The 115343-nt window shown below is 59.4% G+C and carries 101 protein-coding genes and 6 pseudogenes (1 of these 107 running past the window's edge); 46 read left to right on the top strand and 61 right to left on the bottom strand.

Annotated elements, in window-relative coordinates:
• Positions 1-409: 409 nt before the first annotated feature.
• The 7 genes and pseudogenes from FXN65_RS13560 to FXN65_RS13525 all read right to left on the bottom strand — a co-directional run bounded on the left by FXN65_RS13560 (position 410) and on the right by FXN65_RS13525 (position 5928).
• Positions 410-1351: an aromatic alcohol reductase gene (locus tag FXN65_RS13560; protein WP_151133695.1), complete on the bottom strand. Its 942-nt coding sequence runs from the start codon at positions 1349-1351 to the stop codon at positions 410-412.
• A gap of 482 nt (positions 1352-1833) precedes the next feature.
• Entirely contained in the window at positions 1834-2025 is a 192-nt protein-coding gene (locus FXN65_RS28540; RefSeq protein ID WP_212632337.1) for a LysR substrate-binding domain-containing protein, read from the bottom strand.
• A gap of 41 nt (positions 2026-2066) precedes the next feature.
• Positions 2067-2414 carry an aldo/keto reductase gene (locus FXN65_RS13550; protein ID WP_244620759.1) on the bottom strand — a complete coding sequence of 116 codons (348 nt, stop codon included), beginning with the start codon at positions 2412-2414 and terminating at the stop codon, positions 2067-2069.
• A 658-nt stretch (positions 2415-3072) separates the two neighbouring features.
• On the bottom strand, positions 3073-3951 hold the full coding sequence (locus FXN65_RS13545; RefSeq protein ID WP_151133692.1) for an alpha/beta fold hydrolase: 879 nt from the start codon (positions 3949-3951) through the stop codon (positions 3073-3075).
• Between the two features lie 93 nt (positions 3952-4044).
• Entirely contained in the window at positions 4045-4395 is a 351-nt protein-coding gene (locus FXN65_RS28435; RefSeq protein ID WP_151133691.1) for an amidase family protein, read from the bottom strand.
• Positions 4392-5455: pseudogene (locus FXN65_RS28225) on the bottom strand (amidase family protein). The gene FXN65_RS28435 and the pseudogene FXN65_RS28225 overlap by 4 nt, the downstream one beginning before the upstream one ends.
• A gap of 158 nt (positions 5456-5613) precedes the next feature.
• Positions 5614-5928, bottom strand: coding sequence for a 2Fe-2S iron-sulfur cluster-binding protein (locus FXN65_RS13525; protein WP_178119324.1), 315 nt, complete (start codon positions 5926-5928; stop codon positions 5614-5616).
• Positions 5929-6421: 493 nt separating this feature from the next.
• On the opposite strand from FXN65_RS13525, the gene FXN65_RS13520 reads away from it, so the two are divergent.
• The 10 genes and pseudogenes from FXN65_RS13520 to FXN65_RS13475 all read left to right on the top strand — a co-directional run.
• On the top strand, positions 6422-7396 hold the full coding sequence (locus FXN65_RS13520) for a CobW family GTP-binding protein (protein WP_151133688.1): 975 nt from the start codon (positions 6422-6424) through the stop codon (positions 7394-7396).
• A 53-nt stretch (positions 7397-7449) separates the two neighbouring features.
• Positions 7450-7953 (top strand): DUF1097 domain-containing protein, encoded by a 504-nt coding sequence (locus FXN65_RS13515; RefSeq protein ID WP_151133687.1) that lies wholly within the window; start codon positions 7450-7452, stop codon positions 7951-7953.
• Positions 7954-7979: 26 nt separating this feature from the next.
• Positions 7980-8723 (top strand): nitrile hydratase subunit beta, encoded by a 744-nt coding sequence (gene nthB / locus FXN65_RS13510; protein WP_151133686.1) that lies wholly within the window; start codon positions 7980-7982, stop codon positions 8721-8723.
• Positions 8724-8809: 86 nt separating this feature from the next.
• Complete coding sequence (nthA, locus tag FXN65_RS13505; RefSeq protein ID WP_151133685.1) at positions 8810-9433, top strand: nitrile hydratase subunit alpha; 624 nt, start codon at positions 8810-8812, stop codon at positions 9431-9433.
• A 10-nt stretch (positions 9434-9443) separates the two neighbouring features.
• Complete coding sequence (locus FXN65_RS13500) at positions 9444-9812, top strand: nitrile hydratase accessory protein (RefSeq protein ID WP_151133684.1); 369 nt, start codon at positions 9444-9446, stop codon at positions 9810-9812.
• Positions 9809-9988 (top strand): CbtB domain-containing protein, encoded by a 180-nt coding sequence (locus tag FXN65_RS13495; RefSeq protein ID WP_151133683.1) that lies wholly within the window; start codon positions 9809-9811, stop codon positions 9986-9988. Before FXN65_RS13500 ends, FXN65_RS13495 begins: the two co-directional genes overlap by 4 nt.
• 21 nt (positions 9989-10009) lie before the next feature.
• The gene (locus FXN65_RS13490) at positions 10010-10753 is read left to right on the top strand and encodes a CbtA family protein (RefSeq protein ID WP_151133682.1); all 744 of its coding nucleotides are present in this window, start codon (positions 10010-10012) and stop codon (positions 10751-10753) included.
• 84 nt (positions 10754-10837) lie between these two features.
• On the top strand, positions 10838-11821 hold the full coding sequence (locus tag FXN65_RS13485) for a GlxA family transcriptional regulator (protein WP_151133681.1): 984 nt from the start codon (positions 10838-10840) through the stop codon (positions 11819-11821).
• A gap of 102 nt (positions 11822-11923) precedes the next feature.
• Positions 11924-12112 (top strand): IS66 family insertion sequence element accessory protein TnpB, encoded by a 189-nt coding sequence (gene tnpB, locus FXN65_RS13480; RefSeq protein ID WP_151133680.1) that lies wholly within the window; start codon positions 11924-11926, stop codon positions 12110-12112.
• Between the two features lie 61 nt (positions 12113-12173).
• Positions 12174-12917, top strand: a pseudogene (locus tag FXN65_RS13475) (IS66 family transposase); the annotation flags it as partial.
• Here the strand turns inward: FXN65_RS13475 and FXN65_RS13470 are convergent.
• Positions 12911-13363, bottom strand: a pseudogene (locus FXN65_RS13470) (IS66 family transposase); the annotation flags it as partial. The pseudogenes FXN65_RS13475 and FXN65_RS13470 sit on opposite strands and share 7 nt — an antisense overlap.
• 63 nt (positions 13364-13426) lie before the next feature.
• Complete coding sequence (gene tnpB / locus FXN65_RS13465) at positions 13427-13762, bottom strand: IS66 family insertion sequence element accessory protein TnpB (protein WP_003241496.1); 336 nt, start codon at positions 13760-13762, stop codon at positions 13427-13429.
• 145 nt (positions 13763-13907) lie between these two features.
• Between tnpB (FXN65_RS13465) and FXN65_RS27890 the strand changes: the two genes are divergently transcribed.
• Complete coding sequence (locus FXN65_RS27890; RefSeq protein ID WP_178119323.1) at positions 13908-14066, top strand: hypothetical protein; 159 nt, start codon at positions 13908-13910, stop codon at positions 14064-14066.
• Between the two features lie 8 nt (positions 14067-14074).
• Here FXN65_RS27890 and FXN65_RS13460 read toward each other — a convergent pair whose 3' ends face one another.
• A complete protein-coding gene (locus FXN65_RS13460; RefSeq protein ID WP_151133679.1) occupies positions 14075-14725 on the bottom strand; it encodes a hypothetical protein in 651 nt (216 codons plus the stop codon).
• A 97-nt stretch (positions 14726-14822) separates the two neighbouring features.
• Here FXN65_RS13460 and FXN65_RS13455 point away from each other — a divergent pair, with 97 nt between their 5' ends.
• Positions 14823-15179 carry a histone-like nucleoid-structuring protein, MvaT/MvaU family gene (locus FXN65_RS13455; RefSeq protein ID WP_151133678.1) on the top strand — a complete coding sequence of 119 codons (357 nt, stop codon included), beginning with the start codon at positions 14823-14825 and terminating at the stop codon, positions 15177-15179.
• Positions 15180-15269: 90 nt separating this feature from the next.
• Here FXN65_RS13455 and FXN65_RS13450 read toward each other — a convergent pair.
• The 7 genes and pseudogenes from FXN65_RS13450 to FXN65_RS13420 all read right to left on the bottom strand — a co-directional run.
• Positions 15270-15374, bottom strand: a pseudogene (locus FXN65_RS13450) (DUF4113 domain-containing protein); the annotation flags it as partial.
• Positions 15375-15645: 271 nt separating this feature from the next.
• Positions 15646-17241 carry an isocitrate lyase gene (locus FXN65_RS13445; protein ID WP_151133677.1) on the bottom strand — a complete coding sequence of 532 codons (1596 nt, stop codon included), beginning with the start codon at positions 17239-17241 and terminating at the stop codon, positions 15646-15648.
• A gap of 50 nt (positions 17242-17291) precedes the next feature.
• A complete protein-coding gene (locus FXN65_RS13440) occupies positions 17292-17918 on the bottom strand; it encodes a glutathione S-transferase family protein (RefSeq protein WP_212632336.1) in 627 nt (208 codons plus the stop codon).
• 163 nt (positions 17919-18081) lie between these two features.
• On the bottom strand, positions 18082-18471 hold the full coding sequence (locus tag FXN65_RS13435) for a tautomerase family protein (RefSeq protein ID WP_151133676.1): 390 nt from the start codon (positions 18469-18471) through the stop codon (positions 18082-18084).
• Between the two features lie 85 nt (positions 18472-18556).
• Positions 18557-19744, bottom strand: a complete 1188-nt coding sequence (hmpA, locus tag FXN65_RS13430; protein WP_151133675.1) for an NO-inducible flavohemoprotein — start codon at positions 19742-19744, stop codon at positions 18557-18559.
• A 338-nt stretch (positions 19745-20082) separates the two neighbouring features.
• Positions 20083-21600: a CoA-acylating methylmalonate-semialdehyde dehydrogenase gene (locus FXN65_RS13425; protein WP_151133674.1), complete on the bottom strand. Its 1518-nt coding sequence runs from the start codon at positions 21598-21600 to the stop codon at positions 20083-20085.
• Positions 21601-21663: 63 nt separating this feature from the next.
• Complete coding sequence (locus FXN65_RS13420) at positions 21664-22248, bottom strand: superoxide dismutase (RefSeq protein ID WP_151133673.1); 585 nt, start codon at positions 22246-22248, stop codon at positions 21664-21666.
• Positions 22249-22728: 480 nt separating this feature from the next.
• Between FXN65_RS13420 and FXN65_RS13415 the strand changes: the two genes are divergently transcribed.
• From FXN65_RS13415 to FXN65_RS13400, 4 genes are all read left to right on the top strand, one after another.
• The gene (locus tag FXN65_RS13415) at positions 22729-23037 is read left to right on the top strand and encodes a DUF485 domain-containing protein (RefSeq protein ID WP_151133672.1); all 309 of its coding nucleotides are present in this window, start codon (positions 22729-22731) and stop codon (positions 23035-23037) included.
• The gene (locus FXN65_RS13410; RefSeq protein ID WP_151133671.1) at positions 23037-24710 is read left to right on the top strand and encodes a cation acetate symporter; all 1674 of its coding nucleotides are present in this window, start codon (positions 23037-23039) and stop codon (positions 24708-24710) included. Before FXN65_RS13415 ends, FXN65_RS13410 begins: the two co-directional genes overlap by 1 nt.
• Positions 24711-24815: 105 nt before the next feature.
• Complete coding sequence (locus tag FXN65_RS13405; protein ID WP_151133670.1) at positions 24816-25370, top strand: cytochrome b; 555 nt, start codon at positions 24816-24818, stop codon at positions 25368-25370.
• A gap of 4 nt (positions 25371-25374) precedes the next feature.
• Positions 25375-26400, top strand: a complete 1026-nt coding sequence (locus FXN65_RS13400) for an NAD(P)H-dependent flavin oxidoreductase (protein ID WP_151133669.1) — start codon at positions 25375-25377, stop codon at positions 26398-26400.
• Between the two features lie 537 nt (positions 26401-26937).
• Here FXN65_RS13400 and FXN65_RS13395 read toward each other — a convergent pair.
• Positions 26938-27819, bottom strand: coding sequence for a LysR family transcriptional regulator (locus FXN65_RS13395; RefSeq protein WP_151133668.1), 882 nt, complete (start codon positions 27817-27819; stop codon positions 26938-26940).
• Between the two features lie 110 nt (positions 27820-27929).
• On the opposite strand from FXN65_RS13395, the gene FXN65_RS13390 reads away from it, so the two are divergent.
• Positions 27930-28589, top strand: coding sequence for an MOSC domain-containing protein (locus FXN65_RS13390; protein ID WP_151133667.1), 660 nt, complete (start codon positions 27930-27932; stop codon positions 28587-28589).
• A 29-nt stretch (positions 28590-28618) separates the two neighbouring features.
• Here the strand turns inward: FXN65_RS13390 and FXN65_RS13385 are convergent.
• Positions 28619-28823 (bottom strand): annotated as a pseudogene (locus FXN65_RS13385) (LysR family transcriptional regulator); the annotation flags it as partial.
• Between the two features lie 185 nt (positions 28824-29008).
• Positions 29009-30301 (bottom strand): group II intron reverse transcriptase/maturase, encoded by a 1293-nt coding sequence (ltrA, locus tag FXN65_RS13380; protein WP_244620735.1) that lies wholly within the window; start codon positions 30299-30301, stop codon positions 29009-29011.
• A gap of 61 nt (positions 30302-30362) precedes the next feature.
• Between ltrA and FXN65_RS13375 the strand changes: the two genes are divergently transcribed.
• Positions 30363-30611, top strand: coding sequence for a hypothetical protein (locus tag FXN65_RS13375; protein ID WP_151133666.1), 249 nt, complete (start codon positions 30363-30365; stop codon positions 30609-30611).
• A 100-nt stretch (positions 30612-30711) separates the two neighbouring features.
• Here the strand turns inward: FXN65_RS13375 and FXN65_RS13370 are convergent, their stop codons facing one another.
• Positions 30712-31659, bottom strand: coding sequence for an aromatic alcohol reductase (locus FXN65_RS13370; protein WP_151133665.1), 948 nt, complete (start codon positions 31657-31659; stop codon positions 30712-30714).
• 200 nt (positions 31660-31859) lie between these two features.
• The gene (locus FXN65_RS13365) at positions 31860-32774 is read right to left on the bottom strand and encodes a LysR family transcriptional regulator (RefSeq protein WP_151133664.1); all 915 of its coding nucleotides are present in this window, start codon (positions 32772-32774) and stop codon (positions 31860-31862) included.
• Between the two features lie 223 nt (positions 32775-32997).
• On the opposite strand from FXN65_RS13365, the gene FXN65_RS13360 reads away from it, so the two are divergent.
• From FXN65_RS13360 to FXN65_RS13350, 3 genes are read left to right on the top strand one after another with little or no spacing between them, the layout of a single operon-like run.
• Positions 32998-33213, top strand: a complete 216-nt coding sequence (locus tag FXN65_RS13360; protein WP_046614894.1) for a tautomerase family protein — start codon at positions 32998-33000, stop codon at positions 33211-33213.
• On the top strand, positions 33210-33866 hold the full coding sequence (locus tag FXN65_RS13355) for a DsbA family oxidoreductase (RefSeq protein ID WP_151133663.1): 657 nt from the start codon (positions 33210-33212) through the stop codon (positions 33864-33866). The genes FXN65_RS13360 and FXN65_RS13355 overlap by 4 nt, the downstream gene beginning before the upstream one ends.
• A gap of 28 nt (positions 33867-33894) precedes the next feature.
• Positions 33895-34605, top strand: coding sequence for an SDR family NAD(P)-dependent oxidoreductase (locus FXN65_RS13350; RefSeq protein ID WP_003291493.1), 711 nt, complete (start codon positions 33895-33897; stop codon positions 34603-34605).
• Between the two features lie 64 nt (positions 34606-34669).
• Here the strand turns inward: FXN65_RS13350 and FXN65_RS13345 are convergent, their stop codons facing one another.
• From FXN65_RS13345 to acuR, 3 genes are all read right to left on the bottom strand, one after another.
• Complete coding sequence (locus FXN65_RS13345) at positions 34670-35692, bottom strand: D-cysteine desulfhydrase family protein (protein ID WP_151133662.1); 1023 nt, start codon at positions 35690-35692, stop codon at positions 34670-34672.
• A 97-nt stretch (positions 35693-35789) separates the two neighbouring features.
• Positions 35790-36773 (bottom strand): acrylyl-CoA reductase (NADPH), encoded by a 984-nt coding sequence (gene acuI, locus FXN65_RS13340; RefSeq protein ID WP_151133661.1) that lies wholly within the window; start codon positions 36771-36773, stop codon positions 35790-35792.
• 45 nt (positions 36774-36818) lie between these two features.
• Complete coding sequence (gene acuR, locus FXN65_RS13335) at positions 36819-37439, bottom strand: acrylate utilization transcriptional regulator AcuR (protein WP_178119322.1); 621 nt, start codon at positions 37437-37439, stop codon at positions 36819-36821.
• 126 nt (positions 37440-37565) lie between these two features.
• Between acuR and FXN65_RS13330 the strand changes: the two genes are divergently transcribed.
• Entirely contained in the window at positions 37566-38489 is a 924-nt protein-coding gene (locus FXN65_RS13330; protein ID WP_151133660.1) for a LysR family transcriptional regulator, read from the top strand.
• A gap of 221 nt (positions 38490-38710) precedes the next feature.
• Here the strand turns inward: FXN65_RS13330 and FXN65_RS13325 are convergent, their stop codons facing one another.
• Positions 38711-39919, bottom strand: coding sequence for an MFS transporter (locus FXN65_RS13325; protein ID WP_178119321.1), 1209 nt, complete (start codon positions 39917-39919; stop codon positions 38711-38713).
• A gap of 11 nt (positions 39920-39930) precedes the next feature.
• Positions 39931-40557 carry an isochorismatase family cysteine hydrolase gene (locus FXN65_RS13320; protein ID WP_151133659.1) on the bottom strand — a complete coding sequence of 209 codons (627 nt, stop codon included), beginning with the start codon at positions 40555-40557 and terminating at the stop codon, positions 39931-39933.
• Positions 40558-40764: 207 nt separating this feature from the next.
• Here FXN65_RS13320 and FXN65_RS13315 point away from each other — a divergent pair, with 207 nt between their 5' ends.
• A complete protein-coding gene (locus FXN65_RS13315) occupies positions 40765-41262 on the top strand; it encodes a winged helix-turn-helix transcriptional regulator (protein ID WP_151133658.1) in 498 nt (165 codons plus the stop codon).
• Positions 41263-41634: 372 nt separating this feature from the next.
• Here FXN65_RS13315 and yfcF read toward each other — a convergent pair whose 3' ends face one another.
• Together yfcF and FXN65_RS13300 are read right to left on the bottom strand one after the other, a co-directional pair.
• Positions 41635-42267, bottom strand: coding sequence for a glutathione transferase (gene yfcF / locus FXN65_RS13305; protein ID WP_151133657.1), 633 nt, complete (start codon positions 42265-42267; stop codon positions 41635-41637).
• A gap of 13 nt (positions 42268-42280) precedes the next feature.
• The gene (locus tag FXN65_RS13300; RefSeq protein WP_151133656.1) at positions 42281-43336 is read right to left on the bottom strand and encodes an NAD(P)H-dependent flavin oxidoreductase; all 1056 of its coding nucleotides are present in this window, start codon (positions 43334-43336) and stop codon (positions 42281-42283) included.
• Between the two features lie 108 nt (positions 43337-43444).
• On the opposite strand from FXN65_RS13300, the gene FXN65_RS13295 reads away from it, so the two are divergent.
• Positions 43445-44332 carry a LysR family transcriptional regulator gene (locus FXN65_RS13295; protein WP_151133655.1) on the top strand — a complete coding sequence of 296 codons (888 nt, stop codon included), beginning with the start codon at positions 43445-43447 and terminating at the stop codon, positions 44330-44332.
• Between the two features lies 1 nt (position 44333).
• Here the strand turns inward: FXN65_RS13295 and FXN65_RS13290 are convergent, their stop codons facing one another.
• Complete coding sequence (locus FXN65_RS13290; protein WP_151133654.1) at positions 44334-44921, bottom strand: CGNR zinc finger domain-containing protein; 588 nt, start codon at positions 44919-44921, stop codon at positions 44334-44336.
• Between the two features lie 126 nt (positions 44922-45047).
• Here FXN65_RS13290 and FXN65_RS13285 point away from each other — a divergent pair, with 126 nt between their 5' ends.
• Both FXN65_RS13285 and FXN65_RS13280 read left to right on the top strand, forming a co-directional pair.
• Entirely contained in the window at positions 45048-45929 is an 882-nt protein-coding gene (locus FXN65_RS13285) for an alpha/beta fold hydrolase (protein WP_151133653.1), read from the top strand.
• A gap of 64 nt (positions 45930-45993) precedes the next feature.
• Positions 45994-46614: a LysE family translocator gene (locus FXN65_RS13280; protein ID WP_151133652.1), complete on the top strand. Its 621-nt coding sequence runs from the start codon at positions 45994-45996 to the stop codon at positions 46612-46614.
• Positions 46615-46684: 70 nt separating this feature from the next.
• Here the strand turns inward: FXN65_RS13280 and FXN65_RS13275 are convergent, their stop codons facing one another.
• Entirely contained in the window at positions 46685-47326 is a 642-nt protein-coding gene (locus tag FXN65_RS13275; protein ID WP_151133651.1) for an HD domain-containing protein, read from the bottom strand.
• A gap of 139 nt (positions 47327-47465) precedes the next feature.
• Here FXN65_RS13275 and FXN65_RS28220 point away from each other — a divergent pair, with 139 nt between their 5' ends.
• Positions 47466-47807 carry a type 1 glutamine amidotransferase family protein gene (locus FXN65_RS28220; protein ID WP_244620734.1) on the top strand — a complete coding sequence of 114 codons (342 nt, stop codon included), beginning with the start codon at positions 47466-47468 and terminating at the stop codon, positions 47805-47807.
• Positions 47808-47880: 73 nt separating this feature from the next.
• On the opposite strand, the gene FXN65_RS13265 is transcribed toward FXN65_RS28220, so the two are convergent.
• From FXN65_RS13265 to FXN65_RS13255, 3 genes are read right to left on the bottom strand one after another with little or no spacing between them, the layout of a single operon-like run.
• On the bottom strand, positions 47881-50091 hold the full coding sequence (locus FXN65_RS13265; protein WP_151138784.1) for a DEAD/DEAH box helicase: 2211 nt from the start codon (positions 50089-50091) through the stop codon (positions 47881-47883).
• On the bottom strand, positions 50066-51361 hold the full coding sequence (locus tag FXN65_RS13260) for an ATP-binding protein (protein ID WP_151133650.1): 1296 nt from the start codon (positions 51359-51361) through the stop codon (positions 50066-50068). Before FXN65_RS13260 ends, FXN65_RS13265 begins: the two co-directional genes overlap by 26 nt.
• Complete coding sequence (locus FXN65_RS13255) at positions 51358-53835, bottom strand: tellurite resistance TerB family protein (protein ID WP_151133649.1); 2478 nt, start codon at positions 53833-53835, stop codon at positions 51358-51360. Before FXN65_RS13255 ends, FXN65_RS13260 begins: the two co-directional genes overlap by 4 nt.
• A gap of 541 nt (positions 53836-54376) precedes the next feature.
• Here FXN65_RS13255 and FXN65_RS13250 point away from each other — a divergent pair.
• The 4 genes from FXN65_RS13250 to FXN65_RS13235 all read left to right on the top strand — a co-directional run bounded on the left by FXN65_RS13250 (position 54377) and on the right by FXN65_RS13235 (position 59098).
• Positions 54377-55516, top strand: coding sequence for a hypothetical protein (locus tag FXN65_RS13250; RefSeq protein ID WP_151133648.1), 1140 nt, complete (start codon positions 54377-54379; stop codon positions 55514-55516).
• A 252-nt stretch (positions 55517-55768) separates the two neighbouring features.
• A complete protein-coding gene (locus FXN65_RS13245) occupies positions 55769-57238 on the top strand; it encodes an SMEK domain-containing protein (protein WP_151133647.1) in 1470 nt (489 codons plus the stop codon).
• Positions 57228-58643: an argonaute/piwi family protein gene (locus FXN65_RS13240; RefSeq protein ID WP_151133646.1), complete on the top strand. Its 1416-nt coding sequence runs from the start codon at positions 57228-57230 to the stop codon at positions 58641-58643. The genes FXN65_RS13245 and FXN65_RS13240 overlap by 11 nt, the downstream gene beginning before the upstream one ends.
• A gap of 251 nt (positions 58644-58894) precedes the next feature.
• On the top strand, positions 58895-59098 hold the full coding sequence (locus FXN65_RS13235; protein WP_151133645.1) for a DUF7740 domain-containing protein: 204 nt from the start codon (positions 58895-58897) through the stop codon (positions 59096-59098).
• Here the strand turns inward: FXN65_RS13235 and FXN65_RS13230 are convergent.
• Positions 59070-60059, bottom strand: coding sequence for a site-specific integrase (locus tag FXN65_RS13230; protein ID WP_151133644.1), 990 nt, complete (start codon positions 60057-60059; stop codon positions 59070-59072). The two genes, FXN65_RS13235 and FXN65_RS13230, sit on opposite strands and share 29 nt — an antisense overlap.
• A gap of 180 nt (positions 60060-60239) precedes the next feature.
• Here FXN65_RS13230 and FXN65_RS13225 point away from each other — a divergent pair, with 180 nt between their 5' ends.
• Positions 60240-61229: a DNA-binding protein gene (locus FXN65_RS13225; RefSeq protein ID WP_151133643.1), complete on the top strand. Its 990-nt coding sequence runs from the start codon at positions 60240-60242 to the stop codon at positions 61227-61229.
• A 28-nt stretch (positions 61230-61257) separates the two neighbouring features.
• Complete coding sequence (locus FXN65_RS13220; protein WP_151133642.1) at positions 61258-62118, top strand: inositol monophosphatase family protein; 861 nt, start codon at positions 61258-61260, stop codon at positions 62116-62118.
• A gap of 944 nt (positions 62119-63062) precedes the next feature.
• Here the strand turns inward: FXN65_RS13220 and FXN65_RS13215 are convergent.
• Complete coding sequence (locus tag FXN65_RS13215; protein ID WP_151133641.1) at positions 63063-63539, bottom strand: hypothetical protein; 477 nt, start codon at positions 63537-63539, stop codon at positions 63063-63065.
• 1578 nt (positions 63540-65117) lie between these two features.
• Here FXN65_RS13215 and FXN65_RS13205 point away from each other — a divergent pair.
• The gene (locus FXN65_RS13205; protein ID WP_244620733.1) at positions 65118-66206 is read left to right on the top strand and encodes a hypothetical protein; all 1089 of its coding nucleotides are present in this window, start codon (positions 65118-65120) and stop codon (positions 66204-66206) included.
• Positions 66207-66526: 320 nt separating this feature from the next.
• Here FXN65_RS13205 and FXN65_RS13200 read toward each other — a convergent pair whose 3' ends face one another.
• Genes FXN65_RS13200 through FXN65_RS13190 form a run of 3 tightly spaced genes read right to left on the bottom strand, consistent with a single transcriptional unit; the run spans position 66527 to position 70210 of the window.
• Positions 66527-67561 carry a TniQ family protein gene (locus FXN65_RS13200; protein WP_151133639.1) on the bottom strand — a complete coding sequence of 345 codons (1035 nt, stop codon included), beginning with the start codon at positions 67559-67561 and terminating at the stop codon, positions 66527-66529.
• A 29-nt stretch (positions 67562-67590) separates the two neighbouring features.
• Complete coding sequence (locus FXN65_RS13195; protein ID WP_151133638.1) at positions 67591-68451, bottom strand: TniB family NTP-binding protein; 861 nt, start codon at positions 68449-68451, stop codon at positions 67591-67593.
• On the bottom strand, positions 68444-70210 hold the full coding sequence (locus tag FXN65_RS13190) for a Mu transposase C-terminal domain-containing protein (protein WP_151133637.1): 1767 nt from the start codon (positions 70208-70210) through the stop codon (positions 68444-68446). The genes FXN65_RS13195 and FXN65_RS13190 overlap by 8 nt, the downstream gene beginning before the upstream one ends.
• Positions 70211-70672: 462 nt before the next feature.
• Between FXN65_RS13190 and FXN65_RS13185 the strand changes: the two genes are divergently transcribed.
• The 7 genes and pseudogenes from FXN65_RS13185 (at position 70673) to FXN65_RS13160 (ending at position 78433) form a co-directional block, all read left to right on the top strand.
• Positions 70673-71026, top strand: coding sequence for a histone-like nucleoid-structuring protein, MvaT/MvaU family (locus FXN65_RS13185; RefSeq protein ID WP_151133636.1), 354 nt, complete (start codon positions 70673-70675; stop codon positions 71024-71026).
• A 343-nt stretch (positions 71027-71369) separates the two neighbouring features.
• Positions 71370-71937: pseudogene (locus FXN65_RS28535) on the top strand (3-hydroxyacyl-CoA dehydrogenase NAD-binding domain-containing protein); the annotation flags it as partial.
• Between the two features lie 99 nt (positions 71938-72036).
• Complete coding sequence (locus FXN65_RS28530; protein WP_394351301.1) at positions 72037-72126, top strand: hypothetical protein; 90 nt, start codon at positions 72037-72039, stop codon at positions 72124-72126.
• Positions 72127-72466: 340 nt separating this feature from the next.
• A complete protein-coding gene (locus tag FXN65_RS13175) occupies positions 72467-74269 on the top strand; it encodes an acyl-CoA dehydrogenase (RefSeq protein ID WP_151133635.1) in 1803 nt (600 codons plus the stop codon).
• A gap of 38 nt (positions 74270-74307) precedes the next feature.
• Complete coding sequence (locus FXN65_RS13170) at positions 74308-76419, top strand: 3-hydroxyacyl-CoA dehydrogenase NAD-binding domain-containing protein (protein WP_151133634.1); 2112 nt, start codon at positions 74308-74310, stop codon at positions 76417-76419.
• A 53-nt stretch (positions 76420-76472) separates the two neighbouring features.
• Positions 76473-77657 carry an acetyl-CoA C-acyltransferase gene (locus tag FXN65_RS13165; protein WP_151133633.1) on the top strand — a complete coding sequence of 395 codons (1185 nt, stop codon included), beginning with the start codon at positions 76473-76475 and terminating at the stop codon, positions 77655-77657.
• The gene (locus tag FXN65_RS13160) at positions 77657-78433 is read left to right on the top strand and encodes an SDR family NAD(P)-dependent oxidoreductase (protein WP_151133632.1); all 777 of its coding nucleotides are present in this window, start codon (positions 77657-77659) and stop codon (positions 78431-78433) included. The genes FXN65_RS13165 and FXN65_RS13160 overlap by 1 nt, the downstream gene beginning before the upstream one ends.
• A gap of 121 nt (positions 78434-78554) precedes the next feature.
• Here the strand turns inward: FXN65_RS13160 and FXN65_RS13150 are convergent, their stop codons facing one another.
• Positions 78555-78905, bottom strand: coding sequence for an iron-containing alcohol dehydrogenase (locus FXN65_RS13150; protein ID WP_151133631.1), 351 nt, complete (start codon positions 78903-78905; stop codon positions 78555-78557).
• Between the two features lie 156 nt (positions 78906-79061).
• On the opposite strand from FXN65_RS13150, the gene FXN65_RS13145 reads away from it, so the two are divergent.
• Entirely contained in the window at positions 79062-80639 is a 1578-nt protein-coding gene (locus FXN65_RS13145) for an AMP-binding protein (RefSeq protein WP_151133630.1), read from the top strand.
• 301 nt (positions 80640-80940) lie between these two features.
• Here the strand turns inward: FXN65_RS13145 and FXN65_RS13140 are convergent, their stop codons facing one another.
• From FXN65_RS13140 to FXN65_RS13085, 12 genes are all read right to left on the bottom strand, one after another.
• Positions 80941-82293 (bottom strand): DUF1329 domain-containing protein, encoded by a 1353-nt coding sequence (locus tag FXN65_RS13140; RefSeq protein ID WP_151133629.1) that lies wholly within the window; start codon positions 82291-82293, stop codon positions 80941-80943.
• Between the two features lie 372 nt (positions 82294-82665).
• Positions 82666-83853, bottom strand: coding sequence for a lipid-transfer protein (locus tag FXN65_RS13135; RefSeq protein ID WP_151133628.1), 1188 nt, complete (start codon positions 83851-83853; stop codon positions 82666-82668).
• A 170-nt stretch (positions 83854-84023) separates the two neighbouring features.
• Complete coding sequence (locus FXN65_RS13130; protein ID WP_151133627.1) at positions 84024-85178, bottom strand: acyl-CoA dehydrogenase family protein; 1155 nt, start codon at positions 85176-85178, stop codon at positions 84024-84026.
• A 301-nt stretch (positions 85179-85479) separates the two neighbouring features.
• Positions 85480-87153 carry an AMP-binding protein gene (locus FXN65_RS13125; RefSeq protein WP_151133626.1) on the bottom strand — a complete coding sequence of 558 codons (1674 nt, stop codon included), beginning with the start codon at positions 87151-87153 and terminating at the stop codon, positions 85480-85482.
• 119 nt (positions 87154-87272) lie between these two features.
• Positions 87273-88385 (bottom strand): CaiB/BaiF CoA transferase family protein, encoded by a 1113-nt coding sequence (locus FXN65_RS13120; protein WP_151133625.1) that lies wholly within the window; start codon positions 88383-88385, stop codon positions 87273-87275.
• 86 nt (positions 88386-88471) lie between these two features.
• Positions 88472-88927 carry a MaoC family dehydratase gene (locus tag FXN65_RS13115; RefSeq protein WP_151133624.1) on the bottom strand — a complete coding sequence of 152 codons (456 nt, stop codon included), beginning with the start codon at positions 88925-88927 and terminating at the stop codon, positions 88472-88474.
• Between the two features lie 30 nt (positions 88928-88957).
• Positions 88958-90097: an acyl-CoA dehydrogenase family protein gene (locus FXN65_RS13110; RefSeq protein WP_151133623.1), complete on the bottom strand. Its 1140-nt coding sequence runs from the start codon at positions 90095-90097 to the stop codon at positions 88958-88960.
• Between the two features lie 15 nt (positions 90098-90112).
• Positions 90113-91306, bottom strand: a complete 1194-nt coding sequence (locus tag FXN65_RS13105) for an acyl-CoA dehydrogenase family protein (protein ID WP_151133622.1) — start codon at positions 91304-91306, stop codon at positions 90113-90115.
• 9 nt (positions 91307-91315) lie between these two features.
• A complete protein-coding gene (locus tag FXN65_RS13100; RefSeq protein ID WP_151133621.1) occupies positions 91316-92503 on the bottom strand; it encodes a lipid-transfer protein in 1188 nt (395 codons plus the stop codon).
• Positions 92504-92881: 378 nt separating this feature from the next.
• Positions 92882-93700: an enoyl-CoA hydratase/isomerase family protein gene (locus tag FXN65_RS13095; protein WP_151133620.1), complete on the bottom strand. Its 819-nt coding sequence runs from the start codon at positions 93698-93700 to the stop codon at positions 92882-92884.
• Between the two features lie 94 nt (positions 93701-93794).
• Positions 93795-94940, bottom strand: coding sequence for an acyl-CoA dehydrogenase family protein (locus FXN65_RS13090; protein ID WP_151133619.1), 1146 nt, complete (start codon positions 94938-94940; stop codon positions 93795-93797).
• Positions 94941-95155: 215 nt separating this feature from the next.
• Entirely contained in the window at positions 95156-97867 is a 2712-nt protein-coding gene (locus FXN65_RS13085; RefSeq protein ID WP_151133618.1) for a LuxR C-terminal-related transcriptional regulator, read from the bottom strand.
• Between the two features lie 224 nt (positions 97868-98091).
• Here FXN65_RS13085 and FXN65_RS13080 point away from each other — a divergent pair, with 224 nt between their 5' ends.
• The 4 genes from FXN65_RS13080 (at position 98092) to FXN65_RS13065 (ending at position 102838) form a co-directional block, all read left to right on the top strand.
• Positions 98092-98865: an enoyl-CoA hydratase/isomerase family protein gene (locus FXN65_RS13080; protein ID WP_151133617.1), complete on the top strand. Its 774-nt coding sequence runs from the start codon at positions 98092-98094 to the stop codon at positions 98863-98865.
• Positions 98866-98923: 58 nt separating this feature from the next.
• Positions 98924-100168, top strand: a complete 1245-nt coding sequence (locus FXN65_RS13075) for a thiolase family protein (RefSeq protein ID WP_151133616.1) — start codon at positions 98924-98926, stop codon at positions 100166-100168.
• Positions 100169-100254: 86 nt separating this feature from the next.
• The gene (locus tag FXN65_RS13070) at positions 100255-101169 is read left to right on the top strand and encodes an SDR family NAD(P)-dependent oxidoreductase (protein WP_151133615.1); all 915 of its coding nucleotides are present in this window, start codon (positions 100255-100257) and stop codon (positions 101167-101169) included.
• A 94-nt stretch (positions 101170-101263) separates the two neighbouring features.
• Positions 101264-102838, top strand: a complete 1575-nt coding sequence (locus tag FXN65_RS13065) for an AMP-binding protein (RefSeq protein WP_244620731.1) — start codon at positions 101264-101266, stop codon at positions 102836-102838.
• A gap of 532 nt (positions 102839-103370) precedes the next feature.
• Here the strand turns inward: FXN65_RS13065 and FXN65_RS13060 are convergent.
• The 9 genes from FXN65_RS13060 to FXN65_RS13020 all read right to left on the bottom strand — a co-directional run.
• Positions 103371-104423, bottom strand: a complete 1053-nt coding sequence (locus FXN65_RS13060; RefSeq protein ID WP_151133613.1) for a DUF1254 domain-containing protein — start codon at positions 104421-104423, stop codon at positions 103371-103373.
• Positions 104424-104432: 9 nt separating this feature from the next.
• Positions 104433-105773, bottom strand: coding sequence for a DUF1214 domain-containing protein (locus FXN65_RS13055; protein ID WP_244620729.1), 1341 nt, complete (start codon positions 105771-105773; stop codon positions 104433-104435).
• 132 nt (positions 105774-105905) lie between these two features.
• Entirely contained in the window at positions 105906-106958 is a 1053-nt protein-coding gene (locus FXN65_RS13050) for an NAD(P)-dependent alcohol dehydrogenase (RefSeq protein ID WP_151133612.1), read from the bottom strand.
• 83 nt (positions 106959-107041) lie between these two features.
• Positions 107042-108499 carry an acyl-CoA reductase gene (locus tag FXN65_RS13045; RefSeq protein WP_151133611.1) on the bottom strand — a complete coding sequence of 486 codons (1458 nt, stop codon included), beginning with the start codon at positions 108497-108499 and terminating at the stop codon, positions 107042-107044.
• A gap of 3 nt (positions 108500-108502) precedes the next feature.
• Complete coding sequence (locus tag FXN65_RS13040) at positions 108503-109933, bottom strand: hypothetical protein (protein ID WP_151133610.1); 1431 nt, start codon at positions 109931-109933, stop codon at positions 108503-108505.
• Between the two features lie 207 nt (positions 109934-110140).
• Entirely contained in the window at positions 110141-110710 is a 570-nt protein-coding gene (locus FXN65_RS13035; protein WP_342212758.1) for a TetR/AcrR family transcriptional regulator, read from the bottom strand.
• Positions 110711-110871: 161 nt separating this feature from the next.
• The gene (locus tag FXN65_RS13030) at positions 110872-112845 is read right to left on the bottom strand and encodes an alkyl/aryl-sulfatase (RefSeq protein WP_151133608.1); all 1974 of its coding nucleotides are present in this window, start codon (positions 112843-112845) and stop codon (positions 110872-110874) included.
• A gap of 162 nt (positions 112846-113007) precedes the next feature.
• On the bottom strand, positions 113008-114135 hold the full coding sequence (locus tag FXN65_RS13025; RefSeq protein ID WP_212632348.1) for an acyl-CoA dehydrogenase family protein: 1128 nt from the start codon (positions 114133-114135) through the stop codon (positions 113008-113010).
• Positions 114136-114194: 59 nt separating this feature from the next.
• A protein-coding gene (locus FXN65_RS13020) for an efflux RND transporter permease subunit (protein ID WP_151133606.1) crosses the window boundary here: on the bottom strand, positions 114195-115343 show its end. 1326 nt of this gene lie beyond the right edge of the window; the window shows 1149 of its 2475 coding nt (coding positions 1327-2475); its start codon lies beyond the right edge, outside the window; it ends in the stop codon at positions 114195-114197.

The raw sequence follows: 115343 nt of genomic DNA, 5'->3' as shown, positions 1-115343 counted from the left end.
GCGACTGGTGTTGCCCGGGGTTCCGGTGGCTGGTTGGGTTCGATCGATTGAAGCAAATGGCAGCTTGAACAGCGCTTCCACCCCAGGCGCTTGCCGGGCGGCTTCACCAATGCAAGTGCTGCAAATTGTCAGCGGTACTCTAGGGCGCTGGACCTACAGTACCGCTTAAGGGCGAGCACTAATCGGCACTACTCGACCCTGTCTGGTGCCGCAGTGGAGTCCTTCCCTTGAAATCAATCACGCCCTCAGGGTAATCGATGTTCGATCACTAGAGCTTTGTCCTAGCGATCGATATCATCAAATCGGAAAGTTGGGGCGATTCGAGTTGATTTGCAGGTCTTGGGAAGCGGCGAGTTTAACTACTCGGCAATCTCCGAATCTGTCGGCCTCCCCCAATGGGCCGCCTATCTCAAAGCATATTCTTACGCATCCATGCTTCGACTGACGTCACCGCAATGCCTTTCTGACCATTGAAGGTCTGGCCCTTGTCCCACGCCACGCCGTCGCCGTGGTCATTGCCCTGTGCGAACACCAGACGGTAACGCTTGATGACATCATCAGGCGCCTTGCCCAGTTCCGCTTTCAGGAACGGTACTGTCCATTCAGTACGTTCAACAGTCAAACCCATCACCGAGTCAACAAGGTCCGCCAGTTGTCCGTAAGTCACGGTGTCGCCGGCGACATGAACCACGTTTTTGTCAGCCTCTTCAGGCGACAAAATTAGCATCGCGGTCAACTTGCCTATGTCTTGCGGTGTGGTCAGCGTCAGCTTGGTATCCCAACTGCCAAGTGCATTCACCGCGTTGTTTGCCAGATCGACAACGCCGAAGTAAGGCTCGAACAGGAAACTGGTGAACATGCCTGTTGACACAATGGTCCAGTCCATATGGCGTTGGTCACGCAACAGATCGCGAACGTCAAGCTGCTCATCGAAGAGCGGCTGAGCACTACCACGACCAATTACGTCGTAATCGCAACCAAACTGCCAAGGGAAGTACTTGCCAACTCCGGCTTCCAACACAGATTTCGCAAGCTTCACTTGGGTCCCAGGTCCGGCGGCAAAACCTACACAGCTAACGATCGTATCGTAATCTCTGAATGTCCACGCCAGATCCCCAATAGAGTCGTTAACGACATCTCCGGCGATCGGGTCGATGCCTAACGCATCCAACTCCATGGCAAGCTGAATTTTCTCGGGGGCCTTGGATTGGATGCTGGCCTTACGCAGCAGTACCGAGACCTCTGCCTTACCTGTTTGAATGCCCTGCCTGGACAGCTCACGCAGGATTTCGATTCCCAATTCCCCAGCGCCAAGGACGAGAATTTTTTGCTTCTTAGTGGAAATATTCATTTAACCAACCTGAATCTGAGTCTTGATTAGTAACAGACGCTCAAATGGATCGCTGACAACTGCGATACAAAAGAAAAAACCGGATAACGTGAGCGCCGTTTGGCTCGCTAAATACTGCCAAACGGTGCGAGGCCTGTCTGTACTAAAACTTGATTTCACAATTGTCAAAATTCGAATTCTGAGAAAAGTTACGCCACCTGAACTCACCGAAAACCCTTCTCCACGCGACAATTGTGTAATGCGTCTTCAGATATTTTTACGCCCTGCCACGACTGTTAGCGTTGTGTTTCACCAACCGCCTGGACTGACAAGCATGAGACGCAAAAACATCCTTATCATTATCAGTATTTTGGCCTGCCTCGGCTCGAGCATTATTCATTCCGCGCAAGGAGAGGAATCTGGTGCTTTCATTTCTGAAAAGGAAAAGAGAAAGCACTAACACTAAAACCGTCGATAATTAAGCCTCAGGCTTCGAAGGTCCGCTACCTGGATAACGGTGCGCTTACTCTCAAAGGGCTGGCAGAAAATAATTCGGCGATCCAGTCCACGAACGAGCGCACCGCAGGAGACAACTGGTTATTCTGTTGATAGATGACAGATACAGGGACAACAGGTGCACGATACTGCTCAAGAACCTGCACGAGCCGCCCGCTTTTCAAATGAGGTAGTACCATGTAACTACCCACTGAATCGCCAATAGATCGGGTTGTGGGTGTCATCTCATGATGATCTGTGCCGGAGTTCGACCATGCTTCTTGGCGATGGAAAGGATGGCGGAATCAATCAATGGTGGAAAAAGATTACGCCATACACCCAAGGGGTTCCAGGATTGAGTGGCGCCCCTAGTCTTGTGGAAATTTCGCAGTTCGACCTGCTGAAAAGAAGGATGAAGATCGACTTGGTTGACCGTTGGCATAATACCGGCTTCATCGAGAATTCGTTGGTGGGGCTGAATCGCGAAGTTGGGTACGCCAATAGAGCGTGCTTGGCCGCTTGCCGGAATTTTAATCATGGCCCGCCATGTGTCCACGACCATGTCTCGGCTCTGAGGAGGCCAGTGCATCAGATACAAATCGACCTGATCCAAACCTAGCCGATTAAGATTGTCATCAAATGCTCGAAGAGTTGGGGATTCGTCCAGACCTTTGTCGTGGCGAACACCTCATCCCTGGGAGTACCTGACTGCTGAATCCCTACGCCTACCTAAAAATGCCTCTGCCGTGGCAATCAGCCGATAACCATCGCTGGGTGGGAATGGAAGTTCGGTTAATTGTCATCTTGGTTAAAACCTTTTGCAATCTGAAGCCTAGCCTCGAAATTGTTCTCTGATTGTTGAGAGCAAGGTTTTCCTTAATGCTCGCAACCTTAAACTGCCTGCTGAGAGCTTTGGAGAGTATGTTCTAAAATTGCCGAAAGATCACCTCCATATAAAGCTTTTCTCAGTTACGCCAAACGCTATTGACACAAACGAATCTTTCATGGCTGCCCTGGACAAAAATCTAATATATTGATAATCCGTTATTCCATCGCAGATTAGCTACGTGATTACCAATGGCTTGGCGAGGGGCTTGACCGAACTCATCTTGCGCAACCTCCATCCGCTGCCGGTCTTCTCGACCCAATACACGTCCATGTCATTTCCTATATCAAGCAACAAAGTAGTTTGTGAGCCTTTGCGAGCATGCAGATCGGCCTGTCAATCTGCGCTGCTCCGTCCTCACCTAAACGAGTTCAAGAATTAGTTGAACCAACTGCAACGGCGCCTCCTGCGGCAGGTTGTGGCCAGCCCCTTCGATTCTGCGGTAGTGGTAGCTGCTGCAGAACTTGGGTGCATGACTTCTCGTTCCGCCTAAAAGCAAACCATCGTCACCACCATCCACAGCGATCGTCGGTACATTGATGGAAGGTAATTCGGCCAGGGCCGCTTCAGTCGCCTCGTAGGCGATATCTCCTTCCACAAGACCAAACCGATGCCGGTAAGAGTGGAGAACGACTTCAACGAAGTCAGGATTGCTCCACGACTGGGAGGATGTTTCGAAAGCCTGCGGCGTGAAGTTCCACGTTGGTGACCACTGCCGCCACAGCAGCTCGCAGACTGATTGCCTTTGCTGGATCAGCGCATTGCGTCCACGTTCGCTGTGGAAGTAGTACTGATACCAATATGGAACCTCAGCTTCTGGCGCAGCCGGTTTCATCGCCGCCGCAATATCCTGAATCGCGTACGAACCGATACTGACTAGACCACGAACGCGCTCAGGCCATAAAGCTGCAACGATGCAAGCCGCTCGCCCTCCCCAGTCGTAACCGACCAGAATTGCAGATTTGATTTCGAGCGCGTCCATCAGTGCGAGCAAATCGTGAGCGATCGCCGCCTGCTGGCCAGATCGGGGCGTCGTCGTGGACAGAAATCGCGTCGGGCCAAATCCCCTCAAGTACGGAGTAATGACCCTGGCACCATTGCTTGCCAAGCCTGGAATGATATCGGCATAGGCCTGGATATCGTAGGGGAATCCGTGGAGCAAAATAACGGGCCAGCCATCTGCTGGGCCGGCGTCATCAAAGGTGATATTCAAAACACCTGCATCAATATTTTTAAGCATCTGGTGACGTCCGGAAGTATCGAGGCTTTGGTTGTAGCAAATGAAATGGCACGATGCGAATCCCTGCCCCGCATCGTGTCATGACAGGTCACGTTACTGCGCGATCTGGTAAGCGTGCGCAGCTTTGAGCACAGTTGCATCATCGAAACTACGACCGGTGATCATCAGCCCTACCGGCAAGCCACTGATGTTTTTGCAGGGTACGGAGATCGAGGGATTCCCGGTGAGGTTGAACGCAGCCACATTGCACGCCATATTCAGCGCTTCGGAGATGTGCTTGGCGCGATCCACTTCAGGCATCGGTGGCACCGCGTGTGCCGTTTGAGGGGTAGTCGGCATCACGACCAGATCGTAGTCGGCAAAAACCTTGTTGTAAGTCTGAGTGAGGCGGCGAGCCAGATTTCGTGCCTTGCCATAGAACACGCCGTGGTACTGCTCTTTCATGTAGTGGGCGAGTACGACACCGACTTTCGCGGTGGGAGAGAAGTCCCCCCGTTTGTTTTGATCGCCTTGGACATCGCGGCCATCTGGCGCGTGTTGTACCAGGCCTTTGTGCCGAACGGATTGAGGCCATGAAAGAAGGCATCCAGTCCGCCTTCGACAGCGATGCTCGTCCAGAGCGGCACGACATGGTTGTGTTCCAGCACCGAAATACTTTGCACAGTGGCGCCCAGTTGTTCGAGGAGACGGACCGAAAGACGTACAGCCTCGTTGACTTCGGACATGGACCATGGGGTATTAAACCCCTCTTCAACTACTGCGATACACAACCCCTTTAACGACCCACCGAGGGCTGAGGTGTAGTCGATTTTCTCGAGGTGCTGTGGCTGGCGGGGATCACTCCAGGCATCATCTTTGCCGGCAATGGCAGTGCGCATCAGTGCGCAATCCGAAACGATCCTGGCCATAGGGCCGGTTGGGTCAAAACCTGCGATGCCGGTGTAGGGAACCAGACCATGGGTAGGCCTGAGGCCGACGATACCCGACCAGGCTGCTGGGATCCGGATCGAGCCCCCTGATCGCCGCCCATGGCGATGTCGACTACACCATTCGCGGCGGCGATCGCCGAACCGCAGGACGAACCACCGGCGATGTGGGCTTTGCTACGTGGATTCAAACCTGGGCCATAGGCACTGGTGTGGCCACCGCCGGAGAAGGAAAAGTCGTCCGTGTTGAACATGGCGGTAATGTGACCGCCGGCTTCAATGATCCGAGTTACGATGGGCGCGTCGACATCAGGCACGTAGTCGTAGAGCCGGCGCGAACCGCAGGTGGTCGGGATTCCAGCTACACAGATTGTGTCCTTGATACCGATGGTCTTGCCGCTGAGCAGACCATCACTCACAGCAGTGGCGCGAACGTCGCAGCGCCGGACAATGCCATTGTAGGGATCTTCTTCCGGAGTCGGTCGATTTCCGGAAATACGGATGGCCGGCGTCACCGGCTGCACATCGTCAGGAATCTGATCGAGGACGTCGTAAACATCGAGGTTGCCGGCGATCATGGTTTCGACGATATCGAGCTCCTTGTCTGTCATATCGATATGGGTTCGCCCGCTGATTGCCAGAATGTCTTTGCGAGAAGGACGACGAAGGGTCATGGCGATATCTCCTGTAGTAGCGAATGGACACGGGGATATCGGAGATCCCCGCGATGCAGATCTCAGATGTCCAGCTCGAGCGTGACACCAGGCATCGCCCGGGACACACAAGTGCAGATCAAAGAGTTTTCTTGTTTTTCGGCTTCGCTGAGGAATGTATCCCGGTGATCTGACTGGCCAGCCGTCATTGGCACCATGCATGAACCACACACACCGGAGCGACAGTCGTAGTACGCATCTACGCCCTGCTCCAACAGCGCATCTAGCAGGGTCTGATTTGCCCTGACCTCGAGACTACGTCCCGACAACGTCAGGTTGACCGTGAAGCCTGTGTTGTGAAGCCCCACAACACCTGAATTGAATTGCTCGTAGTGCACGTTTGCGGGTGCCCAACCGAGCTCATCCGCTTGATCGATGACAATCTGGATCCATCAGCGCCAGTCCACGAAGGGAGCCTTCGCGTAGGTGGCCTTCTACTTCTCTTATGTGCCGTTTTCGATACTTAGCGTCAGTTGGACGTGTACCAATGTGTATCTGGCCCTCCCCCCTGGTCTGTCCTGGCACGAGTTAGCCCCCCTCCTCCTCCCGCCCCAGGCAATTTGAATGAGACGGCTTCCAAGTCAGCCATTTTGGAGCGCGCGGCCCCAAAGTGGTGCTGTTATGTCAGGCCAGCAAGCCATTCAAATAAAAAGCCTGGACAGCACTGCTCGTCCTTTTGGGTTCGACTGGAGCATTATGGACATCAGTCCAAACCAAATGTGACAACAAAAAGGTGTCAGAGGACACGGTCCAAAAGCTGGACTAGATATCGCAACGGAGGATTCACGCTGCTCCGACAGCAATGACCTCCACTGCATAACGGTATCCATCATGCGAGCTGAAAAAATCCCCGTCACGGTCATTTCCGGCTTTCTCGGCGCGGGCAAGACCACTCTGGTCAATCACTTGCTGGGCCAGAACGAAGCGTTTCGAATCGGCGTAGTGGTCAACGAGTTTGGTGAGGTCGGAATCGATGGCCAACTCATCGTCTCCGAGCAGGAGGCGCTGATAGAAATCAATAATGGCTGCGTATGCTGCACCGTGCGTGCGGATCTTGTTGCCAGTGTGAAAGAGATGCTGGATCTTGCGGGCCATCGTCTGGATAGGTTGGTCGTTGAAACGTCAGGCCTGGCCGATCCGGCGCCAGTTCTACAGACCTTTCTTGCCGACCCGGACCTTCGTAGTCAGGTTGACCTCGAATCAGTGATCACGGTCATCGACGCCCTGCATCTGCAGCAGCAACTGAGCGACGAGATTGTCCGTGAACAGATCGCTTTCGCCGACACGCTGATCGTCAATAAGATCGATCTGGTCAGTGAGGAAGTGCTGAGAGCGATTCAAAACGAGGTTCGGATGGTTAACCGCACTGCTACTGTGGTGCGGAGTGTCAACTCCGAGGCCCCCATCGACGCGCTGCTCGGCACCAAGCGTTTCTCCCTTCCCAACCTCCTGATGATCGAGCCCGACATCCTCGAAGAAGAAGACCACGACCACGAGCATGACACTTCCATCTCATCGTGTTCAGTGGTCACCTCGGGCGCGCTGGACGCTGACCGGTTCCATCGCTGGGTCAACCAATTGGTGAATGATCAGGGCCAGCGCCTGATGCGCATGAAGGGTCTATTGAACTTCGCCAGCGAGGCCCGCCGCTTTCACTTCCACAGCGTCCACATGCTGCTGGAGGCCATGCCTGGCCCACGCTGGGAAGCTGACGAACCTCGTGACAACCGCTTCGTTTTCATCGGTCGTGATCTGGACCGCGAACAGTTGCGCCAGGGCTTTCTTGATTGTCTTCACGCTGCTTGAGCGTTCAAACCTGCCCGATACAACCCCATCCCCATAAGACAGGAAAAAAGACTATGAAAAAGCAAGAAGCCTACACCGTCAGCATCGGGTTACTCGCAGTTCTGGACACCTACCTCACCGCCACAGTGTGGCCAGTGCCAGTGTGGGTCACCTTCATCGCCTGGGCGTCGTTCTTCATCGTCGGCGGCGGCAATGCCGGGTTTATACGCAGCGTCGCGTCCAACCTGGTGGGACTGATCATCAGCTCGTTGGTTCTGCTAGGCATCGCCACCGTCAGTGAAGCGCCATTGGTCATCGCAATCCTGGTGGGCGCAGGAAGTGCGCTAATGGTGCAAGCATCGAAAATACCGTTGCTGAGCATCCTACCGGCAATCGTTTGGGGTTTCGCATCCACGGTCGGCACCACCGCCGTCGGAGGGAAGCCGATGACAACGCCGGGGCTGGAAAACCCGGCCTTAATCGCCGCTGCTGCGCTGATCACGGGCGCGGTGTTTGGCTATATCTCCGAGCGCCTTGGCGATGCGTTGACCAGCAAACCGCGTACGCGATTGGCCTGATCTTGCACCTCACACTGGAGCGCCACATGAAACTACAACATTACCTCGGTGGCTTGGAAAACCTTGGGCCTGTGGATTTTGAGAAGAGGGTTTTTGTCCAGGAATGGGAAAAGCGGATCTTCGGTATCCACACCACAATGATGGCTGAGAGTGCTCACCTGATCGACTCACTGCCTAGGTACCCGATGGACACTCTCCCTACGAGCTTCAAGAGTGACTGGACCTGGGCGTCACTTCGTACCGGTGCAGAGGGCATGCAGCCATTCGAATACTTCAAATTTCGCTACTACGAAAAATGGCTGGGAGGGATCTCGAGCTTTTTCATCAATCAGGGCTACATCAGTGAGGAAGAGTTCAAGAGCCGCGCCGACTTCTACCGCAAAGAACCTGATGCACCTCTCCCGGACAAACCGAGCGCGCCAATCCGTGAACAGATCGTCCGATATCTGGAGCAAGGTGACTCGGGAATGCGGCCTTGTGCCGGCAAACCGTTGTTCGCCGCGGGTGACTCGGTAACGGTCGCTGACCCGGCCGCCGTCGATCACACCCGCTTGCCAGGATACCTGCGTAGCAAGCCCGGCAAGATCGTTGAAGTGTATCCGGGGGCATTCGCGTACTTCGTCAATACCGGCTTGGATGGCATTGGCAAGCCCATGCCGGTGTATCGCGTGGCGTTCGACGCGGCGGATATCTGGGGTGTCGAGAAAAGCGAACCCAACACGATGATATATGCAGATTTGTTTGAGGCGTACGTGCAAGCGCCGGTTTGATCCCAAACCCTCGTGCCGATACCCGCTGACTGGACGAGATCGGTCATTCCAGCACTGAGCCCCCTACCTAACAACGGAGTTTTTCAATGAGCCAACTATTCGACTATGAGAAACAACGTGAAGCCGAGAGCGCCGCGAAAGTGCGTGCGCTGGAAGCACTTCTGATCGAGAAAGGCGTAATCGGCAGTGATTCGGTCGACACCGTCCTGGCCCACTTCGAAACGGTGGCCGGGCCATTCAATGGTGCCAAGATTGTCGCCCGTGCCTGGGTAGATCCTGAATACAAGGCACGTTTGCTGGCTGATACCCCTAAGGCGATCGCCGAACTGAACTTGGCCCAAGGAATGGATGGCGCAGAAGGTGAGCACATGTTGGCGGTGGCCAATGCTCCGGGCGTGCATAACCTCATCATCTGCACCCTGTGCTCCTGCTATCCGTGGCCCATCCTCGGCCTCCCACCGTACTGGTACAAAGACCCGGTCTTTCGTGCCCGCGGCGTGCGTGAGCCACGAGCAGTGTTGAAAGAGTTCGGCGTCCCTGTCGGTGCCGAGACCAAGGTTGAGGTGTGGGACAGCAGCGCACAGATCCGTTGGTTCGTCGTACCCGAACGCCCTGCCAACTCCGAGCATCTGAACGAAGAACAACTCGCAGCGCTGGTTACGCCAGAGTCGATGATGGGCGTCGCTTTAATCGAACTGCCCGCAATCTGAGGAGAGTGCCATGTTTACTCGATTCGAGGAATTTGCTGTCAACAGCATGCTCGGCCAGAAGGACTCACCACCCCGCTCCCATGGTCGTTTGCAATTCACTCAAGACTGGCAGCGCAGCCTCTACGGCCTGGCTCTAGCGCTGTCAAAAGCCGGCCATTTCGAGTGGGAAGCCTTTCGTCAAAACCTGATCGGGTCGATATCGACCTGGGAGCAGTTGCCCTGCGATAACCAACCACCATGGGACTACTACGAGCGCTATCTCGAGGCGCTGATCAAGGTGCTTCAGGAGCATTCGCTTCTGGATACCGATGAGCTCCAGGCGCGCTTGATCGAAACGAAATCTGAAAGCACCACCACTGATTTGAGGAACATCGCATGACCACCACTGCACTGACACGTGCTTCAAGCCAATCTCGCAGTCATCGACTGCTGGCCACTCTCGCCTCGATTCTTCTGGGGATGTCCCTAGTGTATTTCGCGGGCTTCTCTCACCTCGAACTGGTCCATAACGCTGCGCATGACACCCGACACAGTTCGGGCTTCCCCTGCCACTAAATCTTCGCGGAGCACTTGGGCATGTTCAAACGCATCCTCTCCACCGCTTGCTACACCGGCGCCATTGCCGCGCTCCTACTGACGCTGATGCAAAGCCTCTGGATCACACCGTTGATTTTGCAGGCCGAGGTCTTTGAGAGCGCTGACGTGCCCCATGAGCACGTTCAGGAACGGCCGGCGCATGAGCATGCTGTGGGTGCTCACGAACATGAACACGACGCCGAAGCATGGTCTCCTGCAGATGGATGGCAACGCACGTTGTCGACCTTTGGCGGGGATCTCGTAGTAGCCGTTGGATTCGCGCTGCTCCTTTGCGCGCTCTACAACCTGCGCTCTCCAACCAAATCCTGGCATGGGGTGCTGTGGGGCTTGGCAGGTTACGGCACGTTCTACCTTGCGCCATCAGCAGGCTTGCCGCCCGAGCTGCCGGGAACGATGGCAGCTGAACTCTCCTCCCGACAAGACTGGTGGGGCGTGACGGCCCTGGCAACGGCGATCGGGCTCGGGTTGCTGGTGTTTGGCAGGCATTGGCTCTGGCGTGTGGTTGCGGTCCTGCTGATCGCAGCACCGCACATCTACGGCGCGCCACAGCCAGCGCATCACCATACACTGGCACCCGGTGAGCTGCAGGCACAATTCCGGGTGGCCTCGATGCTGGTCAATGCGACCTTCTGGATCGCATTAGGTGGTCTTAGTGGGTGGTGGTACGTTCGCCAGCAAGCTGGAGAATCGATAACCTCTGGCTCACCTTTTGCTACACGATAAGAACTCCAGAGTAGCCGCATTGTGGCTGTACCCTCACGGCTCTCTGCGAGCAAGATGGCTACAGCGATCGATCAGGAACGGCGCATGAAGAAAATAATCGTGGGTCTCCTGGTTTTCCCGGGATTCCAATTGCTGGACATTGCAGGTCCGAAAGACGCGTTCGCCCAAGTGAAGGTGTTGAGTCAGGGAGCCTGTGAGTACGAGATGCTCACCATCGGTACAACACGCAGCCCCCTGCTGTCATCCAGTGGTCTGACGGTGATTCCGGATCGAACCATCTTCGACCCTTGCCCGAATCTGGACACCGTGATTGTTCCCGGCGGGCTGGGAATATTTGATGTCTACTCCGACTCGGTGCTGTGTGACTGGCTCAAAGAGCAGAGCAGATCGTGTCGGCGGCTTGCGGCCATCTGCAATGGCGTATTTGCATTGGGAGCTGCCGGGTTGATCGACCATAAGTCAGTGACCACGCACTGGATGGATGCGGCACATCTGAGCGAGTTATTTCCTTCGGCGCGTGTTGATCCCGACCACATTCACGTCAAGGACGGGATCATCTACACAACAGCCGGCGTGACTGCTGGCATTGATCTTTCACTGCTCATGATCGAGGAAGATTTCGGTAAGCGCATGGCCATTGACGTTGCCAAGTACCTTGTCGTTTATCTTCGACGTGCAGGTGGGCAATCACAATTCAGCCCAATGCTTGAGATGCAGGGCAACGTCGGCACACAGGTTCAGGCTGTCCAGGAATTCGTACTTGAGAACCTGCATCTTGATCACACATTGGTTTCACTAGCCGAACGGGTCCACATGAGCCCCAGAAATCTCACAAGGCTCTTCGCAAAAGAAACAGGCGTTCCTCCGATGTCCTTCCTCGCAGATGCACGCATCGATGCTGCACGGCGTCATCTGGAAGCCACTGAGCAGTCGATTAAAGAGATTGCGTACAAATGCGGTTTCGATGGAGCGGACAGTTTGCGGCGAGTTTTCGTAAAGCGGCTGTCCATCAGTCCGGTGGAATACAGGCAGCGATTCCGAACCGGCGGTTCAAGTATCGAAACGTAGTCTGGGAAAGCGGATCGTTTGACCGGCAGTTAAACGCAAAGTCACGTGTTATGCGAATCGAAAGGGATATCACAGTGCGCGCAAAAAGATGAGGCCAACCGCATGACAGTCCTGGTGCATGACGGCGTGGGTATCTGGCTGGCCGCGCGGCGCTTGAACCAGGGCAAGTTTCACTGGCCAGGCATCCGGCACGGCTCGGAAGTCGAACTCGACACCGAGCAACTTCAGGCTTTGGTACTGGGTCTACCCTGGCAGCGGGTCGGTGCAGCCGGCGCGATCACAGTGCTGTAGCACCTGCCATTAGCCCATCGGTTTATCTCCGCTGACCGCCTACTCTGGCACAATCAGCGGCATAACTGCCTCGCCCAACCTCGACCAACTGACCCCTGACCAACTGCGTGCACTGGCCGCGCAGTTGGTCACGCAGGTCGACCTGATGGGCAAGAAGATCCACCGCGACCAAACGGTTATCGAGAACCTCACCCACGAAATCGCCATCCTCAAGCGGCACAAGTTTGCCAAGCGCAGCGAGCAACTCAGCCCTGATCAGGGCCGCCTGCTGGATGACCTGCTCGACACCGACATCGTGGCCATCGAGGCGGAGCTGAAAGCGGTCAATCCGCCGGCTGCGCCGACCGAAACACGCCAGCAGCCCAAGCGTGCAACGCTGGCACCGCTGCTCCCGCGCACCGTGATCCATCACGAACCGGACAACACCCAGTGTGCCTGCGGCTGCCAACTGCTACGCGTGGGTGAAGACGTCAGCGAAAAGCTGGATTACACGCCGGGCGTGTTCACCGTCGAACAGCATGTGCGAGGGAAATGGGCCTGCCGCCAATGCGAAACGCTGATCCAGGCGCCAGTGCCGGCGCAGGTGATCGACAAGGGCATCCCCACCGCCGGCCTGTTGGCGCACGTGATGGTGGCCAAATTCGCCGACCACCTGCCGCTGTACCGGCAGGAAAAGATCTTCGGCCGTGCCGGCCTGGCCATCGCTCGTTCGACGCTGGCGCAGTGGGTTGGGCAAACCGGCGTGCAGCTCCAGCCGCTGGTCGATGCCCTGCGCGAAGCCGTGCTGGCCCAACGCGTGACCCACTTGCCACGGATATGCCGCTCGACGGTGAAGGTGCCCGGGGTGTAGTCGAGCTTCTCGCTGACGTCTTCGCCGATGCGCTTGAGCTGGCAGCCGCAGGCACACTGGGTGCTGTCCGGCTCGTGAAGTATCAGCGTGCGCGGCAGCTCGGCCGGCAGCGGCGCTCGCTTGGGCTGCTGCCGTAGCGAGCGCTTGGCGGGCTCTGGTCGGGCCGCCTCAAGCTCTGCCTCGATGGCGGCGATGTCGGCATCGATCATCTCGTCCAGCAGGTTGAGCTGGTCGGCATTGAGCTGCTCGCTGCGGCGGGCGAAGCGGTGGCGCCGCAGCACGGCGAGTTCGTGGTTCAACCGCTGGTTGAGCGTTTCCAGGTGATCGACGCGCTGACTCAACTGCGCGGCCAGTTGGCGCAGTTGCTCGGGTGTCAGGTGATCGAAAGCGGCAGGATTCATGGCGCCGAGTGTGCGGATTGTCGGCCCCCTCGGCGATAGGCCATTGGCCTAATTGCACCCCGGCTACAGGAGCCTGATCTCGGCATCGGGCCCAAGACGCTGCCAAGGTAGGCCGACCACCAGGGCCTGCAACTGCTCGGGGCTGAGTTCCAACTGCTGTCCCTGCCAATTGCCCGACCAGACGAAGCGCCCTCGATTGAGCCTGCGAGCGGCCAGCCAGATGCCGAAGCCATCGTGCACCAGCACCTTCATCCGGTTGGCGCGCTTGTTGGTGAACAGGTAGGCGCAGTGCGGCTGCGCCGCACCGAACACTTGAACCACCCGGGCCAACGCGGTTTCGGTGCCGGCGCGCATGTCCAGCGGCTCGGTGGCGAGCCAGATGCGCTCGATGCGGATCACTTCAGCAGCTCGCGCAGAAAGCGGGCGCAGCCTTCAGGGTCGTTGCCCGGCCACTGCACCGACAGTTTGCCGGCCCGATGGGGAATTGCGATCTGGATGGCCCTGTCGGCCGCACTCGGGGTACGCGAGCTCGAAACATGCAGGCGTGGCGTTCCTTGCGGTAGACGCCAAGGATGTGGATGCGGCGATTTACTACGGCAGCCTCGGATTCACCGCCTCTCCGGTGAACCCGCTGCGCTTGGTGCTTCCAACCGGTACCTTCATTCCAACCCTCAAGGCCAGGGAAGACGCCCCCAAGGGTTAAGCGCTAAGTCAGAATCCAAAGCCCAGTTGGCCGTGCTGACTGCCACCGAGTTTTGCGACCAAGGCCTGGGGATCTTGCAGGTTCGGCTGCAGGCCACTTCGCCAGATCTGCTTGGCCATCCTCAGCATGCGATCCCATTCACCGTGCAAATCTTTGTAGATGGCCACAGTGCCGAGGTTCATCAGGTAGTGAATCCCTGCATTGGGAGACATATCGATGCTGACGCGGTTGAGCGCATAGTCGAGCTCCAGCGCCCAGAACAGAGCAGTGCCCTCAGAATCGATCTCGAACTCGCTGGCCGTTCGCACGTCAGCTACTGTCAGGCCGTTCCGGATCACCGTGAGGGACTCGTCGTCGCCGGCGGCAAGGTCGATGCTGCGTAGGCCGCTGACGGTGCTGTCGTAGTCCTCATCACAGAACGGCACCTCGGCGCTGTACTCCAAGTCGGCAGGGGTGAACACCGGCAGAGTGGAGATGTCCAGAATCCGGTAGCGTTTTCCTTCCTCAAATACCTCCTTGAACATCCTCAGTGCGATAAAGGGCTTCTGGTAGGCGCCTGATTCATCGCAGCAAAGCACACGCTTGCCCAGGAAAAACTTGCGCACCTGGCCGGCATAGCCCTCTTGCCGGTCGACAAATTCTTTCATGATGTCCGGCACTGGGGCATTCCGCAGCAGAACTCATCAAGCCTTTCGCGTACATTATCAATGAACCTAACGGTCAGCCCGAGTGGGCAATCTTTCTAAGGATTACGCGATGAGCAAAATTGCAGAATTCAAACGCCTTGAGGCGCAACTTGCTGAGCAGCTTGCCGCATTGGAGAACCTCAAAAATAACGGCGAGCTTAAGCGCGAGATTGAGTTCGAGAACAAACTCAAGGCCCTCCTGAAAGAGTACGACTTCGGCCTCAAAGCGGTTATCAACATCCTGGATCCGTCGGTCCGCCGCGAGGCTGTTGCGCCTGCCAAGGACAAACGCCGCGAGCGCACCGTCAAGACTTACAAGAACCCCCACACCAATGAAATTGTCGAAACCAAAGGCGGCAATCACAAAGTCTTGAATGCCTGGAAAGCCGAGTTTGGCGCAGAAACTGTGAAATCCTGGCTCCAGTAATCTCCGGCCTGGGGGCGGATTCCGACCCCAGCCAACTCATCCCCTACTGCAATACACGCCTTCGTCGAAACACCGTCCCTCCGTGACGCCTCAAAAGACTGCCCACAACTGATCGAGCCGCGTTGTATAGCTCTGGCTCATCAATTCCCGGCACATACCCCAATCCGGCGCCACGGGAACGCCGCCTGGCCGAACAGGCGTCAGCTTGGGCCAAATCCCAGGCGGTTCTGATGCCCTGGGCGTGGAGGTGCTCCGTCATGCGCCGGTCGATGCCCCAGGCCGAGATTGCGCTACCGCCGTCATTGAAAAAATCATCGCGTCCGAAATTGCTGAGGTCTTGGTCTTCATCGCTGAACATGAAGTTCACCATGCGCTCTCGTCTAAGGCCGGAAACCCCGGTGCATGCACCGGGGTTCTCCGACACGCCATATCCGGCCGGTGCGTGGTCGGCCGCTGGCAGTTCCGATTAGTGGAACTGGTTCATGGTGTTGTCTTCACCGCTGGCCTTCAGAGCTGCCTCGCCCGAGAAGTACTCCTTGTGGTTGTCGCCGATGTCGGAACCAGCCATGTTCTGGTGTTTGACGCAGGCGATGCCCTGGCGGATTTCCTGACGCTGCACGCCCTTCACGTAGGCCAGCATGCCCTGGTTGGCGAAGTAGCCCTTGGCCAGATTGTCGGTGGACAGGGCTGCGGTGTGGTAGGTCGGCAGGGTGATCAGGTGGTGGAAGATGCCGGCGTGAGCCGAACCGTCGCGCTGGAAGGTACGGATCTTCTCGTCGGCGATCTGGGCCAGTTCGGTCTCGTCGTATTCCACGCTCATCAGGTTGGCGCGGTCGTAGGCGGAGACGTCCTTGCCTTCGGCAACGAACGCATCGAATACCTGCTGGCGGAAGTTCAGCGTCCAGTTGAAGGACGGGCTGTTGTTGTACACCAGCTTGGCGTTCGGGATGACCTGACGGATGCGGTCAACCATGCCTTTGATCTGGCCAACGTGGGGCTTCTCGGTTTCGATCCACAGCAGGTCGGCACCGTTCTGCAGCGAGGTGATGCAGTCCAGGACGCAGCGGTCTTCGCCGGTGCCCTTGCGGAACTGGAACAGGTTGGAAGCCAGGCGCTTGGGACGCAGCAGCTTGCCGTCGCGGTTGATCACCACGTCGCCGTTCTTCAGTTCGGCGGCGGAGATTTCTTCGCAGTCCAGGAAAGAGTTGTACTGGTCGCCCAGGTCGCCCGGTTGCTTGGTCACGGCGATCTGCTTGGTCAGGCCGGCGCCCAGGGAGTCGGTACGGGCGACGATCACGCCGTCATCCACGCCCAGCTCGAGGAAGGCGTAGCGCACGGCATTGATCTTGGCGAGGAAGTCTTCGTGCGGAACAGTAACCTTGCCGTCCTGGTGACCGCACTGCTTCTCGTCGGACACCTGGTTCTCGATCTGGATGCAGCAGGCACCGGCTTCGATCATCTTCTTGGCCAGCAGGTAGGTGGCTTCCGGGTTGCCGAAACCGGCGTCGATGTCGGCGATGATCGGTACCACGTGGGTTTCATAGCCGTCGATCTGAGCCTGGATTTCGTCCTCCTTGGCCTTGTCGCCGGCAGCACGGGCGGCGTCCAGCGCGGTGAACAGCAGGTCCAGTTCGCGGGCGTCAGCCTGGCGCAGGAAGGTGTAGAGCTCTTCGATCAGGTTGGCGACGGCAGTCTTCTCGTGCATCGACTGGTCGGGCACCGGGCCGAAGTCGGAACGCAGCGCGGCGACCATCCAGCCGGACAGGTAGAGGTAGCGCTTGTTGGTGGTCTTCAGGTGCTTCTTGATGGAGATCAGCTTCTGCTGACCGATGAAGCCGTGCCAGCAGCCCAGGGACTGGGTGTAGACGGAGGAGTCGGCGTCGTACTCGGCCATGTCCTTGCGCATGATGGCCGCGGTGTACTTGGCGATATCCAAACCGGTCTTGAAGCGGTTCTGGGCGCGCATGCGGGCAACCGACTCGGGGTTGATAGCGCTCCAGCTGTTGCCGTTTGCTTCTTTCAGAGCGGCAATGGCCTTGATGTCGTTTTGATAAGCGGACATGGTCAATCCTTCAAAGTATGTATGGAGTTGAGCACCGACTTTGCACCCGCTTAGGCGGTCGTTCGAAGGCCGGCTGCAGTGGTATTGAACGGTACAAAGCCAGGCAATGCCTCCACGCGTGCGAGCCAAGCCTGAACGTTCGGATAGTCCGATAACGAAACGTTTCCTTCAGGCGCGTTGACGATGTAGCTGTAGATCGCGACGTCAGCAAAGGTGGCCGAATCCCCCACAAGGAAACTACGCCCGTCCAACTCGCTGTTCATCAGTGTGAGCAAGGTGTGCGAGCGGGCGATAGCGTCCTGCGTGTCCAGCACAGCGCCAAAGACAGTGACTCGTCGCGCCGCAGCTGGCCCGAACGCGAGCTGGCCGGCGGCCACGGAGAACCAAACCTGCACTCGCGCCGCACCCTTGGGGTCACGTGGGATCCACCGACTTGCAACGTCGTACTTAGCAGCCAGATACACCAAGATGGCATTGGAGTCGGTGATGATCGTCCCCTCGTCGTCCAATACGGGGATCTGGCCGAACGGGTTCATCTTTAGAAATTCGGGCGACTTCTGCTGCTTGGTCTTGAGGTCGATATAAACAAGCTCATACCGCACACCAAGTAACGACAGTGCGAGGAGTGCGCGATGAGAGTGACCTGAAAGCGGATGGTGATAGAGCTTAATGGTCATTTCAGTACTCCAGGAATTTGAGGAAAGCTTGTGTTCGCAGCACTTGCAGTAAGCTCGACCTCGAACTGACTAAACGCGAGGACAGGCGCCCGAGCAGTAGTCTGCTCTGAGCCCAGCTCCGGCACTTGGCCGGCCGACTAACTGAGCGCTTTGTCTGCGGCGATTAGAGCTCCCCGGTCAGGAACTGCGCCTTCCCACGGCCGAAGGACCAGTCCGCGTCGCTGTTCTCCACCAGCGAAACGATTAGATCATCCGCTGATAGACCGCATTCGGTTTGCAGCTTGTCGACCAGTAAGCGGTAGAACTCCGTCTTCTGCTCCTGCGAGCGCGGCCGCGAAATAATCGTCAGTAAGACGACGCTTGCCGAACGCGCGTAACCCAGCCCCGTGTCCTCCAGCACAAGTTCGCCCGGACGATGCTGCGTGACACATTGATAACGATCGCTGGATGGAACTTCGAAGGCTTGCACCATGGCGTGGTGGGCTACATCCAAGAGGGTACGGAGCTCTTCGTCACTGCGTCCCTGGATAAGGTCAAACTTGAGAAGCGGCATACTGATTGTCCTGTGTGGGTAGTCTCGAGTCGGCCGATTGGCCCCCCGCCCCTGCCGTGGCAGAGATTGGGACCCAGGAGGCGGCCTAGCTCAATGCTTCAGAGGGGCCAAAGAACTCATAACGAGCTCTCGTCTCGGGCAAGCCCAGTTCGCGCAAAGTTCGCTTGATGAAGGCCATGAACGGCTTCGGCCCCAGGAAATAGGCATCGAAATCAAGGTCTGCAGGTAGCCATTGCTGCAATTGGGCAAATGTGGGCCGGCCGACTGCATCCGGCTCACGCGGTGCCTGTGCCTCAACCTCCTCGTAGACGACAAACCGTTGAAACTGCGGGTGGTGCGACTCCCAGGAATCGATCTGCTCGCCGAAGGCATGCACCTGTGCACTGCGTGCATAGTGGATGAAGATGATGCGGCGATTGCTGCCAGCTAATGCAGCCTCGGCCATGGCCAGTGTCGGCGTGATGCCTACGCCCCCACTAATCAGCACCAGGGGTCTGTTGCTGTCGTTGAGCGTGAACTCCCCAGCTGGCGGGAACAGCTCCAGAGTGCTTCCCTCGCTCACAAGGTCATGCAGGTAATTGGAGGCCACTCCACCGGGCTCGCGCTTGACACTGATGCGATAGCCACGTCCATTGGCGGCGGCTGACAGCGAGTAGTTACGACGAATTTCCTGGCCACCCACGATCAGGCGCAGACTGATGTATTGGCCCGCCTTGAAGTCCACCACCGAACCACCATCAACGGGCTCCAGGTAGAAAGAGCTGATTTCGACGCTCTCAGGCACCTTGCGGACCACGCGAAACTCACGACCGCCTCGCCACCCTCCAGGCGCGGCAGCCAGGGAAGCATAGGCCTCGCGCTCGGCCTCAATCAGAATATCGGCGAGCTGCTGGTATGCCGCCCCCCAGGCCGCAATCACTTCATCGGTCGCTAAGTCCGAGCCCAGCACTTCGCGGATAGCGCGCAGCAAACAGGTGCCGACGATGGGGTAGTGTTCAGGTTGAATCTGCAGTGACACGTGCTTGTTTACGATCTGCGCGGCCAGTGGGCCGAGAGCCTCGAGCCTGTCGATATGGCGCGCATACTGAAGTACGCCGTTTGCAAGCGCTCGCTGCTGCGCGCCGCTGCTTTGGTGAGCCTGGTTGAACAGCGGGCGAACTTCCGGGTATTCGCTAAGCATTAACTTGTAGAAGTGTGTGGTAAGCGCCTCACCACCGGTTTCCAACAACGGAACTGTCGCCTTGATGATGTCGCGTTGAGTGTCTGTCAGCATAAAAGGTACCTAGGAAAGTTTCAGATGAACGAGGACCCCAAGCGGTCCAATGCATGTGATTCCGGCGACAGCCCGCACGAGGCCTTGCCCTCGATTTACGGAGAACGGGGTTGCGTGCGGACCGTCGACCGCACGCAACCCAAACCGGTCATGACGCGGACCGGGACGCAAGAGCCACCAACCCTGTCGCCAGGGCCGGCGGGAGGGAGCGAGAACACGACGACCAGCTCTCCGGAGGTCGGCATGGTTGCCGCCCTACAGTGCTGCGAACGCTCTTCAAAATTTCTCGGAGGTCCCAGCTTCATGACACGGCGCCCGTCGACGAGCGCCGCGGTTGGTTACTGAGAGGTGGGCATGACAAATTCAGCGCCCTTGGCAATGCTGTTCGGCCAGCGCTGCATAATCGACTTCTGCTTGGTGTAGAAGCGCACGCCCTCTTCACCGTAGGCATGGGTGTCGCCGAAGAGCGAGCGCTTCCAACCGCCAAACCCGTGCCAGGCCATGGGCACAGGAATCGGCACGTTAATACCGACCATGCCAACCTGAATGCGGCGTGCGAACTCACGCGCGATGTGACCATCTCGGGTGTAGCACGCGGTGCCGTTACCGAACTCATGCGCGTTGATCAGCTCTACCGCCTCGGCGAAATCCTTCACCCGCACGCAAGCTAGCACCGGGCCGAAGATCTCCTCCTTGTAAATTTTCATCTCAGGTGTGACGTGGTCGAACACGGTACCGCCAAGCCAGAAGCCATGGTCGCAGTTCGAGCCGGCCTGCTTGCCGTCAAAGCCACGGCCATCGACCAGCAGCCGCGCACCTTCCGCGACGCCTTGTTCGATGTAGCCGGTGATGCGCTGACGCGCCGCCTCCGACACGATGGGGCCCATCTCGGCAGCCAGGTTCATACCGTCGAGAACCTTGAGCGTCTCAGTGCGCTCCACCAGCTTGGGCATCAGCTTGTCGGCGACATCGCCCACCAGGACGGCCACGGAGATGGCCATGCAACGCTCGCCGGCCGAGCCGAAGGCTGCGCCCATGAGGGCATCGACCACCTGATCGATATCGGCGTCGGGCATGACCACCATGTGGTTCTTAGCGCCGCCCAGCGCCTGTATGCGCTTACCGTGGCGAGCACCGGTTTCGTAGATGTGGTTGGCGATGGGCGTCGAGCCAACAAAACTCACTGCCATCACATCCGGGTGATCCAGCAGCGCGTCGACGGCCACCTTGTCGCCCTGCACGACATTGAACACGCCGTCGGGCAGACCGGCCTGCTTGAGCAACTCGGCCATGAACAGCGAGGGCGAGGGATCGATCGGGCTGGGCTTGAGCACGAAGGTGTTGCCGCAGGCGATGGCCACCGGGAACATCCACATGGGCACCATCACCGGGAAGTTGAATGGGGTGACTCCCGCCACCACACCCAGCGGCTGGCGCATGGTCCAGTTGTCGATGTTGGTAGAGACCTGCTCGGTGTAATCGCCCTTGAGCAGCTGCGGGATGCCGCAGGCGAACTCGACGATCTCGATACCACGGGTGACTTCGCCCTGGGCATCGGTGAAGACCTTGCCGTGTTCAGCCGTGATCATTCGAGCCAGCTCGTCGCGATGCTGGTTCAGCAGCTCCAGGAACTTGAACATGACGCGTGCCCGACGCAGCGGCGGCAAGTTCGACCAGGCCGGAAAGGCGGCTGCTGCGGACTTCACTGCTTCATCGACCTCTTGGGCAGAGGCCAGGGCCACCTCGCCGGTCACTACACCGGTAGACGGGTTGGTGACATTCTGCGCGCGGCCGGAAGTGCCAGGCGTCACGCGGCCGTGGATGAAATGATCGATGCTAACTGGCTGACTGGTCATGACGGGTGTCTCCAATCGAAGTAGAAAGGTAGGTGGAACGTTCCTCAGCGAAACAGCGCTGGGTCAGGCGAAATTGGCTTCGGCGAAGGCCCAGTTGGCCAACTTGTCGAGGAAGACATCGACAAAGACGGGGCGCCCATTGCGGTAGTCGATGTAATAGGCGTGTTCCCAGACATCGAGGCACAGGAGCGGCTTGTCGCCACTGGTCAGCGGATTGCCCGCTGCGCCGGTGTTGAGCACATCGACCGAGCCATCGCCCTTCTTGACCAACCAGGTCCAGCCCGAGCCGAAATTGCCGATAGCGGAGGCGCGAAATGCGGCCTTGAAAGCGCCTAAGCTTCCCCACTTGCCCTGGATGGCCTCGGCCAGCAAGCCAGTGGGTTCATTGCCACCCGCAGGCGTCATCGAGTTCCAGAAGAAGGTGTGATTCCAGACTTGAGCGGCGTTGTTGTAGATCGCACCAGCGGGAGCCGTCGTGACGATTTCCTCCAGCTGCGCACCTTCATAAGGCGTTCCCTTTATCAGGCCATTCAGATTCGTCACGTATGCCTGATGGTGCTTGGAGTAGTGGTAGTCGAAGGCTTCCACTGACAGGTAGGGAAGCAGCGCACTCTTCTCGTACGGCAGGGGGGGAAGTATGTGTTCCATTGGGATCTCTTCTTGTTCACGGAAGCGGCGGACCGATGGCTTTCAGCAACTGCCAAAGCCAGGCTCCATAAGCGGTTGCCATAGAGCCAACCGACTTCCAGTGACGATAGGGTCCCAATAAATTCACGTAAAATGATGATTAGTGATGCATTGGATCACTAATTGTGAACCATCATCGTAGCTTGTCCATTCAGCGAGCGGAGCGAAACCCATCGGCATCGTTGATGGGTTTCGCAAGCCGCCCACCCTGCATAGCCGTGCCGTAAATGGGACACAGCCCAGTGGCCCCACAGGCGAAATGCACGCAGATTTGCGTTGATCTTCATCCGCAATGGTTCACCAAAAAAGATCGCACGCATCACCAAACATCATTTGTTGAGATCAAATGATCGGCCTATCGTCCGTCGAACAAGAAGCCGAAGCCCACGAATCTCCCGAGGGACTGAGGGTCAACAATCACTGCTAGACGGAGACAAAGAAGTGGAACCGAATGCACTCGCCGGGATTCGCACGAACCCCCTGTTTGTCGCACTGGTAAGACGCCGCAGAAGATTTGTCGCATGCCTCACTGCGGCGACCCTGCTCCCGTATTTCGCCTTCATTTACGTCGCCGGCTTCATGCCAGAGGTGCTTGCAGCGCGGTTCTCCGCCGCCAGCATCGTGACGATCGGCTGGCCGATCAGTGTCGTGCTGATTGTCGGCGCCTGGCTGTTGACGGGCTTGTACATTCGCCGCGCAAATGGCGAATTCGACGAGCTCACCGCAAAGATCCTCGCGGGAGAGCAGTAATGAATCGCACAAGTCAGTTCCTGATTATCTCGGTCCTGCTGGGCTGGGCGACGGCCGCGTCTGCTGCGCCAGGGGCACTGGAGGCGGTCGAAAAGCAGCCGATCAATTTGACGGCGATCGCAATGTTCCTGGTGTTCGTGGTGGCAACTCTTGGCATCACCTACTGGGCCGCGTCCAAGACCAAGTCGATGGAGGACTTCTACACCGCCGGCGGCGGGATCACCGGATTCCAGAACGGCTTGGCCTTGGCTGGCGACTATATGTCGGCTGCAGCCCTGCTCGGCCTGACCAGCATGATCTTCTTCAACGGCTACGACGGCATGATCTATGCGATTAGCTTCTTCGTGGCGTGGCCACTCCTCCTGTTCCTGTTTGCCGAGCGCATTCGAAACTTGGGGCGCGTGACCATCGCGGACATAGCTGCTTATCGGCTCGACCAAAACCGGATTCGCACGCTGATGGCCTTCGGCTCACTGACCGTGGTGTGCTTTTACCTCGTCGTGCAGATGGTCGGCGCAGGTCAACTGATCCAATTGCTTTTCGGCCTCCCCTACAACTATGCGGTAATCGTGGTCGGTCTGCTCATGGCGATCTACGTCACCTTCGGTGGCATGGTCGCGACGACATGGGTGCAGATCATCAAGGCGGTGCTTTTGCTGTTTGGTGGCACCTTCCTCGCTACGCTGGCCCTGGCCCAATTCGGCTTCTCGCTCAACACACTGTTCGAGCAGGTGGTCGCCACCCATCAGAGTGGAAGCGCAGTGCTGCTGCCGAGCAAGTTGGTGTCCGACCCAGTGGCCATGATTTCGCTGTCGATCGGGCTCGTGTTCGGAACGGCCGGGCTGCCCCACATCCTCATGCGGTTCTTCACCGTCCCGGACGCCAAACAGGCGCGCAAGTCGGTGTTCGTCGCTACAGGTTTCATCGGTTTCTTTTTCCTGGTCGTTGCGGTGCTGGGCATGGCCGCCATCGTGATCGTGGGGAAGAACCCCGCCTTCTTTGAAGCTGGCCAGCTCGGCGGAAAACTCATCGGTGGCGGCAACATGCCAGTCATGCACCTGGCAAAGGCGCTGGGAGGCGATTTGATGCTCGGATTCCTTTCAGCCATAGCTTTTGCAACGATTCTGGCTGTGGTTGCGGGTCTCACGATGGCAGGTACTTCGGCGATCTCGCATGACCTCTACGTCATGGTGGTCAAGAAGCGTCATGCTGACGTGGCGAGTGAACGGAGGGTGTCGAGAATTGCCTCTGTGTGCATCGGCGTGGTGGCCGTGGCACTGGGCATTCTGTTCAAGGAGCAGAACATAGCCTTCCTGGTAGCACTCACCTTTGGCGTCGCAGCGTCGGTGAATTTCCCGATCTTGGCTCTCTCCATGTACTGGAAAGGGCTGACAACGCGCGGTGCATTGATCGGCGGCGCAGCGGGCCTAGTGAGTTCGGTCAGTCTTGTCATCCTCTCACCGGCCGTCTGGGTCAAGATACTGGGCAATACCGATGCGGTCTTCCCCTTTGACTACCCGGCAATCATCTCAATGAACCTTGCCTTCCTCTTCGCCTGGCTCGGCTCAATCACGGACCGTAGTTATCGGGCTAAACGCGAGCGGGACGACTTCGAAAATCAGTTCGTCCGTGCACAGACCGGGCTCGGCGCATCCGGCGCAGTCAGCCACTAACACTTATCGGGCAGCACCCGATCCACGACCTGGAATCATGCCTCGCGGCGTGGTCCAGGTTGCTGCCCGCCCCTACTCGCAGATAACGCAACTACGGAGGCAATCATGCAACTAAGAGACAACGGTCTGAGGTTCTCGCCCATCACTGTCATGCTGCACTGGATAGTCGCAGCACTGCTGTTTTCGATCATCGGTTTGGCCATTGCGATTTCTCAGGCTGCCGATGAATCGCGGCAAATGGAACTGACTCAGATGCAAAACCTGCTGGGCATCTTTCTATTCCTCGTTTCGATATATCGATTCTGGGCGAGGGTGACCTCCTACCATCCGCTGCCCGTCGGCACGCCCAACCCCATCGAGGTGATTATCAGTAGATCAGTCGCAGTAGCCTTGGCACTAGCGATGGTGCTGCTACCAATCGCGGCTTGGCTTGCCAAGTCGGCTGCTGGAGAGGCGATCGCTCTGCCAGGTGGACTTGCTTTACCAGCCCTCGTCGAACCCAACGCGCAGCTTCAACGGGTAATCGAAATTCTCTTCAACGTTGGTGCAACAGCCTTTCTCGCAGGTCTGGCGCTGCACATCTTTGGCGCGCTGAAAAACCACCTCGTCTTGAAGAACGATTCCTTGAAGCGAATGCTCGGTAAACAAGTGGAGCTGTGAAGTCATGAACAACCTCATTTCGGATTTCCCTGGGAACCAAGTCACCCGGCTATGCGGTGTCCGCTACCCGATTTTTCTCGCCGGCATGGCCGCGATTTCTGGTCCTAAGCTCGTCGCAGCGGTGGCGAATGCCGGAGGGATGGGTACGGTAGGTGGACTGCGGCTACCACCAAAGACCTTGCGCAAGTGGATCCAGGAAACCAGGGAACTCACTGACAAGCCGTTTGGAGTGAACCTTGTCCCGTCGTTCGGAGGTCCGGACGTTTTCGAAGCGCAGTTCCAGGTCATCCTCCAGGAAAAGCCGAAGATGCTGACCCTGTTTTACGCGGAGGATGAGCAGTATGCCGACATGATCGCGCGAGCCAAGGATGCGGGCATTGTCGTCATGGTGCAGGTCGGTTCGGTCAAGCTTGCCCGACTGGCGCTCGAGCGCGGAGCGGACATGCTTACAGCGCAGGGTAGTGAAGGTGGCGGCCATCTGAACAGGGGCACCATCGGGCTCATGTCCTTGTTGCCGTCGTTGCTCGATATTGCACAAGGACGACCGGTGTTAGCGGCCGGCGGCATCGTAACCCGCGACGATGTTCGGGCGGCAATGGAACTCGGAGCAGCCGGCGTTCTAGTCGGCACCGCCTTCGTGGCCAGCGAGGAGTCGAATGCCCATCCGCTGTACAAGCAGAAGATCGTCGAGGCCACTGTAGACGATACCGAGTACAGGACTGGGTATTCGTTTGGCTGGAAGTACGGCACGCCGCATAGGGTCATCCCCAACCGCGACAAGTGGAATCTCCTGCGCTTCATCGGGGGCGGCGCACGTGCGATAGACAAGCCGCGCCTGGCCCAGAAGCTTTCGCTTTACGCTGGACAGGGTGTTGGCAAGATCGGAAGCGTGGTACCTGCAGCAGAGCGCGTAGCGGAGCTTATTGAAGGGCTGCCATTGATAGCATCAGCGGTACCTGGAGTAAGGGACACAGGCGTTGGCCATACTACCGCCGGCTACCAATATTCGGCTTCAGGTGGAAAAGCCTAACCTTTGGGCCGCCGCCACGCCATCTGGCCCCATGTCGTTCATGCGCGCGCTGCTCGTCGGCGTGGCATGTCTGTGGGTCGCAGGGGCTTGGGGGGCGCAAGCGGCGGCCTTCCCGCTTGTGATCACGGCTCTCGCTTCGGGAGCGTCGTGCAGAACGAATGCGGTTCGCGCCTTGACGCAGTTGGCCTCCCACTCGATCAGTGCTGGAGGCGCAGCGTTGCTTTGCCTGGTGCACACAAATGAAGCCGTGTCCTGGCCAGGAGCCGCTGACCCAAAGCTGGCGGCAGGCTGCATGCTACTGCTAATGATCCAATTCACTCGGTTTCGCCACCCTCCTGCACTTGCCAGTGGGGGCGGTGTGTTGTGCGGCATCGATCCGGTGGCGGTTGTCAGTTGCATAGCCGTGACCGGCTCCATTCTGCTGCTCGAACCAGTTTTTGTGCGTATGAGGCGATTGAGCACTTAAAGGACAACAGCCACATCATCGCTGGCTGTGTACTCCAAGGGTGAGCAATCGCCAGGATCGTTGTCCCCAAGCTAAATTGCTGGAATGAATTGGCCGAGTGCCACGGAGATAAAAGCAGCCAGTGCGGGAGTGACTAACGTGTCGTTCCGACGGATAAAGACGGTCTTGACGTTAGCGATCTCGGGCGGAAGCTGGTGATAGCGAATACTGTGTCTTTCCCCATAGCTTTCCGCGATGGCCCGAGGCAATAAGGTCACGCCCATCCCCGCCGATACACACGAGAGGATGCCGTCAAGCGTCCCCATTTCGAGGATCTGACTGGGGACAAGTCCAGCCTGATAGAACCAGTGCTCAAGGGTGGAGCGGTAAAAACAGCCTGTACGGAACACCAGCACCGTCTGCTGGGGCATGGTGCTGGTTAGCCTTTCCAACGAGTCGAACTCGCGACTGCTCACCAGAACCAGTTCCTCCTGAAGCACCTCTTGCTGCGACAGCGCCGGGTTCTGGTGGAATCCACCGACAAAAGCGCCGTCGAGCCGATGACTCTCGACAGCCTTTATCAGTTCAACGGTTGTGCCTGTCAGCAAAGACAGTTGCACTTGAGGGTGTTTTTCCCGGTACTTCGTCAGAACCTGCGGCAACCGTATGGCAGCTGTCGTTTCCATCGAGCCAAGCCGAAGGAGTCCCATGGGCGTCGCCGTGTCAAGCAGTGCGCTGCGGCATTCATCCGTGAGCTGCAGAATGCGTCGCGCGTAATCCAGCACGGTTTGCCCGGCTGACGTAAGCACCACACCACTCTTATGTCGAATGCACAGTTGCTGGTTCAACTCGGATTCGAGTTCCTTCACCCGCATGGTGACATTGGATTGCACTGTGCACACCTTCTCGGCTGCGGCCGTGAAGCTTCCGTACTCAGCCACCGCACAGAAGATTTTCAGCTGACGCATCTCCATGACGACCTCTATTTATCATTATGAGTGATCACTTCAATCTCTAAGCATCACTTTACGGGATTCATAAGGATTGGCACAGTACCTTTCACACCTATGATGAGATCTTCCAAATGAGCTTGAACTCAACCATCGAGCACCTGTTCGCCGGAGGGATGGGCTACCTAGAGCCTAACGGGCAGCTCAGCGGTATTTTCAAGCGCCGGATATCAGGTCGTGTCCGCGTGGAGGTGAGTGGCATTGTGGGCGACGAGCACGGCGATACCAGAGTTCACGGTGGACCGGAGAAGGCTGTTCACCAATACCCTGCAGAGCACTATGCGCAGATCGCGCAGATGTTCGCGGGTATCGAACCAACCCTGATTCCCGGAAGTCTGGGCGAGAATATTTCGGCGTTCCATCTATCCGAATGCAACGTCCATATCGGTGACATCCTTCAGGTGGGCGGTGCAGTCCTGCAGGTCTCCCAGCCCCGCACCCCTTGCTGGAAGATCAACCACCGCACTGGTGTCGAGCGCATGTCGGTGTATGTGGCCCAGGCCAGGATCACGGGTTGGTACTACCGGGTTCTCAGCCCGGGTTACATCGAAGTCGGCGACAAGATAGCTCTGCTGGAACGAAAAACGGATCGGTTTTCCATCGATCAATTCTGGCAGGTACAAATTGCTCAACGTCCGTCAATCGACGATCTCAACGAACTTATGACGGTTTCGGGCCTTTCACCAGACTGGAAGCGGCGACTGGAAGCGAAAGTGAAATGGCTTCGGGAGTAGCGCACAACCAACTCCTCCGGATGCTGGCACAGCAGGTGTTCGCCCGCTTCCGTGGGAGAAACGCTTCGCGTGGTGCGCGGCAAGCAATCGGTCCCCCAGGCGCTCTTCAAGCTGACGCATCGCTCGACTGAGGGCGGGCTGCGACATGCCGAGTTTGGCTGTGGCGCGGGTGAAGCTGCGCTCTTGTGCCACGGTCGAGAAGATCGCGAGTTGGTCGAAGCTTTCCACAGTCATTTATGCGTCTCTGGTATGAGTTACTCGCGAACTATGCCACCAATACGCTCTTCGCTTCTCACCGCGATCAATTCAAAGTTTTTGCGGCCTTCCGGATCGGTCTGTGCACTAGTCGGGTAGCCCCCAGGCCATTGCTGGCCTAGGGCCCCCTAAGAACCGTACGTGCGACTTTCACCGCATACGGCTCAAGCCTTCCAGCAGCCTGAGTGAGACCGGGCTACCTGACGATGCGCGCTTCGGCGCTCAAGGTAAAACGTCCATGCAGGATCAAACGGGTTCGTCGCGCTGCGTATCTTGATATGCCGCACAATCGAAACACTGGCGGCGGCAAAAAGCCAAACCGGTTGGTTCATGCCGCGTATTTTTTCCTTGGAAGTAAAAACCCAGTGCCGTTGACCCACGGTACGAAAGTATCGCTGTTTCACCCAGTGGGCACTTTTCATGGGGTGCCGGCGGACAGCCCAGCGCCATAACACCTGCCAAATTCGATGGTCGATCCACGCGAAGCGTTTAGCCGCGACCACATGACGATGATACATGGCCCATCCCCGGATCACTGGGTTGAGGGTCAAGATCAGGTTAGCCTGCGTCGCCACCCGGTTTCCGTTCGCGATTTCCCGAACCTTATCCAACAGCGCTTTCACACTCTTGCGAGCCGGAGTGGTGAGCAGCTTGCCGGCATACTTGCGTACGTTCTGGCCGAGAAAATCGAAGCCTTGTGAGATATGCATTATCTGGTTTTTTTCATCTGAGAGTTCCATGCCACGCTGTTTCAGGAAGGCCTCGATGGCGGGGCGAACCTGGTGTTGCAGAACAGCTTGCGTGGCGCCGGTCACGATGAAGTCATCCGCATACCGCACGACGTGTATTTTGAATGGCTGACGCTGGAGCGCTGTTGCAGCCACGCTTGCGTAGACGACCTCTTCCAGTCCATCCAGCGTCCAGTTCGCGAGTACCGGAGAGATGATTCCCCCTTGCGGGGTTCCCGCCTCCGTTGCGAACAAGGCTCCCTGATCGACATACCCCGCTCGAAGCCATTTACGCAGGATTGCTTTATCCATGGGCACGTTGGCGAGAAGCCAGTCGTGGCTGATATTGTCAAAACAGCCTCGAATATCCCCTTCAAGCACCCACGGCGCTGAGCTGCGTTTCGCCAGAACGTCGAAGCAATAAGCGATGGCGTCGGCCGTTGACCGGTGCGGCCGGAATCCATATGAGTTGGGGTCTGCACGCGTTTCGGCGACAGGCTCTAGAGCCAGTTTCCATAGCGCCTGCATGGCACGATCCCGCATCGTCGGAATTCCGAGCGGACGCTGCTTGCCATTGCTTTTGGGTATGTAGATGCGTCGCAGTGGTTGGGGCCGATAGCCCCGCTGCTGTAACGCCTGTACTCCCTTCGATTTGGCCGTGGGGGTTGACCAGATCTTGCCGTCAACGCCCGGTGTCCTCTTGCCTCTATTCTCCGTCACTCGTTTCACGGCCAATATTCGAAAATTGCTTCTCTATGACAGAAGTTAGGAATAAAGGAAAGCTGACTTGATGAGCATACTAGGCGACAGGCAGATCACGATTCCATCTCCTTACGTCGATAGCGTTTTAGCGATGATTGAGCAGCATTTAGTCGAGCTGAGTGCCACCATTGAGGATGACAACGAAAGCAATCCGGCGCGACGTGAAATGGCCGCATTTCGACATATGGCACAGCAGCTGGGTTACGATTTTAAAATTGTTATTAAAGCGAACGGTTTCTTCTCCGTATCACGGATCGCTCTGCAGTCCAAACGCTAAATCTAGAAAAAACGGGTATACAATTCGGCGACTGCTACCGCTTTAAGCAAACAAGCTTTAATTGTTGTATTTGGCAAGCGATAGCAGTCATAAGTTGAGGCTATACCGCTGCGTTGGATCTAAGCCAGTCGGCTATAGTTGAAACTTTTACATTTTCTATATAGTTATAAGATACTTCTTTGTTCCACGCTACACCAGCGCCGTTGTCATTGCCTTGCGCGAACACCAGCCGATATCTTTTCAAGACATTGGTGGGATCCTTTTTGAGCTCGTCCTGCAAGAAAGGGATCGTCCAAACATTCCTTGCAACGGAACAATCCAGCGCCTCATCTACGAGATCTGCCAGCTGACGATAGGAAACGGTATCGCCCGCAGTGTAGATTACTTTACTGGTAATTTCAGGCTCGGAAAGTACTGCTTTCGCTGTCAACTTACCAATGTCTTGAGGCGTGGTGACAGTAACGGACGTATCCCAGTCGCCAAGTGCATTAACTGTCCTGTTTTCGAGATCTACGACGCCAAAGGATGGCTCAAAGAGAAAGCTTGTGAACATACCAGTAGAAATAATCGTCCAGTCGATCCTGCTTTGCGATCGCAATAGATCACGAACATCAAGTTGCTCGTCGAAGAGTGGCTGAGCGCTACCGCGGCCGATCACGTCGTAGTCAACACCAAACTGCCAAGGATAGTATTTTCTGATACCTGACTCGATAGCTGCCAAGGCCAGCTTCAGCTGAGTGCCTGGACCAGCAGCAAAGCCTACGCAACTAACCACTACCTCAAACTTGCCAAAGGTTTCGGCTATGGTTTCCAGGGTGTCACCCACCACATCCCCCGCAATCACGCTAACCCCAAGAGCATCCAGTTCCGTGAGCAGTTGACTCCGTTGGCTTGAAGAACTGCTGGATGATGTCCTCAGCATTACCGAAACCTCTGCCTTTCCGATGGCCACTCCTTGTGCAGATAACTCTCTCAGAACCTCTAGCCCCAATTCACCTGCGCCGAGCACGAGTATCTTGCGCTTGTTAAAAGTAGTCTCGTTAGTCATAAAGCCACCTCGTTAGAACTGAAAACCCTCAGTATGAGCAGTTGGCGACTCTTACAGTCGCTAGCCAGTTAACGATTTTGGACAAAAGCATTCATGATGTCTGTGCCGTAACTCGATTTCACAATTGCAAAAAATCGAATTATGACCACTACCACCATTTGGCTTTCAACGCTTGGCATGCAGGGAGGAGGTGTGATGAGTTAATTGCCTAGTCCTAATTTTGAGTTTTTGAATAGCTCAATGACCCAGTCTACGAACGACCTCAGCGTCGGTGAGTGGTAACTGCTGTGGTGATACATCACTGAGATCGGCACGGGCGGTGCGGTGTAACCCTCAAGCACTGAAACTAGTCTGCCGGAATCCAAATGGGGCCAAACCATGTAGCTGCCCACCCGTATCAGGCCAAGACCTTCTAGCCCGCATGTCACATAGCCGTCAGTATCATTTACCGCTAGCTTTTCAGGGACTCGAACAAAGACGGGTTCGTCGTTGACCAAATAATGCCATTCGATGGATCGCCCGGTCCTGCTAGACAGGTAACCCACTGACTGATGCTTCTGCAAGTCGTCCAAGGACCTGGGTACGCCATACGCTTGTAGGTATTGTGGAGAGGCGCACGTTACCCAGTCGAAACTGCCAATTTGCCGAGCTACCAGGCTTGCAGAGTCAAGCGGCACTCCGGTACGGACCACGCAGTCGATGCCTTCCTGTACCAAGTCTACGGTCCGATCACTCAGGCCGATGACCAATTCAACCTCAGGGAATCGCTGCTGATACTCGCGCACTGCAGGTAGAACGAAAAGACGACCTAAAGAATTCGAGATATCCACACGCAATCTGCCTCGCGGCGTGGCATTCCCGCCCGGAAAGGTGGATTCCGCCCGATCAATGTCAGCCAGCACTTGTCGGCAGTGACGGTAGTAATGCTCACCATCCGCTGTCAGGCTCAGCTGTCGTGTCGTCCGATTGAGTAAGCGGACCCCCAGGTAATCCTCAAGATTCTTGATCATCCGGGTGGCCGAGGATGGCATGATCCCCAAGGCCTCGGCTGCTCTATTGAAGCTGTTGGTCTCCACTACCCGGGCAAAAACCTGCATTGCTTGCAAACGATCCATCCCATCCCCTCTTCTCTGCGAAGCACGACCGGCAGCTATAGGCTGCCACAGCTGTGCACAGACAGGTAACAGCCAAAAAAGGCCTACCCAGGTGCCCCGTGATTCGATACACGAGGTCACAAATGAAGTACCTCAGGGCATATTTATCAATTTGCTCTGAATTCTTAAAGTTTCTCCATCAACTGCTCATCACCCAAATGCATACTTGATAGAGGAACTTCCTATGCCATTCATCAGCGTCCGCATCACTCGTGATGGTGTTACCCGAGAGCAAAAGGCTCAGGTAATAAAAGAAATTACTGAAACTATGGAGCGCGTGCTTCATAAAGATCCTAAGTTGACCCACATCGTGATCGAAGAAGTCGACACTGATAACTGGGGCTACTCCGGCATTACGACTACCGAGTACAGAAAGCAATTGTCGGAGTCAAAGCCATGAAGCACACGATAAAAATCGACTTCGTTTCTGATGTTGTCTGCCCCTGGTGCGCATTGGGCTCGACTGCCTTGGACCAAGCCATCGCCAACGTAGCCGACGAAATCGACGTCAAGTTGACGTTTAAACCGTTTGAGCTCAATCCCGATATGCCTGCCGAAGGTGAGGACGCCATCCAGCACATGATTCGCAAGTACGGAAGAACTGCGGAGCAGGTGGCGGCGCGTAATCAGATGATTGTTGAAAGAGGACGGGAGCTCGGCTTTGAGTTCAATCTCCAAAGGCGAACTCACTTTTTCAATACCCACGATGCACATCGCCTGCTGTTCTGGGCAGCGAACGAAGGGCTCCAAAGCGAGCTCCACCGAGCGCTGATTGAGGCTTACTTCGTGAACGGGCAAAACCCTAGCAGTCACCAGACGTTGGTGGCGTTGGCTCAGAAAGTCGGTTTGAACGCCCAGCAAGCGCAGGTAGTACTTGAAAGCGGGCAATTCACCGATGAAGTCCGAGCGCTCGAAAATTTTTACTTGGACCGCGGCATCAACTCTGTACCCGCAATGGTACTGAACAATCGGCAAGTCGTCGCAGGCTCACAGTCTGTTGAGTATTACGAGCAAGTGTTAAGGCAGGCGGCACAAGCCGCTTCGTCTAACTGAAACCTTAATCCATCGTAGAGGAAATATCATGAGCAATTCTCAAAAAGTCATCATCGTAACTGGCGCATCTCAAGGCATTGGTGCAGGTGTAGTGGAAGGGTTCCGAGCCCTCGGCCACAAAGTGGTAGCGACCTCGCGCTCCATTCAACCATCGACCGATCCAGATATCCTGACTGTTGCCGGTGATATTGCGGATCCGGCCACAGCGGAACGAGTTGTGCGCGAAGCCGTGGCCCGCTTCGGGCGCATCGATACGCTCGTCAACAACGCCGGGATTTTCGTCGCCAAACCATTCACCAGCTACACCAAAGAAGACTATGCGCAGGTCGTTGCGACCAATATGAGCGGCTTCTTCTACATCTCCCAGCTCGCCATCGCGGAAATGGAAAAGAATGGTAGCGGGCATGTGGTCAGCGTCACCACCAGCCTGGTTGACCACGCAATCGACGGCGTTCCGTCGGTAATGGCATCCCTCACCAAAGGTGGCATCAACGCTGCTACCAAATCGATCGCGATTGAGTATGCCAAGCGAGGCATTCGCGCTAACGCCGTATCGCCTGGCATCATCAAGACCCCAATGCATGGCGCCGAAACTCACGATGCCCTCGGCAAGCTGCACCCCGTCGGTCACATGGGCGAGATCAATGACATCGTTCAAGCGATTCTTTACTTGGACAGCGCTTCGTTTGTCACCGGCGAGATCCTGCACGTCGACGGCGGTCAGAGCGCAGGCCATTGATTGACAGAATGCTCATCACCGGCACATCCCGGTGATGAGCAGACTCCCTCTGAGGACCGGTTTTTTAGAAAGCGAATGCGCTGCGATAGGCATAAACGCCTGGTCCGCCGCCTGTGAATAGGAACAGTAGGTTGGCCCCCTCGACGAAATCTCCCGCAGCTATGTCATGAAGCATGCCGGCAAAGGCTTTTGCAGAGTAAACCGGATCAAGCAAGATACCTTCGGTCTTAGCTAGAGATGCAATTGCCTCAAGAGCTTCAGCTGTCGGAATCCCATAACCCTCCCCCCGGTGATTCCCATCTACATCGATCTGATTGGGCGCGATCTCTGAAGACCCAACCAATGCCAGCGCGTCGTTAGCGAGCTTCAAGGTTTGCTGCACCGCCTGTTCTTGCTCTCCCAACACTGAATAGGATCGAATGATCGTCGGGGAGCGTCCACGAGTGACGAAACCTGCAGCTAGACCCGCATGAGTACCCGAGCTGCCGTTAGGTAGAAGAACCTTCTCGAAGCGGATGTCGTTATCCCGTTCATACTGCATTATCTCATCACTGCATTTGGCGTAACCCAGCGCGCCAAGAGGAGACGATCCCCCCATAGGGATCAGGTAGGGTCTCTTGCCCTCTTCGATCAGCAGCTGGATTCGATTAGCTGCGAATTTGGCTGCCTTTTCCCCTTGCGGGAGTACATGGAGCTTGGCGCCATAGATCTGATCAAGCAGAACGTTGCCGTTGTTTTCGTACTCGGCATCATGCCGCGGCACTACCCTGCCGAGGACCAGTTCGCAGTCCAAGCCGAGTCGCGCAGATGCAGCGGCAGTAAGTCGTGCGTGGTTAGATTGGAGTCCGCCAGTCGTGACGATTGTGTCGCATCCTTGTGCGATCGCTTCACCTAACAGGAACTCAAGCTTGCGAAGCTTGTTGCCACCCCCGGCGAATGCCATGTGATCGTCACGCTTGATGTACAGATTGACTCGCTTGATACCCAGTCGCAGTTCAAGCTTTTGTAGCCGCTGAATCGGTGTTGCCGACTCGATGAGCGTCACTTTATCGAAAGCGTCCAATATGTCCTTTTGAGCATCTCTCATTGGCATGTGCTCCGGTTGGTGTTTCACATTCATAGCGATCCAGCCCCCACGCGAGGGCTGGCCTCTTCGAAAACATCGAAAGCGCTTGGGCTATGGGTTAAACGCTGGTATCTACAACGAGGCGTCCGCGAATCTTTCCAGCCAAAAGGTCATCTGCAACAGGGATGACCTCTGAAAGCGGTACTTCCCTTGTTAATTGCTCCAGAACCGACAGATCCAGCTCCGCGTTCAGTCGAGCCCATGCCTCGACTCGTTCGGCATAAGGACGTGTGACGCTGTTGATCCCCAAGAGGCTCACCCCCCTCAGAATGAAGGGCGCTACCGTTGCCGGGAAATCCATGCCTTGTGCCAGGCCACAAGCGGCAACCCAGCCGTCGGCGTTGGTCTGAGCACATACGTTCGCAAGGGTGTGACTTCCTACCGAGTCAATCGCCGCTATCCAGCGCTCTTTGCCCAACGGCTTACCGGGTGTGGATAATGTGTTTCGGTCAATCACTTCCGTCGCGCCCAGCTGGATCAAGTGATCTGCCTCATCTAGCCGGCCAGTCGAGGCAATGACCTCATACCCGCGGGCGGCCAGTAGAGCGACTGCAATGCTGCCGACGCCACCATTCGCCCCGGTTACCAAAACTGGTCCAGCATCGGGCCTGAGCCCGGCGCGCTCTAGAGCGATCAGACTAAGCATGGATGTATAACCGGCGGTGCCTATCGACATGGCGTTACGGGGTGTCATCCCCTGCGGAAGTGGAATCAGCCAATCTGCACTCACCCGGGCCTTCTGGGATAGTCCGCCCCAATGACTTTCCCCAACACCCCAGCCGTTGAGTAAAACAGCGTCGCCTTCGCGATAGCGGCTGTCTTCGCTGCGCTCCACTACCCCTACAAAATCGATCCCAGGAATCATGGGAAAGTGCCGGGCGATCGGACTGCGGCTTGTGATGCAAAGGGCATCTTTGTAGTTCAGGGTACTGTGAGACACCGCAACGGTGACGCTGCCGGATGGCAGTTGGTCATCGGATAGCTCTCTGTAATGGGCCTGCTTAGCGCCTTCCTGGTTCTCCACAACGACTGCATTGAACATAGCGACTCCTTTTAGACCGATTGTCTAGTAATCGACGATAAAAACTCACCGGGCAATGCCGGTGAGAAATCCCCTGACGAAGATCGACAGTGGGTGACCACTTTCGCAGAGACGTGCGCGCGTGATTGCGCCCTCCCAGCCAATCCAGAAAAAAGCTGCCAGTTGTTGACACTCCACAGACTGGGCTATCGATTGGTTGGCCTGCGCTTCCTGGAGGCATTGGCTGAGTAGTGCCTCCCAAACGCGAAAAATCTTCTCTATCTGATCGCGAAAATCATCGGGCAGCAAAGTCACTTCCTGGCCGAGATTGCCTACCAGGCAGCCGCGACGCCAGTTGTACTTTTCCATGCCGATGAGCGACTCCTGCAGCAGATCTTCGATGCGCTCCAACGGTTCTCGATGGGGGTTGAGCAGGATCCGGCGCAGGCGGCGCTCAAAGAAATTTCCGTATTCAGCGAGGACCTCACGCCCGAAGGCATCCTTGCTGTCGAAATAGTGATAGAAGGAGCCTTTCGGTACGGAGACCCGTTTGAGAACCTGTTCAATACCAGTAGTGTTGAATCCTTGCTCGGTCAGCAGCTCCACGCCACAGCGGATCAATGCACGCCGAGTATCGGGATCGCTACGCGAGATTTTTGGAGGGCGCCCGCGCCTGGGGGCTTTCATTGGAATGTCCATCCAAGGATAATTAGACCGAGCAGTCTAAATGTCAAGCAGCGTTCTCCGGTCGGCGCAACCGTCTACTGCAGTCCGACACCAAGCCTTCTACCAGCCCCTGTACGGATAAATCCTATGAAGCGGCATTTTGACGATCTGCAGTTGGGAAGTATTGAGCTGTTTTGCCTGTCCGCAGAAGCGGGCAGCTTTACTGCCGCAGCGCAGCTCGCTGGCGTTACTCCGGCCGCAGTGAGCAGGTCGATCCTTCGCCTGGAAAAAAGGCTTGGCTCTCGGCTGTTTGCAAGGACTACCCGAAGCATCCGATTGACCGATGTGGGAAAGGATTTTTTCGAGCAGTGCAGCCAGGCGCTCACGCAACTGGTGGAGGCCCAGCAGGCAGTTATGGGCGCTCAAGCAACACCTTCAGGCCGCCTTCGTATCAGCCTGCCTACGACCTATGGGCACCACCGAATCCTGCCGTTGCTGCCAAAATTTCGGGAGCTATATCCTGAGGTAACCGTTGATATCCACCTCGGTAATCGAAATATCGACTTCGTTGCAGAAGGGTACGACCTGGCGATTCGAGTACGAGCGCAGCCTGATTCCACGATGATTGCGAGGTTACTGGAGGATGCAAAATTGGTTGTCGTAGCGCCTCCGGCCTACCTGCAGAAGGTCGGGGCACCGCAGACATTGCAGGACCTAGACCAGCATGAATGCATTCAATTTGAGCTTCCGAGTAGCGGGCGGCGTATCTCTTGGTTGTTCCAAGAGGACGGTCGAGAGCGTGAGGTATTCACTGCTGGAAGCTATTCCTGTTCCGACGACGTGCTGGGCGGAGTGACACTTGCCAGGAACGGTGCCGGATTATTCCAAACCTACAAATTCATCGTGGAACAAGAGCTCGCTGATGGGCGACTCGTCGAAGTCTTGAAACCGTTTAGCGGGCGATCGAGGCCGTACACGTTGTTGTACCCTCAAGGTCGTCACATCCCGCAGAGGGTGCGCGCTTTTGTGGATTTCCTGGTTCAGTATCGCGAAAAGTGGGCTTCGCTCTAGCACGAAAGTTGGTCCCCCGTTCCGTGTTCGAGTAGGGGCGAACGAAACACGACGCAGGATCCCCACCCAGTTATGAGAGCTTGATGGGGAGCCAAGCGGATTGGATGTCTCGATTCTTGGGTGAGTGTTGCGCCCGCCTGGGAGTTGAATGCCAGCTTACGGCATGGCTGGAAGCCAAGCAAACCAGCAAAAGATGCGCTGTCGAGTCGTCTTTTAATCGCTCAGGGGCGAACCTCGCCCATCGTCGAGCTCGATTCACGGGGTGCAAGCGCATTGATAACTGTGGCCGCTAAAGACAGCAGAATGCCAACCGCGGCAAGGCCGATCCAGCCGGCCTCGTGCACGCCATAATTCCCCAATGCGGCGCCGATCGCTCCCCCCAGAAAATACGACCCCATGAATACGGTGTTTAGCCGACTTCTGGCCTCGGTCCTCAGGGTGAATACGCGTGCCTGGTTGGCAACCAGCCCGGCACGATTGCCCAGGTCCAGCAGCACCATGCCGAGGATCAGCCAGCCAAGATGTTGCCCGCCCGCTGCAATGCAGGCGAAGCCCAGGGCGAGGGTCATCGCGCCGGCTAGAACCATGATGTGTCTGCCCAGGCGATCGGTCAGCGTGCCGATATAAGGTGACGCGACGATGCCCAACAACGCGACCAGGCCAAACAGACCAATGGTAGCGGAGTCGAGTCCGTATGGAGGTTGTGCCAATAGCGCGGCAAGCGAGGCCCACAGCGCACTAAATGCAGCGAACATCAGCAGGCCACTCGCCGCGCAGTAACGCAGCACGCTTTCCTGTTTGACCAGGCTGCCTAACGAACCCAGGAGCCGCCCGTAGCTTATCGTCTGCAGACTCGCGGTGGCGGGCAGGCGCTTGGCAACGATGAACAGCAGTAGGACATCGCTGAGCGAGGCCAGCACGAAGACGACTCTCCACCCCGCATGTGCACCGGCGAAGCCCCCGAGCATGCGGGCCAGTAACAGGCCTGCCGAGAGGCCGCTGAGCAGGCTCCCTACGATTCGACCTCGCTCAGCCGGAGTAGCCAACCCCGACAGACAGGGAATGATGAGCTGCGCAGTGATCGCCGTCACCCCGACCAGAAGGCTGCTTACGCACAGCATCATGAAAGTCGGTGATACCGCGCAAAGAAGTAAGGCAACGGCATTTCCTGCGATGGCCAGCAGCGCGAGTTGGCGTGGTTGTCGGCAATCGGCGAGTGGCACGATGAACAGCAGGCCTAGCGCATAGCCAAGCTGCGTCAGCGTGGCGACCAGACCGGCCTGTGTCGGCGCCATGCCAAACGACGCTGCCATCTGCGGCAGAAGCGGCTGGTGGTAGTAGATGGTCGAGACCGCCAGCGCGCAGCACATGGCCATGAGTGTGGCAAGGCGGCTGGAAACCCCCATTGGCGATGCGCTAGAGGCAGACATGCGTAGCCTCTTCACTGCTGCTGCAAAGTCTGTACGAGCCCGTCGGTGTCGACGATGCTGTGCGCAAACGTCGGCCCGTTCAGTTCGTGCGCCGCGTGCATCATTTCCTTGCTGAAGGCGGCTGTCGCATCGCGTACCAGCGTGACGTGATAACCCAACTCCATGGCGAAGCGTGCGGTCGATTCGATGCAGGTGTTCGCCAGCAGGCCGACGACGATCAAGTGTGTGATGCCTCGTTGCTTCAGCTGGAAATCGAGGTCGGTATTGGCGAACCCGCTTTGTCCCCAGTGTTCCTGGATGATGATGTCGCCCTCCTGTGGCACGAAGTCGGGATGCCATTCGCCGCCCCAGGAGCCCTTGGCAAAGGTGTGACGTTCCTGGATCAGGCGTTGGGTGGGATTGGGGTGATCCCAGCGGGTGTAGTCGCCGGGCTGCCAGCGCCGATGAGGCACGTAGTACACCTGAATTGCTTGTGCCCGCACGGCGGCAACGGTTCTGCGCAGGTTGTCGAGCAGTTGAACCTCGTCCGCGACGCTTCTGAGCATGGGATAAAGCTTGCCGCCATCGGACAGGAAGTCATTGTAGGGGTCGACCAGCAGCAGAGCGGTCCGCTCCGAGGCATACACAGGATGGGTCATGATGGTGCTCCAGGTGAGAGAGGCGTTCTGGGACGTTTGCTATACCGACAGATGCCGCGCTGCGACAGCGCAAGCCGCATAGGCTTCATACTAACTATGAAAAACATAGTGTCAACAGGGATGAGGCTTTGAGCGTTAATCCATGCGACATGGTTAATCACGCTGGGTTACTATGAAAACAATAGTTTCTGCGGAGAAAGCAGCGTGATGTCGATGCTGGACGTGACAAGCGATACGGTGTGCCCGGTGGCACGCTCGATGGATTTGGTGGGCGACAAATGGACCATTTTGGTCCTGCGTGAGCTGTACATGGGCGCGACACGCTTCGAGGAAATGCAGATCCAGACCACCGCTACGCCCCAGATGCTGACTTCGCGGCTCAAAGCGCTGGAGGCGAATGGCCTGGTCGAACGCCGGCCCTACAGCGAGAAGCCGCTGCGCTACGAATACCATCTGACCAACAAGGGCTGGGACTTCTATCCTGTGATCTACGCGCTGCGCGCCTGGGGCGAGAAGTGGTGCAAGAACCCGGATGAGGGGTTGGCCGTGCATTTCGTGCACCGCGCCTGCGGCCATGATGTGGGTGTGGCCAGCGTTTGTCCTCACTGCGGCGACGCTGTGGAACGCAAGGACTTGGAAGCGCTGATCAGCGATCGTTTCCTTCACGAACGCGAGTCTCGTCGTGATGCCTTCAAGCGGAAGTAGCTGAGGCTAAGAGGCTTTCCTGTACTGACATGTTTGAATTGGAAGTGAATGCTATGAAGGGAAGCGATTAGCCGGGGGCTCGCTCAGTGCCTAAAGACTAAGCGTCCTGAGCCTGAATAGTACCGGCAGGCTCCCTCTCTTCTTTCAATAGGATGATCAAAGCTGCTGCCAGGCCGGCAAGCATGATGGAGACGTACCACAAGGTAACGTACTCACCCGTGTGATCGAATATCCACCCTCCGAAAAATGCGCCGGATGCACCGCCGATCGCGTGCCCGGCAGAGAGTAGACCTGGGCGGTGCATGGGGCGTCTCCGAATGTTGCCTCATGAATGCCTACGCGGGCACTCATGAAGGCTAGGCCCAGGCGGGCTCAGTCAATATCAGGCCGAGCTTGAGCAGTCCATCGGACTACCGATGGCCGTTTCCACTGATTTTTCGCATAGGCGGCCAGCTTCGGTGGTACATCGTCACCGTTCATGACCATCCGATTCAGAAGAAGAGCCAGGTCAACATCGACGATGCTCCACTCCCCAAAGAGATTGGCCTCTGGATTTTCTATCAGCGGATCGATCGCTTCGAATAGCCGATGCGCGGCCTGTTGGGCGTTTTCGGATAGCGGATTGTTGGTTGGTCGGTAGAAGATCACAGCAGTGGAGCGCTCTTCACGAATGGGCATGAAATCACTGCGTATCCATGCCTGAAGTTGCCGAGCACGTGCTTTAGCACGGGGCGCACGAGGATATAAAGGCCCGTCGGGGTAAACGTAATCCAGATACTCGGTAATGGCTGAGGATTCAGTCAACGCAAAACCGTCATCAATGATCATGGGCACACGGCGCGTGATCGATAGCTTGGCGTATTCAGCGCTGTGCTGCTCACCAGCGTCGATGTCGATGTTAATGATGTCAAAATCCAGACCTTTCTCCACCAAGGCGACAAATACCGACATGGAGTAGGGACTAGCGAACAAATGGTCTACGTACAACTGAACCTTGGATGACATACCCGCTCCTCGTTCAATGCTCACAGTTGATTTCAGCCGCTAGCAACTTGATCAAAGCTGCTGCTGGCATTTCCCTAGCAAGCGGAGCCCCCTGCCCCGCCCATTGCACCGCGAAATCAAAATTACCTTGTGCGTTTGCTGCGGCATTCAGAGCTTTATTGGCATCGTAGGTGACGGGATATGCCGGTATAGAGGCGTGCTCCGAAGGTAGATCCGTGAAGTTACGATTGACTATGCCCCGGGCAGGTCGCCCAGAAATCACACTGGTAACCTGGGTGTGATAGGCGCGATGGCTTTTCATTGCTTCCCGGTAGGCAGCGTTTGCGGATGTCTCAGGGCAGAGGATAAAGGCTGTGCCAAGCTGCGCACCGCAGGCGCCGAGCGTCATTGCAGCTTTGATCCCTGCCCCATCCATAATCCCGCCGGCCGCTACCACTGGTAATTTGCATCGCGATGTCAGCAACCGAACCAAAGCCATGACACCGATCGCATCATCGTTCGCCGGCTCGAAGACTCCTCTGTGGCCCCCGGCCTCGATACCTTGGGCTATGAGCACATGCACGCCAGCGCGCTCAGCCAACTGCGCCTCATCGAGGTTTGTGACTGAGCACATCGTCACGATTCCGGCTGCATTGAGTGCATTGATCATCGACTGGGGAGGAAGACCGAAATGGAAGCTGACTACATCAGGCCGCTCTTCCAGGAGCATCTGCAGCATCGGTACATCTTCTACGAAGGAGGTGTAGATCTCTCTCAGCGAGCTTGGCGGATCAGCGTCGTATTCAGCAAAAAGAGGTGCAAGACCGCGAAGCCAGCCTTGCTCCAAATCCTCATCGCGCTCAGCGGGGCGATGACAAAAAACGTTCACGTTGAACGGTTTGTCCGTCAGCCTAAAGGTCTCGCGGATCATTTCCCTGGCTTGCTCTACCGAACTGGCTCCAACGCCGATTGACCCCAGTCCGCCTGCGTTGGAAACCGCTGCGGCCAGTTTGGGCGTTGAGACCCCGACCATGGGGGCCTGGATGACGGGGATTTCGATCTCAAGAAGCGACTGCAGCGGGTTTGGCATTGCGTTTACCTCTGTTGTCTCGTCAGGCCCTAGCATGAGCTTGACTTAATATCTCTCATAGAGAATATTTCTGACAACACGTTCTCTTCAAGAGATTTGAGGTGCTTGATGGATCTGGCGGTATTGGAAATATTTCGTGCGGTAGCGGAAGCGCAAAGCGTGACGCGAGCGGCCGCGGCCCTGAATCGCGTGCAGTCGAACGTCACGACCAGGATCCGGCAGCTTGAGGACGAACTGGGTGTTGAGCTTTTCCTGCGTGATGGAAAACGCATGAAACTGTCCGAGCGTGGCCAAGAGTTCCTTCTATACGCTGAGCAGATCCTTGCACTCACAGAACAAGCGAAGCAGTCCATGCACCCAGATAGCCCATCAGGCCCCTTGCGCCTAGGGACAATGGAAAGTACTGCTGCCAGTCGCCTGCCACAGAAACTGGCTCGCTTTCACCGCGAGCATCCAGAGGTGGAGTTGACCGTTACAACCGGACCGACGGGGCGAATGCTTGATGCTGTGATGGAGCGGCGTGTGGATTGTGCGTTGGTCGCACAACCCTCTTCCCTCAAGGATGGGCGTTGGGAAGCAGAGCCGTTCCCGCCTGAAATTGAGAGCCTCCCAGTCTTCACCGAAGAACTCGTATTGGTGTTGCCTGAAGGTCATCCGGTAGTGAATGGGCCCGATGATGTGTCGTTGACGACACTAGGCGGCTTTGCCTTCAGCTGTTCTTACCGCCAAATCGCCGAGCAGTGGTTCAACAGCGGGAAGGGGCAGCCTTTTCGAGCTTTGAAGGTGCAGGAACTTGGGTCGTATCACGGAATACTGGCGTGTGTGACGGCCGGGTCCTGTTTTGGCATCGTGCCGCGTTCTGTACTAGAACTGATCGGCGGCACAACCAACCTGACGCTGCATCCGATTATGCAGATTGAGACCCAGCTGGTTTGGCGTGCCGGCTACAACACCCCGGCCTTCAAATCATTGCAAGGCCTACTGCTGGCAACCTGATTCATCCCGCTTGGCCTTGGCGGCGTTTTCGGAACTCGGCCACTTTATGACGGTTTCCGCACAAGGCCATACTGCACCAGCGCCGCTTATGAGATTTGGTTCGGTCATAGAACATGAGTGAACAGTCCGGGCTCTCGCATTTCCTGACAAGACTGAAATCACCTTCCGCCAGCAGTTTTGCTGCTGAGTACGCCAACCTGGCGAGCTGTCGGCTGGTTTCATCTTTGTGATGAAAACGATCCAGCTCTAGTTGGTGAATACCCCATCTCAACTGCGGTACGGCATCACGCAAGAAACTGTTGAGCACCGAAGGGTCGGCGTCGCGTTCTTCGCGCCGTGCATGAACAAGGACTTCAACCGCATCCCGCAGGGTGCGGAGGTTCGATAGGAGCACTCCGCCTTTCGCTGACGGTAAAGATGCAGGACCAAATCCAGCTTGAGCCAGCCATGTAGAGGCTTGCTCATCACTGTTCAAAAGGTCCGTCTTTCTTCCGTCAACCATCATCACAGTATTGAGAAGGTCGAGCGCCGGGTGATCTGCCAGCACGTAGGGCGCCGGAAGGTTCGCTGCAGGATTAGGGGGGGTCATATGGCCTCCTTTGGGTGTCCACAGTGATTGTAACCTATAAAAATGATTTGACTAGTTACAAAGGCTGTGCAAAATGAAGCTGCGTAACCGCTAAAACCAACCACACCAGTTACAGGAGCTAGAGCAATGACCCAGTCCAAGCACACCAATGTCGCTTTCAAATTCGCCGAAGCTGATGGCGTCCGTGTCTTCTATCGAGAGGCCGGTGCTCCTGACGCTCCTGTCCTCCTCCTTTTGCACGGCTTCCCGAGCTCGTCGCACCAGTTCCGTGATCTGATCCCCCTGCTGGCGTCCCGTTATCGGATCATTGCTCCGGATCTGCCTGGCTTCGGCTTTACCGAAGTCCCAGTCGAGCGGGAATACGTGTACACCTTCGATGCGATCGGTAAGACGATCGGCGATTTCGTCGAGAAGCTGGGCCTCAAGCGCTACGCGATGTACTTCTTTGACTACGGTGCGCCGACTGGTTTGCGCTTGGCTCTCGCACATCCGGAGCGTGTCAGTGCGATCATTTCCCAGAACGGCAATGCTTACCTGGAAGGTCTGGGTGAGGCTTGGGCGCCGATCCGTAAGTACTGGGAAGATGGCCTGCCGGAAAGCCGCCAAGTCATCAACGATGCAATTCTGCATCTGGAGGGGACCCGCTGGCAGTATGTGGAGGGGGTAAGTGATCCTAGCCAGATTGCCCCTGAGTCTTACTACCTCGATGCACTTCTGCTTGAGCGGCCGGGTAATAAAGAGATTCAGCTCGATTTGTTCTATGATTATCAGAACAACCTGAAACTCTATCCTGAGTTCCAGCAGTTCTTCAGAAACACCAAGGTGCCGACATTGGCTATCTGGGGCAAGGGTGATCCTTTCTTCATCCCACCAGGAGCCGAGGCCTTCAAGCGAGACAACCCGAATGCCGTCGTAGAGCTGTTGGATACCGGGCATTTCGCACTGGAGACGCACGTCCAGTACATTGCTGACCGGATCGTTGAAGTGCTGGGCGACTCGATAAACTGATTGATCCATCTAACGCCACGAACCTTGTTCGTGGCATTTTTATTTCTGAGTAAAGTTATCGTCCATGGATATCATCAATTTCCCTTTTTTTGCAACCGCTGTCATCGTGCTCCATGCCACCCCAGGGCCTGACACAGCCTATGTTGTCGGGCGCACCCTTGCCCACGGCAGGGTGGCTGGCCTCATTTCGGCGCTGGGTATCACTGCAGGTTGTCTGGTTCACACGATTGCTAGCACCTTAGGATTCAGTGCACTGATCGCGGCGGTTCCAGCCGCCTTTGATGCTGTACGCATTCTCGGAGCCTTGTACCTTGCTTATCAGGGCGCCAGGCTGATACTAAGCAAACCTTCGGTTTCAGCGGAGGGCGGTGGCTTGCAAGCTACGCTTTCATATCGCAGGTTGTTCACTCAGGCCTTCGTAACAAACGTCCTGAACCCGAAAGTGATCTTGTTCTACCTCGCGTTCTTCCCTCAGTTTGTCGATCCTGAAGGTGTTCATAAGCCCGCTGCCTATCTAGTGCTCGGAATTTACTTTGCAGTTACTGCAGGTCTCTGGGCGAGTGGCGTTGTTTGGTTTGCAGGAGCATTAGGTCGGAAATTGAAGACAAGCCAGACGAAAGCGCTGCTTCTCAATCGGGCTGTAGGGGCTTTGTTCGTCGGGCTGGGAGCAAAGCTACTCGCCTGATCGCACTTGCCATGAAGATTCGCCTTAGCCAATCCACAAAACAAAGGGGCCGCATTGCGGCCCCTTTCATTTAGCTTGGCCAGCAGGACTGGCGAATGATGCTGCAGAAGTTACCAGCTAGGAAGCCTGGCTCCTTGTCGGCTATGACATCTGCCTTTACGTTGCCGAATGTCGTTTGGGGCTTGTGGCGGATGCCGTTGTAGAACGCCTGGATGATGGCTTCCTTGAAGTTCTCACCACGTGGATGTGCAAGAACGACGGCATCCCGGTCGTCAGCGCTGAGTGCTTCATGGTGCAACCCGAGAACATCGGTCTCTACACCAGCGGTAACCAATGCAATGAGCGGGTGCATGTGCTCGGGAATCCCTGGAGTGGTGTGAAGCGCAATTGCAGTCCACACACGCTCGATATCGCGCTCGTTGATCCCGTGACCTTCCAGAAAATCACGCGCAGCGTTCGCTCCATCGACCTCAAAACGGCAGCAATCGCTGCTGTGCTGGTGGGTCAAACCCATGTCATGGAACATGCAGCCCGCGTAGAGAAGTTCGTCGTCGTACTTCAAGCCCAGTCGCTTACCGGCAAGCGATGCGAAATAGAAGACGCGGCTCGAATGATGGAAAAGAAGGGGCGAAGCAGTGTCCCGAACCAGCGCGGTGATTTCTCGGGCCATCGAACTGTCAGGCACGTGGATGCCAGCAATAGTGTTAGTCATGTTGAGATCCTGGGAGGGTGAGTGAGGACTCCAGTCTGAGTGTCCAAGCAAATGGCATCAATTGACTTGTTACGTCATATCCTGCCATTGTCAGTCGGTATCGGACCTGGTGCGCCCTGCCCCCTTATTAGGAGCCGTCATGTCCCGCCCCCAAGTAACTCTCGCTATCCTGGGCATGCCAGGGGTTCAGCTTCTGGACGCTTGTGGTCCTTTGGACGTCTTCGCTGAAGCCGACCGGCAAACCGGGTATGAAACCTATCGGTTACTTCTACTCGCTTGTGAACCCGGCCCGCTGGTGAGCTCTTCAGGTACCCGGTTGATTCCAGATGCCTGGATCGGAGAGGAGATCGATCCTATTGATACCCTACTGCAGCCGCAGGCAAGACCGCTCTCGACCTCGAAGGCACGAAACAGAACGCCGTCACGCTCCCCGAAGGGAATCTTGATTTCTCGCATGGGCATTACCGATATGAGCTTATGAGCTGAGGCAGACAGTTCTTCCGAGCGAGGTACTATCAGTCCTCCGCGGCCAAATCCGTTTTTAGTGCAGACTGTCAGTCGTGATTGCTCGACAGCTTCACAGCCAATGCCTTTGCGCCATCCAAATCCAGTTGCATCCTGGCGTACGACTGCATGAGTAACGCGGGCGGGAGTGCCCAATCCCATTTCTCCTGCACCATGTTCTGCACGTCGGCAAGAATAGTGGACTCATCAATACCGTCCCACCCGGCAATCTCGCGCAGACTGCTCTCAAGCGATGCCCGCCCCCCCTCGACCTCAATGACCAAACCGGCGTTTTCACTGGGCACTCCGGTATGCGTTAGCAAGATGGCCAGCGCATCGTTCGTCCAATCGCCTTGCCAGGTGAACAGGTAAGTCTTGCCTCCGCTTTCCGTCATGCTCGAATGCGCCAGCCCCAGCTCCGAAAAGGTGCCGCGCGCCTGAGCCAGAAGCTCTTGGGCGGTGGTATCGAGATAGGGGTAAGCATCAGTCTCGAGCAAGACCGTCTTCATCTCTTGCCTGACTCGGCCATGTACGCGCGCGCCAAGCCCGTCGAAGGATGGAGGAGCCCCTCCCGGATCCGGCCTCGCGGCAATGACCTTGGCCTCGGTATCCACATCCGTGACGCGCCAGCGTCGCCCGGCGAAAATGATGCGCTGATCGACTGTCAGCGGCCGGGAAACGGGCAACGCTCCCAATGCTTTGCCATCGCACACCAGGCGAAATTCCTCGTTGCTCACGAAGGCGCTGTAGAAGTCGTAGTGATTAATCATCCGCTCCCCCAGTACGCCGGGCAGCAACAGGCCTGACGCCGTCTGGGCAATCAAATCACGCTCGCCAAGAGAACGAAGCAGACTCAAGAAGCTGCCCTGCTCCAACCCGGCGAAGGGACCACTCCGAATCAGCGTGTTCCAGATATCTGCTGCTGTTGCACCTCCTCGCTGAGCAATCATCGAGAGGCATTGCTGTACCAGCGTCGACAAATGCAGGCCCTGAACGCGGGGTGGTTCGAACCATCCCTGCATCAGTAGCCGGATCATGGCGATGCTTTGCACCAAGCCCTGGCGCAACCGATCGGACAATGGCGAGCCATCGTCCAACTGACGCTCCTTGCAGTAACTACGGAGAATCGCCGCCTCGCCCGGGCGGCGACCGGATCGACCCAGGCGTTGGCGCAGGCTGGCAACCGATGGCGGTGGTCCGATCTGCGCCACCGTCTTGATGCTGCCGATGTCCACCCCAAGCTCCAAGGTCGTGGTGCAAACGGCAGTGGCGGGTTGGCCGCCGACTTTCAGTGCCTTTTCCGTTTCCTCTCGAATGTCCTTAGCTAAGCTCCCGTGATGCGGCCAGAACTCGTTCGGCACCCCACCCTGCTCACACCGTCGTCGCAGGTTGTCGGCAAACCACTCTACCTGGGCGCGACTGTTGGGAAAGATGAGGTTGTTGCTGCCTCGTAACACCTGGAAGAGGTGCTCTGCGATGGCATGGTCCGCGGAAAACACCTCTTCGCCTTCAGGTGGTACCGAGAAGTCCTGTCGGGATTCCGCATATCCCCGAATCTGAACCTTCAGCACCTGCCCACTCCCCTTGGACTCGATCACCGACACATGATGGGGGGCGTTTGGACGCAGGAAGGCTGCAGCCAGCGTCATGTCGCCCAGCGTGGCCGAAAGTCCAACCCTGGGCAGCGGGCGATCAATGATCGTTTCCACGCGATGCATCAGGGACTGCAACTGCTTGCCTCGCTCGCTGCCTATGAAGGCATGCAGTTCATCCACCACCAGGTACCGCAGGTTCGCAAACAACCCTGCGAGGCTGGTTCCCCGGTTCACAAACAGCGCTTCGAGTGACTCCGGTGTGATCAGCAGAATGCCTTCCGGAGATTTGAGAAAGCGATGCTTACGGCTTGCCGAGATATCCCCATGCCAGGCGATGACAGGCAGTTCGAGCTCATCGCAAAGCCTGGTCAAGCGGTCCCACTGATCGTTGATCAGTGCCTTCAGGGGGCTGATGTACAACACCGCCCCGATTGAGTCCTGATCCTGCAGGAGATTGGTAAGGATGGGCAGGAAGGCAGCCTCGGTTTTCCCAGCTGCCGTCGCGGCCGCGATGATGACATCTTGGTCTGCCCCCAGGAGCGCGGGGATAGCGCGTTCCTGGGCGTCCCGCAGTGAAGTCCAGCCCTCTGACCATATCCAGCGCTGGATTCTTGGTTCGAGTAACTCGAAGCCTGCGGACTCAGAGTTGGAAGGTGGCAAGCTCATCATCGGTATCCACCTGGGTATCGGACTCACCGCCTCGATCCTGTGCAATCTCTACCGCACCCAGCAGGGGTCGCCAATCAGCCCCTGGGTTCTGCTCCAGCACCGCGAGCAGGTTGATGAATGCGGTGATGGTCGTCCGCGGGGTGCGGAAGTAGGCCTCCCCCAAGCGTTGATTACAGTGGGCCATGAACAGCGGCAATGCCTCGTCGGGCAGCAGATAGCGCTCGCTCTCGCCTGCTGCATAGACATGGCGCAACTTCTGCAACAGCACGTAGAAGTCTTCAGGCGTCAGGCTGGCCAGACGAATCACCGGCCCCGAAAGATCCACCAGCCCCGACTTGGCGAAGTTGTTTTCCGCCAGGCGCGACTGCAGAGCCGGGTAGCTGTAGAGCCCGCGGCGGGTATCCATGAGGAACTCGGGCGTACCGCCTAGCACGAAGCCAAGCCCCTCCGCAGAGCCCTGCAAGGAGTCGTTGAGAATGCGCAGGATCTGCTCGTAGTTGGCGTTGCGTGCTTGCGTATTGGACAGTTTGTACAGGTTGACCAGTTCGTCGAGGCACACCATCAAGCCACCGAAACCTGCCAGCCGAACGAACCGCGCGAGCAGCTTGAGCTGATCGTAAACCGATGCATCGTCGACGATGGTTCGCACGCCCAGCGCAGCACGGGCATCAGTCTTGGTGGTGAACTCGCCACGCAACCAGCGAATCGCATCTGCCTTGAGCTGCTCGTTGCCCTCTTCGAAGCCTTTGCAGTAAGCAGCAATCACATCGGCGAAATCGTAACCGTTGACCATCTCCGTAAGTTGAGCGAGGTGCTCACGAATCACCGCCTCACTGTCTTGTCCAGTCGCCTTGGCCTCGGTCTTTGCCTGTGCGATGAACTTCTCGACGATTCCCTGCAGAGCGCCGCCATCGGGTTTGGTTCGGGTGGACAGGTTCTTGGCCAGCTCGGCATACAGCGAACGAGCCTGACCGCCAGTGGCATGTAGGCGGCGATCCGGGTTCAGGTCCGCATGCATGGTGACGAGCTTGCGCTCCATCGCAATCGATCGCACCAGATTGAGGAAGAACGTCTTGCCCGCCCCATACTCGCCAATCACTACCCGGAACGCGGAGCCACTATCCGCGAGGCGCTCCACGTCACGGATGAGTGCCTCGAATTCCCCAACGCGCCCCACCTGAATCAGGTGCTGACCTGCACGCGGCACTACGCCAGCGCGCAGGGACTGGATGACCGCATCGCGATCCTTGGCTCTGATGCTGCTCATAGCGGTAGTTTTTCCATGATCTCAGGGTTGATTTCGAAGGGGTCATCCCCCTCAGTGACCGGCATGTCGAACTGCTCGAAACCCATGTCGTTGATCTGCTCCAAGGCTCCGTCGAGCATGAGCTCCATGTCGCTAGCAACCGCCTCCAACTCATCTCGTGCCCACTCGGCACGGGAAACAAGCACACGCAGGAAGGCCGAGTGATCGGCATCCAAGCCGCAAATGGTGGAAGAGTCCTCGATGGCCTCCTCAACGACTGTCTCCTCAAGCTCGGCAGGCTGCTCGTCAATGAAGACCTGTGCCAGCAGCGCAGACACTTGTTCCGTTTCACGCTGCAGCTGAGCAATGCGCTCATGGTCCAATGCAAACCCACCAGCGGGCTTCGATGGAGTTGATCCAGGTACAGAAGGCGTTGCCGGCGACGAGCCGACCGGACTGCCACTGGCTGCCACATGAAGGTCGCTGTACAGCGATTGCGGGTCCAACTGCAGAGTCTTATAGACACGTTCAAGCAGCTTGACTTCCGCAGGGCTGACCTCGCCGTCGGCCTGGGCCAGGTGTGCAAGAAACGCAGCTACGGCTCTCCTCGCCGGCGCAGCCAGTGGTTCCAGCTTTTTCTTCAGGCTTTGCAGGGTGGGCGGCTGGTTCAGCTGCAGACGCAGATGGGCTTTCAGGCGCTTGCGATGCGCACCGCTCAGGTGATTCCAGGAGTCGACATGCTGAGATAGCAGCATGATTTCCTTCGGCGATGTGTCACCATCGGCTGCCGCCACTGCACAGGCAAGATCCAGAGTGACAGAGGCAGCAGCGTAAGCTGGCGATGAACGCAGATCACCGTCTTCTGCCAGGGTCGCAAAAAGCGCCACGCTGTCCTCAGCTTTGGGCGTTCTACTGCCGGCCAATACATCCGGCTCAATGCCGATGTGCAAGGACTCCAATGCCCGAGCGAGCGTCTGCACCTTGTCTCGCGATAAGGTACCCGCACTTTGCAGTCGCCCTGCCAACTCACCGAAGCTCATGACTACCATACCGCTGCCAATGCGTTGCTTCAGCTCATCGAGCGCTGCACGGGCATTCGCTGGCCACAGGGTGACCGGGAGTTGCAGGAGCCCTTCCAAAGCACCTGGTGCATCAGGGTTGCGGCCCAGATAACGACTGTAAGGCTCCAACTGCACGGTGCATTCGTCGACCAACTGCTGCAGCTTCTTCCGGGCTGCAGAAGTGGCAGTGACATCAGGAATGCCGGATAGGCCATCCAGTTCCTGGGGAGGCAGCCCCGCAGAGGCGGTGTTGTATTGGAGCCTCAGACGCGTCTTGTTCTGAGGAAGCACCATGCCTGCACCATGGCGCTCCTCATAGCGCATTCCGAACAACTGGGCGAACGACTCCTCACAGCGGGTCACAGGTGTCCGCTTTCCAATGTTGTGATCGGACAGTACCCAAGCCAATGCCCAGTTGGCCGGCAGAGGTTGCCTGTCGACAGCCAACTGCCCCAGACCGATGCGCAGCTCCATAGGCAATTCGTAGCCGTAAGGCAACGGCGCCGGCGGTGCGTCCAGGTAACGCCGAGCAGCCACCTTGCCCTGGCAGAGGAAGTCAATGAAACGGCTGGCGTACGTGTTGAACGAATGGTTCTCGTCGTAGATCGAGAGCAGCCTTTCGACCTCGGCAATGATGGTCGGGACATCAGAAGCCGCGTCGGGATCGTGCTTCGCATCGATGAATACCCTGCGCTCCAGGCCGTAGAAGAACAGGAACACGTAGCCGATGTTGGCATGTGGCGCCTTTCGGCCACTGGATAGCCATTGCAGATAGGCGCGCCGGGCTTCCGGGGAAATGCTGTCATAGCTCGGCCAGTAGGAAGTGAGACGCTCGGCGATATCAACGATACCCCGCGCGACCTTCAGCTTCGGATTGATCAGTGAGGGTTCCGAGGAACCATAGCGGCTGCTCCGGTCCTCGCCGACGTAGATCAAGCCACCTGGGATTTTCTCGCCGGCAATCTCGATGGGTTCGCCGGCAGAAAGCCAGCGCACCTTGGAACCCGTCAGATCCGCCGGCGCGCTGGGAATTCGATGAGAAGGTCGCTCCACCACCTCAAGCGTCACGGTGAATAGCTCGGAGCTATCCAACTTCGTAGCCGTCGGGGCTTTTTGTACACGGGAGGTTGATGCGGTTTCCTGCGGCACAACTTCCGCCAAAGAGAACCTTAACCCGCCCTGTGTAGCGGTATCGGCGGTGCTCGGTCGAATTTCTTTTTGAACTGGCTGCCGCTTGTTCGGAGACGGCAGCTCAATGGACGTTTTATGAGCGGCCTTTGCGGCCACCCAAACCCCCAACCCAACGATGGCTGCACCGCCCAAGAAAATCCACACTTCCTTGGGAACGGAAGCAAGCACGCCTATCAAGATAGCCCCAAGGACCAATATGCCGGATGTGCTGGACTTACGGTTGCTTCTGCGCTTCCTTGCCATGACCACTGCCCCTTCTTGTCGATGCAGGCCGATTGCCAGTATCGGAGATTGAAGCTGTTCAGCCAACACCTCTGAGCGCGTGCAATACCACCCCATTTAGCGTAGTAGTTACAGCTGCACCCTGATTATGAGTGAGTAGACGTCCGCTCCGGCCGGGTCGGGAACTAACCTCCTCGAAACGCGGCGGCTATGAGCCGTTCTTAGCCGGTCGCGACCGGCACAAACTGACCCACGGCGGCCGGTGGGAACCGGCAGAATCTGGCCAAAAGCGGTCATTTCGAGTGCCTTCGAAAGTAGGCTGATTCACTCCTGAGGTGGTGACTTTTCCGAGTCTTGCGTGAGATTTATCGGTTAAAATTGCGGACAAGCTTGCTGACGAGAACTCTGGTTCCAGAGGACATGAGAAGCGGGTCAATAGCCATTTCAAGTACTGCTAATGAGCGTTATGGATTCCCGATACGATAGATTGAGCCCGCGAATAGGACTGCTCCATCAGCATGCATCCGACCCAACAACGGCAGAACGGGGACTGTGAGGGACTATGGCACGCAAGTGGCTGAAGCAGGAACGGCGGACAAAGGATGAGCTTTTCGATGCCTTGGTGCGAAACGCTTTAGGTTTCGTCAATACCTCCATCGACCACCTACAGCAAAAACCCAAGAATGCCATTGTCGATCTGTACACGGCGATCGAGCTGCTCCTGAAAGCCCGACTGATGAAAGAGCATTGGACACTCATGCTCGCGAAGCCCGAAACCGGTGACCTACAAAATCTTGCCGTGGGAGATTTTCTGTCGGTCTACCTGGATGACGCGCTGAAGCGAATCCAATCGATTCTTGGCGAGAAAATCGACCAGGATGCTTCCGACAACTTCAAGGCCCTTGGCGAGCACCGCAATCAGATCGTCCATTTTGCCCACTCAGGCATGGATAATCCGAGTAAGACACAAGCCGGCGTGATTGTGGAAACGTGGGCATCCTGGCACTACCTCCATGCACTATTGACCGGCCCTTGGGAGGTGGTATTCCAGCCCTACTCAGTGGAACTCCAGGTGCTCAACCAACGCATGATGCGTCAGGGCGACTTCATCAAAGCCCGATTCGAGATCCTCAAACCTCAGATCGAAATCCAGGAAAAGAAAGGCAACAAGATCGTTCCCTGCGGTCATTGCCACATGTCTGCCGCAATTGTCGGCGAAACCCATTCATGGGGTACCGACTACACCTGCATGGTTTGCGGGGTTGATGACACTGCAGTGGAAGAGTGCAACGCAGAATTACCCTGCCCCGGCTGCAATGCTCCGTTTAAATTCTTTCAAAAGGGTCTGCATGCCTGTCCTGCCTGCGGCCATCAAATCACCACCGACATCCTGATAGACCTCTGCACCAAACAATTTCCCGAGGGCGACGACTGGTGCGAGGAAGGCCACGTCCACATCGCATCCTGCCACAAGTGTCAGCACCCTCAACCCTCGGTATTTTTCATCGAGGGCATGTGGAGTTGCGTATCGTGCTTCGACCGTGGCTGGGGAGCAGTCGCGTGTGAGAGATGCGATGAATTCGTCACAGGTGACATGGAAAGAATCAAATACTTTGCCTGCCACAAATGTGAGCCCGACGTGAGAAAGCGTCTCTTGGGTTTGGCCGAGCCCGCCGAGAGCCCCACTGCTGAAGGCAGCTAAGGAATCACCGGTCGTGCACAATCGAAGGAGAGCCTCGATTGAGGTGTCCAGCGCTTGTGCACCCGATGCGAGCGCATCCAGCTCACCTGACCAGCATTGTATTGCCTGCCAAGCGCAGCAGCCATTGCAGAATGGGGCTGGCAATCCACCCAGAACAGTCGTCCATTCCATGGTGGTACAATGCCACTCCCAGCGGCCTCAGCTCTCGTATCGGCACCACTATCGATTCGGTCAATAGGGAAGTGTCTAGCATTGAGACAGTTAGAGATTGAGAATGAACTAAGGGATGTCGTCAGCAGAATCATTAACCAGGTTGACCTATCAACTAAACAAGGCAGACTTGACATCAACCTGTCGCTGGAAGACGCGCTGATTCCGATCCTGAAAGCAGCCTACAACCTACCCAACCTGATTAACCTCAATAGGCGTCAGAAAAACTTCCCCGGCATCGATCTGGGTGATGACCATGACCGTGTCGCCTTCCAGGTTACCGCCACCACTTCTCTGGAAAAGGTCAAAAAGACCTTGACCCACTTCGTCGACAAGCAGTTCTACAACACGTTTGATGAACTGTACGTTTTGATGCTGACCAACAAGCAGGCTTCCTACAGCCAGTCCGCGATTGACGCCATCACAAATGGCGCATTCGATTTTTCAACTAAGAATCACATCATTGATCTTGGCGACATCCTAGCCAAGGTGTCCGGGCTTCGAATCCCCGCTCAGGAGCGGGTGTTGAATGACTTCAAGATCATCTTGGGGGACATCAAGGCATATCTGGACTTCAATGCTGAGGGAAACCTTCAATCTCACACACTGACTTCCAACCTCATTACGGTAACACCGCCTGAAACAGTATACGTCGCCGAACTGCTGCTGAATGAGGCCTCAATCCTTGAGCAAGCCCGCGAACACCTGAACTTTCGAAAAAATAGCTGCTCCAGGCAAAGCCTTGTGAAGATGGCCCTACTGCTTAATGGATCTGGCACGGATGACTGGGTGGTTTTCGAAAATCGAATCTTCACCTTCGAGGACATCAACAACTCCAGTATTCGACATATTGTTGATGTAGGCACCATTGAAGTACTTGAGTCCCGCGACCTCTCCGAATCTGAGATCGACGACAACATCAATATTTTCAAGCTACTTTTGAATAACCATGTGCGTGAGACCGTCAAGCCTCACAAAATTGTGTATGACCGCCGAGAGAAGTTCTTTTTCTTCAAACCTCACAACCCAGACGACGAAGGCCGCAAAGAAGACTGGGTAGGGAAAAAGAAATCAACCCGTCGAGTGTACGAAAAGGTGATGTCCAAGCGAGAACCCACGCGTCTCGCCCACCATGTTCATTTATCATTCGAACTGAGCTTTACCAGCATTGCGCAGCAGTGGTACGCACTCGTTGTGCCTAGTTGGCTTTATACTTATGATGGAAATCGCAAGTCTCGCTTCCATGAGGATTTGCTATCAAAGCAAAAAAGACTTGAGTTCAACCAAAGCGTACGAAACATAGTTCGATTCCTAGCCTACTACTTACGTTCAATCAATAACCCGATTACTAAAGTTTCGCCTAATAACTCTGCCTCGACTCCCGCCCTGGACAGCCCAGCGAATGAAGTAGAATTCTTCGGTGAGTTATTAGAGATCACTTGCGAAGAAAAACTAGTAGAAGGCGAACAGGTTGGCGCTGAATTTGATGAGGAGTTAGCCCTTGAAGATTAAAATCCTCAAAGAGCCAATGCTGGAGTTCGGAAACGGCGCGCACATATGCCCTAGGACTGGCATCGAAACCCTGGGAGTTTATGACAAGCGCGATGAGCTGAGGCGTAGTGAATTACGCATTGGCATCGTCGGGCGCGGTGAAGGTGTTGATCTCCTGGACGAATGGCTGGACAAATGCAAACGCGGAATCGTCGGAAAGGAAGAAACCAAGTTCCCCAATCTGTTCCGGGGGTTTGGTGGCGTGGATGAATACCATGGGTTCTACACCAAAATTCTGTCCTCTCCCCAGTACACACGAACCCTGCAGAAGTCAGAAATCAACAACATATCGAAAATCACGGCCCGTGAAGACCGGGTCGTGAAATGCGTTGAGCTCTACTATGAGCAGATTCGATTTCTGTCCGAGAACCGCTCCATCGACGTGATCGTCTGCGTCGTCCCAAATGACATCTTCGACTCTCTAACCAAGGCGACTGGGGACAAAGACACCGAGTCGCTGGAAGCCTACCTGGAACACAACTTCCGTCGGCTTCTCAAAGCGCGTTGCATGCACCTGGGCATTCCGCTGCAACTCGTTCGCGAGAAGACCATCCTGTCAGTCAAACCCTCGATCGATCAGCAAGATCTCGCTACCAAGGCTTGGAATTTCTGCACCGCCCTCTACTACAAGGGCAACCGCACTGTTCCGTGGCGGTTGGTCGAGGACAAGTTCAAGCCCAAGACCTGCTACATCGGGATAGGGTTCTACAAGAGCCGGGATGGCGAAACCGTCTCGACCAGCCTGGCTCAAGTGTTCGACGAGTTCGGACATGGGGTCATTCTGCGCGGTGCACCAGTGTCTCTGGACAAGCGGGACAAGCGCCCTTACATGGACGAATCTCAGGCGTATGAGCTGCTCGACAGCGCGTTGGCTGAGTATGAAAAAGCGTTGATGCAGAAGCCGGCTCGCGTCGTGATCCACAAGTCCAGCAGGTTCAGGCCTACCGAAGTATCAGGGTTTTCCAGGGTACTGGATGCCAAGGGGATCAGGACAAAAGACTTGGTGTCGATCACGTCCACCGATATCCGGCTGTTCAGCGACAAGAACTACCCGCCAACCCGGGGAACGCTGCTGAGCCTGTCGGAAACTCAAGGCGTGCTCTACACGAAGGGGATTGTCGACTTCTACAAGACCTACCCAGGCATGTACATCCCAAGCCCGTTGCGCGTGGAAGCGTTCGAAAGCGACTCATCCCTGGAAGACCTGTGCAAGGAGATCCTTGGGTTGACCAAGATGAACTGGAACAACACCCAGCTTGATGGACGCCTACCCATCACTTTGGAGTGCGCCAACAAGGTTGGGGACATCATGAAATACGTGGATACCTCGGAGAAGCCACAGGTCAGCTATAGCTTTTACATGTGAATCATTTAGGCCCATCAATTCTGGGACATCATGCACGCCCGACATGACGAGAATCAGCCCGCTTGAATGTCGGGCGACAGTACTCTCTACTGCAATCCTTGAATCAGCGAAGGTGGCTCATCGGCACTTGGAGCCTGGCAAGCGGAGCGCGCAGGCGTGAGGATCGAAGCCCGCTGGGCTAAGACAAACCCGCTCGGCCTTTGGAATTGAGTTGCGCTTAATGCACGCGGCATACTCCAGGTAACCATCGAATGAGCACGACCGTGAACCTGCAGGACGCCACCCTCGCCCTCTTCCTCGCTGCGCGCATCCACGGCAGCGACTCCGCGATCAAGGCCACGGCTAAACGCTGCGCCAAGTTGCTGCCACGCAGCAAACGCGACCTGATGTTCGCCATCGTCGACAGCGCCGAGCCGCTCCAACTGGTCAACTACCTGGCCGAGCACCTGGACTAGGTAGACCCGGAACCGCTTCGACATCCAGACTCGGCGAGAACGGCCGCAGTTGCCCAGGAAAGACGCCGGTGCTGTCCACGTAGCGCAGCGCCGACTTGGCGTCGCGCCAACCGACATAGCCCATTAGCGCCTTCTGGTCCCAGCCGCTGCGCGTGGCCCAGGTGGCGAAGCCGCGGCGCAGGGAATGGCTGCTGTACAGCTCGGCCGGCAGCCCAGCGCCTTGCAACACCGATCGCAGCAGCGGTATCACGCTGTGGGGGTGTAGTCCCTGCTCGCTGAGGTGCCCCCAGCGGTCGATGCCGCGGAACACCGGTCCACGTGCGATGCCGGCGACGCTGATCCAGTCGCTGTAGGCCTGCACCGGACAGAGCCGGGCCAACGCCGGCGCCTGATAGGTTTGGCCTTGGTTGTCGCGGTCGCCCTTGCTCCAGGGCAGGAACAGCTGCATGCCCTCCCCCGGCCGCAGCTGAATGTGTTCCACCTGCAGTCGGCACAGCTCGTCGCTGCGAAAGGCCCGCCAGAAGCCGATCAACAACAGGGCGCGGTCGCGCCAACAGCGCAATAGGCAAGTCAAGTCGCTCTCGGCCCGCGCTTGCTCCCCTACATGCTCCAGCCAGGCGACGCACTGCTCCAACTCGCGCAGCTGCAGCGGTTCGGCCTGCTTCTCCGGCTTCGGGTGCAGGGTGCGGATGCCCTTCAGCACCTGCCGTACCAGCGGCGTCTTGGTCGGGTCGGGAAAGCCCTGGCTGACATGCCACTGCGCCAGGGCGGCCAGGCGCAGCTTCAGCGTGCTGCTGGCCAGCGTGCCGGCGTGGTCGACCAGGTAGCGCACGATGGCGTCGCTGGTGGCCGGCAGAAAGCCGCCCCAACCTACCTCGAAGTGCTCGATCGCCTGCTGGTAGCTGCGTCGGGTGTTGACGCGGGTGCTCGCCTGCAGGTAGCGCTCGACCTTTTGATTCATCGCCCCCTCCCCGCCCTGGCGTACTGCATTTCGACCGCAACTCGATCGAAAAGCGGCTTCACCTTGGATAATTCGTGATTATCCAATCTTAATGCAGATGCCATCTGGCGAGGAAGCCATACAGAAAATAGAATGTAACTACATGGTATGTATAACAGTATGAAATCGTAGGAGATCGACATGGCGCGTGGTGGTATTAACAAGGCGGTGGTGCAAAAAGCGCGCACTGCCCTCCTTGCCCGTGGCGAACACCCGAGCATCGATGCGGTGCGGATTGAGCTGGGGAATACCGGTTCAAAGACCACCATTCACCGTTATCTGAAGGAACTGGAGGCTGCTGATCAGGGACGCAGCACCGCCCCCATACCGTTCAGTGGTCAGTTGGCCAATTTGGTGGCGCAGCTGGCGGAGCAGTTGCAGGAAGAAGCACAGGCGGCGGTAGCCGCAGAGCGCGAACAGCTGGCCAGCGAGCGTCGAGGCTACCAAGATCGCATCAGCCAAGCAGTGGAGCGTTGCCACCAGTCCGAAGCCCAATGCGCAGGTCTCACCGAGCAGTTGCAGGTTGCGCAGCAGGCACTTCAGCAGGACCGGCAGGTCCGCCAGCAGGCCGAGGTCGTGAACGCTCGCTTACTCCAGGCCAACCGCGATCTGGAAACACACCTGCAGGATCGTGGCGGGCAAATCCGGTCGCTTGAGGAGAAGCATCAACATGCGCGCGATGCTTTGGAGCACTACCGTCAAGCCGCCAAAGAGCAGCGTGAACAAGACCAGCGCCGTCACGAAACGCAGGTGCAGCAGCTGCAATTGGAACTGCGGCAGCTGCAACAAACGCTAATGATCAAGCAGGACGAACTAACCCAGCTGAACCGCGATAACGCACGCGTGCTGGCGGAGGCCCGTCAGCAACAGAAAGACCTGCACTCGCTGCAGCGGCAACTGGAGCAGCGCGAACAGACCCTGGCCAGCGAGATGCAGACCCGGACCCAGGTTGAGCAGGAGAACAGTGCATTGCGGGAGCGCTGCGATACGCTGCAAGGTGAAGTAGCTCGCCTGAGGGAAGCCAAGGACGCCCACGGTCAGCAGGTACAGAGCCTCCAAGAACGCCTGGTCGAAGCCCTCACGCAGCTGAAGATCCTAGGTCATTCTTCAGAGGATACCGCCCCCCAATGAGCTAACTCAGCTCTGTACAGAGGTGCTGATGACACGCCAACTCAACCTTCCCGCCCTACTCCGCCAGGCTATGAGTCAGGTACTTCTGGCGGGGCAACTGTTGGTCGAAGAATGGCTCCGTCCTGACGGTCCGCGCGGTCAGGGTGACGAGGCTGCTGTAGACGTGGAGATTGAGCAGCGCCTGCGCAAGGCACTGCTGGATTTGCTGGATTGCGACTACTGGGGCGAAGAAACCGGGCATACCCTCACTGGACACCGGTGGTGCTGGGTGGTCGACCCCAACGACGGGACCAGCGATTTCTTGAAAGGCCGGAAAGGCTCGGCAATCTCGGTTGGCCTACTGCGCGATGCACTCCCAGTGCTCGGTATCGTATATGCGCCAGTCACCGAGGACCGTGGCGGCGATTGCATCGCATGGACTGAAGGGATGGCGCACATCTTGCGGAACGGCGATCCCGTCTCGATCGATTTGAGTCAGCAACGCCTGGACACGCAGACGGCCGTCATGGTCAGTGCGGCCGCGGCGACCAAGCCGCAGTTGAATGCCGAACTCTGCGCACCTGCTCGATTTCACTGCATGCCAAGCATCGCATATCGTCTGGCACGGGTCGCTGCCGGCGATGCGGTATGCGCGGTGTCGCTGTACCCAGTATCAGCCCATGACGTGGTGGCCGGCCACGCGCTGTTGCGGGCCAGTGGGGGTGTGCTGTTGGACGAGCATGGGCAACCAATCAGTTACCGAACCGAAGACGCTATGGCCATGGTGTCGAAGCGCTGCTTTGGCGGGGCGGAGCAGGCCTGCCGGGACCTTAGCGTCCGCAATTGGGAGCGTGTATTAGATGCACCCGTTGAACATCTGGAAGAAGGGAGCAATCTACGCCTCCTATAAACAACAAACCCCCTGGTGCGCAGTTCGGGATGAATCCCGTCCGAGGCGTGGGGGTTATGGTCTTGGACTTAGGGTATTGGACGGTAGCTGCACCGTCAATTCGCGCGCATGTCACATGCGCATACGTCGCGGGAAACGAGGGCGGGCATGCTAACGGCAATGTGCTCATCCTCCTGTGTTGGAAATTATGGATTTTTGCATAATTACGCATAATTCATGCAAGTCGAAATAATCAGCCAATATCTTGTTGCTGCACGATATTTTATTTCGCGATCCTTGATTGTGGTGACATTAATTTCTGCGAAGGGAGCAGCACCAAGAAGGGGGTAGACACCACTCAGGCGAGGCGTGGGACCAGCATGGGCCCGTTTTTGCCTTCGCGTGGCGCGACGCAGGGTCTAAGCACGTGCCCGCTCTGCCCCTCCGCCAACCGATGTTTATTCGAACCTCAACCCTATGCGCTTAAACTCCAGGTCGCTCATGAAAAGCCGTCGTCACCCCCGAGACTTTTTGGCCAGCTCTATTGGTGCTCAATCACCTGCTGTTGCTCGGGTGGCTCCGGCCTCTGGGGTCTGATTCCACCTCCCCCTCCACCGCCGCTGCTACTACTCGAATCATCTGTGCGGCCTGACGCAGTAAACCGCGGCATGCGAAAGGTAACGGAAATACCTAGTGATGGAACGTTGTACTGCCCGGACTGCAAAATCCTCTGGTGCAGGTGAGCCGGCGGAACCGGATACATCCCCATTCCTGTTATTTCGTCTATGCACCATGCCTCGAGGGCTGCTCGCGATGCCCTTCGAATGGCGGGAGGTACAGAAATGCACTCAGCGTGGGACTGGCCATTGATCAATCTGCAGATGGCCAACTGATCAAGGTCACAGGTGATACTGCCTGTGGAGGGTGGCGGACAGACAAGGGTGTGCTTGGACATCGCTATTCCCTCAGCGGATGGTCAGGACGATAGAGCCAGGCGTTGACGCATCGACTGAGTACAGACGAACACCGCCTCGGCATGCCTCGCCAATTCTTGCCAGCAATTTCGCTGCGTCCTCTCCTTTGTATTGACGCTGTGGCACTAAAAAATCGAGCTCGGCCTGGCTGAAGCCGAGGAACTGCACCACGTCCGCGCCAGCGACAATCTCGGCGACAGTCTGGAAACGCATGGGTTGCGCGACACTGATCGATACAGGCCCGTGCGCTAGGGGCGGCGGTTCTGGACGGGGTGACAACGCACGGAAAGTAATTGCTCCCGCGAACAGCACAATGAGAAGGACGATTGGACCGCCCCACTCAGGAGAAACTTTGATTGATCCTGGTTCTACCCATGGGGTTAGTGCGTAGTAGAAGAGGCCAACGGCGATTCCTGGAACACCGAGAGATGCGAGAGCACGCAGCGTAGGACTGTCAATCGTGAGCATATAGAGTCCTCCCGAGGTCACCTTCGCCGGCGTTCCGCTCCATCGTCCAGCGCCGTATTTACGATAGCTATGCAGGTATACCCCGCAAGCGCTAGACCGCTGAGGCGTAGTCTTCAGTCCTCGAACGGTAGACAAAATGGCGATCGGATCGCATTGACCTACCGCCCATGTCGAGGTCTTCCCCAGCGGCAGAAACCATCACTGGTGAAACTGGCAAGCGTGTGACCATCAAGGACCAGGACTCGATCAAAGGTCGTGTAGATGGCCATCGAGTGAAAAGTCCGATCGAGGGCTATATCAGCAAGGTCAGCTCTGCGTCCTGGTTCGTCCCAGTTGTCGTAAATCAGCAACCATTTCTGCTCGTGCCGACTAAACCCTCCTTGCTGAACTTGGAGACCTTGGCAGCAGCGAAGTACGCCATAGCCTGGGCCCAATCCTCGTCGCCATCGCCACACCATCCGTCGCCGGGAAGGTTGTCACGTATCTGTTGCCGAAGTTGCTCAGCGGGGACTTTGTCCTCTCCCGGGACAGCCTTGCGTGGGTAGTAGCAGGCCACCTCATCATCAGCCGAAACCCTCAACCATCCACAGCAGCTACCAGGAGCTGATAAGGCATCCCCAGGCCAGGACTGAAGAGTATCGGGTGCAGCATACAAAGGGCAGCGCTCTCATTCCGATCATGCTGCTTTGGGCCACCTTGGGTGGCGAAACCGAGGCTAGCGAACACTTCGCTCGATTCGTACGAAGCGAAATGAAACATTGCAATCACCAGCTCTGGATGCCCGGGCCTGACACTGAGGCTGTCCTGTATCGCGGTGATCCCTCGCACGGCTTAGCGCTGTGTGACATACCCATCACAGCTGACGGCGCTGCAGCCAGAAATATTCTGGTGAGGGAATGTTCTGAGGAGGGGCACTACACTGGCCTGTCTACTGTACGCCTAGGCCATTGGCCGGTATTTGTGATGGCCTGCCGTTATAGTCGGCTTCCACTGCCGCCGCAGCTTTGGTTCCCACTGATGATGAGGGAAGAGCCTGCACCAAGCCCTGTTGCAGATACCTGGCAACCTACCGTAGGCCCTCTCCAGGCTCACTGGGTGTACTGGTTTTCGCGCCGGGCCAGCGCAGATCTGAGGTCAGACGGGGGCAAAACGATTCACTTCGTTTCATTGCCAAAATGGGAAAGCGGTACCTCGGAGTAACATCACCCCTTCGTGATCCAGTCCGATGCGCCGATGCAGCCCACCAAAAACTTTGGCTGCATCAACACCATAACCATTGTTTGACCAGAAGCCCCTCACGGCAAATGCAGCAATCACTTCAGACCCGCCGGACTGACCAGGCGATGCGGAGCGCAGACCGATATCACGGTGCCATACCGAAACATCAGTTTAGGGCCGCGAATTTTCGTACCATTCGCCCGCCGCGCGTAAACGTCAACCATCAGTCATGTTCACCCATTAGGAAACACAGTGGCAGCTCGTAATCGATACGTACGATTTCTCGGAAAACAGCGCTCCAGCGCAAACGTGAGGCAGCCTGCGAAGCCCACTGGCAGTTCCTCACGACTTGAGAAGGCGATGTCGTATGCAGGGATTGTCGCAAACGTATCCCAGGTGTTCATGTTGGTAGTCGTGGTTTATGGCTACATCTATACCGTCCGCCCAGTCTTCCAGAAGGAGCTTGTCTCCGAGGATCTCGCCCGCCTGCAGATCGAGCAACGGAAACTTCAACAGCAGATGGATAAGCAGACCGAAACCTTGGCGGCGGGGGAAGCAAGAAACAAAGAGTTGGCCGATCAGAGATCTGCCATCGAAGGTCAAGTCGCGACGCTTAACCAGAAGGTGGTAGTTGCTGAGAGGTCAGCGCGTGATGCGACGCGTCGAGCCGGGAAGGCAGTTGCCGAGGCCAAAACGGCTGAGTCCGCCCTCTCCATCCTTCAAACTCAGCACTATGGACTGAAGCTACAGAGCCTACTGGGCGATCTGGCATTGCCCAGCAGCGTCGTTCAGATCCTGAATAGGTCGGGTAGCACCTACACCCTGAATGTCTTCGAAGAAGCTGAAGCAAACTCCATTGCACAAAAGCTGAAGTCCTTAGAGCTGCAACCGGTCGACCTGGCAAAGACCACGCTATCCCAATTGCAGGCTGAGGCCACCAAGCAAGCCCGGGCACCCAGCGCCGCCCTGGATGCGTTACTGGCGCGAAACTACAAAGAAGGGTTGGCCAAATATGCTGAAGACCTGAGATGCCCTACACCGGCATATGCCGACTGGCAGTCAGCATTTCAGTCGGCCATGCAGGCCAGCGAAAGCAACATCCAAAATTGCGTCAGCGAATACTGGGCTGATCGGACGACCCAGGAAGGTTGGACGCCATCGGACGTCCGCAGCCTTCAGAAATCCGACTTTTGGAAGGAGCAGGAGCGCACCTACCGAGCATCTTGCAAAGTGGGCTATAGCTATATCGTGCTTACCGCCTTCAACCACGCTTGGGAGAAAGCTGACGAGCCCTGCAATGAGCGTCGAATGTTCGTCAATCACATCGTCATGGGCGCCCCCATTACGTCCAAGTTGAAACCTATGACGGTGGCTGCCCCGCCAACCACGCAAGACATCACTCAGCTGTTCCAAAATAGACATAGCAAGCAGGCCGAGGCCGGCCTTTAAGTCCAGTGATCCATCCAGTTCGCAGCGGCGCGGTCCGAGGTCTTCAATCCTCTCGCTGCGAGGTGCACCAGGTGGTCAGCATGCGAGGCAATGCCCAAAGCAGAGAGGTTGGGCGAGAATGCGGACGCCCAGCCGATCGGCTCAATAAATGTCCTTATAATTCATTGTCTTCCAGAACGAATGTCCTAATTTCCCCCTTATCTCGGCTTGCCCACGTCTACAGGCAACCCCGGAAAACGTCGCCTGGGTAGTCCACGATTGGGCCGCGGGTAGCTTGAACTGTAAGTTTTCCAGCCTCAGTCCAGCCGGGGCGGAATCCCCTAATAAGAACCCATTTTGTATCGATAATCTTTTAGTCCGCGCATGAAACACGACAATCGCGATTTCATTACATCAGACAAGTTCTCAAAGAACTGCACGGCCTCCCGATGCTCTTTCATGGTCAGAAACGTAAAGCCATGACAGCCAATTTCATAGGCACCCCCTCGTTCCAAGTAGATGGTGAGTGCCAGCGATCGGGCTACCGACTGGAAGAGCGCCGCCGAAACTATCCCGAAGACACAACCCACCAGAATCAGCGCCGTCATCCGAGAGAAAACATCAGAGTCTGAGCAGCCAACAGCTTTCGCCTGCTCACGTGTCATCCGCTCACCTATCCGCCCCACACTGTGCTGCATGCCTCGGGCAACACCATCGCCTTTCGGTGGGCGAAGCCTGGGAAAGAGAAAATACTCCAACAGAAATCTACTGACCTTCAGAACCTCTGCGCTACTGAGCGTAACGCCGTCGATTAACCGGACCGTTGCGTACACATGCGCAGCATGCAAAAAACGCTGAGCTTTGGCTGCCAAATAAACAACCTCCTTCGAAACGGGAGGATGCCTCCACGGCAGCCGACACCGGGTATCCGGGTCATGGGGCGACACACAGTCCTCAGCAAAAGCAATCCAGGCCTTGTCGACAAAAGGATTGTAGTGCTCGGCAACGGCCAATAGTCTTCGGTGTTTTATGCATATCGGTGCATGGAGATAGCACCAGCCTTTTCGCCAATAAGGCAACCAACCAGCGGCAATATCTTCATGAAAGCAGGCCGGGCAATAGACTACGCGCTCAGCCCAGGGCAAGACCCATTCGGAGCGCGCTTGAAAACACCGTTGGAAGAGGGCCACATCCAAACCCAACGAAGCGATATCAGGCGTAAAGAATGGCGCAACCAGATCAAAGTCAGGATCCGAGTCGATATATGCATCGCTCAAAATCTTAAATTTTTGTCCCTTTTTAGACTGACTGCACCGGTACACCCACGACGATAGGCACTCGTCTTGTTGGACACGGAGGAAGTTCCTAAATTTCATCTCCCTCACTCCTGTCGCGCACAGTGGCGCTAGTAGCCCCAGGGGTCGGCGAATGCCTTGCTCAACAGCTTCTTGGTGATCTTCTCCTCACCACCCACAACGGCGTAACAAGCAGCAGCACGAAGAAGCTTCACCACTTCATCCATCCTTCCACCGGTCGTTTCCAAGAGGAAACCGACAGTCTCTTCATCATCTAGCTGGGAGGGGTGCTTCAACGGCAGCAACTCTTCAAAGCCGGCCAAAAAAGAACGGAAATCTTCCGTTTCTGCCCAGTCTTCCAACTCGACTTCCAAGAACCTGCGCTTGAATTGCGGATCTACGCCAATGGCATTGCTCACTGCGGAAGTCCCGAATCCAATTATCGACAAGCCAAGTGGATCATTGGTCAGCCCTTTCAAGAGCGACAAATGCCGCATCTGATCGACACGCCCCACCAACATCGCATCATGCAACTCGTCTATCACAAACCCTTTTATGCCTCTAATCTTAAGAACCTGCACTAATTCGACCGGCAGGTCAGAAGGCTTACGCCGCGAATTGCGGAAGACGTCCAGCGGGACGCCAAGTGCCTCGGCAATTAATTCCGTAAATTTCAAACCGAACGGATTTACATTAAGATCCAAAAAAACCAACTTGGCGCGCAGCGCATGATTCGACTTTATTTGTCGAATAATGCTCGACTTCCCGGTCCCTCCTTCACCCTTGACCAACAGGCAAGGAGCTTGTCTGCGGTCTGGCACCGCCAGCATATTCTCGACGATTCGGAGCACCTTTTGCGACTGCGGGTATTCGATCCATAAACTATCATCTTGGATAAAAGCGATTCGCCGGCTTGCCGTCAAATCAATCACTTTTCGAGCTTCGGGTAACAGATGACATCCATTAGCCATTTGCAGAACCTCGCCGGATGGGAACCGCCCTTCTTGAATAGTCTGGCCGCTGGGATTTATCTACCCCACGCCTGTCAAAGACTTCCTGCTCCTCACAGAGTTGCGAGTTTCGATATTCGGCCTGCGCCGCGAGCTTCTTACGCGCACGTTTCGTAAGCTTGATGCTATCGTTTACAAGCGCCACATTGTCCTCGTCCAGGGCGATTAGACTTTCATCCTCAAGCCCGCCAGGCTTTGTAATTTTTCGCCCCCGGCGCTGCAGTTTTCCAGCCCGGTATTCCTCATACGTAAAATCCGGCCTGGTGACATTGGAAAAGTGGACTGGAATATACTGGTCATCTACCCACGCCCAAATCTTCCCCATCGAAAAAGGGTCATATTTGATGGGAACATTCTTTCGACCTACGTAAGGAGCAATCGAACTATCCCAATAGACGCTGCCGTGCAATTTTATGCCTTGCGGCCCAATTACCCTGTTTTCCTCGGGCATAAAGTCCAGCTTAAATGCAAAGCTGTTCGAGACAATTGGCGGACACACAGGCCTCCCGCTGTCCTTGTCGAAATACGACTTCCACTGGCTAGCCGGTGAACACCCAAGAGCCGCATGATGTCGACCATGATAGATGCATACTTCTCGCGCAAACCATTTCGTAAATTCCTTAAATGTCAGGGCCGATTTTTTCTCACTATCATACCCTCGGCGCGCAAGCACATTGGAAAATGTCGCACCCGGCAAAAAATGCACCTTTGTCGTCATCAACGTGCCGATTAATCGTTCAACATGGCCACCATAGTGCTTTCTCCCATACGGCCGCCATTCAGGTTTTATCCGATTCTTTTTGCAGGCACGCTGAAATTTTGGAGTTTTGAATTCCTTCGCATTATCCATTTGGATGATTTCTGGCACGCCATAAAAAGGATACTTTGAGGAATCGATGCCTAGCGATTTGAGAAAGATATGCTTGGGCAACGCTGCATTGGCTACAGCGCAGGCGACCGATAGTGTTGACGGATGATGCAGACTTAAATAATAGCCAAGTATAACTCTCGTATACAGGTCGATGATCACCGTCAACCATGGCCTTCCTAGTGGCAGCCTTCGTTGGTCATCGACCAAAATAACATCCACCATGGTATGGTCCATTTGGACTTTTTCTAAAGGATAATTGACCACCTGGTGTCCCGGCTTGGCCCCATAAGTTTGTGACGCTGCCTCTGCACCATGTTTCTTTTGGAAAATCTCCTTCTCACTGCGCGACTTCACCCTCGACCGCACGACAGTGTACGAGGGGATTGGATAGCCACTTTTTATGCATTTTTTTTCGACATCGCGCCACACCTCTTTAATCGTGGCGGCCTTACCCGAATAAACCTTGTCTATACTGCTTTGTATGTACCCTTCAAGCGTTTCTGACAAGCGCCGTGACGACTTTTTAATCCCTCGCTTGAGTCTTATAAAAGCATAATATCCCGCTGTCTCATCGTATCGCCTGCGCAGCGCATGAAAATGGGATCGAGAGACTTGAAGCACCGCCATGGCCTCGCTCAACGTGCATTCTTTCGCTAGATAATCACGCAGAACTCTAAAGCGTTCCTGGGCCACCTCCAAATCTTCGATGGAGGCGTTATTGACAAACTCCTCAACGTCAAGCGGTATTGCGACATGTCCATCCTCATTTCTAGCCGGAATGAACTCCATCTCGTCCACTGACACTCTAATTCTTTCTTTGTTTTTTTCTGACACAACCAAACAGGTCATGTCTGCAAACACCTCCTCTATAATGCAAACTCCTCCACGCGCGACTACGACTAGACCTTTTTTACGTATACTGTGCGCATTGCGCCCTCCTTATTACGTCGCCTCCATTTTTGCACTCTAGTGCAGGTCGTGCTCAACGCTATTCATTTTTGCGATAATCTATTATTTTGTAATTACAAGGAGATATCTTCCTTGGCACTACTTACCTGCGAAACTGAAACTGAATGGAGACCCTCAGGCGCCCGTGCCCTGGATCACCTCTCGCAACGCGTCTAATGAAACTCGAAGGCGGCGCTGTGCTGGGTTCCGTGGCCAAACCTACCCTGAGCAGTCTATTTTCCACAGCTAATTAGGTTGGCTGTCAGCAGGCCCCTGATTGATTAAGTTCCAGTCGCCGCCGCTATCTTGTACATTATCCGTGGAACCAATAGTTCTCTCGAGCACCAACCAATAGGTCAATCCATGAGCAAGCTGGCAGAATTCAAACGTTTGGAAGCGCAACTCGCAGAACAACTTGCGGCCCTGAACAGCCTTAAAGACGATAAAGAACTGAAGAGAGAAATAGAGTTCGAGCAAAAACTCAACTCACTATTGGAAGAGTGTGGATTCAGCCTGAAGACGGTGATCAGCATCCTGGATCCTCAAACGCCACGAATGCTGACCCCACGTCAAGACAAGCGCCGTCAACGTGTGCTCAAACGCTATAGGAATCCGCACACGAACGAAGTCGTCGAAACCAAGGGCGGAAATCACAAAATTTTGAACGCTTGGAAGGCTGAGCACGGCGCCGAAACCGTAAACTCCTGGTTGCAATAAATTCGCGCCACTTGAGGTCGGCAGCCTCGACCTCGAGTCTTCCCTTGCGAACGCCGCCCAAGACTGACGACGCTTCCGGCCCCCTCAACCTCGGCCGTATGAACGGCCAGAAGCCCCCCTCCTCTGCTGGACAGTAACAGGAGGCTGCGGCAATTGCCGTAGCCGAGCCACCGGGCAGCGATGCGCATTCGCAGAACGGAATCCTTTCAAATCCATCGTCCGCGCACCGATTTCCATCTAAAGGCCGTACTTATACGGGACCGCCGAAGTGCCCCTGACTGGCCTTGCTGAGCGGCTGAAGGAAAGTGGAGGTACCAAGGCAGGGCTGCTGCGCCCTACCCAAATGCCTAGTCGCTCAACACCTTTTTCACTTTTAAAAATCGGACTCTGCTTCGTTTACTGTCAGGAAGGTCCGTTTTTTAAAGAATACTTCTTTATTTTACCGATAGTTAGCAAGGTCCATCTTTTTAAAATCCACGACACGAAACCAGCCAATCCTTCGATTTCACCCTTCATCCTGCAAATGCCTGACGAACGATGGCTTCTCGATTGCCTCCCCTTCAGGGGTTTGGCCCAGTTCCGCACTCTGTTGAACTTTGCACGGTTGATTTTGAAGACCTCCGAAGTTCTTCATGAGCCTCATCACAATCGGCGTGATGGATGTCGGAGCCATGGGCAGCGCCATCGCCAAGGTCTGCGCTACCTGTGGTCTGCAATGCTGCGCATCCTGCACCAGATCGGAGACGTGGTTTCGCCGGACGCGGTGATCGCCACCAACACTTCGTCCATTTTCATGACCCGATTGGCCGCCGTGCTGCGTCGACTTGAGCGCGTCCGGGGTACATTTCTTCAAGCCGGTGACGGCCACGCAACTGCTGGAACTGATTCGCGGCCTGCAGACCTCCAGCCAGACCCACGTCGCAGTGGGAGCCTTCGCCAAGACAGTCGGCGAGACACCCATCAACGTCGATAACGCCTCCGGATTCGTCGTCAACCGCATTCTGATTCCGATGATCAACGAGCCTGTGTTCGTGCTCCAGGAAGGCCTGGCAAGTGCCCGCGATTTCGATACCGGCAACTGGGGTGCAACCACCCCATAGGCCTCCTCGCCCTGCTCGGCCGCTCAAGGTGTTGCCGCCGCTCCGGGTGGCTACCTGGACTCGTTATGTGCTGACGAAGTCTGCTGCCGCGATTCAAGTAAGCAGTTGCGCTGTTCGACAAGGTCCCCTTCGGAGGGCCTTCTTGAGTTCGGAGTGCTTCCGACCCAATCCCATCACGCTCCTAACAAGCAGCTCGGCAACGCCAAATCAGGCACGCGTCCAGCCCCCGCATCCTGCTCCCACTCCTTAAGGGTAGGGGCAACTTCGCCGGCAATTCGTTCTACTGGCAAAGCCCACTACCTTGGCCGGCCCCCCCGGCCAACCAGTACAAGAGAACGAAATGACCGATTCGCTCCTGAACGAACGCGAACTGAGCTTCCAGCTCTATGAGCTGCTCGAAACCGAGGCCCTGCTGCAGCGTCCCCGCTATGCCGAGCACGATCGCGCCGTATTCGACGCCACGCTGGAGACCGCACGCGGCGTCGCCGCCGAATACTTCGCCCCGCACAACCAGAAGGGCGACGCCAATGAGCCGACCTTCGACGGCGAAAAGGTAACGCTTATTCCGGAGACCAAGGTCGCCTGGGACGCTTTCGCCAAGGCCGGCTTCCTCGCCGCCCACCACGATGCCGAAGACGGCGGCCTGCAGTTGCCCGAGGTCATCCTGCGGGCCAGCATGGCCTACTTCAACGCCGCCAACATTTCCACGGTGGCCTACTCCTTCCTGACCATCGGCGCCGCCAACCTGGTCAAGAGCTTTGCCGGCGATGCTCTGCGTGAACGCTTCCTGCCACCGATGCTGGATGGCCGCTACAGCGGCACCATGGCCCTGACCGAACCGGGCCAGGGTTCGGCCCTTGGCGACCTGCGGACCAGCGCCCGCCCTGCCACGGACGGCAGCTACCGCATCCACGGCCAGAAGATGTTCATCTCCGGCGGCGACCACTCGCTCACGGACAACATCGTGCACATGGTGCTGGCCCGGATCGAAGGCGCGCCAGCGGGCACCCGTGGCATTTCGCTGTTCCTCGTGCCGAAAATCCTGGTCAACGAGGACGCCAGCCTGGGCGCGCGCAACGACGTGGCCCTGGCTGGTCTGCTGCACAAGCACGGCTACCGCAACACCACCTCCACCGTGCTCAGCTTCGGTGAGAAGGACGGCGCCGTCGGCTACCTGGTGGGCGAGCCCCACAAGGGCCTGTCCTACATGTTTCAGATGATGAACGAGGCGCGCATCGGCGTGGCCCTGGGCGCCTCGGCGCTGGCCTACCAGAGCTTCATTCGCGCGCTGGACTATGCCCGCGAACGGCCCCAGGGACGCCTGCCGGGCGCCAAGGATCCGCTGGCGCCGCAGGTACGTATCGTCGAACACGCCGATGTGCGCCGCATGCTCCTGCAGCAGAAGGTCTACGCCGAAGGCAGCCTCGCCTTGTGCCTGTATGCCAGCAGCCTGTTCGAGGATGCCCACACCGCGCCCGACGACACCCAGCGGCGCGAAGCCGGGGAATTGCTGGACCTGCTGATTCCCATGGTCAAGTCCTACCCGTCCAGGTACTGCGTGATGGCCTCGGATATCGGCATCCAGGTGCTCGGCGGCTCGGGCTACATCCGTGAATACCCGCTCGAGCAGTACTACCGCGACAACCGCCTGAACCCCATCCATGAAGGCACCGAGGGCATCCACGGCCTCGACCTGTTGGGCCGCAAGTTGCAGCAGAACGGCGGCGCCGGCTATCGCCTGTTCCTGGAGCGCATGCGCGACACCCTGAAGGAAGCCGGCCACGACGACCGCTGCGCCCCGCTCGCCTACCTCCTGGCCGGCTCGCTGGACCGCCTCCAGGAAGTCACCGAAAGCCTGCTGGCCCAGGTCGCCGCCAATGCCAACCTGGGCCTGGCCAACGCCACCGTCTACCTCGATGTGTTCGGCCGCGTACTGGTGGGTTGGCTGTGGCTGCGCATGGCGCTGATCGCCAGCCGCGCCCTGGCGGCCGGCCCGGCTGGCAGCGAGGCGGATTTTTACCAAGGCAAGCTGCAGGCGGCCCGTTACTTCATGGACTGGGAGCTCGCATCCATTGATGCCCAGACACACCTGCTGGCCGCCGGCAACCGCAGCAGTTTCGACATGCAGGACCACTGGTTCTGATTCGTCCTCCGACCTCCAACCCACTTCAAGGAGCCACAATGAACGCCCTGGTTACCTATCAGGTTGAAGACAACCTGGCCCTGATCGGCCTCGCCCGCCCGCCGGTCAACGCTCTTGGCCAGCCCCTGCGTGCTGCTGTTCTCGAAGCCTGCGAGCGCGCGGCGACCGACATGGCCGTCAAGGCGATCGTCCTGCATGGCGCCAACGGCCTGTTCAGCGCCGGAGCCGACATCAGCGAGTTCGGCAGCGATGCATCCTTCGCCGCCCCCGATCTGCCCGCCCTCCTCCTGCGCCTGACGCAATTGGACAAGCCACTGGTTGCAGCCATCGGCAAACTCGCTCTCGGCGGAGGTCTGGAACTGGCCCTGGCCTGTGGCTACCGCATTGGCGAGCCCGGCACGCGCGTCGGCCTTCCTGAAATCAACCTCGGCCTGCTCCCCGGTGCCGGCGGTACCCAGCGCTTGCCGCGCCTGATCGGTGCCCAGGCAGCACTCGACATGATGCTCTCTGGCGCACCGGCGGGCGCCGACAGTGCGCTCACGCTCGGCATTCTCGACCGGCTTTCGGCAAGTGCCGACAGCCTGCTCGACGAGGCCCGAGCCTTTGCCCATGAACTGGTCGCCAACCGGGCGCCCGCACGTCCCGCCGCGCCTTTCCCGGCGCCCGCCGAAGGTCTGCCCGAGGACTTCCTTGCCCGCTTCCGCCAGGACAACGAGCCGCGCTGGAAGAGCCGCCTGGCACCGCGCCTGGTGCTTTCGGCGGTGGAAGCCGCCTGCCTGCTACCGCTGGAGGAAGGCCTGGCCCGCGAGGTGGCGCTGTTCAAGCAGGCCGAAGCCTCGAGCCAGTCCCAGGCCCTGCGTCACGTGTTCTTCGCCGAGCGTGAGGCCGGGCGGATTCCGGGCATCGATGGCGCCACCCTACTCCGCCCGATCCGCAAGGTCGCCGTGATCGGCGCCGGCACCATGGGTGGCGGTATTGCGATGAACTTCGCCAATGTCGGCATCCCGGTGACCCTGCTGGAGCGCCAGGGCGAGGTCCTGGATCGCGGCCTGACTCAAATCCGCAAGAACTACGAGATCAGCGTCAAGCGCGGCAAGCTGACCGAGGCCAAGCTGGAGCAGCGCATGGCCCTGCTCGGTGGCACCCTGGACTATGCCGACCTGGCCGACGCCGACCTGGTGATCGAGGCGGTGTTCGAGAAGATGGAGATCAAGCAGGACGTCTTCCGTACCTTGGACCGGGTGTGCAAGCCCGGCGCCATCCTCGCCACCAACACCTCGTCCCTGGACGTCGACCAGATCGCCGCGGTGACCTCCCGTCCGCAGGATGTGATCGGCCTGCACTTCTTCAGCCCGGCCAACGTCATGCGCCTGCTGGAAGTGGTGCGTGGGCGCAAAACCACGCCGGACGTGCTGGCCACCACGCTGAAGATGGGCCGCATCATCGGCAAGATGCCGGTGGTATCCGGCGTCTGCTTCGGCTTCATCGGCAACCGCATGCTCGAACCCTACTCCCGCGAAGCCCATCGCCTGGTACTGGAAGGCGCAACCCCGGCCCAGGTGGACGGCGTGCTCACCGGCCTCGACCTGAACATGGGCGTGTTCAGCATGCTCGACCTGGCCGGCGTCGACGTGAACTTCCTGGTGCGCGACTCCAACCGCGCCGCCTTCGCCCATGACGACAGCTACTGCCGCCTCGGCGACGAGCTCTATGCCCTGGGCCGCTATGGCCAGAAGACCGGTCGCGGCTTCTACGCCTATGAAGGCCGCAACCGCCAGGACGACTACGAAGTCGTGGCACTGGCCGAACGCCTGGCCGGCGAGCTGCATATTGCCCGCCGTCCCATCAGCGACCAGGAAATCCACGACCGCTGCCTGTTCATGCTGATCAATGAGGGCATCCAGCTGCTGGACGAAGGCATCGCCCTGCGCGCCAGCGACATCGACCTGGTGTGGATCAACGGCTATGGCTTCCCGGCCCACCTGGGCGGCCCCATGTACTACGCCGAACAGCTCGGCCTGGACAAGGTGCTGGCCGGCATCAGCCACTTCCGCCAGGCCCTCGGCGAATACGGCGAGATGTGGTTCCAGCCCGCGCCGCTGCTGGAACGCCTGGTGGCCGCCGGCAAGCAACGTATCGAACCGCTCTGACTCCATGTGGCCGGGGGAGTCCCCGGCCCATTCGACATTCAAGGAATCCGCACATGAAAGAAGCCGTCATCCTCTCCACCGCGCGCACGCCCATCGGCAAGGCGTTTCGCGGTGCCTTCAACGCCACCACCGCGCCGACCATGGCCGCCTTCGCCATCGGCGCCGCCGTCGAGCGCGCCGGTATCGACGCTGCAGAAATCGAAGACCTGGTGATGGGCACCGGCATGCCCGCCGGCACCGCCGGCTGGAACCTCGGCCGCATGAGCGTGCTGGCCGCCGGCCTGCCGATTAGCGTCGGCGGCCAGACCCTCGACCGCCAGTGCGCCTCGGGCCTGATGGCCATCGCCACCGCCGCCAAGCAGATCGTGGTGGACGGCATGGCCGTGACCATCGGCGCCGGCCAGGAGCACATCAGCCTGGTGCAGAACCGCCACATGGAATGGGTGGGCGAGTACCACGACTCCCAGGTCATCAAGCAGGTGCCCCACGCCTACCTGCCGATGCTGCAGACCGCCGAACTGGTGGCCGAACGCTACGGCATCAGCCGTGAGGCCCAGGACGCCTACTCCCTGCAATCCCAGCAGCGTACCGCGGCGGCCCAGGGGGCCGGCCTGTTCGAGGGCGAAATCGTCCCGGTCACGGTCACACGGCAAATCGTCGACAAGGCCAGCGGCGCCATCAGCTTCGAAGACGTCACCCTCGCCCAGGACGAAGGCAACCGTCCGCAGACCACTCTCGAGGACCTGGCCCGGCTCAAACCGGTGATCGAAGGCGGCTGCATCACCGCCGGCAACGCCAGCCAGCTGTCCGACGGCGCCAGCGCCTGCGTGCTGATGGACGGCCGCCTCGCCGAACAGCGCAACCTGGAGCCGCTGGGGGCCTATCGTGGCATGGCGGTGGTGGGCCTCGCGCCGGAAGAAATGGGCATCGGCCCGGTACTGGCCGTGCCCCGTCTGCTCAAGCAGCACGGCCTGAAGGTCGACGATATCGGCCTGTGGGAACTCAACGAAGCCTTCGCCTGCCAGGCCATCTACTGCCGCGACCGGCTGGGCATCGACAACGCGCGATACAACGTCAACGGCGGCGCCATCGCCATCGGCCACCCCTACGGCATGAGCGGCGCGCGGATGGTCGGCCACGCCCTGCTGGAGGGCAAACGCCGTGGCGTGAGGTACGTCGTGGTGACCATGTGCGTGGGTGGCGGCATGGGCGCCGCCGGCCTGTTCGAAGTGTTCTGATGAGCGTCTTCGCCCCCTTCTCCCTGGCCAGCCGCACCGTGCTGGTCACCGGAGCCTCCAGCGGTATTGGCGCCCATCTCGCACGCGTTGCCGGCCACGCCGGTGCCCGCGTGGTTCTCGCGGCGCGTCGTGTGGAGCGCCTGCAACAACTGGCCGAGGCCATCCGCCGTGAAGGCGCTCAGGCGCTGCCGGTGGCCATGGACGTCACCGACCGCGCCAGCGTAGAAGCCGCCTTCGACGCTGCCGAAGCGGCCTTCGGGCCGGTGGACGTGGTGCTCAACAACGCCGGCATCGGCAATGGCCAGCGGGTGCTGGAGATCAGCGAGGATGACTGGCGCGCCATGCTCGCCACCAACCTCGACGGCGTCTGGCGCGTGGCCCAGTGCGCCGCTCAGCGCCTGGCGCGTGCTGAGCGCCCGGGCAGCATTGTCAATATCGCTTCCATGCTGGGCCTGCGGGTCGGCACCGGCTACAGCCACTACTGCGCGGCCAAGGCCGGCGTGGTCCAGCTGACCAAATCCCTGGCGCTGGAACTGGCGCGCTACAACATACGCGTCAACGCCATCGCCCCGGGTTACTTCACCACCGAGATGACCGACGGCTACTTCGACAGCGAGAAAGGCCAGGCCTATATCCGCGAGGCGGTGCCCATGCGCCGCCTCGGCCGGCTGGTAGAGCTGGATGGCCCCTTCCTGCTGCTGGCCAGCGAAGCCGGCGCCTACATGTCCGGCGCGGTGCTGGCGGTGGACGGCGGGCAACTGGTGGGTAGCCTGTAGCAATGCTGGGGGCGTTCTGGCACGGCCGGCGCGCCCCTCCTGCGCAATCCCGCTCGGTGAGCGGGCCCTTCCCTCCCCCCCGGACTAATCCACCAGCTTCAACAACGCCGCCCGCACATGCTCAGGCATGGTCGTCGACGGGTTGCTGGCACGGTCGACATAGACGTACACGATGTAGCCCGCTGCAGAATCCGATCACGCAATCGACCGAGCGGGCCTTGGCGGTCTCCACCGCGGCTAGGATCACCGACTCGGGCGGGTCGGCCTGCACTTCGGAAAACACCGTTACCTGCAAGCGGTCACGTTCCAGTTCAGCAACTGCAGAATCCAGCAAGTGCGCTTTCAGGACACCGGGGTCGGTGACGATCAATACCGATTGGCAGCCCATGCTTCGTACAGGCGCCGCGAGACGGCGCGAAGCCCCGCACTCGATAAGGATGGATTTGGTGGTGTTGAACGCCAGGGTGCGCATGGGACGCCTCGCGAATTGTGCGTAGGGGTTGGTACCGCTGGAGCACCTTAGGCGCGATTTCCTTTTGCGCGCCCCTCCCCAGATGGGAGGCGTTCCATTGCAGGTGCGTTCCTAGAATGCGATCTCCCCCCACCAGAACAACAAACGGAGACCGCGATGAAGATGAACTTCTCCCGAGTCATGGGCCAGACCGCCTTGCGTTACGCCGACCAGGAAGCCCTGGTGAATGTCGAGCGCAATCGGCGCTACCGCTTCGACGAGCTGCATCGGCTGACCAACCGCATCGTCAACATGATGCGCGGGCGCCTGGACCTGCGCCGCGGCGATACCGCCCTGTGCATCCTGGAGAACGACAACCTCTCGTTGCTGCATGCCTGGACCGCGTTCAAGGGTGAAGCGGCCATCGCCCAAACCAACATTCGCGACTCTCTCGAGGAGCATCGTTGGCAGGTGGAGTTCATCCGGCCCAAGGTGGTCTTCATCGAGACCGAACTCCTGGACCGCTACGGCGAAATGCTGCGCCAGAGCGGAACCCGCGTCGTCTGCATGGACCTTCCTCCGGCTCGGCATGCCTATGCCCGTTACTTCTGGGACCTGCTCGAAGGCGTTACCGAGGAAGAGCCCGGAATCGAGTCGGATGTGCATGAGGATGTGCTGCTCTACCGCTTCACCGGCGGCACCACCGGGCGCAGCAAATGTGCCCGCTACACCATCGACAATTGGCTGGCGGCACGGGATTCCATGTACGCCGACAGCGAGCAGGGTCAGGCTTTCAATGAACGCACTCGCTACCTGCACATCGCTCCCATCAGTCACGGCTCCGGGCTTTCGCTCTTGCCGACGCTGTTCCGTGGCGGCTGCACCGTCACCCAGAACACCGCCGACCTGAAGGCCTGGTGCCGCAACGTCGAGGCCGAACGCATCACGACCGCGCTGATGGTGCCGACCCTGGTGGGCTGGCTGCTGGAACTGCCGGAAGCCACGCAATACGACCTCTCCAGCTTGCAGACACTCTTCTACGGCGCTGCGCCCATGAGCCCGGCCAAGCTGGAGCAGGCCCAGGCACGCTTCGGCAACATCTTCTTCCAGCTCTACGGCTCCACTGAATGCGCCCAGGCGGTCTGCACCCTGACCAGGGCCGATCACCTGACCGCCATCCAGACCGGCCGCCTCGCGTCCGCCGGACGCCCCACCACCGGCATCGAACTGGCGGTGATGGACGATGCCGGCAAACCGGTCCCGCGCGGCACCACCGGCGAGATCTGGCTGCGTGGACGGGGCACGATCTCCGGCTACCACCACAACCCGGAAGGCACCGCCGCCGAGTTCCACAACGGCTTCTGGAAGTCCGGCGACCTGGGCTACCTGGACGAGGCCGGCTACCTGTTCATCGTCGACCGCAAGAAGGACGTGATCATCACCGGCGGTTTCAATGTCTATGCGGTGGAAGTGGAAGCGACCCTGAACGCCCATCCGGCCGTGTCCATGTCCGCGGTGGTCGGCGTGCCCCACGACAGATGGGGCGAGGCCGTGCATGCCGAGGTGGTACTCAAGCCAGGCATGAAGATCGCCGAGGAGGAACTGATCGAACTGGTGAAGGAACGCTTGGGACGCTTCAAGGCGCCTAAGTCGGTGACTTTCGTCGATGCCCTGCCCCTGAGCGCGGTGGGCAAGGTGCTGCGCCGGCAGGTGCGCGAGCGCTACTGGAAGGATCAGGCGCGACGGGTGTCCTGAGTGAATGCTGGTTGTGCTGGAGCCCCGGCTATATGCCGGGGCTTTTCATTTGGCCCCAGAAAGCCACGTCCTGGGACAGCGGATCTTCCCGAGCTCCGGGCCTGACCCTGGGGCGAGTCACCCCCTATGGTCTGAGCCGATCACCTTCGTCGACGCGCTGTCCGCGCCATTGGAAGGATCCGGTGCGGCGGGTTTCCTGCACTCCCCTGCGCCGTGCTCGCCGCCAGAATGAGTAGAAACTCCCCAACAAAAAAAGGCGGAACCAGTCGAGCCGGTTCCGCCCCAGGACTCCCCGTCAAAGTTAGCGCACGCCAGCGCCTGCCAAGCTGTCCGGAGTCCAGCGGGAATCCGAAGTCATCTTGTCGGCTACCTTCAGGCCGCCCGTGCCAGGCCAGATGTTGATGTAGTAGGTGCCAGCGATGAGGTCGTAGTGACCCGAGGTCGTGGTATTGATCGCCTCGGCATCGTAGAGGGTGGTGAGGTAGGCGAATCCAGGGCGCCACAGTTGCCCACGGCCGTCGTACTGGTCGTTGGAGAGTACGGCCCAGCTGTCCTCGTCGACGTAGAAGGTGCGGCGGGAATAGATGTGGCGCGCCCCCGGTTTCAGGGTCGCTTCCACCACCCAGACGCGGTGGAGTTCCCAGCGCACGAAGTCCGGGTTCACGAACTTGCTGCCGAACACCGAATCTGGATCTGGCGCGTAGGTAAAGCGGTAGGTGTTGTAGGGAACGTACATTTCCTTCTTGCCGACCAGCTTCCAGTCGTAGCGGTCCATCCGGCCGTTGAACAGGTTGACGTCGTCGACGGTAGACATGCCAGAGGTACTGGGGTTCGGCGTGTCATAGGCCAGGTCAGGTGCCAGGCGTACACGGCGCTGGCCAGGCAGGTACTGGTAGGCGCGGCGGCCTTTCTCGGCGTCCACGCTCTCGAAGGTCATCACTGCCTCGCCAGCGCGGCGAGCCGGTCCGGTGTAGTTGGCACGGGCACGGGTGTAGATGATCGGATCGCTATTGGCCTGGTCGTAGAAAGGGCTTTCGAGTGTCCAGATGCCCTGGGTCGAAAGCACGCGCTTGCCGGCGGCGTCGATGTTGAAGGCGGAGTACTTGGGAATCACAAAGGACATGCCCTGGTAGCGCGTTATGTGATTGATCATGACTTCGACACCGTTCTTCGGAATCGGGAACGGAATCCCGCCACCCGCGCCTACGGGGGTGTAACCGTCATCACCCAGCTTGGCGCGGGTGGCATTTTTCGCGGTGCCTTCAATGATGGTCTTGGGGTAGGCGACGCTGCGATGGGTCGGATAGACATCCATCCGGAAGCCGGGAAGCTTCTTGAGGATGGCCTTCTGGCCTTCACTCAGCCGATCGGCGTATGTGTCCATATTCGACGCATCGATGCTGAACAGCGGCTTCTCGTTGGCGAATGGGTCGGGGCGCACGCCTTTGCTACTGTCGAAGCCGGGCGGCGGGGTCGTCAGGCCACCAGTGTATGCGGGAATGCTGCCATCCTTGTTACCCGCCATCTCGGCGCCGATCGGCGTCAAGGTCGTTCCCAACTGCTTCGCCTCTTCCGCAGACACTGCAGCATGGAGCACGCCTGTATGCACGGCCAGAAGGCTGGCCGCGAGCAGGGTTCTTGTCAGTCTAGTCATGTCTCCACCTTCTAAGGTTGTGATGTTCAGCAGCCACGCGACGCACTGTCCGGGGAAACGCGCCCTGGTCGGTCAGCGTGAGCGCGGGCTTGCCAGACACCCCGGAAACAAGTGCCGCATGGGGGCTGGAGTCTGGGTTTCCAGACGCCTCATGTGACGTCCTGTCGGGTGTTGGCAGGTTCTTTTTATCCAAGAGCCCAACCATTCCGCCCCCCCCTAAACGGCGATTGGGGAGGGGGTGTCGCGCTAGCCGAAAACACCCCGCGAAGGCTTCCCGAACAGGCAGCACAAGACACCACGCCCCCGGTTGCGGGAGCATGGTGTCCAGGACTGGAACAGTGCTAGTTGGCAGACGCTGCGGGGCGCCTTTCATCAGTCCTTGCGGTATAGGGTCACTACACAGGCGCCACCGATCCCGATGTTGTGCTGCAGAGCGATGCGCGCGCCCTCTACCTGGCGCTGCTCGGCATGGCCGCGCAGTTGCTGGACCAGTTCGGTGCACTGAGCCAGGCCTGTGGCGCCGATGGGGTGTCCCTTCGAGAGCAAGCCGCCGGACGGGTTGACCACATACCGGCCGCCGTAGGTGTTGTCGCCGTCATCGACGAACTTCTGGGCACCACCTTCCGGGCACAGGCCGAGGGATTCGTAAGTCAGCAGTTCGTTCTGTGCGAAGCAGTCGTGCAGTTCCACCACGTTGACGTCTTCGGCGCCGATACCTGCCATCTCGTAGACCTGGCGGGCGGCCGCGCGGGACATCGAGAAGCCCGCGACATCGCGCATATCGCCAGACTTGAAGCTTTCCGCGCCATCGGTGGTCAGCGCCTGGCCGGCAATGGAAACGCCGGACTCCAGGCCATGTTTCTTCGCATAGGACTCGCTGCAGAGCACCACGGCAGCGGCGCCACAGGTGGGTGGGCACGCCATCAGGCGAGTCATGACGCCCGGCCAGACGACCTGATCGGCCAGGACGTCTTCGGTGCTGATTACCTTGCGGAAAACGGCCTTGGGGTTGTTCGCAGCATGGCGACTGGCCTTGGCGCGGATCTTGGCGAAGGTTTCCAGCGGGGTGCCGAACCGTCTCATGTGCTCAATACCGGCGCTGCCGAAGATACGCAGGGCGCCCGGGATTTCGGCGGCACCGGGAATCGCTTCGTTGCATTGGTTCAGGAACAGGTCCAGCGGGTTCGGGCGGTCGGCGAAGGCGCTATTGATAGCGCCGGGAATCATCTGCTCGAAACCGACGGCAAGCACGATATCCACCATGCCGCTGGCGATAGCCTGGTTGGCCAGATAGAGGGCGGTGGAGCCGCTGGCGCAGTTGTTGTTGACATTGATCACCGGGATGCCGGTCATGCCCACGTTGTAGAGCACACGCTGGCCACAGGTGGAGTCGCCGAAGACGTAGCTGGCGTAGGCCTGCTGAATTGACTCGTAACCCACTCGCGCGTCCGCCAGGGCAAGACGGACCGCCTGCTCGCCCATTGCCACGTAAGTCTCGTTCTGGCCAGGCTTGACGAAGGGAATCATCCCGACTCCGGCCACTACTACTTTCTGTTGCATCGATTGTCTCCTCGAGTTCGGATCGCCAGCTGGCGGCTATGTGGCGCCGGCGGGCGGTTGAAGGCGCCAGAGGGAAACCTGGGCTACTCACGGTAGCCCGCCGGCCTCCCCTTCGCCCCTCCCTCTTGGGACGACCTGCGAGGAGTAGGACCCGCCCTCCTCCCGGCACGTCAGACGAAGGCGCCGATGCCGGTCAGCGCCCGGGAGATCATCAGTTTCTGGATCTCGGTGGTACCGTCGGGGATCGGGATGACGATGGCTTCCCGCGCAAGACGCTCCACGTCGAATTCCTTGGTCAGGCCGTTCCCGCCATGTAACTGGACTGCGTCGCGGCACACCTTCACCGCCATCTCGGTCGCAAACCACTTGGCCATGGATGATTGCACATCGCAGCGGATTCCAGCGTCCATCATCGAGAAGGCGCGGAAGCACATGAGGCGTGCGGCATCGGTCAGGGTGGCCATTTCGGCGATCTTGGCCGCCACCAGTTGATGCGCGGCGATGGGCTTGCCGAATTGATGGCGCTCTTTCGAGTAGGCGATGGACGCCTCGAGTGCGGCGCGCATCAAGCCGACGGAGAGCATGCCGACGTTGGCGCGGGCCTTCTCGAACAATTTCATCGTGTTCTTCAGACCCGCGCCCTCCTCCCAGACGATGTTGCGCGCCGGTACGCGTACGTCATCGAAGAACACCTGGGCGGTGGATTGGCCGTTGAGCGCGATCTTGTCGATGTTGCGCGTCTGGTAGCCGTGCTCCTCGCGGTCGACCAGGATGTGCGACAGCGCTTTTTCGCCGGTGCGGACGGTGGTGATCAGGAAGTCGGAGTAGTGGCCGTTCGAGATCCAGGTCTTCTCGCCCTTGATGATGAAGTGGTCACCGTCGCGCCTGCCGGTGGCCTTGATGTCGGCCACGTTGGAGCCCACGTCCGGCTCGCTGATGCAGAAACCGCCGAAGGTGCGGCCGGCCATGATGTCCGGCAGGTAACGTTCGCGCAAATGGGCCTGGGATTCCGGAAGCTCGGCGAGGGTGACCGCCATGCCCTTGTTGATCATCACGCACAGGCCGATGTCCACGGAAACCGCGCAGAGCTCCTCGAACATCATGGCCTCGGTCACCAGGCTCATGCCCAGGCCGCCATGTTCCGCGGCCACGCTTACGCCGGGCAGGCCGAACTCGGCGATGCCCTGGGTGATCTCGCGCATGCGGTCTTTCGGAATGTGCTGGTCTCGGTAGCGGCGGGCGACAGGACGGACCTCGGCGTCGAGGAACTTGCGAAAGCTCTCCACCGCAAGCCGTTGCTCTTCGTTCTGCAAGCAAATTTTCATCGGTGTCACTCCTTGAGGCTCCAGGAGCCGGCGATGCGTCGGTTCATCTCTGGCTCACATGCTGCGTGGGCCATGTGTCAGCCCATTCGTTCGAATGCGTTTCCCTGGCCTGATCAATTCGCCAGTCGCTTCGACGTTACGTGAGTCCCACAGTCATGCCCCCCCCATGTTCGAGGGGAAAGGAGGAGGTGCCTCGAAGGGCTGGAAAGCTTCGCGGGAGAGGCAATGCCGAAACGACAGGACCAGGCACGTGGCCTGGTCCTGTCGTTTCGGGAAACCGCTGCGAGCGAGGCGACTGCGCTCACTCGAAAATGATGGTTTGCTTCGCGTGCAACCAGGCTTCGGCATGTGCCAGGTAGTGGCTCTCGATGACGTTGCGCTTGATCTTCAGGGTCGGGGTCAGGAAACCGTTCTCGATCGTCCAGGCATCCTTCACCACCACCGCGTAATCCAGCTGCTGGTGCGATTCCAGGCCCGCGTTGACGCTGTCGAGCAAGGCCTCCAGTTCGCCTTGCAACTGGGCGCGGCCCTGGGGGGTGGCGGCCAGGCTGCGCCCGTCCGGCGACAACATCAGGAGGGCGAACGGCTGCGGCTGCGAGGGGCCGGTCACGCAGACTGCCTCCACCGCGCGATGGCCAAGCTTGTTCTCGATGGGCGCCGGCGCCACGTACTTGCCCTTGCTGGTCTTGAACAGTTCCTTCACCCGTCCGGTGATCTTCAGCCGCCCTTCCTCGTCCAGGATGCCGCGGTCACCGGTCTTGAAGTAGCCGTCGGCGGTCATGCTCTCGGCGGTCAACTCCGGCTGTCGGTAATAGCCCATCATGCGAGTGGGGCAATCGACCAGGACTTCCCCCTCTTCGGAAATGCGGCAGCGCACACCCGGCAGCGCCTGGCCCACGTAGCCCACACGCACCTGGCCGGGCCGGCTGTAATGTGAGTAGCAGAAGTTCTCCGACATGCCGTAGACGTCCAGCAACTCCAGGCCGAGGTTGCGGTACCAGCTAACGATTTCCGGCGGAAGCGGCGCCGAGCCCGTGAAGGCAATGCGCGTGCAGTCCAGTCCGAGCATGACCAGCACCTGCTTCCTCAGCGCGGCACCCGCCTCGCACTGGCTGAACAGCAGCGTCCGTTGTTCGGCGGGCATCCTTGCGTTGACCGCTTGGTAAAACTTCGTCCAGAGCCTGGGCATCGAGATGAACACCGATGGCCTGGCCCTGCACAGGTCCCGGCTGAAAGTCTCGAGGCTGTCGTTGAAGAACACCTGGACGCCATGGCAAAGGGAATTGGATTCGACCGACGACCGCTCCGCCGCATGGGCTAGCGGCAGGTAGGACAGCAGGCGGTCATCCGGGCCCAGTTGGCAGAATTCTCCGCCGCCAAGTCTGGCATAGGCATACATGCTGCCGAAGCTGTGCATCACGCCCTTGGGCGTGCCGGTGGTACCGGAGGTATAGATGATGGTCGCCAGTTGTTCAGGGGCTGGCAGCTCGATGTCCTGGAGCGGTTGCTGATTCGCTACCACTTCTTCCCACTGGCGGTACTTACCCTCGGGCGCCAGGGGTAAGGCGATGACGGGCACACCGGACGGGAGCATTTCCTGGATGTTGCTGCCGACTTCCATGCGGCCGAGGAACAGGAGGCGAACCTCGGCATGATCGAAGACGTAGCCCACGGAGTCCGCGCTCATCGTCGGGTACAGCGGAACCGACACATGGCCTGCCATCCAGGTCGCCAGGTCGGCGATGATCCAGTGGGCGGTGTTCTTCCCGAGGATGGCGATGCTGCTGCCAGCGGGCAGTTGCAGGGACTTCAGGTAGGCCGCCATGCGCCGCGCCTGGTCGCCCACCTCGCGCCAGCTGTATTCGGTCAAGCCATCAGCGACGGGTTGGTTCAGGTAGATCGCATCGGGGCGTGTTGCTTCCCAATGCAGGAAGCGATGGAGCAAGGTCGTCGAATTGTTGTTGTTGTTGTTCATGCAACGTTCCTTCCTAATCATTTCGAGTCGCAGCCCGGCATCCCGAGCGCAACTACTGCTGAACGGCCGGATCAGGGATCGGCTCAGGCTGCCGAATCGGCTGATTCGACCTGCGCCGTTCACATTCCGCACCAATCACGCAGCACGGCCTCCGAGTCCTGGCCGCGGACCGGTATCGCGGCTGGCGTAGCCGGCTGGGTGACGGAGAAGCGCGGCGCAGGATTGGCCTGCAGGACGCCGTCGATCCGGCTGTATACGCCGCGCTCGACCAGGTGAGGATGCCGTGCGGCTTCGTCGAGATCGAGCACCGGGGCAAAGCACGCGTCGGTGCCTTCCAGCAAGGCGCACCACTCGTCGCGGGTCCGGGTCAGGAACAGCTCGGCGAATCCTTCATGCAACCGCGGCCATTGGGCCGGATCATGGCCCTTGGCAAAGGCCGGATCATCCTTCAGGCCGATCTTCTCCAGCAACAGCTTGTAGAAGCGCGGCTCCACCGCGCCGACAGAAATGAACTTGCCGTCCGCGCAGCGGTAGGTCCGGTACCAGTGAGGCCCGTCCAGCAGGCTCACGCCGCGTTCGTTGTGCATCTGCCCGGCCGACTTCAGACCCAGCATCAGGTTGAGCATATGGGCACTGCCGTCGACGATCGCGGCATCCACCACCTGCCCCCGGCCGGTCGCGCGCGCATTCATGATGCCCGCCAGCAGACCCACCGCGAGGTAAAGCGAACCGCCGCCTATATCGCCAACCAGGCTTGGCGGGGACATTGGCGCGTCGCCGGGTTGCCCAGACCACCACAGGGCGCCCGAAAGAGCGATGTAGTTGAGGTCGTGGCCGGCAGCCTGGGCCAGCGGACCGTGCTGGCCCCAGCCGGTCATGCGGCCATAGATCAGTTTGGGATTGCGCGCGAGGCAGACATCCGGCCCCAGGCCCAGCCGCTCCATTACGCCCGGCCGCATGCCTTCGATCATGGCGTCACAGCTTTCCACCAGGCGCAGCACGGTTTCCACGCCTTCCTGGTGCTTCAGGTCGACGGCAATCGAACGTTTGCCACGGTTGCATACGGCATGCTTGCCCAGATCCAGGTCTTCGGGGCCCGCAGCCAGGCGATCCACCACCACGACATCCGCACCGAGATCGGCGAGCAGCATGCCGCAGAACGGTGCCGGTCCAAGACCCGCGATCTCCAGAATTCTCAGCCCCTTGAGGGGACCGCTGCGCTCTTGTGCCATAAATTCCACTCTCCACGGGCTGGCGCCGCCAGCCGTTCTCATTGCTTTGACGGGCCAGGCCGTTGCTGATGTCGCCGCAGCGCGTGTCAGGCGAACACGCGCAGGATGGTTTCCGCTACGCAGGCCGGTTTGGCCGCACCCTCGATCTCCACGGTCATCTCGTAGGTGATCTGGGCACCGTTGCCTTCCAGCGGCTCCCAGGACTGCACCTTGAAATGCCCACGCAGGCGGCTGTTCACCGGCACCGGCTGCACGAAGCGAACCTTGTTCAGTCCGTAGTTCACACCCATCTTCACGTTGCGCACCTCGAAGGCATTGGTCATGAAGGTCGGCAGCAGGCTGAGGGTCAGGAAGCCGTGGGCGATGGTTCCGCCGAAGGGGCCTTTGGCGGCGCGTTCGGGATCGACGTGGATCCATTGGTGGTCACCGGTCGCCTCGGCGAAGGTGTTGATGCGTTGCTGGTCGATCACCACCCAGTCGCTGGTGCCCACGACCTCGCCGACAAGGCCTTGCAGTGCGGTCAGAGATTCATAGCTTTTCATCGGGTACTCCCTATCGTTTCTTGTAGAAGTTCAAGCGCGCAGCTCGGCTTGCAGCGCCGCCGCGCAGGCCGCCTCATGGCTGTCGCTGCTGCCCAGCAGCAAGTCGGCGACCATGGCGTGCTTGAAGTAATGGCCCACCAGGTACTCCTCGGTCATGCCGATGCCGCCGTGGAGCTGGATGCCCTGGCCGCAGACCAGCTTCGCGGCGCGGCAGATCAGCATCTTGGCGCTGGACAGGGTCTTGTCGCGCACGGGTGGGGTGTCGTTGACCATGGAAGACAGCGCGACATGCAGCATCGAGCGCGCGATCTCCATTTCCGCGGCCATGTCGGCCATGCGGTGCTGGAGCGCCTGGAACGATCCGATGGGCACGCCGAACTGTTTGCGCACCTTGAGGTATTCGGCGGTGACCTCGAGGGTCCTTTCCATGCTGCCGATCAGCCCGGAGCACAGCACGACGATGCCGTAGGCAAGCCCCTCCTGAAGGACGGCGAGCCCTTTGCCGGCGTCGGCCAGCAGGGCTTCGGCCCCCACTTCGACGCCGTCGAAGTTCAGCTCTTCCACCCAGGTTCCATCGTGCAAGGGCAGCGCCTGGCGCTCCAGCCCGGCGCTATTGGCGTCCACCAGCAGCAGGCTGATGCCCTGAGTGCCGGCGATCCTCGCGGAAACGATGAACGCATCGGCACCGTCGGCCCCCATGACCAGGCTCTTGAGACCATACAGGGTGAAACCCTCGGCACTGCGCTCGGCACGCAGGGCAACCGTTTCCGGCATGCCGCGCGAGCCGGGCTCGCTGTAGGCCAGGGCAACACGGCTGCTCCCTTCCACCAGCAGCGGCAACAGTCGCTCCTTCTGGGCGGTGTTGTCGCACGCGGCCAATGTCTGGGCGGCCAGGACGGCACAACCCAGGTAGGGTTCCAGCACAAGCGCACGCCCCAACTGCTGGGCGATGATCGAGGTCTCCAGTACAGAGCCACCGAGGCCGCCGAATGCTTCGGGCAGGCCTGCCATCAACCAGCCGTTGGCGGCGAAGCTGCCCCAGTTGTCAGCACTCCCATTCTTCCCGGCCTTCAGCAGGGCTGTGCGGGATTCAAAGCTGTAGGACTTGTCGACGTAGCGACGCACGCTGTCCTGCAACAGCTGTTGTTCCGAAGTCAGATCGAAATCCATACCCGTTTCCTGCTCTTAAAGTTGGAACAGCATCTTGGCGATGATGCCGCGCTGCACTTCGCTGGTACCGCCATAGATGGTCGAGGCGCGGCGGAAGAACATTTCGTTGGCGATGCCGTTGGCCAGGGTCTGCAAGGGGTAGTTCGCTGGCGGGTTCGGCTCGTGGGGGTGCGGATAGGCGATCGCGCCGTAGTCCCCCAGTGCCTCGACATGGGCCTCGGTGATGCGTTGCTGGAACTCGGTGGCGCGGATCTTCAGCATCGAGCCCAGGGTGTGGGACTCCGGACGGTGTTCCTGCTCCAGGCGGGCGACGCGCTGCACGAGCATTTCCAGCGCCTGCAGCTCGGCGTCCAGGCGCGCCAGTTTCAACGCGAACTCCGGGCGCTCAAGAAGCAGGCGGTCACCCACGTGCAGCGTGGATGCGAACTGCTTCAACTCGCGCATGTAACGCTTGAGTTCGGGCAGGTCGGCGGCAGTCGCATGCTCGTTGTTGAGTAGGAACTTGGTGATGCTCCAGCCCTGCCCCTCCATGCCGATCAGGTTGCCTACCGGCACCCGAACGTTGTCGAAGAAGGTCTCGTTCAGGTGGTGTGCATCGTCGATGCTGCGAATCGGGCGAACGGTAATACCGGGGGTTTTCATGTCCACCAGCAGGAAGCTGATGCCGGCCTGCTTCTTCACATCCGGGTTGGTGCGCACCAACAGGAAGATCCAGTCCGCATGGTGGGCGTAACTGGTCCAGATCTTCTGGCCGTTGACCACGTAATGGTCGCCGTCCCGCACGGCGCGGGTCTGCAACGACGCCAGGTCCGAGCCGGAACCCGGCTCGGAGAAGCCCTGGCACCACAGGCGCTCGCCATTGAAGATGGCCGGCATGTGCTGCGCCTTCTGCTCTGGCGAAGCGAAGGCATTGAGCACCGGCCCGAGCAGCTTGTGCACGAAACCGTCCTGGGTTGGAGTGCCCGCGGCGCTGCACTCGTCATCGAACACCAGGATCTGCGGCACGGTCCAGCCGGTGCCGCCATGTTCTTTCGCCCAGTAGGGTGCGCCCCAGCCGCGATCGTTGAGGACTTTCTGCCAGCGCATCACCTCTTCGCGGGGCGAGCGGGTGGCACGGCGCAACCCCTTGAGGTCCGCCGGCACGTCCTGGAGGAAGCGTCTGACTTCCTGGCGGAACTCCGCCAGGCTGGAGTCGGGAGTGAAATCCATGATCCGTCCTCAGTTCTTGCGATACAGGGTGACCACACAGGCACCGCCGATGCCGACGTTGTGTTGCAGGGCCACGCGTGCGCCTTCGACCTGGCGTTGTTCGGCCTGGCCACGCAGCTGCTGGACCAGCTCGGTGCACTGGGCCAGGCCAGTGGCGCCGATCGGGTGGCCTTTGGAGAGCAGCCCGCCAGAGGGATTGACCACATAGCGGCCGCCGTAGGTGTTGTCGCCGTCATCGATGAACTTCTGCGCGCCGCCTTCCGGGCACAGGCCCAGGGATTCGTAGGTCAGCAGTTCGTTGTGGGCGAAGCAGTCATGCAGCTCCACCACGTCCACCTCGTCGGCACCGATGCCGGCCTGTTCGTATGCCTGGCGGGCCGCCGCGCGGGACATGGAGAAACCGGCCAGGTCGCGCAGGTCGCCAGACTGGAAGGTCTCCTGGCCATCGGTGGTCAGGGCCTGGCCGGCAATCCAGACGCTGGAGTCCAGGCCGTGCTTCTTGGCATAAGCCTCGCTGCACAGCACCGCCGCGGCGGAACCACAGGTGGGCGGACAGGCCATCAGGCGGGTCATGACGCCAGGCCACATCAGCTGATCGGCCATCACCTCTTCGGTCGTCACCACCTTGCGGAACACGGATTTCGGGTTGTTCGCGGCATGGCGGCTGGCCTTGGCGCGGATCTTGGCAAAGGATTCCATCGGCGTGCCGAAACGCTTCATGTGTTCCACGCCGGCGCTGCCGAACAGGCGCAGTGCATTCGGGATGCCGACGGACTCCGGCAGGGCGGCGTCGCATTGCTGCATGAACAGGTCCAGCGGCGACGGCCGGTCATTGAAGGTATTGCCCAGGGCGCCAGGATTCATCTGCTCGAAGCCTACGGCCAGGACGATGTCCACCATGCCGCTGGCGATGGCCTGGTTGGCCAGATAGAGGGCGGTGGAACCGCTGGAGCAATTATTGTTGACGTTGATCACCGGGATGCCGGTCATGCCCACGTTGTAGAGCACGCGCTGGCCGCAGGTGGAGTCGCCGTAGATGTAACTGGCAAAGGCTTGCTGGATCGACTCGTAACCCACGCCGGCGTCCGCCAGGGCAAGACGTACCGCCTGCTCACCCATTGCTACATAGGTGTCGCTCTGGCCCGGCTTCACGAAGGGAATCATGCCTACGCCGGCGACTACGACTTTCTGCCTCATGTCTTTCTCCTCAGCTTTGGGTATCCCACCGGCCATTCGGCGCGTCCCCGGACTCGCCGGGCGGCAGGCTTTCGAGTCTCAAGAGTAGGCATGCCGTTCCCGGCACCGCCCCTCTCTATTAGGGGAGGGGAATCGGACGCCCCTACCCTCTTGTTCATTGCGGTTCATGGCGCAATTACAAGACGATCGCCACGAAGTCTTGCATTTCGGCTGAACGCGGATGGTTGCAACGACGAAGTGACCGCATCACGGTGCGCAGTACCGGGCGAAGCGACGCATGAAGGGCCCGGCTTCGATTAAAACCGGCATCCGCACCCGCCATCTCCGAATGCCATCCGGCGCTCCTGATTGGAATGACAGGCCGGCGGGGCCGCTTCCCTACCGGCCCCGTCGGTCTTCATCCGCCATCGGTATCGCGCCGGTGTAAGCCAGGCCTTCCTTGGCAAGGAAGCGTCGAACCGCCTCAGCATGGTATTGGCTGGCCCCGCACAGTGACTGGGCCGATGCTTCCAACTGATTCATGGTCGCACGGTCGGTCTCGAACGAGCGGTTCAGCAAGGACTTGGCCAGGGCCAGGGCACGTGGCGGTGCATTGTCGAACTGGCTGGCGTGGGACAACGTGCGTTCCATCAGTTCTTCCGCGGGCGCCAGCGCCTGGGCCAGACCAATGGAGAGGGCTTCTTCGGCGCCGATCGCACGGGCGGAAAACACGATCTCCTTTGCCCGGGCCAGCCCCACCAGGCGGGGCAAGACGTGGAACATCGACAAGTCCGGTACCAGCCCCATGCTCAGGAAAGAGGCCATGAAGCGGGTGCGCGGCGTCACGAAGATGAAATCCGCCGCCAGTGCCAGGGAAAATCCAGCCCCCACCGCAGGACCATCGACGGCCGCTATGACGGGCTTTTCCAGCTCGATCAACGCGCTGAACCAGCGCTGGTGGCCGAGCACCGTATCGCGGCCGAAGAACACCGGATCGTCGCACGACGAGTCGCCTGCCAGATCCGCACCGGAACAAAAGGCGCCACCGGCTCCGGTCAGCACCACGGTGCGTACCGCCACGTCGTCCCGCGCCATTGCGACGGCATGCAGCATGCCCCGGGCGACGGCCCCATCCAGGGCATTGCGCTTTTGCGGACGGTTCAAGGTGATGACCGCCGTCGTGCCAATCTTTTCGTACAGCACTGCTTCGTCCGTCACATCCATTTCCTCCGTGTTGGAGACCGAGCCGGGAAACTCCCCGGCTCGGAATCTGGTCGATCGTTTGTCTAACCGGCCGTATCGACCGCCAGGATTACAGGTTGCGGGCGATGATCACTTTCTGGATGTGGCTGGTGCCTTCGTAGATCTTGGTCACGCGGACGTCGCGGCAGTAGCGCTCCACCGGGAAGTCGCTCAGGTAGCCGTAGCCGCCATGGATCTGCAGCGCGTCGGAACAGACCTTCTCGGCGATCTCGCTGGCGAACAGCTTGGCGATGGAGGCTTCCTTGGCGCAATGCACGCCGGCCTGGTGCAGGCGCGCCGTGTGCAGCACGTAGTTCTGGGCCACTTCATACTGCGCGGCCATGTCGGCCAGGTCGAAGGCCACGCCCTGCAGGTTGATGATCGGCGCGCCGTAGGCTTCGCGCTCCTTGGCGTACTTCACCGCAGCTTCCAGGGCGGCACGGGCGGCGCCCACGGCAATGGCGGCGATGCCAATCCGGCCTTCGGACAGGGTGGCCATCAGGCGCTTGTAGGCGCTGCCCTCCTCGGCCAGGATGTTTTCCGCCGGCACCCGGCAGTTGTCCAGCTGGATGGCGGCCACGTGGGCGGAACGCTGGCCCATCTTGCTCTCGACGCGAGTCACGACATAGCCGGGTTCGCGCGGATCGACGATGAACATGGTCGGCCCCTTGCGGCCTTCGGAGGTGTCGGTGAAGGCGGCAAAGGCGAACGCGATGCCTGCTTCGCTGCCGTTGGAGATGAACTGTTTGCTGCCGTTCAGCACGTAGCTGTCGCCTTCGCGGCGCGCGGAGGTGCGGAAGGCGGCGGTGTCCGAGCCCGCGTGGGGTTCGGTGAGCAGGCCGGCGGCGATGAGATCGCCGGAAATCATCCCGGCCAGGTACTTGTCCTTTTGCGCCTGGGTACCGAAGCGCGAGAACATATCGGCCATGCCGTTATGGACATGAAGGATGGTGGCGAAGCCGGCGTCGGCCGCGGCGAACTCCTGGATCGCCAGGCAATACTCCGGGAACGACATGCCCGCGCCGCCGGCCTCGGCGGGAACGTGCATGCTGAGGAAACCGAGTTCGGCCACCGCCTTGAGCTCCTCGGTCGGCCAGGCACCGGTGCGGTCGCGTTCGGCGGCCGTGGCGGCCACGACTTCCTGAGCCACCTTGCGGGCCGTGTCACGGATCATGATTTCCTGTTCGCTCAGGAATACTGCAGATGTATCGCTCATATTCTTCCCCTTGATCTAGGTCGACGTACCAATGCATTGCGGTGCGACTGCCATAGTTGCGCTTGCCGGCCCGGCGCCACCGCCGGGATGTCACCGGCGGTGGCCAGGCCGCGAGGCGGGCATGGCACTTGGCGCAATGTCCACAGCTTGGGGGCGGCAAACCTGCGTCCGCGCCCCCCCTCTCGGTAGGGGAAACCTTCCTGGAGGAATTCCGGCTACTTCAGAAGTCCCTGCTGTCGGGCCAGAGAAATCGCGGCATAGCGGCTCGATACGCCCAACTTGGCGAGGATGTTCTTCACGTTCCATTTCACGGTGCCGAACGTGATGTTGAGCGTCAGCGCGATGCGCTTGTTCGACATCGCCTGGGACACCAGACCGAGGATTTCCAGCTCCCGCGGGGTCAGGTTGATGCGTGGCAGATCTGCCTGACTGCGCGTGGGCACGGCAATCGTGGGCGCCTCTTCATCCGAGCCGTTGCATGCCCGCAGGCGGTCCAGGTAAGCGGCCAGCGGTACTTCCGGTTCGAGCTCCTGGCACCATGCCGCCAATTGCGCCATCACCGCCGGTCCCTCGTCCAGGAGGGTGCGCACCAGCCCGAGCCGCTCGGCGGTTTCGACAGCGGCCCGCAAGCTTTCCCGGGCGGCATCCTGGTGTCCCAGTTCACGGTGAGCCCGCGCCGCCAGCAGGCGAACCTTGACCAGGGTACGCACGCGCCCCGACCTTTCGGCGAACGCACCGACTGCCGCCAGGTCTTCCAGGGCCCAGGCAGGGTCATGCTGGGCGAGCGCCAGGCGGGCGCGGGACAAGGCAGCAATGGCGGAGATCTCGCCACGGGTTTCAGCGGTCGCGTGCTGTGTCGACTCCAGGGCCGCCAGCAGGGCCACCAGTTCAGTGGCTCGACGTACCTCGCCCTGGCCAAGCAGCAGATTGACCTGTTCGGCCAGCATCAACGCCTGCGGGCGATCCAGACCCATTACCTGGAAATGCGCGGCCTGTGACTCGAGGAAATCCAGGGCCGCACGAGGTGTCTCGCGTATCACCGCGATGCGGGCGCGGCAAATCGAAGCGCGGGCCATCACGTCCGGCATGGAGGAGCGAAGGATGCCGCTGCGATTGGCGAGCACCCGCAACGCGTCATCGAGATGGTCCAGTTCGTAAGAGGCATCGCAGAGGGTCGCGGCGCACAGGCTGGCCGACACCGAGCCACGCCCGTACGACTCTTCCGCGCGCGCGAGAATGCTCGCACCCAATCGTTCGGCCTCGCGCGCGTCGCCTTCCTTGAGGAAGGCAAGGGCACGTGTGCTTTCGAAGACCATGGCCATGTCATTGTCACGGTCCTCGGCATGGATAGGCTGCTGCGCATAAAGCCGCCGGGCGTCCTCCTGGCGTCCAACGGCGAGATAGGCGGTCGCCAGAGCCGAGAGGCTGATGTAACGCAATGAGCGGTTCTCCAGCGGTGATTGCTGGGAGGGCTCCAGAAGGCTGATCACCCGTCGGGGCTGGTCCAGTTGAAGGGCGATGGCCGCGTCCGCAAGGGTGAACTTCGACGATACGGCCGGATTGCGCGCCGCCTCGGTGCGGCGAATGCGTTCGAGCCAGCGCTGCGCCTTGTCCGGTCGCGCGGTGAACGCGTAGGTCAGGCAGCCGATGATGAACAGCCGGGGATGGGAGAACAGGGTCTCCTGCGGCAGGCGCTCCAGCAGGTGAAGCATGGGGCTGATATAGGCCATGCTCCAGTTCGTCGAGATCGCCTCCTCCATGGCCTTGACCGCATAGTCCAGGTCACCGCCCAGGTTGGCGTGGCGCACCGCCTCCACCAGATAGTCGCGCTCGGCGAACCACTGGCTGGCGCGCTGATGCAACGCCTCCACCTGGAGGTCGCTCCGCGATGACAGGCGCTGTGCGAGGAACTCCCCGAACAACGGATGGAAACGGTACCAGGGAACGTTGTCGTTGGACTCGATGCGGTGGATCAGCAGGTTCTCATCCTCGGCACGCTTTATCAGCTCGTGTGCACGCGAGCTGCCGGTGACGAATTGGGCAAGATCAGGGTTGAAGCGGCGGAAGAGCGAGACCTTCTCCATGAAATCGATCAGTCCGGGCGGCAGGCAGGCCACTACGTCTTCCGCAAGGTAGGCCTGCAAATCGTTGGATTTCCAGAGGATCGAACGAAGCTGCGATCGCTTGCTCGGGCGCACCCGCAGCATAGTGGCGATCGGCTGCAGGGCGGCCGGCCAGCCGTTGGTCAGGTCGTGGATCAGGCGTTCTTCGTCGGCACTGAGGGTCAGGCTGCTGAGGTTCTGCTGGAAGAAATCCCTCGTCTCGTCCAGGTCGAAAGGCAGTTCGGTGAAATCGATCTCGGCCACGTTACCCTGCATGCGCAGGCGCCCAAGGCTGAGCGACGGCGTGGATCGGGAGGCAATGGTCAGGTGCAGGTTGGCCGGGCAATGGTCCAGCAGCTTCTGCATCAACCGGTGGGCTGCGGGCGACTCCACATGCTGGAAATCATCGATCAGCAGATGCAGCTCCCTGCCGATGCTCTGCGCCTCGCGGGTGACGATGGCGATCAGGGCGTTGGTCGACTGCTCGCTGCCATCGCTGTTCAGCCACTCCGGATCGATGCGCAGCCCCAGGCGCTGGAGTGCCGAGAGCAGGTAGGCCAGGAAACTGGCGAACTGCCGGTCGTCAAGGCTGAAGGCGATCCAGGCCACGTCGAGCCCGGCACGCATCAGTTCCAGGCGCCATTGCGCAAGCAGGATGGTCTTGCCGAACCCCGCCCCTCCGGTGATCAGCGTGGCGATCCCGCGCTGACCCTCCTGCAGGCGTGCCAGCAGTTGCCCCCGGGCGATGTGCCGCGCGTTGAGCCGCGGAGGTGAGAATTTGGTCGCAACCAGCAGGTCCTCGGCATTGATGATTGTTGTATGCATGCTCGTGTTCTCCGCCCTTCTTCGTTTCTGTCACGGGTAGGCCCGACTGCGGCAGGAACCGGGCGTGGGCTGCACCCGGCTCAAGCGGTGGGACACCACCGGCATCCTGCAACAACCGCGTGGCAGCCGCCCCCGTCCGCAAGGGGGGGGGTGCGTCCCGAAGGGGCTCGCGTAAGTTCGGACTCAGGCAGAAACGCTGTTTGAATGACGAGTGAGGAGATGTGATGAGCGAGTCCGTTTCTTTTGAAGTGAAGGGTCAGGTGGGCTGGATCACCCTGACGCGTCCGAAAGCCATGAATGCCCTGAGCCGGGATATGCTGGAGGCCATGACCGCCCGCCTGCATGCCTGGGAAGCCGACACCAACGTGCGTGTGCTGGCATTGACCGGCACCGGCCCGGCCTTCTGCGCTGGCGCCGACCTGAAGGCGGCCGGCGCGCCGCAGCCCGGCGACCGGGACCTGCTGGACACCATCGTCGAGTTCTTCGACCTGCTGCGCGTATATCCGAAGCCGGTAATCGCCGCCGTCAATGGCCTGGCCCTCGCGGGCGGCCTGGAGACTGTCCTCTGCTGCGATCTCGTGATCGCGGCCGAGAGCGCCCGTTTCGGCGATGCCCATTCCAACTTCGGGGTGTTCCCCGGTGGCGGCGGCGCCGCAGTACTCCCGCGCAAGGTTCCGGAGAACGTCGCCAAGTACATGCTGTTCACCGGCGACTCCCTGCCTGCCCAGGACATGAAGGCCTATGGCCTGGTCAACGAAGTGGTGGCCGATGCCGAGCTCCTGGACCGCGTGCAGGCCATCGGCAATAAGCTGGCCGAGAAGAGTCCCCTGGTACTGCGCCGCATGAAGCGGGTGGCGAACGAATCCGGCGACAAGTCGCGCGCCGATGCGCTGCGCGATGAGCTGCTGGAGCTGCGCAACCACCAGCGTTCCCATGATCTAGCTGAAGGGCTGCGCGCGTTCGCCGAGAAGCGCAAGCCGGAATTCAAGGGCTACTGATCCTCGCGGCCTTAATCCGATAGTCGTGATCCGGCGAACGGATCACGAAGGAGTAAAGATGGAAGACGTATACATAGTCGGTGTCGGCATGACCGCTTTTGGCCGCCATACCGACAAGACCATCAAGCAACTCACCGCCTGGGCGGTCGAGGATGCCCTGAAGGATGCCAATTGTGACCGTAAATGGATCCAGGTGGCCTTCTTCGGCAACTGCACCCAGGGCCACTTCGATGGCCAGCACATGATCCGTGGCCAGGTGGCGCTGCTGCCCCTGGGCCTGGACAGCATCCCGATCTTCAACATCGAAGGCGCCTGCGCCTCCTCCAGCCACGCCTTCAACCTGGCTGTCACCCAGCTGCGCGCGGGCGCCGCCGACGTGGCCATCGCCGTGGGCGCTGAGAAGATGTTCTACAGCGACAAGATGAAGATGTTCTCCGCCTTCGAGTCTGCCTGGGACATCGAGACCTTCGAGGAGAACAAGAACTTCCTGGCGGCCATGGGCAAGGGCATCGTGCCGCCGCCCGGCTCCCAGTCCGACAAGCCCTACAGCCCCTTCATGGACGTCTACGCGGCCCTGGGCCGTGGCGGCCTGATGGAGCGCTACGGCATCACCCAGCGCCAATTGGCCGCCGTGTCCTCGAAGAACCACGGACACTCGGTGCACAACGAACGCTCGCAGTACCGCAATGCCATGAGCATCGAGGAAATCCTCGCCGCGCCGCCGATCACCTACCCCATCACCCTGCCGATGTGCTCGCCCATCTCCGATGGCGCCGCCGCCGCTATCCTCTGCACCGAATCGGCGCTGAAGAAATACGGCTTCGACAAAAGCCGCGCGATCAAGGTACTGGCCAGCGTGGTTCGTTCGGCTTCGGCCCGCGCCGCCGAGGAATTCGACAAGGGTTGCACCCACCTGGCCGGCAAGGCCGCCTTCGAGCAGGCCGGCATTTCCCCGCAGGACATCGACGTGGCCGAGGTGCATGACGCCACCGCCATCGGCGAGCTGCTCGCCCTCGAGTCCTTGGGCCTGTGCGAGCCGGGCATGAGCGGCGTGATGGCTGAACGCGGTGACTTCACCCTCGGCGGCAAGCTGCCGGTCAACCCGTCGGGCGGCCTGGAATCCAAGGGCCACCCCATCGGCGCCACCGGCATCGGCCAGATCTTCGAGCTGGTCGAGCAACTGCGCGGCGACTGCGGCAAGCGCCAGGTCGAAGGTGCGCGCATCGCCCTGCAGGGCAACGGCGGCGGCCTCTGGCGCGTCGAGGAATCGACCGAGCACGTTGGCATCTTCGCCCGCGCCTGACACTTGCGGGGACGGCGACCCGGAAAACCACGCATTTTCCCGCCGTCCCCCTCCTGACTAGCATTACAAGAGAGAGGAAACACACCATGACCATTCGCTTCGATGATCGCGTCGCCATCGTCACGGGCGCCGGCAACGGCCTGGGCCGCGTCCACGCCCTGCAACTGGCCGCTCGCGGTGCCAAAGTGGTGATCAACGACTTCGGCGGCAGCCGCGACGGCTCCGGCAGCTCCACCGAGGCCGCCCTGGCCGTGGTCGAGGAAATCCGCCAGGCCGGTGGTACCGCCATCGCCAACGGCGCCAACGTGGCCGACTATGAGCAGGTCCAGGCCCTGGTCCGACAGACGGTCGAAGCCTTCGGCCGCGTCGACATCCTGATCAACAATGCCGGCATCCTGCGCGACAAGTCCTTCACCAAGATGGATATGGCTGACATCCATGCGGTGATCAATGTCCACCTGATGGGCTCGATCAACTGCACCAAGGCCGTGTGGGACCTGATGCGCGAGCAGAACTATGGCCGCGTGCTGATGACCACCTCCGCCGCCGGCATGTTCGGCAATTTCGGCCAGGCCAACTATGGCGCGGCGAAAATGGCCCTGGTGGGCCTGATGAACATGCTCGCCATCGAAGGCGTGAAGAACAACATCCGAGTCAACACCCTGGCGCCCATGGCCGCCACCCGCATGACCGAGGACGTGATGCCGGCGGAACTGCTCGCCGCCAGCCGCCCCGAGCAGGTCAGTCCTGGCGCGCTGCTGCTGGTGAGCGAAGATGCACCCAGCAAGCTGGTGCTGGGCGCCGGCGCCGGCGTGTTCTCCGCCATTCGCATGGAAGAAACCGCGCCGATCTACATCGGCGGCGCCGACCTGACCCCGGAAGACATCCAGGCACAACTGGCACGCATCACCGACTGGAACACCGCCGGTCCGCGTAACGATGCCAACGAGCAGGTGAAGCTCTTCATCGACACCGCGATGAAAGGCATCAAGGGAGTCTGATCCCACGCTGGACGAGGCCCCGCGTGCCTTGTACAAGGGACGCGGGGCTTCGCGCCGATGGCCGGCCATCCAGGCTAAAGAAGGGAAAATAACAATGACGACAAAAATGAATTTCGCCCGCACCATGGGCAACCTCGCCGTGCGTTTCGCAGACCGCGAAGCGCTGGTGAACATCGAGCGCAAGCGCCGCTACACCTTCCGCGAGCTGCATTCACTGACCAACCGCATCGCCAACATGCTGCGCGAGCGCCTTGGGCTGCGCCGTGGCGACGTCTACCTGTGCATCCTGGACAACGACAACCTTTCTCTGGTGCACGCCTGGACCTCAATGAAGTCTGAGGCCGCTGGCGCCTATACCAATTTCCGCGACTCCCTCGATGAGCATCGCTCGCAGATCGCCCAGATCCGCCCCAAGGCGGTGCTTCTGGAAAACACGCTGCTGGAGCGTTATTTCGAAATGCTCCACGAGCAGGGCATCCAGGTGGTCTGCATGGATCCGCCGGCCCAACCCCGTGACGGTCTGCTGTATTTCTGGGACCTGCTGGAAGGAGTGAGCGACGCCACTCCGGATGTTGCCCACGAAACGCAGACCGATGTGGTCTCCTACCGCTTCACCGGCGGCACCACTGGCGTCAGCAAGTGCGTGCCCTACACCATGGACAACTGGCTCGCCCTGCGTGATTCCATGTACATGGAGAGCGAGCAGCCCTACCAGCCCGATACCCGTTTCCTGCACATGGCCCCCATCAGCCACGGCTCAGGTCTCGGCCTGCTGCCGACACTGTTCCGCGGCGGCTGCACCCTGACCCAGAACGTGCCCGACCTGGCCCAGCTGTGCCGAAACATCGCAGCCGAGCGGGTCACCATGACCCTGCTGGTGCCGACCATGATCTACCGGCTGCTGGAAATGCCGGAGGCCACCGACCACGACCTCTCCTCGCTACAGACCCTGGCCTATGGCGCCGCGCCCATGAGCCCGGCCAAGCTGCGCCAGGCACAGGAGCGCTTCGGCAATATCTTCATGCAGATCTACGGCGCCACCGAGTGCCTGCACGCCGTGGCCATCCTCAGCAAGGCCGACCACCTGAACGCTTCCGACAGCCAGATCGGCTCTGCCGGGCGTATCGCCGCAGGTGCCGAAGTGATCATCGTCGACGATGACGGCAATCCGCTGGAGCTGGGCGCGACCGGCGAGCTCTGGGTGCGTTCCCGAGGCACCGTTTCCGGCTACTTCGGCAACCCCGAGGCCAGTGCCGCCGAGTTCGTCGATGGTTTCTGGAAGTCCGGCGACCTCTGCTACCTGGACGATCAAGGCTTCCTGCACCTGGTTGACCGCAAGAAGGACATGATCATCACCGGCGGTTTCAACGTGTACGCCGTCGAAGTGGAAGCCGCCCTCAACGCCCACCCGGCCGTCTCCAACTCGGCGGTGGTAGGCGTGCCCCACGAGGAATGGGGCGAGGCGCTGCACGCGGAAGTGATGCTCAAGGCAGGCCAGGAGGTTTCTCCGGAAGCGCTGATCGAGCACGTCAAAGGCCGCCTGGGCCGCTTCAAGGCGCCCAAGTCGATCCTCTTCGTCGACGCACTGCCGGTAAGCGTGGTGGGCAAGGTCCTGCGCCGCCAGGTGCGGGAGAAGTACTGGAAGGACAAGGCGCGCCGCGTGTCCTGAGTTGCGCACGCGGTCTTGAAGATTACCCTCGCTTGATGCCCCGATGCGTCCCCTCCCGATTGGGGGCCGTTGGGGCTTTTTTTGTGCTGCGCGGGGTGGACTACCGGACCTCGTTTGGCACCGCCCTCACCTCAACCCCGCTCTGCGCCCCGGCCTGATCGCTTAGCGCTCAGGCGTTCATCGGCACTGGAAGCGGTGCTTCCAAAAGCGTGCCTCTTCACCCCAGAGGGAGAGGGAGCTGTCTGTGCCGATGGTCAGTCTGGGCACAGTCCTGTGGGGGCGATTTCAATCGCCATGCAGGACGCAGTCCTGCTCGCTTTTGTGGGAGCGAATTCATTCGCGAAATGGCGGGGCACCGTGCCAGCCGATCACAACCCTCTCCCCCGGCCCCTCTCCCGCACGCGGGCGAGGGGTGACTCTCGGCTAACTTTCGGCACAGTCCTGTAGGGGCGATTTCAATCGCCATGTAGGACGCAGTCCTGCCTCTTTGGGACAAAAAAACGGCGGCCATTCGGCCGCCGTTCTTGGGGTTTCAAGACGCAGGCTGCGCCTCAGGCAACTTCCAGTTGCCGTCCAGGATCGCCTTGTCCGGCAGGTAGAAACGCACCATGTAGTTCCAGCCCGGCATGATCGGCAGGCAGTTCTCCGTCTGCGCGGTGCAGCCGCCGAAGCGTACGGAGATGATACCGCCCTCGCCTTTCTTCGCTGTCAGGTTGCTGAGGCTATAGGCCTCCAACTGGTTCTTCTGGAACTGTCCGGCCTCGTTGTAGACGCTGATGGACCAGAAGGCGCCCACCGGAACCTCGCCCACCTCCAGCCTGTAATTGGTCTGGCCGTCATTCTGCGTGGGCGTGACCACCTGGTAATAGGCGTCCTTCTCGGGGTTACCGCCCCAGGCCATGGCACTGCCGATCAGGTGGCGTACCGGGTCGATTTGACCGTCGCTGCCAAACATCCCACGGGAATCGGGAATGGTGGTGCCCAGAACAAGCAACGCCTTTCGCATCCGCTCGCGGCTCGCTTCATCCCAATTCGGCACTTCGAATCGGCCCGGCCCCTTGGGTTGCGACACACCGATGGCGTCCTGCAACGCAGCGACCCTCTCCAGGTCCTTCGGATCGGCCGGATCGAACAGCGTGCGCACGCCGACCAGGACGTAGCGGGTGCCCACCTTCGCCTTGTCGAGGCTGTACTGCCCAGCGCCATAGTGGACGCCGACGACCTGGTGGTTCTCGTCGATCATGGCCAGCGACATGAAGCGCTCGCCAGCGTCCGGCATGGTCACGCTGACCGGGCCCGCGTCCAGGTCGAAGACGGCGGTGGAGTACAGCGTGTCGCGGTTCGGCCGGATCACGGTGGGGCGATCCACCGGGATCAGGTTGCGCCGGTGAGAGAATTTGCCCAGCCCACCTAGCGCCACGGTGAGGCCGAAATAGCGGTCCGTCTCGGCGCGGATGAAGTTGTCGACGGTCACCCGCACCGGCTCGCCCGGTAGCGCTTCGCTGCGGGCATCCGGTAGGCAGGCCGCGAACAGGGCGAGGGCCGCCAGTATTACCTTCAATTCGTACACGGTAGCTGTCCTCATGGTCGGTCCTCAGAGTCTCACCAGCACCGGTGGAAAGTAATCACCGCCGGCCACCGCGCCCTTGGCACCGTAGTAGCGGAACACCAGCCGGAAGTTCTGCCCTTCCACAGTCGGCAGCCAGTTCGCCTCGGCTACACCGGCCGGCGGCTGCGGACCGAAATAGAGGGTCAACGAGCCATCCGGGTTGTAGCGCAGGGCCGACTGATTGTTGAGCAGGAAACGCCCCTGAGCATTGGGCATGACCTTGAAAGTCCTGGCGTCGGTAGCCGTGATTGACCAGAAGTAGCGCGCGAAGCCAGACGGCAGCTGGTCGCGTGGGAAGCTCAGTGAATAGCTCCGACTGCCATCGAGCACTTCACCGTGGTCGTCCACAGTCCCACGGAAATAGTTGACCTCCGCCTGGGTGTTTGCCCAGATGCCGCCCAGGTTGACCAGGGTGCGAGTCAGGTAGTCGCTGCCGTAGGTGCCGGATACGGCCGGTCGCACCCAGCCGTTGCGCACAGTACCGGGGCCTAGGGTGGGGGCTGCCTTGACCAGGGCGGCGAAGGCCTGCTTTCTGATTACCTCATCCAGATGCGCACGCTGAGCGGGGGCGCTGGCGAGTGCGACCAATGCATGCACGCGAGCCTGCAATGCCTCCATGCCTGGATTCAGATCAGGTTCTTTCAGCGCCACTTCGGCTGCGTCGAATGCCTCTACGCCGGGCAACTGCTGCAGCCTGAACAGCGGTGCCTGGGGCACTTCCGGAAGCTGCGGCGAGCCGCTGGTACGCATGCTGAATTGCCTCTGCAGGTGCTCGGCCTGCTGCGGATCGGCGCCGAGTTCCACCCGCGCCAGTACCCGCGCGGTGCGCACCGGCAGATCCACGCGCTGGATGCCATCCGGCAGCGCAACGTCGGCGCCCTTCAGGCACACCGCGAAGTCACCGCTGGGATGCTGCGCGAAGGTACGCTCATTGATATTGGCCAGGGTCTCGCCCCAGCCATTGAGGAACTGCACCGTGTAGTAGCGATCACTGATCCTCGGCACGCTGACCAGGGTACAGCTGCCCTCATCCACCGCCACCCAGGCTTCGGAATAGGCCACATCGAGGTTGGGATTCGGCCAGTCCACGGCACCTGGCTTGCGGTGCACCAGTTGGTTCCACTGCATACCCTGCTGGAAATCCAGTTGCTGCTGGCGCTGCACCAGCAGGCGTCCGAGCAGGTAGATGTAGGCGTCGCTCACCTCCTGGTCGGAGTAGGCCGGTGCCTGCGGATTGGCGGCATGGGAAATCGATGGCGCGACCGCAGCCATCAGGCAGGAAGTGGTGAAGGCGCCACAAGCCAGTGCCGAACGTAAGGAACGCATTGTTGTTTTTCTCCGTCGTGATCCATCACAGGCAGGTTATGCCTTCTCCGGCCTGACACAGCCCCTCCCCTTTGGGGTGGGGTTCACGGAGGGCCCCGACATTGCCTGTCAGGGCCGCGCCAATCGTGCCCCTCAGGCGCCGTTCAACGACGCCATGTCGATCACGAAACGGTACTTCACGTCATTGCGCTCCATGCGCTCGAAGGCGGTGTTGATGTCCTGGATGTCGATCATTTCGCACTGTGGCAGCACCTGGCGTTCAGCGCAGAAGTCCAGCAGTTCCTGGGTCTGCGCCAGACCGCCGATCAGCGATCCGGAGATCGAACGGTTGTTGCGTGCCAGCAGCGCGCCATGGATGGGCTCCAGGGGTTCCAGGGCACCCACCAGCACCAGTTTGCCGTGACGTCCCAGGAGCATCAGGTACGGGTTGACGTTGTGCTTGCGCGGGATGGTGTCGAGGATCAAGTCGAACGCATTGACGGCGCCAGCCATCGCCTGTGGATCGGTGGACAACAGCACATGGTGGGCACCCAGGGCACGCGCATCGTCGGCCTTGCCCGGCGAGGTGGTGACCACCGTGACTTCCGCACCGAGTGCCACGGCCAGCTTTACCGCCATGTGTCCGAGCCCGCCAAGGCCGACCACTGCGAGGCGGGTACCCTCACCCACGTTGTGTTCACGCAGCGGCGACCAGACGGTGATGCCGGCGCACAGCAGCGGGCCGGTGAAGCGCAGGTCCAGGTGTTGAGGTACGCGGAGCACGAACTTCTCGCGCACTACGATGTGCTGCGAATAGCCACCATGGGTGTTGGCGCCGCTAACCCGGTCGCGGCCATTGTAGGTCGGGGTAGTGCCGTGCTGGCAGTGCGGTTCCTCGCCCGCCTCACAGGCTGCGCATTGCTGGCAACTGTCGACCAGGCAGCCGACCGCTACCCGATCACCCACCTTGTAACGGCTCACGGCCCGGCCCACCGCTGTTACATGGCCGACGATTTCGTGGCCGGGTACGCAGGGAAAGACGGTGCTGCCCCAATCGTTGTGAGCGAAGTGCACGTCTGTATGGCAGACGCCGCAGTAGGCGATATCGATAGCCACGTCATCATCACGCAGGGCGCGGCGTTCGATGCGCAGCGGGGTCAGGTCGGCTCGGGCCTCGTGGGCGCCGTAGCAAAGGCAATTGGTCATGGAAAGCTCTCCAGGCATTTACGGAACGGTCGTCCGCTACCGGGCAGGCGTGGTGCCCCTCCGGCAGCGGGACCCACGGAGTTTCAGAGCGAAGGACGCAGCCAGGGCGCCGGCGTTGTTTCCGGTGAAGCGATCTGGTTGGAGATCCACTTGCCCATGCGCCGCAGCGGTTCGATAGAGTCCTGGGGGGCGGCGAACTTCATGGCGGCCGCATAGCCCAGCGAAACGATGCGCTGCGCACCGTGCAGTGGCAGTACATCCTTGAGCTGGTCCTTGATGCTTTCCGGATACACGCCGACGGTCTGGGTATAGGCGTCAACGGCGTCCAGCATCTCGTTGAGCTCGTCGACCGGCACCAGGTTGGCGGTACGGTCATCGAGGAGCGTGGAGAACGGCACCGGTTCGGGAATCTGCGAGCAGATGATCGCCCCCTCCCCGGCCAGGCCACCGATCACCTTGTACCACTCGTCATCCAGGCGCAGGGCATCGACATGAGCCTTGAGGTTCTGGTCGTAGCGCTTGGGCGCGGTGCTGATGCTGTTGGGCAGGGTCAGCATGGCGTCATAGACATAGCGTCCAAATGTATTCAGCTTCTCCAGGCCCTGTTCGTCGGTGCCGGATTGCACGTAGATGGTGCGGGCGCAGACGCAGCCCTTCTGGTTGATCGCACCGATGTCGGACGCCAGGCGCACCGCTGCCTCGCGCATGCTGGCCTCGCTTTCGAAGGTGCCCTTGCCAATGATGCTGGCACTGCGCTTGGGGTCCAGGGAGATCAGTTCCAGGCCGGGCTGGATGTACTGGGTAACGTGCTTCATCGAGGCGAAGCCACCCCAGGCGACGATCTTTTCCAGGTTTTGCGGCTGGTACAGGCGCTGCTCGAACGCCTGGTCGCCGCCCTTCCAGTAGGCCACGGAGAGGTGGCGGGTCAGCGGGTGGTCCGGCGCCATATCGACCATGGTGCGGGCGATGGCCGCCGCGGTGAAGGGATCGTTCGACGGTGCCTTGATGATGGCATCGCTGCGCAGGACCATGTTGCGGATGATGGTCCACAGGGACAGCGCCACCGCGTTGCCGGCGACGATGTGCAGGGTCCGCGCGCCGAAGCAGCGCACCTCCAGCTCGGTGCCGTCGAGCAGTTTCTGCCTGACCCAGCCCTCCAGGTAGTTCACACCCACCGAGCTTTCCACCATCTCGGTTATGACTTCACGGGACAGCAGGTTCTGCAGGCCCATGTAGGAGGCCTTGACAATGGTCGGGGTGGTGGGCGCGGTCAGGTAGGACAGTTCGCAGGCTTCCTGCAGGTAGGCGTTCTTGCTGAAGGCCAGTCGCTCGCCGAGCGCTACGGCATAGTCGAGGATGTCGTCGAAGCTCAGTTTGTAGAGATCGGCCAGCCTGGTCGGATTACCGAGTGGCAGTCTGTCGATGTACCGGTTCGCATCCGGCGTGAGAAAGGTGAGGTCGCCGCCGCGCCCACCCACTTCGATCAGGTTGTCGGTAATCACTTCGCCACGGATGATCATCGGCGCGATTGGATGAGACATGACTCAGAGCTCCAGGGTATTCAGGAAATCCATCGCCTCACGATGGGATTGTTCAGATGCGGCACAGGTGATCTTGTCGTCACCGCCGTTCTTGTCGCTGTAACGCTGGATCGCCCCCTCCACGTAGCGGCTCGGCCGGCCGCAGGCACAGGGCTTGTCCCATTCGACGGTGATCTCGTCGCCCGTGATGAAACCACCCCAGCGCAGATCGGCCCCCAGGTCGAAGAACGCCGCACGGCCGGTTTGCCGGCCCTTCCTGGGCAGTGCCTTGCCGGTTTCCGGGTCGAGCACGAAGGGAATCGCAGTGTGTGAAAAGTGGTAGTTGCCGTGCTCGCAGAGTGCATGGGAACCGCTGGGCGTTTCGGACATGGCGTAGGTCTCGAAGATCTTCCGTGCGCCCGTGAAGCGCAGCACGTCCTCACGCCAGCCTTGCGGCTGAACCACGCCCTTGGCGCCGCCGGTGGTGGCGATGAAGGAGTCAGGGTGGAAGACGCCTTCCAGGCCACGCTCCAGGCCGGCCTTGGCCATGTTGTGCAGCAGATTCCAGGTGCCGCCGATGTAGACGACCTTGCCTTTGAGCCTGGCTGTCATTTCCTCGAAAAAGGCCGCCAGGTGCCCGGGCATGTCGGCCTGCAGTTGGTCGAACGCCTTCTTTTTCGCCATCAGTTCCGGACTGATTACAAGGCGGTCCAGGGTGCCCTTGGCATGTGCCGCGCGGACCTTCGCGCCGAGATGCAGGACATCGCTGGAAAGGGTTGCCGGGTAGGCCGGGTGGAAGTTGTCCAGGCTCGGTAGCACGGTCTTCATGATCGCCATGTTGCCGCGCATGTGGCTGAGATAGCCCTTGCGGTAGTAGGGGTAGACCGAGTGCATGTCCGGTGCGGGCGTTTCCGGGCCGTTCATGCGCCAGGCATAGAGCCGGCGGACCTTGACCGCCTTCTCGAACTCGCGATTGCTCAGCGGCAGGAAAGACAGCGTGCCGGAAGTGCCGGAGGTATGACTGATGCAGAGCTGTGGCACCGCCTCGTCCATGGTCTCGAACCACTCATCCAGACCCTGGCAGCCACTGACGTCGACCGCCTGAATGGCTTCGGCGATCTCGGGGATGACCAACTTGCACAGCCACTTGTTGATCGCGGTGAAGTTATTCTTTTCCAGCAGGGATGGCGGATAGGACTTGAAGACCGTGTGCTCGAACAGGAGCGGAACCAGGTCCTCGACCTGCTCGACTCGGTCGATGGCCTCGGCATCGGCAAGCTTCTTGAGTACCGGGATGCGATCGCGCATCTCCGCGAAACGACGCTTGGCAGCTGCGAGTTGCAAGGCGTCGACTTCGTCGCGCGGCAGTTGATTCCACTTTTCGTAGGAGTGCTCGACCAGCGCCACGGGGTCGGTCAGCAACAGCTCGACCTTCTCATCGATTGTTCTTGTCATAGGTATGGAAGCTCCTGGCTCTCACCATTCGCGCGTCAACGGCGGAAAGCGCGAAAGACCGGCTGTCCGGGGGTGGACAGCCTTCATGGCAGGGCCAGTGTAAGGGCCGGAACGGCAAAATCATTTCCGGATTCCGCAACCTCCAATCCGGACTCAACCATTTGAAATAAATGAATTTTTATTGATATTGCGGAGTGCAGTAAGCACCTATTCCGCATCCGTCGTGGTGAGTAGCGCATGGAGCATGCGCGTCAGCATGCGGACCGTATCGGAACTCGTCAGGTAGTCGGGCCGCTCGATCACGAGCGCGCGCGGCAATGCGGTGACGGCCTGGTAGGCCAGGTAGCCGGCTTTCTCCCGATCGCGCACCAGCACTTCATCGGAGAAGCGCTCCACCAGGGCGGGAATCACCATGGACGTCCAGAACTGCTCGGGTTTGATGACTTCCAGCCGGACCAGCTCTCCGTAGAAGGCGGTCCTGACGCTCAGGTCGGAATCGATCTGCAGCCAGCGATGGAGCGAGGCAAGCCCGGTACTCAGGACCATCTCGATGCCATCGTAGAGGGTGGCCGTCTGGGGTAAGGCGCGGATGCTGGCGATGGTTTCCAGCCGCGCATTGGCGCGGTAATCGTCGAAGATGGCGCCGATCAACGCCTCGATGGTGGGGTAGTACTCGTAGATCGAACTGATCGCCACGCCCGAATACTCGGATAGACGATAGATGGACAAGGCTTCGCGCCCCTCCGTTTCGAGGATGTCGCAGCCAGCTTTCTTCAAGGCAGCGACCAGGGCGATCGAACGCGCCTGCCGGGGCCGCTTGCGCGGCCTGGCGGGCAACGCAACCCGCAGGACGTTGTCCTGGACACCCTGCTCGAGCGAGGGCTTCCCTGCCCTCCCCTCGTGGCTTTGCGGCACAGGCGTGCGGCGACTCATCCTGCTCAGGGCGTAACGATGTTGAAGTTCGGCGCAAAGCTGCCGAGCATGCCGAGCAAAGCCTTGAAGCGGGCGGCATCCCCCTCCAGCTTGATGTCACCCTGCTTGATCGCAGTCGGGAAATCGGTCTCCCGCAGACTGATGCGGTCGAGTACCGCCTTGCTCATGGTCACCGAAACGTCCGGCTTGGCGTGACGGCTGTTCTCGCGATAGGTCAGCACACCGTTGCGCAGGGTCAGCGCGAAGCTCTGCTTCAGGTCGTCGAAGGTCCAATCCAGGGTCATGTCATGTCCCTGGGCCTTGTCGGAGTCCAGGCGCACGGCCAGCAGATCCATGAACATCGCTGGCGTTGCCGCACGAATCAGGTCGGCATTGGCCTTTCCCGCTTGGGTTGGCGGGCCTTGGCGCAGTTCCTGCGCCCCGGTCAGGTACATGTTGCGCCAGGTTGCGGACTCGCTGCGGTAGCCCAGCTGTTCCATGGCATCGGCCTGGGCCTGGCGCGCGGCTTGGTTGTCCGGTTCTGCGAAAACCAGATGGTTGCCCAGCTCAACGGCCCAGCGGTAGTCGCCCCGCTGCATCGCGGTGCGCATCAGTTGCAGGACCTTGTCGGCCCCCCCCAGGGCCTCGACGTAATTCCGGCCGGACTCCGTCGGCGGCAACGGGTCGAGGTTGGCCGGGTTGCCGTCATAGAAGCCCAGGTAGCGCTGGTATACGGCACGGGTATTGAAACTCAGGGTGCCGTAGTAGCCACGGGTGTACCACTTGCGGTCGAGGTTGCCCGGCAAGCGCTTGATTGCGTCGGCGATTTCCCGCGGCGTCAGGCCCTGGTTGAGCAGATGCAGCGTGCGGTCGTTGATGAAAGCGTACATATCGCGCTGGTCGGCCAGGAGCGTGCGGACCGCTTCAGCGCCCCAGGTCGGCCAGCTGTGCTGCGCGAACATCACCTCGGTCCTGTCGCCGTAGCGCACCAGGCTATCGTCGAGGAACTTCGACCAGGCCTTGGCGTCGCGTACCTCGGCCCCCCGAGGGGTGAGGATGTTGTGCATCATCATCACCGCGTTCTCCGACATGCACAGCGCCTTGAGTTGCGGCAGGTAGAGGTTCATCTCTGCCGGCGCCTCGGTGCCGGGGGTCAACTGGAACTCCACCTGCACGCCGGCGATTTCGTGGCTTTCGACAGGCTGAACAATCAGGTCGGTGGGCGCTATCAGGCTGATGGTGCCACCCACCGGTGCGCCTTTCCCCAGCCCGGCGTCCACCTGCGCGCGCGCCCCGCGCGGAAGGGTGCTGCCGCCCTGGTAGGTGCCACGGCGGAACATGGCGGTGCCGGCCAGGACGTTCTCGCTGATGGCGTGTTCCATGAATCCGTCCGGAGCATAGATCCGCACCTTCCCCGCCTTGACATCGTCTTCGTCCACCACACCGCGTACACCGCCGAAATGGTCGACATGGCTATGGGAATAGATGACCGCTACCACCGGCTTGCGCGGGCGGTGCTGGTAATACAGCTCCAGGCTGGCCTTGGCGGTTTCCGTGACGAAGAGCGGGTCGATGATGATCAGCCCGTCCTGGCCTTCGATGATGGTCATGTTCGCCAGGTCCATTCCGCGGACCTGGTAAAGCCCCTCCGCCACCTGATACAGACCGGCATTGGTATTGAGCCGTGCCATTCGCCAGAGGCTAGGGTTCACGGTGTCCGGCACCTTGTCCTGCTGGAGGAAGTCATAGGCATGGGAGTTCCATACCGGCTTGCCATCGGCGCTCTTGATCACGCCCTCGAAGGCGGCAACCAGGCCGCGGCGCGCTGCCTCCTGGTCCTCCGGTGTATCGGGAGGCAACTGCTTGAGTACCGCCCGGTTGGCAGCGGCGGTTTCAGCACTGGCGCCCTTCGCGGCCTCAGCCGCCTCGGACTCCACGGCCCAAGCCTGGGTGCCGAGCAGATAGAACGCGGTAACACAGACAGCAATGGGATTTCGCATACGGATTCCTGATGGTTGGACCGCATTCGCGGGGCCTGTCCAACAACGAAGTAATGACGGAACGTGCCTGTCGGTCGAGCTGCGTGGCCGACCGCTGTGCGAAGGTTATTCCAGAGTCGGCCAGTCCGCCGCCCCCTCCTTTGCAGGGGGGCGGCGCAGTTGCTAGAGGTTGCGGGCGATGATCACTTTCTGGATGTGGCTGGTGCCTTCATAGATCTTGGTCACACGCACATCGCGGCAATAGCGCTCGACCGGGAAGTCGTTCAGGTAGCCGTAGCCACCATGGATCTGCAGCGCATCGGAGCAGACCTTCTCGGCCATCTCGCTGGCGAACAGCTTGGCAATCGAAGCCTCCTTGGCACAGGGCAGGCCCGCGTCGCACAAGCGCGCGGCATGCACCAGGAACTCATGGGAGACATCCACCTGCGCGGCCATGTCGGCCAGGTCGAAGGCCACCCCCTGCAGGTTGATGATCGGTGCGCCGTAGGCCTCGCGCTCCTTGGCGTAACTGACGGCCGCCGCCAGGGCGGCGCGGGCGGTGCCGGTGGCGACGGCGGCGATGGCCACGCGCCCTTCCGACAGCAAGGCCATGATGTTGCGGTAGCCGGAGCCTTCCTCGCCCAGGAGGTTGGCCACGGGTACGCGGCAGTTTTCCAGCTGGATCTGCGCCACATGGGCCGAGCGCTGGCCCATCTTGTGTTCGACACGGGCGACGACATAGCCGGGGCTCTCGGCCGGATCGATCATCAGCAGGCTGCTCCCCCTCTTGCCGGCAGCCTTGTCGGTTATCGCCAGAACCACGCCGAGGCCCGTCTTGTTGCCGTTGGAGATGAACTGCTTGCTGCCGTTGATCACGTAGTGATCGCCTTCACGCCGGGCCGTGGTACGGAAGGCCGCCGTATCGGAACCGGCGTGGGGCTCAGTGAGCAGGCCGGCGCCAATGCGCTTGCCGCTGGCCAGGTCCGGCAGGTACTTGCGTTTCTGCTCCTCGGTGCCCACGCGCGCCACATTCGCGCCCGTCGTGTTGTGCACGTGGATCAGCGTGGCGAAGCCGGCGTCGGCGGCAGCGAATTCCTCGATGGCCAGGCAGTACTCGACGAAGCTGGCGCCAGCGCCGCCGTACTCCACGGGGATCAGCATGCCGAGGAAACCCAGCTCGGCCACCGCTGCCAGCTCATCGCTCGGCCAGGCGCCAGTGCGGTCACGCTCGGCCGCCGTGGGCGCAATCAATTCGGCGGCGACTTTGCGCGCCGAGTCACGAATCATGATTTCCTGTTCACTGAGGAACATTGCGGAGTTGTCGCTCATGGTGCTTCCTTGGTCGGTTCGTAGATGGTTAGGGTCCGCGCTCAGACGCACTGGGCGGTTGGGGTCTTGGATTCGATAGCGGCCGGTAGCTCGTGGCTGTCCGTGGTCACCTTGGCGGGGTTGCCCGAGGCCCCCACGTTACGCAGCAGGAAGTGGGACAGCGCCGGGATCAGCACCAGGGCGCCGAGCATGTTCCAGAGGAACATGAAGGTCAGAAGGATGCCCATGTCGGCCTGGAACTTGATGGGCGAGAAGGCCCAGGTGATCACACCCGCGGCGAGGGTCACGCCCACCAGCGCGACCACTTTGCCGGTGAAACGCAATGCATAGCGGTAAGCCTCGGCCAGGGGCGCGCCTGCGCGTTGCCGGGCCAACTGGATGCTCAGCAGGTACAGGGCATAGTCGACGCCGATGCCAACCCCGAGGGCGATCACCGGCAGGGTGGCGACCTTGACGCCCATGCCCAGCACAACCATCAGCGCCTCGCAAAGCACGGAAGTGATCACCAGCGGAACCACCGCGACGACCACCGCGCGCCAGCTGCGGAAGGTGATGAAGCAGAGCACGATGACCGCCGCGTAGACGTACATCAACATGGTGAAGTTGGCTTTCTTGACCACGATGTTGGTGGCCGCTTCGATCCCGGCGCTGCCGGCGGCCAGCAGGAACTGATGTTCCGGCGTGCTGTGGGCGGCGGAGAAGGCTTCGGCGGCCTTGACCACACGGTCCAGGGTCTCCGCCTTGTGATCGGCCAGGTAGGCGACCACCGGCATCACCGAACATTCGGTGTTGAACAGCTCCGGGTTACTGGTGCTTGCGGTACGCGCGGCATAGTTCAGGACGTCCTGGTTCGGCGGAATCGACATCCATTTCGGGCTGCCTTCGTAGGAGCCGGCGGTGATCTTCCGTACCGCATCGGCGAGCGATACGGTGCTCTGCACCCCCGGCACTTGCTGGAGTGCCCATCCCAGGCGGTCGGTCTCGACCAGGGTCTGGTATTCCAGGCAGCCTTCGGGCCTGGTCTTGACGATCACCGCGAACTGGTCGCTGGACAGCGAGTACTTGTCGGTGATGTACGCATTGTCCAGGTTGTAGCGCGAGTTGGGCCGCAGCTCGGAAGCGCCGGCATCCAGGTCGCCGATCTTCAAGTGGGTGCTGATGATGAAACCGCCTGCCGTGAGGACCGCCGC

Source organism: Pseudomonas lalkuanensis, assembly GCF_008807375.1.
GTDB classification, from domain to species: Bacteria; Pseudomonadota; Gammaproteobacteria; order Pseudomonadales; family Pseudomonadaceae; genus Metapseudomonas; species Metapseudomonas lalkuanensis.
The sequence above is the reverse complement of the archived record's forward strand: the minus strand, read 5'-3'. Positions and strand labels throughout refer to the sequence as shown.

Excerpts from the sequence above, each read along its gene's own strand:
- FXN65_RS13515 (WP_151133687.1), top strand. The coding sequence starts at position 7,450 with ATGAAAAAGCAAGAAGCCTACACCGTCAGCATCGGGTTACTCGCAGTT.
- FXN65_RS28540 (WP_212632337.1), bottom strand. The coding sequence starts at position 2,025 with ATGGTACTACCTCATTTGAAAAGCGGGCGGCTCGTGCAGGTTCTTGAG.
- FXN65_RS13295 (WP_151133655.1), top strand. The coding sequence starts at position 43,445 with ATGGATCTGGCGGTATTGGAAATATTTCGTGCGGTAGCGGAAGCGCAA.
- FXN65_RS13120 (WP_151133625.1), bottom strand. The coding sequence starts at position 88,385 with ATGGCACAAGAGCGCAGCGGTCCCCTCAAGGGGCTGAGAATTCTGGAG.
- FXN65_RS13400 (WP_151133669.1), top strand. The coding sequence starts at position 25,375 with ATGAACAACCTCATTTCGGATTTCCCTGGGAACCAAGTCACCCGGCTA.
- FXN65_RS13490 (WP_151133682.1), top strand. The coding sequence starts at position 10,010 with ATGTTCAAACGCATCCTCTCCACCGCTTGCTACACCGGCGCCATTGCC.
- FXN65_RS13550 (WP_244620759.1), bottom strand. The coding sequence starts at position 2,414 with ATGCACTGGCCTCCTCAGAGCCGAGACATGGTCGTGGACACATGGCGG.
- FXN65_RS13420 (WP_151133673.1), bottom strand. The coding sequence starts at position 22,248 with ATGGAACACATACTTCCCCCCCTGCCGTACGAGAAGAGTGCGCTGCTT.
- FXN65_RS13445 (WP_151133677.1), bottom strand. The coding sequence starts at position 17,241 with ATGTCCGCTTATCAAAACGACATCAAGGCCATTGCCGCTCTGAAAGAA.
- FXN65_RS13175 (WP_151133635.1), top strand. The coding sequence starts at position 72,467 with ATGACCGATTCGCTCCTGAACGAACGCGAACTGAGCTTCCAGCTCTAT.
- FXN65_RS13045 (WP_151133611.1), bottom strand. The coding sequence starts at position 108,499 with ATGTCTCATCCAATCGCGCCGATGATCATCCGTGGCGAAGTGATTACC.
- FXN65_RS13205 (WP_244620733.1), top strand. The coding sequence starts at position 65,118 with ATGTCGTATGCAGGGATTGTCGCAAACGTATCCCAGGTGTTCATGTTG.
- acuR (WP_178119322.1), bottom strand. The coding sequence starts at position 37,439 with ATGAAAGCCCCCAGGCGCGGGCGCCCTCCAAAAATCTCGCGTAGCGAT.
- FXN65_RS13100 (WP_151133621.1), bottom strand. The coding sequence starts at position 92,503 with ATGAGGCAGAAAGTCGTAGTCGCCGGCGTAGGCATGATTCCCTTCGTG.
- FXN65_RS13140 (WP_151133629.1), bottom strand. The coding sequence starts at position 82,293 with ATGACTAGACTGACAAGAACCCTGCTCGCGGCCAGCCTTCTGGCCGTG.
- FXN65_RS13495 (WP_151133683.1), top strand. The coding sequence starts at position 9,809 with ATGACCACCACTGCACTGACACGTGCTTCAAGCCAATCTCGCAGTCAT.
- FXN65_RS13025 (WP_212632348.1), bottom strand. The coding sequence starts at position 114,135 with ATGTTCCTCAGTGAACAGGAAATCATGATTCGTGACTCGGCGCGCAAA.
- FXN65_RS13455 (WP_151133678.1), top strand. The coding sequence starts at position 14,823 with ATGAGCAAAATTGCAGAATTCAAACGCCTTGAGGCGCAACTTGCTGAG.
- FXN65_RS13265 (WP_151138784.1), bottom strand. The coding sequence starts at position 50,091 with ATGAGCTTGCCACCTTCCAACTCTGAGTCCGCAGGCTTCGAGTTACTC.
- FXN65_RS13135 (WP_151133628.1), bottom strand. The coding sequence starts at position 83,853 with ATGCAACAGAAAGTAGTAGTGGCCGGAGTCGGGATGATTCCCTTCGTC.
- FXN65_RS13260 (WP_151133650.1), bottom strand. The coding sequence starts at position 51,361 with ATGAGCAGCATCAGAGCCAAGGATCGCGATGCGGTCATCCAGTCCCTG.
- FXN65_RS13090 (WP_151133619.1), bottom strand. The coding sequence starts at position 94,940 with ATGAGCGATACATCTGCAGTATTCCTGAGCGAACAGGAAATCATGATC.
- FXN65_RS13375 (WP_151133666.1), top strand. The coding sequence starts at position 30,363 with ATGAGCATACTAGGCGACAGGCAGATCACGATTCCATCTCCTTACGTC.
- FXN65_RS13345 (WP_151133662.1), bottom strand. The coding sequence starts at position 35,692 with ATGAGAGATGCTCAAAAGGACATATTGGACGCTTTCGATAAAGTGACG.
- FXN65_RS13195 (WP_151133638.1), bottom strand. The coding sequence starts at position 68,451 with ATGGCTAATGGATGTCATCTGTTACCCGAAGCTCGAAAAGTGATTGAT.
- FXN65_RS13315 (WP_151133658.1), top strand. The coding sequence starts at position 40,765 with ATGTCGATGCTGGACGTGACAAGCGATACGGTGTGCCCGGTGGCACGC.
- FXN65_RS13235 (WP_151133645.1), top strand. The coding sequence starts at position 58,895 with ATGAGCACGACCGTGAACCTGCAGGACGCCACCCTCGCCCTCTTCCTC.
- FXN65_RS13395 (WP_151133668.1), bottom strand. The coding sequence starts at position 27,819 with ATGGAGATGCGTCAGCTGAAAATCTTCTGTGCGGTGGCTGAGTACGGA.
- FXN65_RS13170 (WP_151133634.1), top strand. The coding sequence starts at position 74,308 with ATGAACGCCCTGGTTACCTATCAGGTTGAAGACAACCTGGCCCTGATC.
- FXN65_RS13160 (WP_151133632.1), top strand. The coding sequence starts at position 77,657 with ATGAGCGTCTTCGCCCCCTTCTCCCTGGCCAGCCGCACCGTGCTGGTC.
- FXN65_RS13050 (WP_151133612.1), bottom strand. The coding sequence starts at position 106,958 with ATGACCAATTGCCTTTGCTACGGCGCCCACGAGGCCCGAGCCGACCTG.
- FXN65_RS13225 (WP_151133643.1), top strand. The coding sequence starts at position 60,240 with ATGGCGCGTGGTGGTATTAACAAGGCGGTGGTGCAAAAAGCGCGCACT.
- FXN65_RS28220 (WP_244620734.1), top strand. The coding sequence starts at position 47,466 with ATGTCCCGCCCCCAAGTAACTCTCGCTATCCTGGGCATGCCAGGGGTT.
- FXN65_RS13250 (WP_151133648.1), top strand. The coding sequence starts at position 54,377 with ATGGCACGCAAGTGGCTGAAGCAGGAACGGCGGACAAAGGATGAGCTT.
- FXN65_RS28530 (WP_394351301.1), top strand. The coding sequence starts at position 72,037 with ATGATCAACGAGCCTGTGTTCGTGCTCCAGGAAGGCCTGGCAAGTGCC.
- FXN65_RS13070 (WP_151133615.1), top strand. The coding sequence starts at position 100,255 with ATGACCATTCGCTTCGATGATCGCGTCGCCATCGTCACGGGCGCCGGC.
- FXN65_RS13390 (WP_151133667.1), top strand. The coding sequence starts at position 27,930 with ATGAGCTTGAACTCAACCATCGAGCACCTGTTCGCCGGAGGGATGGGC.
- acuI (WP_151133661.1), bottom strand. The coding sequence starts at position 36,773 with ATGTTCAATGCAGTCGTTGTGGAGAACCAGGAAGGCGCTAAGCAGGCC.
- FXN65_RS13055 (WP_244620729.1), bottom strand. The coding sequence starts at position 105,773 with ATGCGTTCCTTACGTTCGGCACTGGCTTGTGGCGCCTTCACCACTTCC.
- FXN65_RS13405 (WP_151133670.1), top strand. The coding sequence starts at position 24,816 with ATGCAACTAAGAGACAACGGTCTGAGGTTCTCGCCCATCACTGTCATG.
- FXN65_RS13360 (WP_046614894.1), top strand. The coding sequence starts at position 32,998 with ATGCCATTCATCAGCGTCCGCATCACTCGTGATGGTGTTACCCGAGAG.
- FXN65_RS13110 (WP_151133623.1), bottom strand. The coding sequence starts at position 90,097 with ATGGATTTCGATCTGACTTCGGAACAACAGCTGTTGCAGGACAGCGTG.
- FXN65_RS13285 (WP_151133653.1), top strand. The coding sequence starts at position 45,048 with ATGACCCAGTCCAAGCACACCAATGTCGCTTTCAAATTCGCCGAAGCT.
- FXN65_RS13440 (WP_212632336.1), bottom strand. The coding sequence starts at position 17,918 with ATGACCATTAAGCTCTATCACCATCCGCTTTCAGGTCACTCTCATCGC.
- nthB (WP_151133686.1), top strand. The coding sequence starts at position 7,980 with ATGAAACTACAACATTACCTCGGTGGCTTGGAAAACCTTGGGCCTGTG.
- FXN65_RS13275 (WP_151133651.1), bottom strand. The coding sequence starts at position 47,326 with ATGACTAACACTATTGCTGGCATCCACGTGCCTGACAGTTCGATGGCC.
- FXN65_RS13520 (WP_151133688.1), top strand. The coding sequence starts at position 6,422 with ATGCGAGCTGAAAAAATCCCCGTCACGGTCATTTCCGGCTTTCTCGGC.
- FXN65_RS13500 (WP_151133684.1), top strand. The coding sequence starts at position 9,444 with ATGTTTACTCGATTCGAGGAATTTGCTGTCAACAGCATGCTCGGCCAG.
- FXN65_RS13150 (WP_151133631.1), bottom strand. The coding sequence starts at position 78,905 with ATGCGCACCCTGGCGTTCAACACCACCAAATCCATCCTTATCGAGTGC.
- FXN65_RS13215 (WP_151133641.1), bottom strand. The coding sequence starts at position 63,539 with ATGCTCACGATTGACAGTCCTACGCTGCGTGCTCTCGCATCTCTCGGT.
- FXN65_RS13560 (WP_151133695.1), bottom strand. The coding sequence starts at position 1,351 with ATGAATATTTCCACTAAGAAGCAAAAAATTCTCGTCCTTGGCGCTGGG.
- FXN65_RS13190 (WP_151133637.1), bottom strand. The coding sequence starts at position 70,210 with ATGACCTGTTTGGTTGTGTCAGAAAAAAACAAAGAAAGAATTAGAGTG.
- FXN65_RS13230 (WP_151133644.1), bottom strand. The coding sequence starts at position 60,059 with ATGAATCAAAAGGTCGAGCGCTACCTGCAGGCGAGCACCCGCGTCAAC.
- FXN65_RS13485 (WP_151133681.1), top strand. The coding sequence starts at position 10,838 with ATGAAGAAAATAATCGTGGGTCTCCTGGTTTTCCCGGGATTCCAATTG.
- FXN65_RS13030 (WP_151133608.1), bottom strand. The coding sequence starts at position 112,845 with ATGCGAAATCCCATTGCTGTCTGTGTTACCGCGTTCTATCTGCTCGGC.
- FXN65_RS13200 (WP_151133639.1), bottom strand. The coding sequence starts at position 67,561 with ATGAAATTTAGGAACTTCCTCCGTGTCCAACAAGACGAGTGCCTATCG.
- FXN65_RS13040 (WP_151133610.1), bottom strand. The coding sequence starts at position 109,933 with ATGACAAGAACAATCGATGAGAAGGTCGAGCTGTTGCTGACCGACCCC.
- FXN65_RS13425 (WP_151133674.1), bottom strand. The coding sequence starts at position 21,600 with ATGACCAGTCAGCCAGTTAGCATCGATCATTTCATCCACGGCCGCGTG.
- FXN65_RS13060 (WP_151133613.1), bottom strand. The coding sequence starts at position 104,423 with ATGAGGACAGCTACCGTGTACGAATTGAAGGTAATACTGGCGGCCCTC.
- FXN65_RS13075 (WP_151133616.1), top strand. The coding sequence starts at position 98,924 with ATGGAAGACGTATACATAGTCGGTGTCGGCATGACCGCTTTTGGCCGC.
- FXN65_RS13545 (WP_151133692.1), bottom strand. The coding sequence starts at position 3,951 with ATGCTTAAAAATATTGATGCAGGTGTTTTGAATATCACCTTTGATGAC.
- FXN65_RS13370 (WP_151133665.1), bottom strand. The coding sequence starts at position 31,659 with ATGACTAACGAGACTACTTTTAACAAGCGCAAGATACTCGTGCTCGGC.
- FXN65_RS13065 (WP_244620731.1), top strand. The coding sequence starts at position 101,264 with ATGACGACAAAAATGAATTTCGCCCGCACCATGGGCAACCTCGCCGTG.
- FXN65_RS13080 (WP_151133617.1), top strand. The coding sequence starts at position 98,092 with ATGAGCGAGTCCGTTTCTTTTGAAGTGAAGGGTCAGGTGGGCTGGATC.
- FXN65_RS13085 (WP_151133618.1), bottom strand. The coding sequence starts at position 97,867 with ATGCATACAACAATCATCAATGCCGAGGACCTGCTGGTTGCGACCAAA.
- FXN65_RS13125 (WP_151133626.1), bottom strand. The coding sequence starts at position 87,153 with ATGAACAACAACAACAACAATTCGACGACCTTGCTCCATCGCTTCCTG.
- FXN65_RS13350 (WP_003291493.1), top strand. The coding sequence starts at position 33,895 with ATGAGCAATTCTCAAAAAGTCATCATCGTAACTGGCGCATCTCAAGGC.
- tnpB (WP_151133680.1), top strand. The coding sequence starts at position 11,924 with ATGACAGTCCTGGTGCATGACGGCGTGGGTATCTGGCTGGCCGCGCGG.
- FXN65_RS13280 (WP_151133652.1), top strand. The coding sequence starts at position 45,994 with ATGGATATCATCAATTTCCCTTTTTTTGCAACCGCTGTCATCGTGCTC.
- FXN65_RS13325 (WP_178119321.1), bottom strand. The coding sequence starts at position 39,919 with ATGTCTGCCTCTAGCGCATCGCCAATGGGGGTTTCCAGCCGCCTTGCC.
- FXN65_RS28435 (WP_151133691.1), bottom strand. The coding sequence starts at position 4,395 with ATGAAAGAGCAGTACCACGGCGTGTTCTATGGCAAGGCACGAAATCTG.
- FXN65_RS13220 (WP_151133642.1), top strand. The coding sequence starts at position 61,258 with ATGACACGCCAACTCAACCTTCCCGCCCTACTCCGCCAGGCTATGAGT.
- yfcF (WP_151133657.1), bottom strand. The coding sequence starts at position 42,267 with ATGTCATCCAAGGTTCAGTTGTACGTAGACCATTTGTTCGCTAGTCCC.
- FXN65_RS13105 (WP_151133622.1), bottom strand. The coding sequence starts at position 91,306 with ATGGATTTCACTCCCGACTCCAGCCTGGCGGAGTTCCGCCAGGAAGTC.
- FXN65_RS13145 (WP_151133630.1), top strand. The coding sequence starts at position 79,062 with ATGAAGATGAACTTCTCCCGAGTCATGGGCCAGACCGCCTTGCGTTAC.
- FXN65_RS13165 (WP_151133633.1), top strand. The coding sequence starts at position 76,473 with ATGAAAGAAGCCGTCATCCTCTCCACCGCGCGCACGCCCATCGGCAAG.
- FXN65_RS13435 (WP_151133676.1), bottom strand. The coding sequence starts at position 18,471 with ATGCCGCTTCTCAAGTTTGACCTTATCCAGGGACGCAGTGACGAAGAG.
- FXN65_RS13255 (WP_151133649.1), bottom strand. The coding sequence starts at position 53,835 with ATGGCAAGGAAGCGCAGAAGCAACCGTAAGTCCAGCACATCCGGCATA.
- FXN65_RS13365 (WP_151133664.1), bottom strand. The coding sequence starts at position 32,774 with ATGGATCGTTTGCAAGCAATGCAGGTTTTTGCCCGGGTAGTGGAGACC.
- FXN65_RS13355 (WP_151133663.1), top strand. The coding sequence starts at position 33,210 with ATGAAGCACACGATAAAAATCGACTTCGTTTCTGATGTTGTCTGCCCC.
- FXN65_RS13185 (WP_151133636.1), top strand. The coding sequence starts at position 70,673 with ATGAGCAAGCTGGCAGAATTCAAACGTTTGGAAGCGCAACTCGCAGAA.
- FXN65_RS13410 (WP_151133671.1), top strand. The coding sequence starts at position 23,037 with ATGAATCGCACAAGTCAGTTCCTGATTATCTCGGTCCTGCTGGGCTGG.
- FXN65_RS13115 (WP_151133624.1), bottom strand. The coding sequence starts at position 88,927 with ATGAAAAGCTATGAATCTCTGACCGCACTGCAAGGCCTTGTCGGCGAG.
- FXN65_RS13300 (WP_151133656.1), bottom strand. The coding sequence starts at position 43,336 with ATGCCAAACCCGCTGCAGTCGCTTCTTGAGATCGAAATCCCCGTCATC.
- FXN65_RS13320 (WP_151133659.1), bottom strand. The coding sequence starts at position 40,557 with ATGACCCATCCTGTGTATGCCTCGGAGCGGACCGCTCTGCTGCTGGTC.
- FXN65_RS13130 (WP_151133627.1), bottom strand. The coding sequence starts at position 85,178 with ATGAAAATTTGCTTGCAGAACGAAGAGCAACGGCTTGCGGTGGAGAGC.
- hmpA (WP_151133675.1), bottom strand. The coding sequence starts at position 19,744 with ATGCTGACAGACACTCAACGCGACATCATCAAGGCGACAGTTCCGTTG.
- nthA (WP_151133685.1), top strand. The coding sequence starts at position 8,810 with ATGAGCCAACTATTCGACTATGAGAAACAACGTGAAGCCGAGAGCGCC.
- FXN65_RS13290 (WP_151133654.1), bottom strand. The coding sequence starts at position 44,921 with ATGACCCCCCCTAATCCTGCAGCGAACCTTCCGGCGCCCTACGTGCTG.
- FXN65_RS13330 (WP_151133660.1), top strand. The coding sequence starts at position 37,566 with ATGAAGCGGCATTTTGACGATCTGCAGTTGGGAAGTATTGAGCTGTTT.